Source organism: Cellulophaga omnivescoria (assembly GCF_027915275.1).
In the GTDB taxonomy this organism is placed as follows: Bacteria; Bacteroidota; Bacteroidia; order Flavobacteriales; family Flavobacteriaceae; genus Cellulophaga; species Cellulophaga omnivescoria.
In genome coordinates this window covers 390,172-505,514 of record NZ_CP115819.1, presented here as the reverse complement: position 1 = coordinate 505,514, position 115,343 = coordinate 390,172, and the positions used below count along the sequence as shown (strand labels likewise).

General features: G+C 32.3%; 101 protein-coding genes and 2 tRNA genes (1 of these 103 running past the window's edge). 46 read left to right on the top strand and 57 right to left on the bottom strand.

What is annotated here, in order from left to right; translation table 11 throughout:
* Positions 1-127: 127 nt before the first annotated feature.
* The 8 genes from PBN93_RS02245 (at position 128) to PBN93_RS02210 (ending at position 11,842) form a co-directional block, all read left to right on the top strand.
* On the top strand, positions 128-1,117 hold the full coding sequence (locus tag PBN93_RS02245) for a LamG domain-containing protein (protein ID WP_271081340.1): 990 nt from the start codon (positions 128-130) through the stop codon (positions 1,115-1,117).
* Between the two features lie 122 nt (positions 1,118-1,239).
* The gene (locus tag PBN93_RS02240; RefSeq protein WP_271081339.1) at positions 1,240-2,898 is read left to right on the top strand and encodes a sulfatase family protein; all 1,659 of its coding nucleotides are present in this window, start codon (positions 1,240-1,242) and stop codon (positions 2,896-2,898) included.
* A gap of 28 nt (positions 2,899-2,926) precedes the next feature.
* Positions 2,927-4,546, top strand: a complete 1,620-nt coding sequence (locus PBN93_RS02235) for a DUF5060 domain-containing protein (RefSeq protein WP_271081338.1) — start codon at positions 2,927-2,929, stop codon at positions 4,544-4,546.
* Between the two features lie 121 nt (positions 4,547-4,667).
* Positions 4,668-6,215: an alpha-L-fucosidase gene (locus PBN93_RS02230; RefSeq protein ID WP_271081337.1), complete on the top strand. Its 1,548-nt coding sequence runs from the start codon at positions 4,668-4,670 to the stop codon at positions 6,213-6,215.
* 84 nt (positions 6,216-6,299) lie between these two features.
* The gene (locus PBN93_RS02225) at positions 6,300-7,214 is read left to right on the top strand and encodes a 3-keto-disaccharide hydrolase (protein WP_271081336.1); all 915 of its coding nucleotides are present in this window, start codon (positions 6,300-6,302) and stop codon (positions 7,212-7,214) included.
* 164 nt (positions 7,215-7,378) lie between these two features.
* Positions 7,379-8,944 (top strand): alpha-L-fucosidase, encoded by a 1,566-nt coding sequence (locus tag PBN93_RS02220; RefSeq protein ID WP_271081335.1) that lies wholly within the window; start codon positions 7,379-7,381, stop codon positions 8,942-8,944.
* Positions 8,934-10,322, top strand: a complete 1,389-nt coding sequence (locus PBN93_RS02215) for a family 43 glycosylhydrolase (RefSeq protein ID WP_271081334.1) — start codon at positions 8,934-8,936, stop codon at positions 10,320-10,322. The genes PBN93_RS02220 and PBN93_RS02215 overlap by 11 nt, the downstream gene beginning before the upstream one ends.
* A 5-nt stretch (positions 10,323-10,327) precedes the next feature.
* Positions 10,328-11,842 (top strand): sulfatase family protein, encoded by a 1,515-nt coding sequence (locus PBN93_RS02210; protein ID WP_271081333.1) that lies wholly within the window; start codon positions 10,328-10,330, stop codon positions 11,840-11,842.
* Positions 11,843-11,913: 71 nt separating this feature from the next.
* On the opposite strand, the gene PBN93_RS02205 is transcribed toward PBN93_RS02210, so the two are convergent.
* From PBN93_RS02205 to PBN93_RS02140, 14 genes are all read right to left on the bottom strand, one after another.
* Entirely contained in the window at positions 11,914-13,158 is a 1,245-nt protein-coding gene (locus tag PBN93_RS02205) for a glycoside hydrolase family 117 protein (RefSeq protein ID WP_271081332.1), read from the bottom strand.
* Between the two features lies 1 nt (position 13,159).
* A complete protein-coding gene (locus PBN93_RS02200; protein ID WP_075694332.1) occupies positions 13,160-14,050 on the bottom strand; it encodes a family 16 glycosylhydrolase in 891 nt (296 codons plus the stop codon).
* Between the two features lie 18 nt (positions 14,051-14,068).
* Positions 14,069-15,910 (bottom strand): sulfatase-like hydrolase/transferase, encoded by a 1,842-nt coding sequence (locus PBN93_RS02195; protein WP_271081331.1) that lies wholly within the window; start codon positions 15,908-15,910, stop codon positions 14,069-14,071.
* Between the two features lie 42 nt (positions 15,911-15,952).
* On the bottom strand, positions 15,953-17,251 hold the full coding sequence (locus PBN93_RS02190) for a sulfatase-like hydrolase/transferase (protein WP_271081330.1): 1,299 nt from the start codon (positions 17,249-17,251) through the stop codon (positions 15,953-15,955).
* Between the two features lie 312 nt (positions 17,252-17,563).
* Positions 17,564-19,207 (bottom strand): sulfatase-like hydrolase/transferase, encoded by a 1,644-nt coding sequence (locus tag PBN93_RS02185; protein WP_271081329.1) that lies wholly within the window; start codon positions 19,205-19,207, stop codon positions 17,564-17,566.
* 1 nt (position 19,208) lies between these two features.
* Positions 19,209-21,041 (bottom strand): arylsulfatase, encoded by a 1,833-nt coding sequence (locus tag PBN93_RS02180; RefSeq protein ID WP_077400263.1) that lies wholly within the window; start codon positions 21,039-21,041, stop codon positions 19,209-19,211.
* A gap of 3 nt (positions 21,042-21,044) precedes the next feature.
* The gene (locus tag PBN93_RS02175) at positions 21,045-22,862 is read right to left on the bottom strand and encodes a beta-agarase (RefSeq protein ID WP_271081328.1); all 1,818 of its coding nucleotides are present in this window, start codon (positions 22,860-22,862) and stop codon (positions 21,045-21,047) included.
* A 4-nt stretch (positions 22,863-22,866) separates the two neighbouring features.
* Entirely contained in the window at positions 22,867-23,829 is a 963-nt protein-coding gene (locus PBN93_RS02170; protein WP_077400266.1) for a hypothetical protein, read from the bottom strand.
* 46 nt (positions 23,830-23,875) lie between these two features.
* Complete coding sequence (locus PBN93_RS02165; RefSeq protein WP_271081327.1) at positions 23,876-26,749, bottom strand: glycoside hydrolase family 2 protein; 2,874 nt, start codon at positions 26,747-26,749, stop codon at positions 23,876-23,878.
* Between the two features lie 199 nt (positions 26,750-26,948).
* Positions 26,949-28,544, bottom strand: a complete 1,596-nt coding sequence (locus PBN93_RS02160; RefSeq protein ID WP_271081326.1) for a sulfatase family protein — start codon at positions 28,542-28,544, stop codon at positions 26,949-26,951.
* 24 nt (positions 28,545-28,568) lie between these two features.
* On the bottom strand, positions 28,569-29,951 hold the full coding sequence (locus tag PBN93_RS02155; protein WP_271081325.1) for a sulfatase-like hydrolase/transferase: 1,383 nt from the start codon (positions 29,949-29,951) through the stop codon (positions 28,569-28,571).
* A 2-nt stretch (positions 29,952-29,953) separates the two neighbouring features.
* Positions 29,954-32,425 (bottom strand): beta-galactosidase GalB, encoded by a 2,472-nt coding sequence (gene galB, locus PBN93_RS02150; protein WP_271081324.1) that lies wholly within the window; start codon positions 32,423-32,425, stop codon positions 29,954-29,956.
* 12 nt (positions 32,426-32,437) lie between these two features.
* Positions 32,438-33,961 carry a sulfatase-like hydrolase/transferase gene (locus PBN93_RS02145; RefSeq protein WP_271081323.1) on the bottom strand — a complete coding sequence of 508 codons (1,524 nt, stop codon included), beginning with the start codon at positions 33,959-33,961 and terminating at the stop codon, positions 32,438-32,440.
* Positions 33,962-34,109: 148 nt separating this feature from the next.
* A complete protein-coding gene (locus tag PBN93_RS02140; protein WP_271081322.1) occupies positions 34,110-38,381 on the bottom strand; it encodes a two-component regulator propeller domain-containing protein in 4,272 nt (1,423 codons plus the stop codon).
* A gap of 265 nt (positions 38,382-38,646) precedes the next feature.
* Between PBN93_RS02140 and PBN93_RS02135 the strand changes: the two genes are divergently transcribed.
* The 8 genes from PBN93_RS02135 (at position 38,647) to PBN93_RS02100 (ending at position 47,330) form a co-directional block, all read left to right on the top strand.
* Positions 38,647-39,654 carry a zinc-binding alcohol dehydrogenase family protein gene (locus tag PBN93_RS02135; protein WP_077400286.1) on the top strand — a complete coding sequence of 336 codons (1,008 nt, stop codon included), beginning with the start codon at positions 38,647-38,649 and terminating at the stop codon, positions 39,652-39,654.
* 9 nt (positions 39,655-39,663) lie between these two features.
* On the top strand, positions 39,664-41,316 hold the full coding sequence (locus PBN93_RS02130; protein ID WP_271081321.1) for a UxaA family hydrolase: 1,653 nt from the start codon (positions 39,664-39,666) through the stop codon (positions 41,314-41,316).
* A gap of 34 nt (positions 41,317-41,350) precedes the next feature.
* On the top strand, positions 41,351-42,829 hold the full coding sequence (locus PBN93_RS02125; protein WP_271081320.1) for a tagaturonate reductase: 1,479 nt from the start codon (positions 41,351-41,353) through the stop codon (positions 42,827-42,829).
* A 1-nt stretch (position 42,830) separates the two neighbouring features.
* Entirely contained in the window at positions 42,831-43,658 is an 828-nt protein-coding gene (locus PBN93_RS02120) for an amidohydrolase family protein (RefSeq protein ID WP_271081319.1), read from the top strand.
* Positions 43,659-43,668: 10 nt separating this feature from the next.
* Positions 43,669-44,460: an SDR family oxidoreductase gene (locus PBN93_RS02115; protein ID WP_271081318.1), complete on the top strand. Its 792-nt coding sequence runs from the start codon at positions 43,669-43,671 to the stop codon at positions 44,458-44,460.
* Positions 44,461-44,554: 94 nt separating this feature from the next.
* On the top strand, positions 44,555-45,895 hold the full coding sequence (gene fucP / locus PBN93_RS02110) for an L-fucose:H+ symporter permease (RefSeq protein ID WP_271081317.1): 1,341 nt from the start codon (positions 44,555-44,557) through the stop codon (positions 45,893-45,895).
* A gap of 1 nt (position 45,896) precedes the next feature.
* The gene (locus PBN93_RS02105) at positions 45,897-46,238 is read left to right on the top strand and encodes an L-rhamnose mutarotase (RefSeq protein WP_077400304.1); all 342 of its coding nucleotides are present in this window, start codon (positions 45,897-45,899) and stop codon (positions 46,236-46,238) included.
* A gap of 144 nt (positions 46,239-46,382) precedes the next feature.
* Entirely contained in the window at positions 46,383-47,330 is a 948-nt protein-coding gene (locus PBN93_RS02100; RefSeq protein ID WP_271081316.1) for a family 16 glycosylhydrolase, read from the top strand.
* 81 nt (positions 47,331-47,411) lie between these two features.
* Here the strand turns inward: PBN93_RS02100 and PBN93_RS02095 are convergent, their stop codons facing one another.
* From PBN93_RS02095 to PBN93_RS02040, 12 genes are all read right to left on the bottom strand, one after another.
* Positions 47,412-48,425 carry an L-rhamnose/proton symporter RhaT gene (locus PBN93_RS02095; protein WP_271081315.1) on the bottom strand — a complete coding sequence of 338 codons (1,014 nt, stop codon included), beginning with the start codon at positions 48,423-48,425 and terminating at the stop codon, positions 47,412-47,414.
* Between the two features lie 34 nt (positions 48,426-48,459).
* The gene (locus PBN93_RS02090) at positions 48,460-49,497 is read right to left on the bottom strand and encodes an aldose epimerase family protein (RefSeq protein WP_271081314.1); all 1,038 of its coding nucleotides are present in this window, start codon (positions 49,495-49,497) and stop codon (positions 48,460-48,462) included.
* A gap of 10 nt (positions 49,498-49,507) precedes the next feature.
* The gene (locus tag PBN93_RS02085) at positions 49,508-50,599 is read right to left on the bottom strand and encodes a mandelate racemase/muconate lactonizing enzyme family protein (protein ID WP_077400317.1); all 1,092 of its coding nucleotides are present in this window, start codon (positions 50,597-50,599) and stop codon (positions 49,508-49,510) included.
* A 22-nt stretch (positions 50,600-50,621) separates the two neighbouring features.
* Positions 50,622-52,076 (bottom strand): aldehyde dehydrogenase, encoded by a 1,455-nt coding sequence (aldA, locus tag PBN93_RS02080; RefSeq protein WP_271081313.1) that lies wholly within the window; start codon positions 52,074-52,076, stop codon positions 50,622-50,624.
* Between the two features lie 11 nt (positions 52,077-52,087).
* Entirely contained in the window at positions 52,088-53,491 is a 1,404-nt protein-coding gene (locus PBN93_RS02075; protein WP_271081311.1) for a sulfatase, read from the bottom strand.
* A 15-nt stretch (positions 53,492-53,506) separates the two neighbouring features.
* Positions 53,507-54,277: an SDR family oxidoreductase gene (locus PBN93_RS02070; RefSeq protein ID WP_271081310.1), complete on the bottom strand. Its 771-nt coding sequence runs from the start codon at positions 54,275-54,277 to the stop codon at positions 53,507-53,509.
* A gap of 23 nt (positions 54,278-54,300) precedes the next feature.
* Positions 54,301-55,317, bottom strand: a complete 1,017-nt coding sequence (locus PBN93_RS02065) for a zinc-dependent alcohol dehydrogenase (protein WP_271081309.1) — start codon at positions 55,315-55,317, stop codon at positions 54,301-54,303.
* A gap of 183 nt (positions 55,318-55,500) precedes the next feature.
* Entirely contained in the window at positions 55,501-56,292 is a 792-nt protein-coding gene (locus tag PBN93_RS02060) for an IclR family transcriptional regulator (protein ID WP_271081308.1), read from the bottom strand.
* A gap of 115 nt (positions 56,293-56,407) precedes the next feature.
* On the bottom strand, positions 56,408-57,634 hold the full coding sequence (locus PBN93_RS02055; RefSeq protein ID WP_271081307.1) for a glycoside hydrolase family 117 protein: 1,227 nt from the start codon (positions 57,632-57,634) through the stop codon (positions 56,408-56,410).
* Between the two features lie 4 nt (positions 57,635-57,638).
* Entirely contained in the window at positions 57,639-60,170 is a 2,532-nt protein-coding gene (locus PBN93_RS02050) for a glycoside hydrolase family 2 TIM barrel-domain containing protein (protein ID WP_271081306.1), read from the bottom strand.
* Between the two features lie 374 nt (positions 60,171-60,544).
* Positions 60,545-60,617: transfer RNA gene (locus PBN93_RS02045), tRNA-Lys, on the bottom strand.
* Between the two features lie 194 nt (positions 60,618-60,811).
* Positions 60,812-60,884: transfer RNA gene (locus PBN93_RS02040), tRNA-Lys, on the bottom strand.
* 139 nt (positions 60,885-61,023) lie between these two features.
* On the opposite strand from PBN93_RS02040, the gene PBN93_RS02035 reads away from it, so the two are divergent.
* Positions 61,024-61,539, top strand: coding sequence for a shikimate kinase (locus PBN93_RS02035; RefSeq protein WP_077400338.1), 516 nt, complete (start codon positions 61,024-61,026; stop codon positions 61,537-61,539).
* On the opposite strand, the gene PBN93_RS02030 is transcribed toward PBN93_RS02035, so the two are convergent.
* A complete protein-coding gene (locus PBN93_RS02030; protein WP_271081305.1) occupies positions 61,531-62,028 on the bottom strand; it encodes a phosphoribosyltransferase family protein in 498 nt (165 codons plus the stop codon). The genes PBN93_RS02035 and PBN93_RS02030 overlap by 9 nt on opposite strands.
* Positions 62,029-62,077: 49 nt before the next feature.
* The gene (locus PBN93_RS02025) at positions 62,078-62,461 is read right to left on the bottom strand and encodes an RNA-binding S4 domain-containing protein (protein ID WP_077400486.1); all 384 of its coding nucleotides are present in this window, start codon (positions 62,459-62,461) and stop codon (positions 62,078-62,080) included.
* Positions 62,462-62,539: 78 nt separating this feature from the next.
* Between PBN93_RS02025 and PBN93_RS02020 the strand changes: the two genes are divergently transcribed.
* Positions 62,540-63,496, top strand: a complete 957-nt coding sequence (locus PBN93_RS02020) for an FKBP-type peptidyl-prolyl cis-trans isomerase (protein ID WP_077400344.1) — start codon at positions 62,540-62,542, stop codon at positions 63,494-63,496.
* A gap of 96 nt (positions 63,497-63,592) precedes the next feature.
* Here PBN93_RS02020 and PBN93_RS02015 read toward each other — a convergent pair whose 3' ends face one another.
* From PBN93_RS02015 to PBN93_RS02005, 3 genes are all read right to left on the bottom strand, one after another.
* Positions 63,593-64,177 carry a porin family protein gene (locus PBN93_RS02015; protein WP_077400347.1) on the bottom strand — a complete coding sequence of 195 codons (585 nt, stop codon included), beginning with the start codon at positions 64,175-64,177 and terminating at the stop codon, positions 63,593-63,595.
* 105 nt (positions 64,178-64,282) lie between these two features.
* Positions 64,283-65,236: a transketolase family protein gene (locus tag PBN93_RS02010; protein WP_271081304.1), complete on the bottom strand. Its 954-nt coding sequence runs from the start codon at positions 65,234-65,236 to the stop codon at positions 64,283-64,285.
* A gap of 51 nt (positions 65,237-65,287) precedes the next feature.
* The gene (locus PBN93_RS02005; protein ID WP_077400353.1) at positions 65,288-66,133 is read right to left on the bottom strand and encodes a transketolase; all 846 of its coding nucleotides are present in this window, start codon (positions 66,131-66,133) and stop codon (positions 65,288-65,290) included.
* A gap of 170 nt (positions 66,134-66,303) precedes the next feature.
* Here PBN93_RS02005 and tgt point away from each other — a divergent pair, with 170 nt between their 5' ends.
* The 11 genes from tgt to pyrF all read left to right on the top strand — a co-directional run bounded on the left by tgt (position 66,304) and on the right by pyrF (position 76,270).
* The gene (gene tgt, locus PBN93_RS02000; RefSeq protein WP_077400356.1) at positions 66,304-67,434 is read left to right on the top strand and encodes a tRNA guanosine(34) transglycosylase Tgt; all 1,131 of its coding nucleotides are present in this window, start codon (positions 66,304-66,306) and stop codon (positions 67,432-67,434) included.
* A 3-nt stretch (positions 67,435-67,437) separates the two neighbouring features.
* Positions 67,438-68,517 (top strand): LptF/LptG family permease, encoded by a 1,080-nt coding sequence (locus tag PBN93_RS01995; RefSeq protein WP_077400359.1) that lies wholly within the window; start codon positions 67,438-67,440, stop codon positions 68,515-68,517.
* Positions 68,504-69,400 carry a DMT family transporter gene (locus PBN93_RS01990; protein WP_077400362.1) on the top strand — a complete coding sequence of 299 codons (897 nt, stop codon included), beginning with the start codon at positions 68,504-68,506 and terminating at the stop codon, positions 69,398-69,400. The genes PBN93_RS01995 and PBN93_RS01990 overlap by 14 nt, the downstream gene beginning before the upstream one ends.
* A gap of 115 nt (positions 69,401-69,515) precedes the next feature.
* Positions 69,516-70,694: an AIR synthase related protein gene (locus tag PBN93_RS01985; protein WP_077400365.1), complete on the top strand. Its 1,179-nt coding sequence runs from the start codon at positions 69,516-69,518 to the stop codon at positions 70,692-70,694.
* Positions 70,695-70,744: 50 nt separating this feature from the next.
* Complete coding sequence (locus PBN93_RS01980; protein ID WP_271081303.1) at positions 70,745-71,191, top strand: QcrA and Rieske domain-containing protein; 447 nt, start codon at positions 70,745-70,747, stop codon at positions 71,189-71,191.
* 28 nt (positions 71,192-71,219) lie between these two features.
* The gene (locus tag PBN93_RS01975; RefSeq protein ID WP_077400371.1) at positions 71,220-71,654 is read left to right on the top strand and encodes a thioredoxin family protein; all 435 of its coding nucleotides are present in this window, start codon (positions 71,220-71,222) and stop codon (positions 71,652-71,654) included.
* Positions 71,651-72,643 (top strand): FAD:protein FMN transferase, encoded by a 993-nt coding sequence (locus PBN93_RS01970; RefSeq protein WP_271081302.1) that lies wholly within the window; start codon positions 71,651-71,653, stop codon positions 72,641-72,643. Before PBN93_RS01975 ends, PBN93_RS01970 begins: the two co-directional genes overlap by 4 nt.
* A 9-nt stretch (positions 72,644-72,652) precedes the next feature.
* Entirely contained in the window at positions 72,653-72,862 is a 210-nt protein-coding gene (locus PBN93_RS01965) for a DUF4266 domain-containing protein (RefSeq protein ID WP_271081301.1), read from the top strand.
* Between the two features lie 10 nt (positions 72,863-72,872).
* Positions 72,873-74,153 (top strand): DUF3570 domain-containing protein, encoded by a 1,281-nt coding sequence (locus PBN93_RS01960; RefSeq protein WP_271081300.1) that lies wholly within the window; start codon positions 72,873-72,875, stop codon positions 74,151-74,153.
* Positions 74,154-74,243: 90 nt separating this feature from the next.
* Positions 74,244-75,320: a peptide chain release factor 1 gene (prfA, locus tag PBN93_RS01955; protein WP_077400380.1), complete on the top strand. Its 1,077-nt coding sequence runs from the start codon at positions 74,244-74,246 to the stop codon at positions 75,318-75,320.
* 128 nt (positions 75,321-75,448) lie between these two features.
* The gene (gene pyrF, locus PBN93_RS01950; RefSeq protein ID WP_077400383.1) at positions 75,449-76,270 is read left to right on the top strand and encodes an orotidine-5'-phosphate decarboxylase; all 822 of its coding nucleotides are present in this window, start codon (positions 75,449-75,451) and stop codon (positions 76,268-76,270) included.
* Here the strand turns inward: pyrF and PBN93_RS01945 are convergent.
* Positions 76,262-76,456: a hypothetical protein gene (locus tag PBN93_RS01945; protein ID WP_077400492.1), complete on the bottom strand. Its 195-nt coding sequence runs from the start codon at positions 76,454-76,456 to the stop codon at positions 76,262-76,264. The two genes, pyrF and PBN93_RS01945, sit on opposite strands and share 9 nt — an antisense overlap.
* 199 nt (positions 76,457-76,655) lie before the next feature.
* Between PBN93_RS01945 and PBN93_RS01940 the strand changes: the two genes are divergently transcribed.
* Positions 76,656-77,435, top strand: coding sequence for an alpha/beta fold hydrolase (locus PBN93_RS01940; protein WP_077400386.1), 780 nt, complete (start codon positions 76,656-76,658; stop codon positions 77,433-77,435).
* A gap of 217 nt (positions 77,436-77,652) precedes the next feature.
* Here PBN93_RS01940 and PBN93_RS01935 read toward each other — a convergent pair whose 3' ends face one another.
* From PBN93_RS01935 to PBN93_RS01830, 22 genes are all read right to left on the bottom strand, one after another.
* Positions 77,653-78,357: a DUF4197 domain-containing protein gene (locus tag PBN93_RS01935; protein ID WP_271081299.1), complete on the bottom strand. Its 705-nt coding sequence runs from the start codon at positions 78,355-78,357 to the stop codon at positions 77,653-77,655.
* A 96-nt stretch (positions 78,358-78,453) separates the two neighbouring features.
* Entirely contained in the window at positions 78,454-79,056 is a 603-nt protein-coding gene (locus PBN93_RS01930) for a short chain dehydrogenase (protein WP_271081298.1), read from the bottom strand.
* A 16-nt stretch (positions 79,057-79,072) separates the two neighbouring features.
* Positions 79,073-79,336 carry a CBU_0592 family membrane protein gene (locus PBN93_RS01925; protein WP_271081297.1) on the bottom strand — a complete coding sequence of 88 codons (264 nt, stop codon included), beginning with the start codon at positions 79,334-79,336 and terminating at the stop codon, positions 79,073-79,075.
* Positions 79,337-79,395: 59 nt separating this feature from the next.
* Positions 79,396-79,698: an ArsR/SmtB family transcription factor gene (locus PBN93_RS01920; protein ID WP_077400397.1), complete on the bottom strand. Its 303-nt coding sequence runs from the start codon at positions 79,696-79,698 to the stop codon at positions 79,396-79,398.
* A gap of 61 nt (positions 79,699-79,759) precedes the next feature.
* Positions 79,760-80,647, bottom strand: coding sequence for a hypothetical protein (locus tag PBN93_RS01915; RefSeq protein WP_271081296.1), 888 nt, complete (start codon positions 80,645-80,647; stop codon positions 79,760-79,762).
* A 51-nt stretch (positions 80,648-80,698) separates the two neighbouring features.
* Positions 80,699-82,957, bottom strand: a complete 2,259-nt coding sequence (locus PBN93_RS01910) for an FUSC family protein (protein WP_271081295.1) — start codon at positions 82,955-82,957, stop codon at positions 80,699-80,701.
* Between the two features lie 104 nt (positions 82,958-83,061).
* A complete protein-coding gene (locus tag PBN93_RS01905; protein WP_077400407.1) occupies positions 83,062-83,817 on the bottom strand; it encodes an aspartate/glutamate racemase family protein in 756 nt (251 codons plus the stop codon).
* Between the two features lie 59 nt (positions 83,818-83,876).
* On the bottom strand, positions 83,877-84,545 hold the full coding sequence (locus PBN93_RS01900) for a haloacid dehalogenase type II (RefSeq protein WP_077400410.1): 669 nt from the start codon (positions 84,543-84,545) through the stop codon (positions 83,877-83,879).
* A gap of 7 nt (positions 84,546-84,552) precedes the next feature.
* Positions 84,553-85,632 carry an L-dopachrome tautomerase-related protein gene (locus PBN93_RS01895; protein ID WP_077400413.1) on the bottom strand — a complete coding sequence of 360 codons (1,080 nt, stop codon included), beginning with the start codon at positions 85,630-85,632 and terminating at the stop codon, positions 84,553-84,555.
* Positions 85,633-85,635: 3 nt separating this feature from the next.
* A complete protein-coding gene (locus PBN93_RS01890) occupies positions 85,636-86,280 on the bottom strand; it encodes a DsbA family oxidoreductase (protein WP_077400416.1) in 645 nt (214 codons plus the stop codon).
* Positions 86,281-86,283: 3 nt separating this feature from the next.
* Positions 86,284-86,598 (bottom strand): EthD family reductase, encoded by a 315-nt coding sequence (locus PBN93_RS01885; RefSeq protein ID WP_077400419.1) that lies wholly within the window; start codon positions 86,596-86,598, stop codon positions 86,284-86,286.
* A 187-nt stretch (positions 86,599-86,785) separates the two neighbouring features.
* Positions 86,786-87,337 (bottom strand): carboxymuconolactone decarboxylase family protein, encoded by a 552-nt coding sequence (locus tag PBN93_RS01880; RefSeq protein WP_077400422.1) that lies wholly within the window; start codon positions 87,335-87,337, stop codon positions 86,786-86,788.
* 77 nt (positions 87,338-87,414) lie between these two features.
* Positions 87,415-87,978 (bottom strand): TetR/AcrR family transcriptional regulator, encoded by a 564-nt coding sequence (locus PBN93_RS01875; RefSeq protein ID WP_271081294.1) that lies wholly within the window; start codon positions 87,976-87,978, stop codon positions 87,415-87,417.
* 100 nt (positions 87,979-88,078) lie between these two features.
* The gene (locus PBN93_RS01870) at positions 88,079-88,969 is read right to left on the bottom strand and encodes a hypothetical protein (protein WP_271081293.1); all 891 of its coding nucleotides are present in this window, start codon (positions 88,967-88,969) and stop codon (positions 88,079-88,081) included.
* 122 nt (positions 88,970-89,091) lie between these two features.
* Positions 89,092-89,928, bottom strand: coding sequence for a phosphatase PAP2 family protein (locus tag PBN93_RS01865; protein ID WP_077400431.1), 837 nt, complete (start codon positions 89,926-89,928; stop codon positions 89,092-89,094).
* Between the two features lie 162 nt (positions 89,929-90,090).
* Entirely contained in the window at positions 90,091-90,612 is a 522-nt protein-coding gene (locus PBN93_RS01860) for a GNAT family N-acetyltransferase (protein WP_271081292.1), read from the bottom strand.
* A gap of 15 nt (positions 90,613-90,627) precedes the next feature.
* Positions 90,628-91,605: a glycosyl transferase family 90 gene (locus tag PBN93_RS01855; RefSeq protein WP_271081291.1), complete on the bottom strand. Its 978-nt coding sequence runs from the start codon at positions 91,603-91,605 to the stop codon at positions 90,628-90,630.
* A gap of 156 nt (positions 91,606-91,761) precedes the next feature.
* Positions 91,762-92,499 carry an SDR family oxidoreductase gene (locus PBN93_RS01850; protein ID WP_077400440.1) on the bottom strand — a complete coding sequence of 246 codons (738 nt, stop codon included), beginning with the start codon at positions 92,497-92,499 and terminating at the stop codon, positions 91,762-91,764.
* A 6-nt stretch (positions 92,500-92,505) separates the two neighbouring features.
* On the bottom strand, positions 92,506-93,303 hold the full coding sequence (locus PBN93_RS01845; protein WP_271081290.1) for a haloacid dehalogenase type II: 798 nt from the start codon (positions 93,301-93,303) through the stop codon (positions 92,506-92,508).
* Between the two features lie 50 nt (positions 93,304-93,353).
* Positions 93,354-93,956 (bottom strand): TetR/AcrR family transcriptional regulator, encoded by a 603-nt coding sequence (locus PBN93_RS01840; protein WP_077400447.1) that lies wholly within the window; start codon positions 93,954-93,956, stop codon positions 93,354-93,356.
* Positions 93,957-94,028: 72 nt separating this feature from the next.
* The gene (locus PBN93_RS01835; RefSeq protein WP_271081289.1) at positions 94,029-94,502 is read right to left on the bottom strand and encodes a hypothetical protein; all 474 of its coding nucleotides are present in this window, start codon (positions 94,500-94,502) and stop codon (positions 94,029-94,031) included.
* A gap of 108 nt (positions 94,503-94,610) precedes the next feature.
* Positions 94,611-95,123: a VOC family protein gene (locus tag PBN93_RS01830; RefSeq protein WP_077400453.1), complete on the bottom strand. Its 513-nt coding sequence runs from the start codon at positions 95,121-95,123 to the stop codon at positions 94,611-94,613.
* Between the two features lie 121 nt (positions 95,124-95,244).
* Between PBN93_RS01830 and PBN93_RS01825 the strand changes: the two genes are divergently transcribed.
* Complete coding sequence (locus PBN93_RS01825) at positions 95,245-95,565, top strand: winged helix-turn-helix transcriptional regulator (RefSeq protein ID WP_077400456.1); 321 nt, start codon at positions 95,245-95,247, stop codon at positions 95,563-95,565.
* 10 nt (positions 95,566-95,575) lie between these two features.
* On the opposite strand, the gene PBN93_RS01820 is transcribed toward PBN93_RS01825, so the two are convergent.
* On the bottom strand, positions 95,576-96,094 hold the full coding sequence (locus PBN93_RS01820; RefSeq protein ID WP_271081288.1) for an NUDIX hydrolase: 519 nt from the start codon (positions 96,092-96,094) through the stop codon (positions 95,576-95,578).
* 79 nt (positions 96,095-96,173) lie between these two features.
* Positions 96,174-97,211, bottom strand: a complete 1,038-nt coding sequence (locus PBN93_RS01815) for a serine hydrolase domain-containing protein (protein ID WP_271081287.1) — start codon at positions 97,209-97,211, stop codon at positions 96,174-96,176.
* A gap of 382 nt (positions 97,212-97,593) precedes the next feature.
* Here PBN93_RS01815 and PBN93_RS01810 point away from each other — a divergent pair, with 382 nt between their 5' ends.
* From PBN93_RS01810 to PBN93_RS01800, 3 genes are all read left to right on the top strand, one after another.
* Positions 97,594-98,169 (top strand): hypothetical protein, encoded by a 576-nt coding sequence (locus PBN93_RS01810; protein WP_271081286.1) that lies wholly within the window; start codon positions 97,594-97,596, stop codon positions 98,167-98,169.
* Positions 98,170-98,322: 153 nt separating this feature from the next.
* Positions 98,323-99,291: a hypothetical protein gene (locus tag PBN93_RS01805; RefSeq protein WP_271081285.1), complete on the top strand. Its 969-nt coding sequence runs from the start codon at positions 98,323-98,325 to the stop codon at positions 99,289-99,291.
* 221 nt (positions 99,292-99,512) lie between these two features.
* Entirely contained in the window at positions 99,513-100,568 is a 1,056-nt protein-coding gene (locus PBN93_RS01800; RefSeq protein ID WP_271081284.1) for an ATP-grasp domain-containing protein, read from the top strand.
* A 234-nt stretch (positions 100,569-100,802) separates the two neighbouring features.
* Here PBN93_RS01800 and PBN93_RS01795 read toward each other — a convergent pair whose 3' ends face one another.
* A complete protein-coding gene (locus PBN93_RS01795) occupies positions 100,803-101,165 on the bottom strand; it encodes a winged helix-turn-helix transcriptional regulator (RefSeq protein WP_077402910.1) in 363 nt (120 codons plus the stop codon).
* 113 nt (positions 101,166-101,278) lie between these two features.
* On the opposite strand from PBN93_RS01795, the gene PBN93_RS01790 reads away from it, so the two are divergent.
* From PBN93_RS01790 to PBN93_RS01735, 12 genes are all read left to right on the top strand, one after another.
* On the top strand, positions 101,279-101,659 hold the full coding sequence (locus tag PBN93_RS01790) for a DoxX family membrane protein (RefSeq protein ID WP_271081283.1): 381 nt from the start codon (positions 101,279-101,281) through the stop codon (positions 101,657-101,659).
* Between the two features lie 206 nt (positions 101,660-101,865).
* The gene (locus tag PBN93_RS01785; protein WP_271081282.1) at positions 101,866-102,540 is read left to right on the top strand and encodes a DUF4253 domain-containing protein; all 675 of its coding nucleotides are present in this window, start codon (positions 101,866-101,868) and stop codon (positions 102,538-102,540) included.
* Between the two features lie 81 nt (positions 102,541-102,621).
* Positions 102,622-103,413, top strand: coding sequence for a hypothetical protein (locus PBN93_RS01780; protein WP_271081281.1), 792 nt, complete (start codon positions 102,622-102,624; stop codon positions 103,411-103,413).
* A 187-nt stretch (positions 103,414-103,600) separates the two neighbouring features.
* Entirely contained in the window at positions 103,601-103,933 is a 333-nt protein-coding gene (locus tag PBN93_RS01775; protein ID WP_271081280.1) for a CCC motif membrane protein, read from the top strand.
* 241 nt (positions 103,934-104,174) lie between these two features.
* A complete protein-coding gene (locus tag PBN93_RS01770; protein WP_271081279.1) occupies positions 104,175-105,779 on the top strand; it encodes a putative Ig domain-containing protein in 1,605 nt (534 codons plus the stop codon).
* 11 nt (positions 105,780-105,790) lie between these two features.
* Positions 105,791-107,197 carry a sulfatase gene (locus PBN93_RS01765; RefSeq protein ID WP_271081278.1) on the top strand — a complete coding sequence of 469 codons (1,407 nt, stop codon included), beginning with the start codon at positions 105,791-105,793 and terminating at the stop codon, positions 107,195-107,197.
* Positions 107,198-107,206: 9 nt separating this feature from the next.
* Entirely contained in the window at positions 107,207-108,622 is a 1,416-nt protein-coding gene (locus PBN93_RS01760) for a sulfatase (RefSeq protein ID WP_271081277.1), read from the top strand.
* Between the two features lie 96 nt (positions 108,623-108,718).
* Positions 108,719-110,242, top strand: coding sequence for a sulfatase (locus PBN93_RS01755; protein WP_077402888.1), 1,524 nt, complete (start codon positions 108,719-108,721; stop codon positions 110,240-110,242).
* Positions 110,243-110,369: 127 nt separating this feature from the next.
* Positions 110,370-111,836, top strand: coding sequence for a sulfatase family protein (locus PBN93_RS01750; RefSeq protein ID WP_271081276.1), 1,467 nt, complete (start codon positions 110,370-110,372; stop codon positions 111,834-111,836).
* Between the two features lie 166 nt (positions 111,837-112,002).
* Positions 112,003-113,457 (top strand): arylsulfatase, encoded by a 1,455-nt coding sequence (locus tag PBN93_RS01745; RefSeq protein ID WP_271081275.1) that lies wholly within the window; start codon positions 112,003-112,005, stop codon positions 113,455-113,457.
* Between the two features lie 46 nt (positions 113,458-113,503).
* Positions 113,504-115,216: a GMC oxidoreductase gene (locus PBN93_RS01740; protein WP_271081274.1), complete on the top strand. Its 1,713-nt coding sequence runs from the start codon at positions 113,504-113,506 to the stop codon at positions 115,214-115,216.
* Positions 115,216-115,343, top strand: partial view of a gluconate 2-dehydrogenase subunit 3 family protein gene (locus PBN93_RS01735; protein ID WP_271081273.1) — the start only. 433 nt of this gene lie beyond the right edge of the window; only the first 128 of its 561 coding nucleotides appear in the window; the start codon lies at positions 115,216-115,218; the stop codon falls past the right edge of the window. Before PBN93_RS01740 ends, PBN93_RS01735 begins: the two co-directional genes overlap by 1 nt.

The following is a 115,343-nucleotide window of genomic DNA, read 5'->3' as shown; positions in this document are numbered from 1 at the left end:
GCTCTACTGCACTAAGTAGGGCCTTTTTTATGCCTAAAATACTGGTGTTGTCTATTTTTTGTACAGTTTTTTTTTGTGCTAAAATCACAATCATTCTACAACTTTGAGCCAAACTAATTAATTTATTATGATGAAATTTAATGTAGCAATAGTACTCTTATTGTTTTATGTAGTGTCTTGTAGTGATAATGAATCTACAGATAAAACTACAGATGAAGAGGTAATAGAAACACCAGAAATCCCAACTGAAGAACCAGAAGAAGAACCAGAAGTAACTTGGAAAACCATACCTGTGCCAGCAGAAGCAGGAGAAGGTAATGTTTGGGAGTTTCAAAATATGTCAGACAGTTTTGATTATGAAGCAGAGGCCGCTAATAAAGGAGCAGAATTTGATGCCAAATGGACCGATTTTTATCATAACCAATGGTCTGGCCCCGGATTAACAGAATGGAAAAGAGACCATTCTTTAGTTAAAGATGGTTATTTACAAATGGTTGCTAGTAGAGTTCCAAATTCTAATAAAATTTATTTGGGTTGTATAACCTCAAAAGAACAAGTAATTTACCCGGTGTATATAGAGGCGTATGTAAAAATTGCAAATACTACGCTAGCATCAGATGTTTGGCTTTTAAGCTCAGATGATACTCAGGAGATAGACATTGTAGAGGCTTACGGAGCAAGCTACTCAGAGTTAGCACAGGCAGACCAAACTTGGTATGCAGAGCGTATTCATTTAAGTCATCATATGTTTATTAGAGAACCTTTTCAAGATTACCAACCAACAGATGCAGGTAGTTGGTATAAAGATGAGGTTGGTACATTATGGAGAGAAGATTTTCATAGAGTAGGAGTGTACTGGAGAGATCCTTTTCATTTAGAGTATTATATAAACGGAGAGTTGGTAAGAACAACCTCTGGAGCAGAAATGATAGACCCTAATAATTATGCAGATGGTAAAGGTTTAAGTAAACCTATGGATATAATTATTAATGCAGAGGATCAAACATGGAGATCAGATAAAAATATTACACCATCTGATGCAGAATTGGCTAATAAAGAAAATAATACATTTAAAGTAGATTGGATTCGTATTTTTAAACCGGTTAAAGCAGATTAAATGTATTAATCATATGTTTTATTCATAAAATCATATGTTATTCTTTAGTACTAAAAAAAATGTAACTTTTGTAAAGCGCTTTAATTAGCGCTTTTACTTTATATAACTAAAACCAACCAAAAATGTTTAAAAAGCTATTTTGTTTTTCACTATTTACGGCAACCATTATTTCATGTGCCGAAAAAGAAAAAATTACAATAGAAACCAAAAAGCCAAATATAATTTACATAATGGCAGACGATCATACGTCACAAGCATTTGGTATATATGGTAGTAGGTTGGCAAGTTTAAATCCTACTCCAAACTTAGATAAAATTGCTAACCAAGGTATTATTTTTGATAATTGTTTTGTTACAAACTCTATTTGTACACCAAGTAGAGCAACTATGATTACGGGTCAATATAGCCAAACAAATGGCGTGTTAGATTTAGAAGGGCATATACCCCCAGAAAGGCAATATTTACCACAGGAAATGAAAAAATTAGGGTATGAAGCTGCTGTGGTTGGCAAATGGCATTTAGAAGATGAGCCTGCTACTTTTGATTATTATGCTGTATTACCAGGACAAGGTAAATACCATGATCCTGAATTTATAGTGCAAGGAGAACAAGAGTGGCCAAAAAACAGAATACAAACCAAAGGACATTCTAGTGATAATATTACAGATTTAACTATTGCTTGGTTAAAAGACAAACGCAATAAAGACAAGCCGTTTTTTTTAATGCACCATTACAAAGCACCTCATGACGATTTTGAGTATGCACCGCGTTATAAAGATTATTTAGAAAATACGTATATACCAGAACCAGCAAGTTTGTATGAGAATGGTAATAATGGTTCTATAGCAACAAGGGGTGCTAATGATTCTTTACTGCGTGTTATAGGCTCATCTGTATCTAAAAGAAACATTGTGAGAAGTATGGGAATGCGATTGTGGTCTAATGAGTATACTAAAATATCTAACCCAGAGTTTGATGCCTCAAGCATTTCTTTGGATATGACAGACAAAGAATACACTCACAAAACGTACCAAGAGTACTTAAAAAGATATTTACGTTGTGTAAAAGGTGTAGATGACAATGTAGCCAGATTGGTAAAATTTTTAAAAGAAGAAGGCTTGTATGATAATACTATAATTGTGTACACAGGCGACCAAGGTTTTATGCTGGGAGAACATGATTATATAGATAAAAGATGGATGTATGAAGAATCTATGCGTATGCCATTTTTTGTGCGTTATCCAGAAAAAATAAAGGCAGGTACTAGAACAGACGCAATAATTAACAATGCAGATTTTGCACCTACTTTAATAGATTTAGCTGGTGGCACAGCCCTAGAAAAAATGCAAGGACATAGTTTTAAGTCTATTTTAGAAACAGGTAAAGAACCAAAAGGGTGGCAGCAGTCTACTTACTACAGGTACTGGATGCATATGGCACACGCACATGCAAACCCGGCACATTTTGGTATTAGAACAAAACAATACAAACTAATATTTTTTTATGGTAAATATTGGGTAGATACTAAAGACCCTAATGCTACATGGAACAAAAAAAGTTGGGGTAATAAGTTTGAGATGGATACACCAGCTGCTTGGGAGTTTTATGATTTAACTAAAGATCCTAAAGAAATGAATAATGCCTACAATGACCCTGCGTATAAAGATATAATTAAGGAACTTAAAAAGCAGTTAAAAGCCAAACGTAAAAGTTTAAAAGAGGAAGATGGTAGTAAGTTTCCGCACATACAAAAGGTAATAGATGAGCATTGGAATGATTAAAAAAATATAGCTAAATAAAAACAGTGTTATGCAAAATGTATTAAAACTTTTAATAGTTACTAGTTTGCTAAGTTTTACAGTAGTAACTAGCCAACTTAAAAAAGAAAACTACACGTTAAACACTGTTTTTAAAATTCCAAAATGGGAGGTTTTAGATATAACATTTACAACAAACCAAAATGTAGTATCTCCTTATACGGCTAATTTTTATGCAATTTTTACGCATAGTAATGGTACAGTACAGCAAGTGCCTGGTTTTTATAATGGTAATAAAGAATGGGTAATACGGTTTTCTAGTTCTTTAAAGGGTAATTGGAAATTTACAACCTATGCAGATCTAAAAAAAATACATCATAAAAAAGGTAGTGTAACGGTATCTTCTGCAGCCACTAATAATCACGGAGCATTAGTGATACCAAAAATTGATCCTCAAAATTTTTATTATGAAGATGGCACTCCGTACTTTTTATTGGCCTTTGAGTGCGATTGGCTTTATGCCTTAGACTACCACAACAAAAAAGGATTGCCAAAAACAGAGCATCTTTTAAATCTTTTAAACCAAAACGGATTTAATCAGGTAGTGATGAATGTTTTTTCTTATGATGTTAGCTGGATTAAAGATTCTAAATTAAAACAACATCCAGAACATGAGTTTGGTGGACCAAAAGATATTTTTCCTTTCCTTGGCAATAATGACAATCCAAATTATTCAGCTCTAAACCCAGAATTTTTTAAAAAATTAGATCGTACTATTAGCTTAATGCATAACAAGCGTATAGCTGCGCATTTAATGATATATGTTTGGAATAAATTGGTTGCTTGGCCTAATATGAATACAGATGCAGATAATATGTATTTTGATTATGTAGTAAAAAGGTACCAAGCTTTTCCTAATATAGTATGGGATATTTCTAAAGAGGCGCTATACTATGGTAGGGCAGATGAAGCGTATATTCACGGAAGAATAGAAAGGTTAAAAACAAATGACAAATACAACAGGTTGGTGTCTGTACATGATTATAAATATTGCTCTAATTTTCCAGATAAGGTAGATTTTATTTCTTCTCAAAATTGGTCACATAACATTTATAACAAAATGTTAGAAGCCAAAACAAAATTTAAAAACAAACCCATATTTAATATCGAGCACGGTGGTTATGAGGAGTCTATGTATACTGTTTTTACAGGAGATTATACCAATGCAGAAACCTGTTTACGTCGCAATTATATGTGCTTATTTGCAGGTGTGTACACCACTTATTATTGGCAGGGTACTTCATGGAATGTAATTATTTATAACCCTTTTGAGCAACCTAAAGAGTTTTATAAACCAAAGTTTACATACTTTAATTACATGCAAAAACTATTTAGTAAGTTTCAGTTTCATAAAATGAAACCTATTCCTTGGCATAACGGTAGTGGCTATAACTTAACAGATGATAAAGGCACAGTTCTACTGTACATACACAAAGAAAACTACGGTATAGATGCCGCATTTTTAAAAAAGAAAGATGAAAACCGAACTATGCAGTGGTTTAATACCCTAACAGGAGAGTTTACAAAAGAGGTAGCTATTAAAAAACAAGGTAAGTTTAGGTCTCCTTGGTCACAAAAGGCAGATGCAATACTTATTTCTAGGCTTAAATAGTAGTAAAAACAGGGAATTAGACATTTGGTCTACTATAAAAAACATACGTTTTAATGCTTTTAAAACTATAGTTAGAATTTCGCTTTAGATAAGTAAGAACAACCTTTAAGATCTATTAGATATGAAAAGTGGAAAATATATAGTACTTAGCCTTTTTATTCTCTCTTTAACTATTTTGTCTTGTGCAGATAAAAAAGATAAAAAGCAGGAAATAGCTCAAGAAACTAAGCCAGTTTATGAAGCAAACTGGGAATCAATCAAAAAAAATTATAAAGACCCAACTTGGTTTAATAAAAAAAAGTTTGGAATTTTTATTCATTGGGGCGCATATAGTGTTCCAGCATATTCATCAGAATGGTACCCACGTAAAATGTATATGGATACGGCTACTTTTTCTGCGCAACTAAATTTAGAAAAAAAGGGACCTTCTGATGTATATAACCATCATAAAGAAAAATGGGGAGATCAAAAAAACTTTGGTTATAAAGATTTTATACCAATGTTTAAAGGAGAAAATTTTGATGCAAATGAATGGATAGATTTGTTTAAAAAATCTGGTGCAAAATATGTGATACCCGTGGCAGAACATCATGATGGTTTTGCAATGTATAAATCTAATGTTACACGTTGGAACGCGGTAGATATGGGGCCTAAAAGAGATATTTTAGGAGAGTTATTTAAAGCCGGAAGACAAAAAGGTATGATTATGGGAGCATCTTCTCACTTTGCTTTTAATTGGTCTTTTTTTAATAAAAAAGATCATTTTGATACTACAAACCCTGAGTATGCAGATTTGTACTCTACAAAAGGTAAAGATTTAAACGAACCTGTTTCTAAAGAGTTTAAAGAGTTGTGGTGGGCAAGAACTAAAGATATTATAGATAATTACCAACCAGATATTATGTGGTTCGATTTTTATTTAGATATTCCAGATTTTGAAGATCAGAGACCAAAATTAGCTGCTTATTACTATAATAAAGGTATAGAGTGGGGTAAAGAGGTTGTTCTACAAGATAAAAACTTTTCTCATGAAGCTTTCCCTGAGGGTACAGTTATTTATGATTTAGAACGTGGCAAACTACCAGGTATACGTAAATTACCTTGGCAAACAGATACCTCTATTGGCAAAAACTCTTGGAGCTATGTTTCTAATTGGCAGTCTAAAACAGTCAACCAAATTGTAGATGATTTGGTAGATATTGTTAGTAAAAACGGAAATCTTTTACTAAACGTAGGGCCTAAATCTGACGGCACAATACCAGAAGATCAAAAAGAAATTTTACTACAAATAGGAGATTGGTTAACTATAAATGGTGATGCTATTTATGACACTACTTACTGGAAAACGTTTGGAGAAGGACCAACAGAGGTTAAAAAGGGTCACCACTCTGAAGGGAATAATAAAGGATTATCTTCTAAAGACATTAGGTTTACAACCAAAGATAATAAGCTTTATGCTATTGTTTTAGATTGGCCAAAAGATGGTGTTGTTGTTATAGAATCTTTAGCAAAAGAAGCTACTTATGCAAAAGATTTAAATATCACCAATGCAAGAGTATTGGGTAGTAAAGAAAAAATAAAGTGGAGTCAAGAAAAAGATGGTTTTAAGGTTACAATGCCAAAAGAAAAACCAGGAGACTTTGCATATGTTATTGAGTTAGAAATGTAGTTTAATTGTTTAAAGTAATAAAAAGCCAAGGTTTTATGCAGATACAAATCTTGGCTTTTTTAGTTTTAAAAAATAGTAAGTGTAATGGCAATGCAATCTTTTAAAAAAGTATTTTTTTATACAGTAATAACAGCTTTTTATTTGTTGTTATTTGTGAGTTGTAAAAGTACAGATGTAGTTAAAAATACAAATTCTTCAACCATTTATTTGTTTGATGAAAAGTTATCTAATTGGGAAATTTGGATGGGAGCCGTGCATACTTCTGTAGATTTAAATGTAGAGAAGTTTGCAGATGTAAAAACAGGAAAACCTTTAGGACTAAACAAAGATTTAAAAAATGTGTTTTCAATCATAAAAGAAAATAACGAACCGGTTTTAAAAGTTACAGGTGAAATTTATGGCGGTTTAACTACAAAGCAAGAGTATGGAAATTACCATTTAAGTGTGCAGTTTAAATGGGGAGAAAAAAAATGGGAACCACGTTTGTATACCAAAAGAGATAGCGGAATTTTATATCATGCTAAAGGGCCACACGGAGCTTTTTGGAATGTTTGGATGTCTAGTTTAGAGTTTCAGGTGCAAGAGGGTGATTGCGGAGATTTTATTGCTCTAACAGATGTTTTTGGTGATGTTCATGCAGAAAAAAAGTATGCTAAAAACGGAAAGCCATTTTTTGTATATAATCCTAATGCAGAATTAGTGCCTTTAAAATGGGGACCAGGTTTTGAATCTGGTCAAGCCAGTAAATTAGGAATGTTTGAGAAGCCAAACGGAGAGTGGAATACATTAGAAATTTATTGTTTGGGGTCAGAAAGTATACATCTAGTAAACGGTAAAGTTGTAAACAGGGTAAAAAATGCCCGTTATTTAAAAAATGGTATTGTTACACCTGTAACTCAAGGAAAAATACAAATACAGTCTGAAGCTGCTGAAGTATATTATAAAAATTTAAGCATAACACCAATTACCTTTTTTCCTAAAAAGTACCTTAACCAGTAATGTTTAAGATACAATTCATCATCCGTTCTATATTCTAAAACATACGTTATCTGCTAAAGGAGGCTATTAAATTATTTTTGAAATGTGTTTAAGGTAACAAACAACACTTTTAGTAATTAGGAGCAAAAAAGAAAAGACTTTGCTACTATAATATCCTTTTTAGTATGGTAAAATTAAAATTAACAATAGCAGTTTTTAGTATAGTAGCGTTTAGTTATAGTCAATCTTCAAAAGAACAAAAAAATAGTAATGCGGTATATACAAAAAGTTGGGAGTCTTTAGCAAAGGTAAATGCTACTCCCAATTGGTTTAAAGATGCTAAGTTTGGAATATATGCCCATTGGGGACCAGTTTCTTCTGCTTTTGAAGGTACAGATGCAGATAAGTATTATGCTGGTTGGCACGGAATGAAAATGTATGAAGACGGTAAAAAAGTACCAACCAAAAATGGTAAGCCAACAACTAACTACCTACACCACAAAAAAAAGTATGGTAAGCCAGCAAAATATGGTTATAAGCATATAATAGAACAATTTTCTCCTACTGCTTTTAATGCAAAAGAATGGGCAGAGTTATTTAAAAAATCAGGAGCTAAATTTGCAGGGCCTGTAGCTATGCACCATGATAATTTTGCTATGTGGAACAGCAAGGTCACACGTTGGAATTCTATAAATTATGGTGGCATAGATCCATCAGCAGAATTAAAAAAAGAAATAGAGGCAAAGGGGCTAAAATTTATGGCTTCTTTTCACCATGCATTTACGTGGAAATATTTTGCACCTGCACACAAACATAGCGGCATAAACCCTAAAGATTATGACTTATATACAAATCCGCATTCATTAGAATCTAATACTCCAGATGAAGATTTTTATAATGATTGGTGGCTTAAAATTAAAGAATATATAGATGTGTACCAACCAGATTTAATTTGGTTTGACTGGTGGTTAGAGAATATGACAGAAGAAAGTAGACAGCAATTTTTAGCATATTATTACAATAAAGGAATTGAATGGAACAAAGAGGTTGTAGTGTCTTACAAAGAATCTACTTTTCCTGAAACCACTGCTGTTAAAGACTATGAGCGTGGAAGACCAAACCAGCCAAAGTCTCCTATGTGGTTAACAGATACGTCTCCTGGTGCTTGGTTTTACAGACCCAATGCCAAGTTTAAAACGCCAAATGAGCTTGTAGATATACTTGTAGATATTGTATCTAAAAATGGTTTAATGTTGTTAAATGTGCCACCAAACCCTGATGGATCTATACCTCAAGAAATGAAAAACTTATTGTTAGATATGGGAAGTTGGTTAGCTGTAAACGGAGATGCAATTTATGGTACAAGACCTTGGACAATTTTTGGTGAGGGGCCTACTCGTTTACCAGAAGGCGGACATAAAGTTGAAAAATTTAAAATAGCATACACAGATGCAGATATTAGGTTTACTAAAAAATCAGATAAGGAATTTTATATTATAGTAATGGATACTCCTAAAAAAGAAATTACGGTAAAGTCTTTATCTACCGCTATAGGAGTATTAAACTCTAAAATAGAAAATATAAGTTTATTGGGCAGTAATGAAAAAATTAGCTGGAAAAGAGACCAAAGAGGACTTGTAATAGCCAAGCCAGCTAAACTACCAACAAAATATGCACACGCATTTAAAGTTAGTTTAGAGGGTTATAAAGAAAACAATATTGGTGGTACAATAGACGCTCATGCAGATTAAATTAACAACTAACGTAAACCAACATAATTTATATTATATGAAAAATGTTTTGCAACTACTTACAGTATTATTACTACTACTGTGTGCTAGTATAAATGCACAAAACCCTTTGGTAACAGATATATTTACGGCAGACCCAACTGCTCGTGTTTTTAATGGTAAGTTGTATGTTTATCCGTCTCATGATATAGTACCAGAGGAAGGAGTACAAGCGCCAGATTTTTGTATGCCAGATTATCATATGTATTCTTTAGAAGGTGGTAATACATGGAAAGATTATGGTGTTGTTTTAGATCAAAATAGTGTGCCTTGGGGTAAAAAAAATTCCTACGGTATGTGGGCTCCAGATTGCATTAAAAAAGGAGATACATACTACTATTATTACCCTGCAGAACCGTTAGATAAATCTTCCTTTAGGCGTATAGGCGTAGGTACTTCTAAAAGTCCTGCTGGACCATTTAAATGGGAAAAAAATTACATTAAAGGTGTAGAAGGTATAGATCCAGGCTTGTTGTTAGATGAAAATGGTAAAGCTTATTTATATTTTGGTGGAGGAGAAAAATTATATGTTACTCCATTAAAAGATAATATGAAAGAAATAGCTGCAAAACCTATAAAAATAGAAGGGTTGCCAGCAGGCTACAAAGAAGGTTCTTTTCCTATAAAAGTAAATGGTATATATTATTTAACTTTTGCGCATGTATTTGCAAATGAAGGATACACTATTGCATACGCTACAAGTAACAATCCTTTAGGGCCTTTTACGTATAGAGGTAAAATAATGGACAACCTTGGCAATGGTACCAATCACCATTCTGTTGTAAACTATAAAGGAAAATGGATATTGTTTTATCACTGGTGGGAAATTAGCGGTTACAATAAGTTAAGATCTATGCGTGCAGATTATATGACATTTAAAGAAGATGGGAGCATAGCCCGCGTAAAGCCAACATTAAGAGGCATAGGAGCACCAACAATAGGAGAAAAAATACAAGTAGATAGGTATAATAATATTAGTGGAGCAAAAACTAGTTTTGTAGGTGGTAATGAACCAATAGGTTGGATGGTGAGCGATACTAAAATGATGGGGAATGTTACTTTTAACAATGTTGATTTTGCAAACGGTTCTGCAAAAAAAATAGTTGCACGCGTAGCAAGCGGACAAAGAATAGGATCTATGGAGGTACGTTTGGGAAATCCTAAGGGAGATTTAATTGCAGAGTTTCCTATAAAATATACTGGTGGTTGGAATAGTTGGCAAACCATAGAAACAAATCTTTTAAAAGAGGTTTCTGGTATGCAAAATATTGTAGTTGTTTTTAAATCTGTTTGGGGTGCCGATAAAATTGTAAATCTAAATTGGTTAATGTTAAAATAAGAAGAATGTTTAAAAAGTACATATTTGTGATATGTGTTGTTTTTGCAGCACAGATTTTTGCGCAAAAACAGCCTAATGTAATTGTTGTTTTAGCAGATGATATTGGTGTAGGAGATATTTCTTTTTACAGAAAAATGCATAGTAACAATGTGGTTTTAAAAACACCAGCTATAGATAATTTAGCTAAAAACGGAATGGTTTTTACAGATGCACATTCTCCTGCGGCATTATGTGCGCCATCTAGATATGCAGTAATGACAGGCAATAACTGCTACCGTAGTTATGCTCCTTGGGGTGTTTGGGGAGCTTATGAGGCATCACCAATTAAGCCAAACCAATTAACTCTTGGTAAGCTTATGAAAAATGCAGGATACCAAACAGCTTTTTTAGGCAAATGGGGGTTTGGAATGGATTTTTTAAAAAAAGGTAGTGACACGCAAATATACAGGTCTCCTAGAAAAAGAGTAGAGTTAGGCGTAGATGTACGTAAAATAGTAGGTAAAGGACCACTAGATAATGGTTTTGACTATAGTTTAACTTTTCCTGCAGGAATACAAAATGTACCTTATGTGGTGTATGAAAATCAAGAGTGGATGCCTTTAGAAAGAAACTCAGAAATTGGCTATATATCACAGGAGAATATGACCAAAAAAGGGGTTATTTTAGATAAAGATGAAGGCTTAGGAGATACAAATTGGGACCCGCACAATATGGGACCTTTACTTGTAAATAAAGCAGTAGATTATATTGCTAAGGCAGATATAAACAAACCTTTTTTTATGTATTACTGTTCTTTAGCAGTGCATTTGCCACACACGCCTACAAAAAGACTAAATGGTGAAAAAATAGCAGACCAAACACCGTCTAAACATTTAGATATGGTAAAAGAGTTAGATGTACAAATGGCTATGCTAGTAGCAGCATTAAAAAAGAAAGGTGTTTATGATAATACTATAATTTTGTTTACATCAGACAATGGGGGGTTATTAAAAAGGAAGAGTATACAATCTGGTCATAAATCTAACGATATTTACAGAGGAGGAAAAAACCAAGCTTATGAGGGCGGACACAGAGTACCTTTTATTGCTTGGTGGCCAGAAAAAATTAAGAAGAAATCTACATCTAAAACACCAATTTTAACTATAGATATTTTAGCAACCTTGGCAGCAATTACAAGTCAAGAAATTGAAGAAGGCCAAGCTAACGATTCAGCCAACTTATTACCAATTTTTACAGGAGAAAACAAAAGTAAAAAAGTGCACCCTTATTTAGTTACACAATCTGGTACTGGCAAAGAAGCAATTATTATTAAAGATGGATGGAAATTAATTATAGCTTTTGATAAAAAAGATAAAACTAATAGTACCAGAACTCCAGTAGCATTATTTAATTTAAATAATAATGTTACAGAAAATGAAATGCAAAATTTAATACACAAACCAGAGTTCGCATCTAAAATAAAAAGCCTTTTTACTACCTACAACATGTACAGAGATTCAGGAGAGAAAACTAAAATTTAAATAGATATTTACCATAAAAAAGCCCAAACAGTTAAATTACTCGTTTGGGCTTTTTTTTAAGATGTTACTTTTTATTTGGACTTTTGTAATTCCTTATTACTTGCAGTAATGCGTTCTTTTTGTTTTTTACTTAAACTTTGTTTTAAATACACCTCTGGTCTGTGATAAACGTGGTGTTTTTTCATTTCAGGATCGTTAATAGCAGTACTCAAATCACAGTCAAAACGTACTAAAACAGCATGATTTTTATCCCAAGTTGTTGCATTTGTAAAATGAGATAATCCCCAACTAATTCCGGTGCCATTTTTAGTATTTGTAAAGGCATCAGGCACATAAGGTCCTGCTGCTGTAGGCGTCATTTCTACTATAGAGGCAATTTTAAAATTAACACCATCTTTTGCAAACTGTACGGTGTTGTGCTCATTACCATCTCTAATTGTTAAAGCAGCAATTCCATCTTTAAAAGGGAACATAGTAGTTTCATGACCAGATGCTAAAACTGGATTTAGTTTATTTTTAGTAAAAGGTCCAAAAGGAGAATCTGCAGTAGCCAAACCTTGCATTCTTACCAAATCAGGTTTTCCATCAAAATCAGACTTGTAGTACAAGTAAATTTTATCTTTATACACTAAAGGATATGGGTCATGTATAGAAAACTGATCCCACGTACCTTTTGGTCCGTTAGGGATCACAATTTTATTAGTTGCTATCCAAGGCCCATCAGGAGAATCTGCATAAGACATTAGTACAGGGCAATCATCACCACGCAAACCACTAGCTTCACTAAAACCTTGGTAGTACATATAGTATTTTCCTTTCCATTTTAAAATATCAGCAGTACTAACAGATCTGTGACCCAATTCTGGTTTAGGTGGTCTAGGTATGGCAACGCCTTGCTCTTCCCAATTAAACCCATCTAAACTGGTAGCATACCAAATTTCAGATAAATCCCAATCTGCAGAGGGTATAGTCTCTGTAGCCTGTTTAGCACCTTTAGGAGGTGTTTTTGTTTTTCTGTGTGTATACCAAAGATAATACTTCCCGTTTTCAAAAATAATTTTAGAAGGATCTCTACGGCTAACAGTTCCGTCTCCATTGCTATAATCTAGCCCTTCTAATTTTGTATATTTAAATAAGGAGTACAACTCGTTGTCTTCTGGTCTTGGCGCTAAATAATTATCATAATTACGTTGCATAGCCTCACTTAACGGTTGGTTAGGTTTTTGTTTAGGTAATTCAAACGGAAAATTTTGTGCACAAACACTATTAGCCGTTAAAAAAAGGCAACTTATTATTGTTATTTTTAGTCTTTTCATATTATTTAGTATCAATTAATTTCCAAGTTCTTACCCAGTTATAAGTAGTAGTTCTTTCATCTTTAGAACCGTTCATTCCGCCATCTTCAGGAACCGGATTCCAGTCATACGTTTCTACAACCAATCTTAAATACATTTCTATATTAAAGTCTGCTGCAGGTTTTACTTTAGATACAAAATTACCATCCATAAAAAACAAAATTTCATCTTTAGATTTCCACCAAACACCATACACATGAAAATCTTCATAAGTTTTAGTATCAAGTTTTCCTTTAGATTTAACAGAGCCTTTTTCAAAATCACATCCTTCAGGAATATTTCTACTATGTGTGTTAGAGTTCATAGATTCATCAAAATACTTCATCCATTCTGCCTTATTAACAATTTGGCCAACCGTTTCTTGTATATCTAGTTCTGTTACTCTTTTGTTACAGCCATTTTGTTCTCTAGATTCATTTATTAGCCAAAAAGTAGAAGACATAAAGGTTTTGTTGGCTTTCATTTTACACTCGTAATACCCGTATTTCATTGCGTTTCTAGAGCCCACATAACCGCCACCATGTGTAAATGTTTTTCCGTTTTTAATAATTGGTTTGTCTAGTAGAGTAGTTGTAATTTGTAAACTACCATCTTTAACTTTAATATTGTCTGCCAAAAATAATCCTGGAGCACGCCCAATCCATCCTTGTCCAGATATTTGCCATTTACTCTCATTTACTTTTTTGCCATTAAATTCATCAGACATATTTTTTACCAATTTCCATTTTTTCTGGTTAGGTTTAGGATCTTGTCCGTCTTTAAAAAACGGAGCTTTTTGAGCAAAAGATTGCCCAACAATCATAAAAATAATAAGTAATGTAATTTTTTTAGTAACGTGTAAAATAGATTTCATTTTAGTTAGTTTAAGGTTTTATATTTGGTTTTGTAAGTACTTTAAACGCTCTTGTATTAGCATATTATTTTTTACAGTAGTATGTAGTTTACTTTGGTTAATAGGAAACGTATATTTCTGGTAAAAATCTTTTTGTAGTACAATGCTATTAAGTATTAAAAGTGCTTCTTTTGGTTTTTTAGATTGATATAAAAGCTGAATTAAATTATTAGAAGTGTCTTTTTTTGCAGCTATAGCTAAAAACTCTGCAGCTCTCATTTTATTTACTATATCTACATCTGTAAGCATTATGTTTTTAATTAGGTCTGATAAACTAGTTGCTTTGCTACCAAAACTTGTACTTGAAATTAACGCCCAATAACGTGCTGTTGAATCTTTGGATAGTAAATGTTTTTTTAGTTTTGTTTTAGCGTCTTTAAATGGTATAAGCTGTAGGTTAGCTATTTTAATGTACTTATTTATATTTTTTTGATGTTTTTTACCATAAGCTAACGGATTTTTAAAAGCTTGCTCCACTAGTATATGCTCTGGATAAAATGATAGATCTGGCATAGCTTTTTGCCAAGTATTCATCTTTTGCCTAAAAGCTAGTATTTTATGCTTGTAAGCAGCATTTTTAGCCAAGTTATTGGTTTCATATGGGTCTTTTTCTACATCATACAATTCTTCTACCATCTTGGGCTTAAAAAAACTAGCCTGTGTAGGGTTAAGTTTGTTTTGTAGGTTTAGCGTGCTCCATTGTTTGTAGGCAAGTTGTTTGTACCTGTAGTTGTTCATTAAAGCATCTATGTTAAAAGGCTGAAAATTTCTAATGTACTTTAGGTTATTTTCTCTAATGCTTCTAACCATATCATACTTTTCATCAAACCTATCTGCATAACCAAAAGTAGAATTGTTGTTTATGGTTTTTTGTTTTACTGATTTACCCAAAAAAGCAGAACCATCTATAGATTTAGGAATTGTAACACCTGCTAAATTTAAAACTGTAGCGCTAAAATCTATAAAACTAACAAAGGTATTAGTTGAAGTACCTATAGTAAAAGGAGACATTTTTTTATATTTTTCTGGTATATAAACAACCAAAGGAACCTGTAATCCTGTTTCTTTTAAATACCCTTTACTGTTGGGCAAAACACCACCGTGGTCTCCGTAATAAAAAATAATGGTATTGCTTAACAGCTTGTCTTTTTCTAAAGCATTAATAACAGCACCTACCTCTTTATCTATTGCCACAATTTTGTCTCGGTAAAATGCATTGGTGTACTTAAATAGTTGTGTATTTGGGTGGTTTGGCTGTACAAAAACAGATTGTACATTAGTTTTGGTTTTGTGAGAGTTCATTTCTTCTTCAGTAAAATGTAAACTTCCTTCATGGGTAGTGCCTAAGTTGTGTACATAAAAAAATGGTTGATTATTAGTTCTATTTTTCCAACTTGCTTTTCTAGAAGAATCGTCCCAAACATCTTTATTTTTAATAATATTATAATCTTCTTTTGCATTATTGGCGGTATAGTAACCTGCGTTTTGTAAATACTCAGGGAACATTTTTACTGTATTTGGTAGCACAATTTTTTTTTCGGATCTGTGGTAATGCGATGCCAATTTTGGTCCGTAAACACCTGTAATAATACTAGATCTTGCAGCACTACAAACAGCAGCATTAGAAAAAGCATTGGTAAAAGTAATTCCTTTTTTAGCTAGTTTTTTTATGTTAGGAGTAGTTACACCGTGCTTGTTAAATAACTTTAAATAGTGTTTGGAGTTATCTTCAGAAACAATCCAAACAATATTAGGTTGTTGTGCTTTACCGTAAGAGCAAAAACATAACAATAGTAATAGTATATAGGTTTTATGTTTCATAAATATTCGCTTTTAAAAATTTGCTTTTAAGAAAACTAAATGTTAATACTGGTTGTAAAATATGCTTAAATCTGTTTGGTCATCAGTTTTAATTTGCCATTTTTTAAGCCTTGTTAGTAGGTCTTTAATAGTTTTTTGGTTCCTTTTTATAGCGCTAATATTGTTAGTCTCCCAGGGGTCTTTTTTTAAGTTATACATTTCTATAGTACCAGTTTTAGGGTATAAAATCAATTTATTATTTTTATGAATAATGCTTCTTTGGTCATTAAACATTGCTAGGTATATAGACTCTCTAGTTTTTTTAGAATTTATAAGTAATGGCATTAAACTTTTAAAGTCTGTAGTTTCTTTATCTTTAATTTTTAATAAACTAAATAAGGTGGGTACAACATCTTGCAAGTACACACGAGCTGTTATTTTATTGTTTTGTTTTACAGTTGGGGCTTTTATTATTAATGGAGCAGTAACGCTAGGTTCATACAAACATACTTTTCCGGCAACTCCATTTTCACCAAAGTTAATTCCGTGGTCTGATGTAAAAACAATAATAGTTTTATTGTAGATTCCTTTTTCTTTTAATGTGTTAATAATATCTCCTATACGTGTATCCATATGTGTTACCATTGCATTATTTTGCTGTACACGTTTTTGCATTGTTTTTGCACTTAAGGGGTTATTTGTATATTGGTATTTAACATTAGTGTTTAGTGGTGTATTATCTACAACACTAGGTGGTAATTTAACCTTGTCTGCAGGGTATAAATCGTAGTAATTTTGTGTTGTTTGCCTAGGAACATGTGGTGCGTTAAACGCAACATATGCAAAAAAGGGTTTTTTACTGTTGTAGTTTTTTATAAAGTTTATAGCTTCATTAGCAGTAATATCTGTAATATGTCCGCCTGGGGAGTTGTACGTTTTTAATTGTCCTGGTTGTATAGTACCTGTTTCATCAAAAATATTTTTTACACTTTTTCCCATTGCGTGCCATTTACCAGTTATGTAGGTGTGGTAGCCGTTATCATGTAGTTTTTCTGGAAATGATTTGGGAGCATTTTGTTTATTTATTTTTTGTGATTTCCATAAGTACTTACCATACATAAGCATAGTTCTGCTAGGAATACAAACTGCTGGTGACCAGCAACCCATATTATATGCAGCAGTAAAGGAAGTACCTTCTTCTGCTAGCTTGTCTAAATTTGGCGTAACCATAAACGTATTGCCATATGCTCCAATGGCTTGGTTGCTTTGGTCATCAGACTCTATAAATAATATATTTGTTTGTGAAAAAGTACTAAGTGTGCTTAGTACGTAAAATAATAGATATATTAAATATTTTCTCATCACCAGTTTAATTTCTTAATTAGTAGATAAAATTAGTTTAAGAGAAATGTATTAAGGGCAATAAACTACTATAATACTACCATAAATGATTTTTAGTTTTAACAGATATGTGTTAAGGCAACTAGATTTAAACAAAACAGTACCGTTTTATAGTTTATGATATCTTTTTTAGAGTTTTTTATAAAATCACCAACTAGTTTTATTTTTAAAAGAAGAAGCTTCTATAAAAATTAATTTTAGAACCTGTGGTTTGTATTTTTTAATAATCTAAAAAGATACTTAGGCTTATGTTGTCCAGTTACCTATAATTTTTTAATGTTTTGCATCTGGGTACATATCATTTGTATACCTATAAACTTCTGTTTTGCCCGAGCCTCTAGCAGCAACTATTTCAATTCTCCATTGTTTTCTAAGGTTCTCTAAAATTGATTTATAAGCTGGCTTGTGAATTAGATTATGTAACTCTGATGCATCATCTTTTAAATTGTACAATTCTTCATAAACAGGTTGTTCTCCTTGCAAAGGAGCCTCTATATAATTTCTATACACAGCAATACTAGGATCATGCATTTTATACAACATTTCATTTACAGGAATGTTAAACTCTTTTGCATATGCTATTTCTTTAGCTGCAGAAAAATTGTTGTTTTTGTAGTACCTAATGTATTTCCAGTTTTTTGTTTGCACAGACTCGCATCTAGGATTTCCAAAATGTGTAGACCATAAATTTTCTGTAAAAACATATTCTCTAACCTCGGTTTTAGAACCATTAATTAGACTACTTATATTTTTTCCTTGATAGGTGTTTGGTATAGATATACTTGCCATAGCAAGCATAGTAGGGGCAATATCTATAGATTGTACTAAAGCATCACTCTTAATACCTTTTAGTTTTTTTTTGGCGCTGGGGTTGTATACTATTATGGGTACGTGTGTAGTTTGCTCATAACATAGAGCTTTGCCGCCAAGACCTTGTTGCCCACTAAATAGCCCATGGTCTGATGTAAATATTATAATGGTGTTTTTATCTAACTTAAGAGCTTTTAATTTTTGTAGTAGGTTGCCAATTAGCCTATCTATACCAGTCATTGCTTGTAGCTCTCTTATGTAACGCTCTTTAACTGTTGTAGGTGTATTTACATAATTGTAACCAGTTTGCCTATCTTCTGTATGCAATAAACTAGCAGGTAATTTAGGTGTTGTAATGTCTTTTTTTGCAATATAATTATCAGGTAACGGTATAGCTATATCTCTGTACACGGTTTTGTACATGTCATCATCACTATCTTTTAATTTCATAGACTTTGTGCCTGCTCCGTGTGGTAAATTAAAGTTTACAGAAAGCATAAAAGGTTTATCTGTTGGTCTATTTTCTAAAAAGTGTAATGCACCTTTTAGTTTACGTGCATTAGGGTCTAAAAAATCATCTACTGCTTCATTAATAACTTCGGGTTGTGTAAAGGCTATGGCGTCATTAAAAATAGCGTGATTGTCTTTAGGGTAAAACCCTAAATGTCCGTGTCCTGCATACCAATAATCAAAGCTTTTTTCCATTAATCCACTATGGTAACCACCTTTACCAATAGGAGCGTGGTTTTTGCCAATCCAGCCTGTGTAATACCCATTATTACGCATAACAACAGGATATGAGTTTTGCCAAGCAACATTAGAAACACTAGTACCAGAATTAAAATTTACACCGTGTTTACGCTCATACTGACTCAATAAAATGGAAATTCTGCTTGGCGTACATATAGCACTTGTAACGTGTGCATTAGTAAATAATATACCATTGTCTGCTAGTTTATCTATATTTGGAGTTTTTACAATTGTATTTCCTGTACAACCAAGCAAATCATAGGATTGATCATCTGTAAGTATAAATACAATATTTGGTTTATCTTGAGCTTTGCAAAATGCAGTATATATTAGAAATACAAAAAGTAATTTTTTCATTTTATAACTTTTTAATGTACACGTAGTAAGCCACGTTCTTTTCTCCTTTATCAGAAATAAAATTTGCATAGAACTTAGTTTTGCCTGCTTTTAAATTGATATTAAAGTTTGCTGATAAATCATTCTCTTTTACATCAATTTCTGATACTATTTGATCCTTAAACTCAATAGAAGCTTTACTATAATTTAAGTTTTTACCTTCTGGAATATCTTTTTCTAAACCAACAATTTCTTTAGTAGTAATTGGTGGAGTAGAAGTGTTAATAGGTAAGTTAGACTCTTTTGGATACCTCCTTAAAGCAACTTGGTAATTACCATCTTCTAAAATATGTACGCTCCAGTAACCAGCACCAATTTTACCTTGCCTAATTTGTATTTGGTTCCAAGGTTGCATAGTTTCTTTGCCGTGTGTATCGTGTGCAGTTAGTGTAATTGGGTTTTCTTTAGTTGTGCCAACTTTAAAATAAATTTCTTTATTAAAGTCTTTAGATACTTGTGTCCACCAGTTATTGTAAAAGCTTCTCATTTCTGCTACCTTTTCTTTATTGGTAGCTGCTATATTGTTTTGCTGACCAACATCTGTGCTAATATCATACAGCTCTTTACCGTTAATTAAACGCCAATTGTTTTGCATTACAGCAGAGCTTTTCCATTTTTTTGGGTTTTGAACACGTTGAGAGTCGGTAATTAAAAGTCTATTGTTTAAAGAGTCTTTTCCGCTTAATACCCTAACTAAACTTTGTCCGTCTATATCTAAATGGTTTTTAGGTAATTTTATGTTGCACAACTCAGCCAATGTTGGTAAAATGTCTATTTGTGCAGCAAGTGTATGTATATCTTTAGCGGTATTAATTTTACCATTTTTCCAATGTATAAAAAATGGCACTCTATGTCCGCCGTCATATTGGCTACCTTTGGTTCCGCGCATACCTGCGTTGTAGCCCGTAACTTTTCCTTTTCTATTATAGTATCCGGCCGATGTACCATTATCTGTCATAAAAATTAAAATGGTATTGTCTGCTATTTTTAGTTCCGTAAGTTTTTTTCTAAGCTTTCCAAAATTGTCATCAATATTAGTAATCATTCCATAAAAACGCTTTTGTGTATCGGCTAAAATGGAGTCGTTTAAGTCCTTGTACAAATCATAATATGCTTTAGGAACATTGTATGGTCCGTGTGGCGCATTTGGTGCTATATAACAGAAAAAGGGCTTCTCTTTGCTTTTTTGAATAAAATTTATGGCTTCAGTAAAAAAAACGTCTGTGCAATAGCCATTGTATTTTTCTGGTTTTCCGTTATGAAAGTAGGTGTCGTTAAAATAGGTGTTGTTCCAATAATCTGGGGTTTGTTGTACGCCACCGCCACCGTGCATTACTGTTTCATAAAAACCTCTATCCTGCGGCCTAAACGGATAGTTGTCTCCCAAATGCCATTTGCCAAAGGCAGCTGTAGCGTAACCGGCTTCTTCAAACATATTACCCAAAGTTTTTTCTTGCTCTCTAAGTAAAGACCAACCACCAACGGTATGCCAAACACCTGTACTGTTTGCGTATCTACCCGTCATTAAAGCTGCACGGGTAGGAGCGCAAGTAGGACTAACATGAAAATTAGTTAAGTGGTAACTTTCAGAATACAACTTATCTATATTAGGTGTTTTTATAACTGTATTTCCTAGAGCACCTATATCTCCATAACCTTGGTCATCTGTAATTACTAAAATTACATTTGGTTTGGTGTTTTTTTTAGCTATTGATGTTTGTTTTTTAGACTCACAGCTAACTAGTAACGCCAAACATATAACACCTAAAAAATAAGTTTTGTAGTGCCTAACCATAATTTATTTTTTTAAGTTTTCTGTATTTAAAATAATAGAACTTACATAACCACCAGAATCAGGAAAAGTGAGCTCTACAGTATTTGTTCCGTTTTTAATGTTATCTAGTTCTACAGGTATTGGTATTACCCCAAAAAACTGTTCTCTGCCAGCTTGGTCATAACCTGCCCAATTATTAGGTACAATAACCTTAATACCATTTACTTTAACAATAGGTTTTTTAGATAAATTATGAGCTCTACCAAGTCCCATTTTTAAAGTAGCATTTCCTTTATTAGTAGAAATTACATTGTTAACAGTAAAAGTAATAGGAGCATTAGCTTTTATTTCTTGTAAGCAAGTTTTTGCATAATAGTTGTTTTCTTTTATAATATTAGAAAACGTATAATCTGCTAGGTCATAATCTAAAACAATAGTTTCGCCAGGTTTTAAGCTTAGTTCTTTTACAGCTTTTTCATTTGTAAAAAAAACAAGCTTAGGAATACCATTTTTATTATTGTAAGACCTTTTTACAGTTAAGTTGTTTACCAATTGGTTACTAGTGTTTAGGTAGTCTATATTAATAGTTTGTACATTATCAGCTAAATTGTTTAAAGCAACATACCCCTTGTTTTTATTTGCAAACGCGTGTATTTGTATGTCTGGATTGTTAGATGTTGCATAAATACGTTTACCTTGTACACCTTTCCAAAGCTGCCAAAATTTTCTAAGGTGCGTGTATTTGTAGGTTCCATTTTTTCCTTTGCGTAGTAATACCCAAGGGTAAGGATGACCATTTGGGTTTCTACTATCTTTATAAAACCACGTTGCTTTACCAGTAATAAATGGTACAGCTTTTAACAACCTGTCTGGTTTGTCTAATAAAGACATTAATATGTTGTTGTATGATGTTAAACAAATACCATTTAGTGCAGCAGAATAAGGTTGTCCTTGTAAACCTTTTGCAGTGTAACCATACTCCGATATGAGATGAGGTTTTACAATACCCCATTTTTGATAACTATAAGACTCAATTAAATCTAAAATAGCTTCAGAATTACTACCAGACCTATAATTAAAGTCGCCTTCTACATTTCTACCATCATAAATATGGGTAGCAAAAAACTGCATGCTTTCTCCAGCGGTATCCATAAAAACCTTCATTCTGGTGTTCCAAATAGCAAAGTTATTTTTGTCATATTCTGGCCAAGCAGCACTATAACCGCCAACCATAATATTAGGAATTTCTGCGTGTACTTTATCTGCTACTATTTTATGAAACTCAGACATTTCTGAAATTACTTTAGGAGTCTTATCATAACTATCTACAAAATCTTTTGCGTGTACAAAAGGCTCATTCATTACCTCATAATATTTAGGCATTACTGGGTATGCTTTTTTAATATATGCTACGTTAAAAGCAGCAGCTTTTTCAAAATCCATTCCTAGTTTATAAGCATCTCTAGGGTGGTCTGTAATAATTAAATCTGTTGTTTTTTGTGAATCAAATAAAGGTGCTTTTATAAACCTTTGTGCATTTGCTAAGGCTAATTTAGTAGCATTATTTACAGATAAATCTCCTTTTTTATATTTAGAAAAAGGTCCAGGTCCAGCAAATGTTCTTCCAAATTCAATACCTAAATCGTTAAATAAATAATTGGGGTCGTCTGCCAAAGCACCGTCATTGTATGAAGCGTGCATTGCAAAGTATTTTTCTCGGTTTAATTCACTTTTATCTCCAATAAACTTTTGGGTGGTAAAATCTATTTGTACACTATTGTTCTGAGAAAAACAGAATGAGCAAAGTGTAATACTTATAAGCGTTAAAATTTTATTTTTCATATGTTTAAAATTTTGCAAATTTGTAATAATTATTGTCGCTTGTAATAGCAAAATATCCACCTTTAGGTAAGTTGTTAAGAGCTACAGACTTGCTATCTTTTACCTCTAAAATTGTTTCTCCTTTTAATGTTATTATTTTTATGTATTTAAATGCAGTTGCACTTGGTAAGGTTAAAACTTTAGCTGTTTTGTTTAAAGATACCTGAATGCTTTTATCATTAATCTCTACTATGGTAAGTTGTTTTTGAGGTTTGGTAATTTTTAGACCAGATATTTCTTTACTTACATACGTTTTATTACTAAAATCTTCTTGACTACCAAAAGAAACAGAGTACTTGTAATTTTTTCCCTCTAAAGGTATATTGTAATTTATAGTTAACTGTTTATCTCCTTTACCAGCAGATACCTTTATACGGTCTGATGATGCTAACCATTTACCACCCTCCCAAATTGCAGCTTGTATAAATATTGGTTCTTTTGTAATGTAACTTACTGGTACATTATATTTTGGATTACTAACAATATTAGTAGCCAAAAGTGGAGAAAACGTTACATTGTTAGAAAATGAAACAGCTTGTTTAACCATTTCTATGTTACTAATAACGTGCCCTGTACGTGTAGTTTTCCAATTGCCATTTACATCTCTTAAACTTAAAACAAGTTTATAGCCTTTGCCTATAGTTGGTTTTTTATTAGTTGTAATAGTTAGCTTTTTTATACCCTGACCTTTTTTTACTTTTACCTTGCTGCCAGCATAAAATTTAGAGGGTCCACCACTAAGTTCAACACTTAAGTCACTATCAATTAAAGCAACATAGCCAATAGTAAACTCATATGTAGTATTAGCTTGCAAAGTAGTATTTGGTTCTTTAATATAAATTACTTTTTCATTTTGCTCTTGTGCTATTATGCTAGTAAAACATAGTAAAAACAGCCAAAACAAGTATTTTTTTAGTGTTATTTTCATTGTTTTTTGGTTTGTTGGGTGGTTAATTAGGTGTTGGAAAAATGCATTATTTTACTTGTTTTAATACAAAGCCGTTTAACCACATATCACCTACATTGTTTAAATTTTTAAAGTTGATGGTTATTGTACTATTACCGTCTGCAGAAAACTTAGATGTAATAGATAATGGTTTACGTTCTCCTGTATTATCATTCTGGTAATAATCTACAATGTGGTCATCAGATTTTCTTGAAAAAGCACCATTAATATCTACAACTTGTACTTCAATTTCATTGGTCATTTTAACGTTGCCTCTTCTGGTATGGTGAAACGTTTCTATTTCATAATTACCTGCTTTTAAATTATTTATGCTAAGACTTAAATTTCCTTTTTCTGAATAAAGACCATCTGTGCCTACAAAGCTTAAATCTCCTAACATTGCGGTATCTCCTAACCATTTAATGTTGTCTGTAGCACTAACCGCTATAGTAGCATTAAAATCTTTTAGGTTGTAGGTTAAGTTTTTATTGCTATCACCAGTCCATTCTTCCCAATCAAATTGTACCAATTGTTTATTGCCTCCAATGTCTACTCTTGTTACAGGAAAATCGTAAATAGGATTAGCATTATTTATAATTTCATTTGTATTATAGGTTGATGTTGTAATACTTGTTTTAGCAGATTTTAAGCCTTTAGCTTTAGCTGTAATTGTAATTTTACCTGGAGTATTTTTTCCTTTTATGTAAATTGATGCAACACCATTAAAAGAGCGTGCAGGGTTAGCATCTATTTTACCATTGTCTATTAATTCTCCTGCACCAGATACAAAAAACTCTACGCGTTGCTTAGTGTTAGTAACTACCTCGCCATTTTTATCTAGAATAGATGCGTGTACCAAGCGTATATCAGATCCGCCAGCATAAAAAGGTTGGTTTGTAATATTTAAATCTAGTTTTAAACTATACGGACTCTCTTCTTTATGCCTTGTAAACTCGGTTATTTTTTCTCCATTTGTATAACCTATAGCTTTTAAGGTTCCGCTTTTCCAATTATATTTAAATGTAAATGAAGGATGGTTTAGGTTTAGTTTGGTAAGACTATTATCTGGAACTTGCCTTGCAATAAGTTTCCCATTGTGATAAAGCGCTACCTCTTGGCAATTGCTAAAAACTCTAACTTTTCCGTTTTTAGAAGCTGTTTCATCTGCAATATGTACCATTGGTTTATTTACCAATTCAGATTGATACCAGTAGTACACCGGTTTAGGAACTCTAAAAGCAGATAATACTCCATAAGTTGTCATAAAATCTCTTTTCCATTGCTCGTCATTTACATCTGGTTGTAAATGATTGTAATCTGCACCCAACCAAGTTATAGCGGCAAAATTGTTTTTATTGCCTTTGTACCTAGAAATATGAAACTGATTTACCTCGGAATCTGGTGTACTACCGTGCTCCATAACCATTGTAAAAGCACTCTCAGGAAATTCTGTTCTACGGTAATCCATAGTTGCGTGTACATCTGTAACACCTTCATTTTTTACTCCGTTCCATGGGCTAGATGCAGATGCTGTTAACCTAAACGGATCTTCTTCTTTAGCAACAGTTTGCATTCTTGGTACTGGACCTCTGTGATTTATTCCGGCACCCCAAACAATAATAGAAGGGTGGTTTCTGTGGTTACGTATCATAGTTCTTGTAGCAGCTTCTAAATTAGAAAACCAAGCATCATCACCCCATAAAATCCAAGTACTAGGTTCCTCATAAACCAAAATACCTAACTCATCGCAAGCATTTAAAAAAGCATCATCTTGTGTATAATGTGATGTTCTAATAATGTTCATTCCCGCTTTTTTATATTGTAGTGCTTCATTGTAATGAAAAGAATTAGGAACAGCATCACCTACATTTGGGTAGTTTTGATGACGGTTAGCACCAACTAAAAATAATGGCTCGCCATTTAAAACAAACCCTTTACCTTTTTCTAGGCTAAATTTTCTGAAACCAAATTTGTTTTCTACAAAATCTACCGCATTATTTTCATCATAAATAACAGAATTAGCTCTGTACAAATAGGGAGAATCTGGAGACCATAAATGGTAATTGTCTTCTATAGTTGCAGATTGTCTAAAGGTGTATACATTATTAGGCGCTATTGTTTTAGTAGAAGTAATTTTTTTTACAACCACGCCATCTTTATTAATAATTTTGGTGATAATCTTTGTGTTTTTAGCGGTATTGTTTTCGTTTTTTACGGTAGTTTTTATGGTAACCGTTCCGTTATGCTTGTTTACTGTTGGGGTGGTTATATGCACACCAGCATTAAAATCTTCCCAGTTGTAGTTAACGTGTAACTTATTGGTTGTTACCAAATAAACATCTCTATACAAGCCACCAAACTTTACATAATCTGTTCTGTGTGGGTCAGGAGCAATTACCTGACTAAAACTATTATCTGCCTTAACAGCAATAGTATTTTCTTTGCCCAAGTTTACAAAGTCAGTAATATCAAAATGGAAAGGAACATAACCGTTTACGGCATAGTTGCCAACTTTTTTACCATTTACCCAAAGCTCAGTAGCATTGTGTATGGCCTCAAACTCTAAAAATATTTTTCCTGTAGCATTGGCATCAATCGTAAGTTTTTTTCGATACCAACTAATGTCACGCAAATACTTTTCTTGTACCCAGGTTTCTTTTACGCTATCTAACTCATAAGATACCAATTGTGGTGTATGGGGTACTGAAACGTTTTCCCAATTACTATCGTCAAAATTAATAGTAGTAGGAGCGTTTGGTAAATCTCCTAAATGAAATTTCCAGTTAAAATTTAAGTTTGTTTTGGTTCTGTCACCAACAGTAAATCCTTCTGGTAAATTATTACGTTGTGCAAAACAAATTGCAGTAACAAATAAACTTAAAAGCGCTAATTTTATTTTCATTATAATGAGTTTTGTTTATAAGAAATTAAAATTATTTATTCTTGGTCTATTTGGTAATTAGATATGTATTGAAAAATAGAACATATGGTTTATTACATATTTTTAAGGTATTATTAGTGTTAAAAAGGAAAGTGTTTGTATAAAAAAAGACCTTGAATTATGTTTTCAAGGTCTTATAAATTTTGGTTAAAGTAATAAGTTATTTCAATTCTAATTCTTTTATTTCCTCTGTAGTTTCCCCTCTTAATTGTGTATATATAGAAACAAGTTCAGATAGCTTTTTGGCGTTTGTTTTTGCCAAATTGTTTTGTTGCTGTTTATCTTCTTTTAAATTATAAAGTTGATACTCATTAGCTATACCCAATTCTATGTTTACTTGTGTATTTATAGCTTTACCTGGGTAAGGCGGAATAAGCACCCAGTCGCCACTCCTTAAAGCTGTTTTTTTGCTAGCTTCTAAAATTAAATGCTTTCTTCCGTTGTTAGACTTTCCTAAAAATGCATCTAATAATTGCTTGCTATCATTTGTGTTAGTATTACTGCCTGTTAGTTTAGCTAGCGAACTAAGTAAATCTACTTGGCAAACCAAAGCATTAGATACAGCAGGCTTTATTTTTCCTTTCCAATACGTAATAAAAGGTACACGTGTGCCAGCATCAAATAAACTGTATTTGCCACCTCTTAAGCCACCTGCAGGTGTATGTTTTCCTAATTTTTCTACAGCATCATCAAAATAGCCATCGTTTAAAACAGGACCATTATCACTGGTAAATACAATTAAAGTATTTTCTAATAGTTTTTCTTCTTCTAATGTTTTTATAAACTCACCAATAATCCAATCTGCTTCTAAAATTACATCACCTCTAGGACCCATTCCAGATTTGCCTACAAAGCGTGGGTGTGGTGTACGCGGTACGTGTGGCTGTTGTAAAGCGTAGTATAAAAAGAAAGGCTCATTTTTATGCTCTGTAACATATGACTTAGCTTCTTTTAAAAAATGATCTGCCATATCTACATCACTCCATTTGGCAGCTTCACCACCTTTCATAAAACCAATTCTAGGAATACCATTTACAATGCTATTATTATGTCCATGATGCCATTTCATACTTAACAATTCCGGATTGTTTTTGCCTGTTGGTTGGTTGTCATAATTTTTAGAATAATCTACTTCTATAGGATCTTTTGGGTCTAAACCATCTACGTGTCCGTTTTTTATATAAACTGTTGGTACACGATCTTGTGTTGCTGCCATAATGTAAGAGTAATCAAAACCAACTTCATTAGGACCAGGAGAAACACGTTCATTCCAATTCACATTTCCTTGTCCAAGTCCTAAATGCCATTTACCAACAATACCAGTAGCGTATCCTTGTTTTTTAAGCATTTTAGGAATGGTAGTTTGCTCTGTATTAATTATAAGTGGTGCAGTACCAGGTAAAATTGCCGCATCTTTATTACGCCAAGGGTACACACCAGTTAGTAAGCCATATCTACTAGGCGTACAGGTTGCAGATGTTGCATAACCATTGGTAAACCTAACGCCATCGTTGGCAAGTTTGTCTATATTAGGAGTACTTATTTCTGTAGCACCATTAGCACTAATATCTCCGTAACCTAAATCGTCCATATAAATAACAACAATATTTGGTTTGGCGGTTTCCATTGTTGTATTATTTTTAGCAGAATTGTCTGCCTCTTTTTTAGTTTCTTTACAGCTGCTTATAAAAATACTAGTTGCAATTGCCAGCGAAACGTAAATATATCTTTTTTTGTTTCTAAGTAAATGTATCATTGAATTGGTTTTGTGGCTAAAATATTACTTTTTTAATGATTTTTCTCGTGTTTTTCTCCATCTTTTATCCTCTTTAACTACATTTTCTGCGTGTGGATCTAACCAACCAGGAGTCTTGTTTTTTGCATCCCAGTTGGCATAAGACTTTTCTAAATCTATACATATTTCTGGGTGTTGGGTAGCAATATCATATCGCTCTAAATTATCTTCTTCAATATTAAAAAGTAGGGTTTTATTTTTACAGGCACTTTTATACAATTTGTACTTGCCTTTTCTTACGGCATATTCAAAATTACCAGAAGATCTCCAAAACAGGGTCTTGTGCGGTGTACCTTTATTTTTATTCAGTATATAAGGCATTAAATCTACACCATCTAATTGTTTTTCTATAGCAGCATTACCACCAGCGGCATTTAAAAGTGTAGGAAATACATCTAATGATGATATAGGTTTTTTATACCTACTATGTTCTTTTATTTTGCTTGGCCATGAGATAAAAAAAGGTATTTTTATTCCGCCTTCAAACAACATTCCTTTGTGACCTCTGTAAGGTCTGTTATCTGCATGTTGTATTCTTCCGCCATTATCACTTAAAAAAACTAAAATAGTATTGTCTTTAATACCATTAGCAGCAAGAGTAGAATCTATTTTACCAATATTAGCATCTACAGCATTTACCATAGCAGCATACACACTTCTGCCAGCATACTCTATATGTTTGGTTTGCGCTAAATATTTTTTTGTAGCGTGGTCTGGTGCGTGTGGTGCATTATATGCCAAGTAAATAAAAAATGGTTTTTTATTTTTTTTTGTAATAAAATTGATGGCTTCATTGGTAAAATCATCAGTTAAGTAGGTCAGTTCTTCCTCTGCAACTGGCTTTGTGTTGCGGTAAATAGTCTGAATTTTATTTTTGGCTGTTCCCCAGTAATTCATACTTCCGCCAGGAAAACCAAACCAATGGTCAAAACCTTGTGCAGGTGGGTGCAGATTAGGGTGATCTCCTATATGCCATTTGCCAATTGCACTTGTTCTGTATCCTTGTTCTTTTAATGCTTCAGATATTAGTTTTTCAGATAAAGGTGTACCAATTGTTGCATCATTTTCACCATTGTATGGCATATTACAGTCGTGCCCAAAACGCGCCTGATACCTTCCGGTAAGTAATCCAGCTCTAGACGGGCTGCAATAAGGATGAGAAACATATCCGTTAGAAAAAATTACACCTTCAGAAGCTATTCTATCTAAATTTGGTGTAGGAATATCTGTAGCACCATTAAAACCAACATCTGCCCAACCTTGGTCATCTGTTAATACCACAATAATATTGGGCTGTTTTTGTGCAGTTATTAGTTGCGCAAAATAAAAGAAACAAAAAGCAAGTATTACATTTTTAAGGCTACTCATTCCTATTTAGTTTTTATAGTTATTGTGGCAGAGGTAAGGTTATCTGCAGTAGCTTTTAATGTTATTTTACCAGGATTTTCTGTAGCTTTTAAAATGGCTAAACTTTTACCGTAAAATGACGTAATATAATTTGCCTGAAAAGACTCTAATGAGGCAGAGTTGCCATTGCCAACAGCTTCTAAATTGCCATTACCTGATACTTTAAAATTAATTAGATGATTTGCTTTAGGGCATAAGTTACCGTCTTTATCTTCAACCCTAACTGTAATAAATGACAAATCTTCTCCTGTAGCATTAATAGTATTCCTGTCTGCTATTAATTTTATTTTATGAGGTTTACCTGCTGTTTTAATTTCTTTTGTAGCTACAGGCTTTCCATTTTTATATCCAACAACTTTTAAGCTTCCAGGTTGGTAAGGTACATTCCATGAAAGTCTGTATTTAGAGTCAATAGTACCACCTTTAAAACCATTGTATTCTGCAAAAATGGTAGTAGTATCTTTTCCTTTTATTTTTTTGCCATAAGATTTACCGTTTACAAAAAGTTCTACTTCATCACAATTTGTATACGAGTATACTGGTATGTTTTGGCCTTCTTTACCTTCCCAATTCCAATGTGGTAATACGTGTACCATTGGCTCTGTGGTCCATTGGCTTTGGTACAAATAAAACCTGTCTTTAGGAAAACCTACTAAATCTACAGGTGCAAAATATGATGCGTGGGATGGCCAATCATCATTCCAATATCCGTTAGTAGAGTTGTCTCTTCCGCCATAAGGAGTAGGTTCTCCTAAATAATCAAAACCAGTCCAAATAAATTCTCCCAACGAATGTGGATTCTGTTTTTGGGCTTCAAATTCTACTTCTGGAGGGTATGTCCAAGACGGCCCAATATTTACATCGTAACTAGAAACCTGATTAGTTTCTTTGCTAACTCTTTCTTTTAATGGAAACTCATAGTAACCTCTAGTACTTGTTTGTGAAGATGTTTCTGATCCATAAAAAATCATATCAGGGTTTTGTTCTCTAATCTCTGCATAATAAGCAGGCTTGTAGTTTACACCAACAACATCTATTTGATATGCTAATTTGTTTTTAAATGAAGCAGGGTAGTAGTTAAAACCAGCAGTTGTAGGTCTGGTATTGTCTTCATTATGACAAATGTCATTTAACATTTTAGCTATTTTCCAACCATCTTTTTTACCTTGTTCTAAAATTTCGTTTCCAATACTCCACATAATTACAGAGGGGTGGTTGCGATCTCTTTTTATCATATCTCGCAAATCTTTCTCTGCCCATTTGTCAAAATATTTATGGTAACCATTAGGTACTTTAGCCTCTTTCCATTCATCAAAAGCTTCATCAATAACCACAATGCCAAGTCTATTACAAACCTGCAGCATTTCTGTAGAAGGTGGGTTGTGACTAGTACGCAGTGCATTTGCCCCCATTTGTTGCATTATTTGCATTTGGCGTTCGGTAGCTCTGTAATTAACAGCGGCACCCAAAGGGCCAAGATCATGATGCATACAAACACCATTAAGTTCTACTGCTTTTCCGTTTAAATAAAAACCTTCTTTTTTAAACTCAATAGTTCTAATACCAAATTCTGTAGTATACTCGTCTATTGTCTTGTTATCTTTTATAACACGACTAACAGCTGTGTATAGGTTTGGTTTGCCAATATCCCATAAAATAGGGTTAGGAACTGTAATTTTTTGACCCTCTTTTTGTTCAGATGCTTTAGCTAGTTCTATTTTGTTGCTTGAAACAGCAACAGTTGTATTGTTAATGTCTAAAATGGTAGTTTCTAGTACAATGTTTTCAGTTGTATTTAAGGTGTTTTTTAGTTTAGTTTCTACGCTAACAACGGCTTTATTACTTGCCACTTTAGGTGTAGTAATGTATGTTCCCCATTGCGGAATATGTATTGGTTCGTTTAATTTTAAACGAACTTTGCGGTAAATACCAGCGCCAGGATACCATCTTTCAGATAAAACTTCTGGAGCCAATTGTACGGCAATAACATTGTTTTCTCCAAATTTTATAAACGGAGTTAAATTATACTCAAACCCACTGTAACCGTAATGGCGTTCTCCTACAAAATTGCCGTTAATATACACTTTGGAGTTGTCCATAACACCATCAAACTCTATAGAAATTTGTTTGTTTTTGTTTTTGGCGTCTACAGTAAAATGTTTTCTGTACCAGGCAATACCAGCTATAGGTAAACCACCTGTACGTGCATTATTTTTATCACTAAACGGACCTTCTATAGCCCAATCATGTGGTACGTTTACTTTTCTCCAATTGCTATCATTAATAGTTATGGCTTCTGCATTAGGAATACTATCTTTTATAAATAACCAGTTTTTATTAAAATCTTGGTCTGCTAAAACTTCTATTTCCTTTTCTTGACAAGAAGAAAAAAACATCAGAAAAAGTAGTAAAGCAGTTAATTTATATGTTTGCATATGGTTTATTTTTTAGTTTGATTTAAGTTGAGGTTTAGACGTAGAAATATCTAACGGGTCATTCATTGTTTTTTGAAGCTTTTGTAGTTCATTAAACAACTGTAGCACCCTGTTTTGCTCTTCCGGTAGGTTAGCAATATTATTCATTTCTTCAGGATCTGTTTGTAGATTAAACAGCAGTACTTTTTTAATTTTAGGGTATACAAGAAGCTTGTAACCATCTTTTCTTATCATTCTTTGTACATCTAAATACGCACCATAAATGCTTTTGTAATTGCTTTTTGTATTATTTTGTTTTGCTAACTGTAAAAAGCTATTAAACTCTATGTAATTAGGTTTTTTTATACCTGCAATTTCTAACGAGGTTGCCATAGCATCTTGCAAGTACACATCTGCAGTATTCTTTTTGTTTTTAGGGATATCTGGACCAACAATTACCATTGGCGGTCTAATACTGTGGTCAAATAAATTTTGTTTGCCAAGTAAACCGTGTTTTCCCATAGCTAAGCCATGGTCTGATGTAAAAATAATATAAGTGTTATCCATTTTTCCTGACTTTTTTAATACTGTTAGTATGTCTCCTATTTGAGCATCTAAGTGTGTTATGCTTGCATAATACTCTTTTATATGAGTTTTTATGGCAAGCTCTGTTCTAGGAAAAGGAGCTAAGGCTTCGTCTCGTAAATCATCACCATTTGCAATATTGTGCCTGTATGGATACTCTGGTAAAAAGCTTTTTGGAATAGTAATGTTATTTACATTGTACATATCTTGGTAAGCTTTTGGAGCCTGCCTAGGATCATGCGGAGCATTAAAAGCCAAGTACATAAAAAAAGGTGTTTCTTTTTCTTCGGCAGAGTTTATAAAAGAAATTGCATCGTCTTTTAAAACTTCGCTCCAGTGTTTTCCGCCTTTCCAGTAACCACCTTTAGTAATATCTGTAGGTAACCAAGTAGTATCTGTAGTAGTTTTTGGTCTGTTATAGCCATTAGGCATAATTGTTTTGGAATCTGGATTTTTAGTTTTGTTAAGAGAATCGAACTTTGCAACCATTTTTGCGTGGTCCCAAGCATCTTTTGGCATACCAGGTCTTATGTTAGCAGTATATTTAAATACTTTTGTAGCAGGAGCATCTACGTGCCATTTACCAGTCATATACGTGTCATAACCACTGTTTTCTAATAGTTTAACCCAAGTTTTATCAATAGAATCTTGTTTTTTCCAATTTTGTCTAAAATTATTAGCTCTCCATACGGTTCTGCCAGAAATAAGCATTGCTCTAGATGCTGCGCAAACTGCACCGCTCCATGAACCCATATTGTATGCGTTAGTAAATGTGGTTCCTTGCTGTACAAGAGCATCCATATTTGGAGTCTTAATTTCGGAATTTCCTAGAGCATTAATGGCAGTGTAGGTTTGGTCATCTGTAAAAATAAAAACAATATTAGGTTGTTGTTTTTTTGACTTTGGATTGCTTTTTTTACCACAAGCACTAAGTGTAAGTACTAGTATTAAAATAGCTGTATAAATCTTCATAACTACATATTTTACCATAAAATTATTGTGCGCACTAAAGTTGTACGCACAATAATAAAATTAACTCCTATGTAACAAAGTTGAGATTTGCAGCTTTAAAAGTAGTATACAGATGGTTTTAATAATAAAACATATGTTTTTTTACAAGCTATTCTTTGTCTGTAGTGTCTTCACTATTAATTCTAATGTATTTGCTAGGTACAACACCAAACTGTTTTTTAAAACATTTAGAAAAATATGATGCCGTATTAAAACCAGTCATGTACATAATTTCTTTTACAGATAAATCGCTCTTTTCAAAAAGCTGTACAGCTCTTTTTAACCTAATGTTTCTTATAAACTCACTAGAGGAGAGTCCTGTTAGTTCTTTAATTTTTAAATACAAGTTACTTCTACTCATATTCATTTCCTTAACTAACATTTCTACACTAAACTCTGAGTTCATCATATGCTTTTCTACAATTTCTATGGCGTTTTGTAAAAAAGTTTCATCAGAAGACGTAACTGTAACCTCGTTTGGCTGTAGTGTAATTTCTCTATTAAATTTTTTCCTTAATTTTTCTCTGTCATTTAAAATATTAGAGAGTTTAATCTCTAATAATTCTAAATCAAAAGGTTTTCTAATGTAAGCATCTGCACCAGTTTTTAGGCCTTCAATTTCTTTTTCTTGAGACGTTTTAGCAGTTAACATTACAACAGGAATATGACTGGTTTCTTGTGTAGATTTTATTTGGTTACAAAATTCTATACCATCCATAACAGGCATAACTAAATCTGTTATCACAATGTTAGGAATAAACTTTTTGGCAAGTTCTAATCCTTTTTGTCCGTTTTCGGCTTCATAAATATAATAGCTCTCACCTAATCCTTTTTTAATAAATGATCTTATATCTGGGTTGTCATCAATAATTAAAAGCATTGGTAATTTAGATCTAGACCGTGTCATATTCTGGTCTATAATATCATCCATAAAACTTATGGCATGCGACTCTGCATCTACCTTGCTGATAAATGTATTGTCTTCAAAAACCTCATGAAAGTTAAGCTCTTTCTTTTCTTCATAGGTTTCTTTATCTTTTGGTAACCAAACATAAAAAGTAGATCCGTTTTCAGAATCGCTTTTTACTTTAATAATACCTTGGTGTAGTTCTACCAAGTTTTTTGTAAAAGATAAGCCTATGCCTGTACCTTTAGTGTTTACATGAGTTGTTAATCCAATTTCTGTGTAAAAACGTTCAAAAATATGCTGCAATCTGTGTGCAGGTATACCAGGTCCAGAATCTTTTACTTGAATAACTATGTATTTAGATTGGTCTATATCTAGTGTAATACCTGTTGGCGTTTTAAAATCTGTGCCATTATATATATCTAGTTTAATATTACCATTTTCTGGAGTAAATTTAAATGCATTAGAAAGTAAGTTGTTTATAATTTTTTCTACCGCATCAGGATCAAACCAACTTAAAATAGATTCTTTAGAAACATTAATTTCAAAATTAATATTCTTTTTTCTGCTTAAAAACTGAAATGGTTCACCAACATCTTTTAAAAATTCTACAATATTATTTTTACTTAGATTAAGGCTCATTTTTCCGTGATCCATTTTTCTAAAATCTAATAATTGATTTACCAAACGTAATAAGTAATCTGTGTTTTTACGCATTAATACATATTGGTCTTTTGCTTCTTTTGGGCTAATGGTATCTGCCTTTTTTAGTAAAAAATCTAAGGGTCCTTTTATAAGGGTTAATGGAGTTCTAAATTCATGAGAAATATTTGTAAAGAACTCTAATTTTAAACGGTGAATTTCTTCGTGTTTTTCTTTTTCTAAGTGCTCTAGTTCTAGCTGGTGTTTTTCTGCAGATCTAATTATAGTATATCTTCTAAAAGCAAGTAGCAGGGCAATTGCTAGTAATATATATAAAGCTTTGGCAATATTTGTTCTCCACCAAGGTGGTGTAACATCTATCTTTAACTCAATAGGGGTTTCATCCCAAATATAATCATTGTTAGATGCTTTTATTTTTAATACATAAGAGCCAGGCTCTAGGTTGGTGTAAGTGGCGTATCTGTTTTTTGATGTAGTATAGATCCAGTCTTTATCAAAACCTTCTAGTTTATAGGCATATTTATTTTTTCTGGATGCAGCATAGTGTAATGCGGCAAACTCAAAAGAGAAGCTATTTTCACTATACTTCAGTTTTATTTTATTTATAGAGTTTATAGATTTATCTAAAATTACTCTTCCGTTTATAAGCTCACCAATAGCAACTGGTTTGTTAAAAACAGAAAAATTTGTTAGTACAGTTTCTGGTTTAATTTTGTTACTAATTATTTCTTCTGGATAAAAAGTAGTAAACCCATTTACCCCTCCAAAAAATAGTTTTCCTTCTTTTGTTTTTAATGCAGTAAGCTCACTAAACTCGTTACTTTGCAGACCATCATTAACATCATAATTCTGAAAAGTTTCAGAGGTGGGGTTAAATTTAGATAATCCGTTGTTTGTAGACATCCATAAATTACCTTGGTTATCATCTAAAATACCTTTAATAACATTGTTAGGTAGCCCATCTTTTTCTGTGTAACGTTTAAAACGTATTTTTTTGTCTTTATTTACTATAAGTTTGTTTAATCCGCCTCCAAAAGTACCAACCCAAATGGTACCAGATTTACTCTCAAAAACAGTTAATATGTAATTGTGACTAAGTGTAGTGTCATCTTCAGGATTGTTTTTAAAAGTTTCAAACTTTGGTGTTTTTGACCTTTGTTGCTCTGGGGTTAATTTGCTTAACCCGTTACCAGTTGCAAACCATACATTTCCCTTGGAATCTTCAAAAATATCTCTAATAATATTGTTAGGTAAACTAAATTGTTGGTTGTTGTTGTACCTTAAAATGTCTTTGGTAAAACTAATACTGTCTTTATTAATTAACCACCTATGTATACCACCATTGTAGGTTCCTATCCAAATATTTTTTTGTTTGTCTTGAAGGATAGAAAATACGCTACCAGATACATCTGGAATTAACTTTAAATCGTTCTCATCTAATTTTTTGTTGCTTGTAACATCAATTTCATAAAGTCCGGGAGAAAACTCGCCTCCAATAAAAATTTTTCTTTTATTTTTTATTTTAACTTCTTCTATAGCAAATATTTTATTGATGTTGTTAAAGTGTTGAAACTGATTAAAATCTTTGGTAATCTTGTTTTTTTCAATAAAATTTAATCCTCCACCTTCTGTCCCAATCCATAAATTTTGTTTACTATCCTCAAAAATTGCTCTTACTTTATCATTACTTAAACTATTTGGGTCTAGACTTTTTTTTATGTGAGAAAACTGTTTTCTATTAGGATCAAATTTATTTACACCACCGCCATTGGCACCTGCCCAAATAATACCAGTATGGTCTACGTACAAAGATTTAATAGCGTTTTTAGTAAGACTATAATTTGGTTTTCTTGGGTCGTATATATAAGTGCTAATTAATTTTGGTGCAGTATTAGCATTGTTAGAAAACTCTAGTAAGCCATTATCTGTACCTACCCAAATTTTATTATTGCTAACTGATACTGCGTTACACGAGCCTTCATGTAAAAATTCTATTTGGTTGTTATCTTTATTGGGTGTGTATTTAAATAAACCTTTACTGGTACCTAAAATTAAATTGCCAAAACTGTCTTCTGCAATGGCTTTAACATTTACATCAGGGAAATTAATAAGTTGATTTACAGACTGAAAATAAATATTTCCATTATTGTCTCTAGATAATTTAGATAAGCCATGAGTACCACCAATCCATACCTGGTGTTTGCTATCTTCAAAAAAGGTACTTACGTTATTAGTGCTTTTTATTGGTACAGAACTGTTTTGGTATAAGTTGTAGTGGGTAAATTTTAAAGAGTCTGCTGGCTTATTTAAATTGGCCATACTAATCCCTTTTACTGTACCAACCCATAGCCTGTTGCTACTGTCTCTAAAAAGTACTGTTATATAATTACTTTTTAAGGAGCTATTATCTTTAGGGTTGTGTTTAAAGGTTGTAAATTGTTCTGTTTCTCTGTTAAAATAATTTAGTCCGCCGCCAGTGGTACCAATCCATAGGTTTCCTAAATCGTCATCAATTATTTTCCAAATTAAATTACTACTAATGCTTTTATCGTTCTTAGCATCTGGTTTAAAGATGGTAAAGTTATAACCATCATACCTATTTAGACCATCATGGGTTCCAAACCACATGAATCTATCTTTATCCTGAAAAATTGTATTAACATCGCTTTGCGATAAACCGTTTTCTGTAGTTAAATGCTCAAACTTTAAAGAGTTTTGTGCATATGTTGTAGTACTTAAAATAAAAAATAAGCTAGCTAATAGTAGCTTTATTTTTTGGCGAATAAGAAGTTTGGTAGGGTTGATAGTCATACTAACAAATATATCAAAATAGAGGATACAATAAGTCATATGGTTTTTTGAGTTTGTTTATTGTATACAGTTTAGTTTTAATGTAATCTATTGATAAGCAATCATTTAGTTGTTCTTACGTGTTTGTTTTTAAAAGCAATAAATAACATATGTTCTAGCTTTTAAAACATATACTGTAATTAACAAAATTGATATAAGCGAACTTTACCAAAGAGCTAATAACACAATTAACTGTTAAAAATAACTAACAATAACGCCATAAATAATGAAGTATATAGTTTGTGAAAAACCAGGAGAATTTCTTTTAAAAGAGAAAGATGCACCAGTTAGAAAAGAAGATGAAGCTTTACTAAAAATTAATAAAGTAGGCATTTGTGGTACAGATTTGCACGCTTATGGTGGTAACCAAGCTTTTTTTACATATCCTAGAATTTTAGGCCATGAGTTGGCATCAGAAGTTTTAGAAATTGGCGTAAATGATAAAGGAATAAAAGCAGGAGATAAAGTAGTTGTTATGCCGTATATAAGCTGTGGAACTTGTATAGCTTGTAGAAACGGAAAAACAAATTGTTGCACTAACATAAAGGTTTTAGGTGTGCATACAGATGGTGGTATGCAAGAACAAATTACTGTGCCAGCTTCTATATTAATACCAGCTAATAATTTATCTAATGACCAAATGGCAATTGTAGAACCTTTGGCAATAGGAGCCCACGCTATTAGAAGAGCAAATATTGTAAAAGGAGAAACTATAGCTGTTGTTGGTTGCGGTCCTATTGGCATAGGAATTATGAAATTAGCACAAATTGCAGGTGCCAAAGTAATAGCACTAGATTTAAATGAGCAAAGATTACAATATGCTAAAGATAAAATAGGAGTAGATTATACCGTAAACGTAGCTAATGATCCTGTGGCTAAAATTACAGAGATTACAAATGGCGATTTATGTACTGCTGTTTTTGATGCATCTGGACATAAAGGAGCACTAGAAACTTGTCCGTCTTATATGTCTCACGGCGGAAGATTTATACTAGTAGGCCTGTCTAAAGGAGAGTTAACCTATACACACCCAGCTATACACGCAAAGGAAATGACTTTAATGTGTAGCAGAAACGCAACAACTGAAGATTTTGAACATGTAATTAACGTGTTAAATCAGTTTCCTACAGATTCATTTATTACGCACTCTGTACCTTTTACAAAAATGATTTCAAATTTTGATAGTTGGCTTAAACCAGAAACAGGAGTAATAAAAGCAACTGTAAATTTTTAAAAAATAGCCATGTCTAAAAACTACATACAACTAGATGTTAAAGATAATATTATAGTTGCCATTACAGCATTAAGTAAAGGTACAGTAGTAACTATTGCAGGCAAACAAATAGTTTTACAACAAGATATAAAGCAAAAACATAAGTTTGCTTTGCACGACTTTAATCCTACAGATAAAATTTTTATGTATGGGGTTTTAATAGGTAAAGCAACCACAACAATTAAAGCAGGTAGTGCAATTACAACAGAAAATATAAAACATGCATCATCGGACTTTGCAAATAAAAAAGAAGAATTTGTTTGGAGTGCACCAGACATATCTAAGTTTAAAAACAAAACATTTAACGGGTACCATAGAAAAGATGGTAAAGTAGGCACAGCCAATTATTGGTTGGTAATACCACTAACATTTTGTGAAAACAGAAATATTGATGTTTTAGAAGCTGCACTTACAGAGAAACTAGGGTACCAAACAAAAAAAGATTTTGCTGTAGATACAGATGCTTTAATTAAGCAGTACAAATCTGGAGCAAGCAAAGATGCTATTTTAAATACGCCTATAATTACTACTCACGAGGAAATGGCTAAAAATAGGGTGTTTACTAATGTAGACGGAATTAAATTTCTAAAGCATAATGGTGGTTGTGGAGGTATTAGGCAAGACTCTGAAACCCTATGTAAATTATTAGCAGGTTATATATGCAACCCTAATGTTGCAGGTGCTACAATTTTAAGTTTAGGGTGCCAAAATGCACAAATTTCTATGATGCAAGAAGCTATTTTGGCCATAGACCACATTACTACCAAACCAGTGCATTATTTAGAACAACAACGTAGTTTAAGTGAGCGTAACTTTATAGAAGAAGCTGTTAAGCATACATTTTTAGGTTTAATAGAAGCTAATAAAATTACTCGTAAACCAGCACCGCTAAGCAAATTGGTTTTAGGATTAGAGTGTGGTGGTTCTGATGGATTTTCGGGAATATCTGCAAACCCAGCTTTAGGTTATGCGTCAGATTTATTAGTGGCTTTAGGCGGTAGTCCTGTTTTAGCAGAGTTCCCAGAGTTAAACGGCGTAGAGCAAGAAATAATTAATAGGTGTGTAACAGAAGAAGATTCTAAAAAATTTTACAATTTAATGAGAGCGTACTCAGCAGCAGCAGTTGCTGTTGGTTCTGGCTTTGAAAACAACCCGTCTCCCGGAAATATTAAAGATGGTTTAATAACAGACGCTATGAAATCTGCAGGAGCAGCCAAAAAAGGAGGTACATCTCCTGTTGTTAGCGTGTTAGATTATACAGAGCAGGTTACAAAACCGGGTTTAAATTTGTTGTGTACACCGGGTAATGATGTGGAGTCTACTACAGGTTTGGTTGGTTCTGGTTGTAATGTAGTAGTATTTACAACTGGCCTAGGAACACCCACGGGAAACCCAGTTGCACCTGTTTTAAAAATGTCTAGTAATACCAGCTTATACCAACGTATGCAAGATATTATAGATATAAATGCAGGTACTGTAATTAGTGGCGAGGATACCATAGAAACTATGGGTGAAAAAATATTAGAACATATTATAAAAGTTGCTAGCGGAGAACTAGCATCAAAAGCAGTAATACATGGCAATAACGACTTTATTCCGTGGAAAAGAGGAGTTTCTTTATAAGTACTATTTACGTAGTAAACAACGCATTATAAAAATGGCAACAAAACAAAAAACAATACAATTATTAGATAGGCATACAGCTAAAAAACCAGTTATACATCCCATACGTGTTATGCAATTTGGTGGAGGTAACTTTTTGCGCGCCTTTTGTGATTGGATGTTTGATGTGTTAAACAAAACAACAGCGTTTAATGGTAGTGTAGCTGTAGTTAAACCAACAGAAACAGGAGATTATACTGCTCTTAGAGAGCAAAACGGTTTGTTTACTGTAGCCTTAGATGGTATTAAAAATGGGAAAACAGTATCAGAAGTTACTTTAGTAGAATCTATAAGTACCATTATTCAGCCTTATACAGAATGGGATAAATATTTGGCATTAGCAGAGTTGCCAGAATTACGATTTATAGTTTCTAATACAACAGAAGCCGGAATTCAGTTTTCTGAGAATGATAAAATTACAGATTGTCCTCCTAAAGAATTTCCTGGTAAACTAACATTGTGGCTGTATCACAGGTATAGTTATTTTAATGGAGACAAGGATAAAGGCTGTATTTTATTGCCTTGTGAGTTAATAGAAGATAACGGTGAGGCTTTAAAAGAAACAGTGCTACAGTATGCAAAACATTGGCAATTAAAACAAGAGTTTATAGACTGGATTTTAAATTGTAACCATTTTTGCAGTACACTGGTAGACCGTATAGTATCTGGTTATCCTACAGGCAGAGCTCCATTTATAGAGAAAAAAACAGGTTTTAAAGATAAACTTTTAGTTGCTGGGGAAGAGTACCATAGTTGGGTAATTAAGGCAAATGCATTGGTGCAAAAAGAATTGCCTTTTGCTAAAACAGATTTAAACGTACAGTTTGTAGATAATTTACACGATTACCGAGAAATGAAAGTACGTATCTTAAATGGTGCACATACTTCTTTAGTTCCGGTTGGTTATTTAACCGGTTTAAGAACGGTAAAGGAAAGTATGGATAATGAGGTGGTCAGCAATCATATTTTTCAAATTTTAGCTACAGAAATTAAGCCTACGTTAACTAAGTTTTCTTCAAATGAAATAGATGCTTTTATAGATGCTGTTGTAGACAGGTTTAGGAATCCTACACTTCAACATTTTTTAATTGCAATATCATTAAATAGTACCTCAAAATTTCAATCTAGATTATTGCCAGCATTTAAAGATTATAACCAGTTATACGGCTCTTTTCCTAAACGTATTGCTTTTTCATTGGCTAGCTTAATTCGTTTTTATAAAGGTAGTTTTAATGGAGAAACTATTGCTTTTACTGATGATAAGTTGGTCTTTAATTTTTTTAAAAACCAATGGAAAATGGTAGATAATAAATCACAATCTGTAACAGATTTGGTTGCACATACCTTAGCTAATAAAACTATAGTTGGAGAAGATTTAACAAAGTATAAAGGACTGGTAGATTTTATTGCTAAAAGCATTACGGCTATTGATGAATATGGAGTAGAAGAATGTTTAAGAAAAATGGAAAAGTAATATGATAATAGATGCTCATCAACACTTTTGGAAATATGAACCAACAAAACATAGTTGGATAGATGATACTATGGCTGTAATTAGAAAAGATTTTATGCCAGCCAAACTAAAGAAAGTTTATTTAGAAAATAATATAGATGGTTGTGTAGCTGTACAGGCAGACCAAACTATACTAGAAAATGACTTTTTAATAGACTTGGCTTCTAAAAATAATTTTATAAAAGGTATTGTTGGTTGGGTAGATTTTAGAGCAGAAAATATTGATGAGGTTTTAAAACATTACAGTAAAATAAAAATAATAAAAGGGTTTAGGCACGTAGTACAAGGTGAGCCAGACCATAATTTTTTATTAAAATCCAATTTTTTAAACGGAATAGCTCAATTAGAACAATACAATTTTACGTATGATATTTTAGTGTTTCCCCATCAATTGGGGGCAGTACTAGAGTTTGTGAAAAAGTTTCCTAAAATAAACTTTGTTATAGATCATATTGCTAAACCATATATAAAAGATGGTTTTTATGATGGTTGGGCTAACTTAATGTTGGCAATTGGCGCACAACAAAACGTTTACTGCAAACTATCTGGTATGGTAACAGAAGCAGATTACAAAACTTGGACACCACAAACTATAAAGCCTTATATGCAATTGGTTTTAAAAGCATTTGGAGCAGATAGGTTATTATTTGGGTCAGATTGGCCTGTGTGTTTAGTAGCGGGCAACTATAAAAGAGTAAAAGAGTTAGTTACAGATTTTATTTCCCAATTAAGTGCAGAAGATCAAGAAAAGATACTAGGGTTAAATGCTGTAAAATTTTATAATTTATAAAAGATATAAAATGGATTTAGGATTAAAAGATAAAGTTGTTGTAGTAACAGGCGCTGCAGGTATTAAAGGAAGTATAGGAGAAACAATTGTTCAGCATTTAGCGGCAGAGGGCGCAATACCAGTTATAGTTTGTAGAAATGATAGAGGTTTTGGGTACGAAAAAGAACTTAAAGAAAAGGGTATAGATGCTTTGTTTGTAAAAACAGATTTATCAGACCACACACAAATTGAAGCAGCAGCTAAAACAATAGAAGAAAAATACGGTAAAATTGATGCCTTAATAAATAATGTTGGTGTTAATGACGGTGCAGGTTTAAGTGCTTCTATAGAAGATTTTATGTATTCTCTTAAGCTTAATATGGTAAGTTATTTTGCAATGGCAAAATACTGTTTACCAATGCTAAAAAAAACTAAGGGTAATATTTTAAATATTGGGTCTAAAGTAGCACTTACAGGCCAAGGAGGCACATCTGGCTACGCAGCATCTAAAGGTGGTGTGTTTGGCTTAACACGCGAGTGGGCAGTAGATTTAGTTAAGTACGGCATACGCTCTAATGCCATTGTTATTGCAGAAAGTTGGACACCTGCTTATGAAGCTTGGATTAAGACATTAGAAAACGGAGAAGACAAGCTTCAATCTATTGTAAAAAAAATACCGTTAGAAAATAGAATGACAATGCCTGCTGAAATTGCAGACCAATGTTTGTTTACAATATCCTCAAAATCATCACACACAACAGGACAATTTATTACTGTAGATGGTGGTTATGTCCATTTAGATAGGTCTTTGTTAACGGAATAGCACATAAAATCATTTGTTCTATTATTTAAGCCGGTTGTAGCCTTTTGTAACAGCTGCTAATTTTAATTTTATATCAAAGTAATCATCTTAAATTATGAATTTAACCAACAATAAACCAATTGTAAAAAAGGAATTGTTATTTCCTTTTATAATGATAACCTCTTTATTTGCTTTATGGGGAATTGCAAATGACTTAACCAATCCTATGGTTTCTGCATTTAAAAAAGTAATGCCAGAATTGTCTAATATGCAGGCATCGTTAGTACAGTTTGCTTTTTACTTTGGTTATTTTTTTATGGCATTACCAGCAGCATTATTTATAAGAAAATACAGTTATAAATCTGGTATTGTATTAGGGTTATGCTTGTATGCTATAGGTGCTTTTTTGTTTTATCCGGCAGCAGCTTTTCAGGAGTTTAATTACTTTTTAATATCACTATGGGTTATAACATGTGGGTTAGCATTTTTAGAGACCACATCTAACCCACTAATTTTATCATTAGGAGCAAAAGAAACTGCAACGCAACGTTTAAATTTAGCACAAGCATTTAATCCTATTGGTTCTTTAATAGGAATGATAGTGGCTCAACAGTTTGTTATTTCTGCACTACGTTCTGATGATAAAAATGAAGCAGGGGAATTAATTTATGACGGGTTATCCTCATCTGCAAAGGCGGTAATTAGAGAAAATGACTTAAGTGTAATTAGTGTGCCATATATTATACTAGGAGTAGTAGTTTTATGTATTATGGGTATTATATTATTTATTAAAATTCCTAAATCTGTAGACGGAGATAAAATGTCTATTTCAGATTCTTTTAAAAAATTACTTGCTAATAAAAACTACATTTTTGGAGTAGTTGCACAGGCATTTTATGTAGGAGCACAAATTATGTGTTGGACCTATATTTTTCAGTACGTAGATAACATAAATGAAGGTTTACCAGCAAGTGAAGCCTTAACGGCTACGTGGTATAATGTAGTGGCAATGGTTATATTTTTAACTGGCAGGTGGATTGGTACAGCTTTAATGAAAACATTAAATCCGTCTCGTGTATTACTATTATTTGGTTTAGGCGGAGTACTATTTTCTGCAGCAGCAATTTTATTACAAGGGCAAGTAGGCTTGTACTCTTTAGTGGGTATATCTTTATTTATGTCTATTATGTTTCCTACCATTTATGGCATAGCACTTAAAGATATGGGAGACGAAGCTAAAATAGGATCTGCTGGCTTGGTAATGGCTATTGTTGGCGGTGCTTTAATGCCGGTTTTGCAAGGTGGAATTTTAGACTGGGGCGGTCCTGGTTTTTCAGATGTAAAAGTGTTAGGGTTTATACCAGAAATTAACTTTTCATTTATACTACCACTTATATGTTTATCTGTGGTTACTGCTTATGGCTATGTAACCTATAAATCCTCAAAAAAAATATAAAATGCAAACCAAAAGATATTGTTACTCTTGCGACCTAAAAAACGATTCTAAGCTTATTGAAGAATATAAGGCGTACCACGCAAAGGGCAAAGCTTGGCCAGAGATTACTAAGAGTATTAAGGATGCAGGTATTGTGGATATGCAAATATACCTTACAGGCAATAGAATGTTTATGATTATGGAGGTAGATGCTACTTTTAATGCCGAAAAAAAGGCAGAAATGGATGCTAATAATCATAAAGTACAAGAGTGGGAAAACTTAATGTGGAAGTACCAGCAAGAGTTGCCTTGGGCAAAAAAAGGAGAAAAGTGGATAGCTTTAGAAAAGATATTTCAATTATAAAAAATTAGTTTTTTTTAGTTCATTTGTTAGAGTTTAGACTGTTGTAATGGCGGTCTAAACTTTTTTTATGTCCAGTTTTTGTCTAGTCAAATATTTTCGTTATCAACTTATTTTTTTTCATCTTCAATTTTTTAAATAAAATTAATGAAAAGTATACTTAAGGAAAAAAACTTCGTTTTAATGATTATTGCCTTCGTAATTTATATGGGCAGTTGTTCAAGTCAAGATAATAGTGATACAGATAAAACGGCATCTGATAAAGAATTACCAAAAGAAGAAATTAAACCAGATAAAAATGATGTGTCATTTTTGCCTAAACCAACTAACGGTAAAACTTGGACAATACAACCAAAGGTTTCTAACGAATTTAATTATGAAGAAGGAAAAGCATCTAATAAATTTTATAACCATTGGAATGATCGTTTTTTTAATGAATGGACTGGTCCAGGAATAACTCGTTATACACCTAGTCAATCTTCAGTTGTTGGTGGTGAGCTTGCTTTTAAAGCAAACATAGTAGACAATACAATTCTTACCGGTTGTGTAACTTCAAAAAGCAAAGTGTCTTATCCGTTATATATGGAGGTAAGAGTAAAACTTAGTGCATCTGTTTTATCATCTGCAGTATGGATGTTGAGTGAGGATTCAACAGAAGAAATTGATAATTTAGAAGCTTTTGGTGATAAGAGTAATGACTACTTTTCAAAACGTCTACATTTAAGTCATCATGTGTTCATACGCGACCCGTTTAAAGATTATCAACCAACAGGACCAGAAACTTGGTATGCAGATGGTAAGGGAACAATTTGGTCTGACGATTACCATAATTATGGTGTATTATGGGAAGATCCATGGCATTTATCTTATTATGTTGATGGTATACTGGTTAGAGAAACACTTGTTAACGAAATAGATCCAGAGAATTACACAAATGGTGCTGGCTTAACTAAACCAATGCATTTGATTATTAGCGCCGCCGCGCAATCTTGGAGAGAGAACCAAGGTGTAGATTTTTTAAATGACCCAACAGTAACTAACGAAGAAAAAACTGTTATGCGTGTAGACTGGATTAGGGTATATAAACCAGAGTAGTAATTGCGTATTAATAATATCAAGAAAAGCAGCCGAATTAAAATTAATTGGCTGCTTTTTATATTTTAATTTAGTGTGTTTTTACTCTATTCCATTACTGTATGCTACTAACACAATACCTATAATCATACAACTAAGACCTAGGTATAAAAAGTTTCGTGCTTTTTTAGAGGCGTTAATCCATTCTTTGGTAATAATACCACTTACAATTGCAGTGGCTACACATGAGGTGTTAAAAATGGCATAACCAACAGTGTTGCCAGAAGCTCCTAATTTGTAGGCAGCAAAGGCGAATAGGGCAGAAGCAGCATAATGAAAAAATGCCATTACTAGTATTAATACAAAGTTTTTGCCAAAAGCAGGAGTTTTAAAATCTCCCCAAGCTTTTTTACTATTTAATTGCCATAAAAAATAGGCCGTCATTACAATACCCCCACTAATAAAAATTGGGAACATAACAGCAACAGCAGTTATCCACTCTGCATTTCCTGCAGCTTGGCTAGCCTGGTGTAAATAAGGTCTTCCTGCTGCATTAGCATAACTAAAACCTGTAGCAAGTAAACCACCAACTACAGCTATTAAAATACCTGTAGTCATAGATCCTTTTTTAGCAGTATTTTCTTCTGAGTTTTTCTCTACTTTTTCTCTAATAAAGCCAGCTTTTCCGTTAGCAAAAATGCCAACTAAAACAACTAATAAACCAATTAAAATAATGGTTAGTTTGTTAGTAGGTGGTAAGCCATCTTCAATAAAAGGTAATACAGAACCTACTAAAATTATGGTTCCAATAAATAAAGAAAACCCTAAAGACAAACCAATGTGATTAATAGCCTTGCTCCACATCATAACTCCAACTCCCCAAAGAAAACTTGTAAGTCCCATTTTTATCCATATATCTGTTGGCATATTTCCAAAAATATCACCAAACCCTTTTATTAAAGTTATTGATGCAATTATTGGAACAACAAACATTGTTAGTAGAAAAAATAAGCTCCAAGTATTCTCATATTTAAAATCTTTGGTAAATTTTTCTGGTAAGGCATATAGGCCCAACATTAATCCTGCAAAAATTGCTAGTAATACTCCTTCTGTCATAGTTTGGTTGTTTTTTTGAGTGAATTAGTTATTGTTAAAATGAAAATTTAAAGACGGTTGTGCTCTTAAAATTTTCACCAGCTTTTGTAATAGATTTTGGAGAGTTTTTAATATTTGGTCCGTTAGGATACCTGTGTGTTTCACAGCATAATCCTCTAAACTTACCATATTCTAAACCATTTTCTCGTTTTAAATTATTGGCAGTGTATTTACCTGTGTATAAAAGCATACAAGGCTCTGTAGTAAAAACATCTAAACTTAATTGCTCATTTTCATTGGCTACTGTTGCTACTTTAGTTACTGTTTCTCCAGTATTATCAAAAACATAAAAATGTTCAAAACCATCATTCATTGCATTGTGTGCGTCTGCAATTTTTTTTGGGTTTCTTAAATCATCTACTGCATTAGAAACATCTACTATTTCTCCTGTTGCCGCACCAGTATTATCTAATTTTAAACGTTTATTTGTAAATACTTGAGCTGTATGGTTCTCTATAGATGTACTAAAGCCAGACAAGTTAAAATAGGTGTGGTTTGTTAATGATAATGGTGTATCTGCGTCTGTAAAGGCATAATAATTAATAGTAAGTTCATTATTCTCTGTTAAGGAGAAAGTTACAGATACGCTGACATTTCCAGGAAAACCTTCTTCTAAATCTTTACTTATTAAAGTTAGTTTTACTAAGTTTTCATTGGAACTATCTAGACTCCATAATCTTTTGTCAAAACCCACTGTACCTCCGTGTAAATTATTAGGTCCGCAATTTTTCTCTAATTGATATTGTTTACCGTTTAAAGTAAAATTAGCATCTTTAATTTGTGAGCAATACCTACCTACGGTACTTCCAAAATAAGGAGCATTTTCTTTATAGTCATCAGAGAAATAACCATCTAAAGTATCAAAGCCACAAGCAATTTCTACTAAGTCTCCTTTTTTATTAGGTATTTGTATAGACGTAATCGTTGCTCCGTAATTGGTTATTTTTACCACCATTCCGTTTGCATTTTTTAAAGTATATAAATCTACTTTTTTATCATCTATAAGTCCAAAATTGCTTTGTATTGGTTTCATACTATTTTTTTTATTGTTGATAAGGAGCTAGTTTTTCCCAGTTAAATACTACGCCTGTTCCTGCTTCGTTTGGAGCCACAGCTCTATGATTTTTTACAACAAGGGGTCTAGTTGTGTATTCATCTATAGGAAAACTATGTACTTCTAACCAACCTGCGTTAGGTTGGGCAGAAACTAAACTTACGTGCAGTTCTTGCATACCATGTGAACAAGCAGGAACTCCTTTTTTATCTGCTAAACGGGCAGCTTTTAACCAGCCTGTAATACCACCACAGTTTGATGCATCTGGTTGTATAAAAGAAAGCTTTGCTTGCTCAAAAGCATACTCAAATTCATGTATAGTGTGCAGGTTTTCTCCCATAGCTAAAGGAAATCCAGTTTTATCAACTATTTCTGCAAACCCTTTGTAATCATCAGGGATAATAGGTTCTTCAAACCAAGTAATATCGTATTGTTTAAAACCTTCAATAGCTTTAATAGCCTTTTCTATAGACATAGAATAATTGGCATCTACCATAAAAGTAACGTCTGGCCCAATAAATTCTCTTACCGCTTTTATACGTTCTAAATCTTCTTCTAAATTTTCTCTTCCTATTTTTATTTTAACAGCATTAAATCCGTTAGCTAAATAGGTTTTCATATTATTTAGAAGTTTTTCTATTGGAAATTGTAAGTCTATGCCGCCACAATATGCTTTACAAGTGTTGTTTGTACCGCCAGCCATTTTCCATAAAGGAAGGTTGGCTTTTTTACACTTAATATCCCAAAGAGCAATATCTATAGTAGAAATTGCAAATGATGCAATACCACCACGACCTACGTAATGTATATGCCACTCCATAAAATCATACAAGCCATCTATGTCTGTTCCATCTTTACCAATTAAAACAGAGGCAAAATCGTGTTCTACCATTGCCTTAATAGCGTGTCCACCTTTACCGCCAGTATAGGTGTAGCCTGTTCCAGTACTGCCATCTTCTAAAGTAATGGTAGTGGTTACTAGCTCAAAATGTGTGTGGTCTCCGTGTTTGGCATCATTTAAAACCTCTGGTAACGGAACCTTAAATAGCTTAGTTTTTACACTTTTAATTTTTGTACTCATTTTTAATCTTTAAAAGTTGCTACTATGCTTTATGTTTAATGTAAAATGTTTTCTTTTCCATATACTGCTCAAAACCATATTTACCATCTTCGCCACCAGAACCAGATAATTTGTAACCGTTATGAAAACCTTGGTGTTGCTCTCCGTGACCACGATTTACATAAATTTCTCCATATTCTAGTTCGTCATTACATTTCATAATGGTATTCATATCATTGGTAAAAATCATTGCAGCAAGTCCGTATTCACAGTCATTAGCATAACCAATAACTTCATCAAAAGTTTTAAACTTTAAAACGGGTAAAATAGGACCAAAAGACTCTTCATGAACAATAGTCATATCTTGTGTTACGTTAGTTAAAACGGTAGGCTCAAACCAGTATCCTTTTTCAAATTCTTTTCCTTCTGGTTTCTTTCCTCCAGTTGCAATTGTAGCTCCTTCTTTTATACTAACAGCAATTAAATGCTCCATATGTTTTAACTCGGCAGCATTTACTTTAGGTCCCATATCTGTATCCTCTAACATAGGGTTGCCAACTTTTAATGCCTTAGTTTTTGTTATGAATTTCTCGATAAAAGCATCGTAAATATCTTCATGTAAATACATACGTTCATTACAGGTGCAAACTTGTCCGCAGTTGTCAAATCTAGAATGTAATGCAGCATCTACAGCAGCATCAATATCAGCATCTTTAAAAACTATAAAAGGAGCTTTACCACCAAGCTCTAACTGAACGTGAGTAAGGTTGTTTGCTGCGTTTTTTGCTATTTGTTGTCCTACAGGTGTAGAGCCAGTCATAGTTACCATTTTAGTAATAGGACTTTCTACTAGGGCATTACCCATAGCTCTTCCAGGACCAGTAATAATGTTTATAACACCAGCAGGTATACCCACTTTATTTGCTAAGTTTCCTAACTCTAGTGTTGCTAATGGTGTTTCTGATGTTGGTTTAAGTACAATGGTGTTACCAGCAACCAAAGCCGGTCCTAGTTTACGGCCAGCCAAAGCCAAAGGAAAATTCCAAGCTGTAATTGCAACAACAACCCCACGCGGAACTTTTTGAATCCATATTTGCTCGTTAGGGTTATCAGAAGGAATAATATCACCTTCAATTCTGCGAGCTCCTTCACAAGCGTATCTAATAAACGAAGCCGTAACAGCAACCTCAAAACGAGCAACTTTTAAAAGTTTTCCTTGTTCTTTGGTTAATAGTTGAGCCAAATGCTCTGTATTAGCATCAATTTCATCTGCCAATTTATATAACATATCTGCTCTAGAACGTGCTGGTAATTTTTTCCATTCTTTTTGCGCTTTTTCTGCTGCCTCTAACGCATCTAGAGCTTCTTCTGCAGTGCCGTTTTGTACATTTGCTACTACCTCTTCTGTAGATGGGTTTATAATGGCAATAGTTTCGCCAGATGTAGATTTTACCCATTCTCCGTTAATAAATAACTTGTATTCTTTAGTTGGTGACATAGTGTATGGTGTTATTTTTTTATGTTCGTTTTTTTAAATGCGTCCATGCGGTCTGCAGCATGGCCTTCAAACTCTCTTCTTAATTGCCAAAGAGGTCTTTCTAATGTAAGTTCCCAAGCAAATAATTGCTTGTATAATGTTTTTACTTTTTCTGGATATTGATATGCTAAATTGTTTACTTCAGAAATGTCTTCTTTTAAATTATACAACTCTGCAGGCCTGTCTGGAAAACGAATTAGTTTCCAATCCATATTTCTAATAGCGGCTCTGTTTTCTTTTTTCCAGAAAAGAACCTTATGCGGTCTCTCTTTATTTTCTTCGTTTACATAAGGCATTAGGTCTACACCGTCTAGTTGTTTTAATTTTGATGAGTTTCCGTTTGCTACGTTTAAAAATGTTGGAAAAAGATCTAAGGTGCTAACTGGGTAGTTGTAAGTTGTATTTTTCTTAAGTTTACCAGGCCATGACATTAAAAAAGGTACCCTAATACCACCTTCTAAATGGTTTGCTTTTGTACCGCTAAGCGGACTATTGTTAGATTGGTTTGCGTCTGATGGTCCGCCGTTATCATTGGTAAATACAACTAGAGTATTTTTATCTAACCCCTGCTTATTTAGTTCATTTAAAACAGTTCCAATAGCTCTGTCCATTGCTAAAGTCATTGCAGCTAATATTTTTCTTTTGCCAGTTAAATGAGAAAAATGCTTTAGGTCTTCTTTTGTAGCCTCCATTGGGGTATGTACAGCGTTAAAAGACAAGTAAATAAAAAAGGGAGATTTTTTATTTTTATTGATGAATGATATGGCTTCATTGGCCAATTTATCAGTAAGGTAGCCTTTGTGTTCTAAATAATTTCCAATGCCTCTTTCAAGTCTGTCTTCATTTTTGGTTAGTACATTGTTTTTATCATACGGTAAATAGCTACGTGCACCGCCTCTAAAACCATAAAATTCATCAAAACCACGTTTTGTTGGATGAAAACGATCTGCGTTGCCCATATGCCATTTTCCAAAAAGGGCAGTAGTATATCCTTGTTTTTTTAAATAGTTTGCAATAGTAAGTTGGTTTGTAGGTAATCCCATTTCGTCACCCAACAAGCCAGAAGTACTCATATAACCAGGGACATTATTTTCTTCAAAACCAAATTTTTGCTGGTATTGCCCGGTAAGCATTCCTGCTCTAGACGGGCCGCAAACAGCAGCACTTACATATGCTTGTGTAAACTTTACACTTTTTTTAGCAAGCTTATCTAGTTCTGGAGTTTTAAATTCTGTACTGCCTTGAAAACCAAAATCAGCATAACCAGCATCATCAGAAAGTATAAAAACAATATTAGGTTTTTGTTGTCCAAATAGTAAACTCACCTCTAAAAGAACAAATAAGAGAACCGTTATTTTTATATTTTGATGATGCATTGTATATCTTTTAAATTATCTTCCCATCCATCCGCCGTCTACTAGCATAACAGCTCCACTCATATAATTAGCAGCTTCAGAAGCTAAAAAGACTACAGGGCCAGCAAAATCTTCTGGTTTTCCCCATCTACCAGCAGGAATTCTTGCTAATATAGATTCTGCTCTCTCTGGATTATTACGTAAAGCTTCGGTATTATCTGTAGCAATGTATCCAGGAGCAATTGCGTTTACATTTACCCCTTTGCCAGCCCACTCGTTGGCAAATGCCATTGTTAATTGTCCAATTGCACCTTTACTAGCTGCATAACCAGGTACAGTAATACCACCTTGGTATGTTAATAATGAAGCAGTAAAAACAATTTTACCAGAACCTCTAGCAACCATTTCTTTACCAATTTCTCTGGTAAGTATAAATTGTGCATTTTGGTTTACTTCAATTACCTTGTCCCACATTTCATCTGGATGTTCTACAGCAGGAGCTCTTAAAATTGTACCAGCGTTATTAATTAAAATATCTATTTGTGGATGATCTTTTTTCACCTGATTTATAAAAGCATAAAGAGCTTTTCTATCAGAGAAATCACATTGATAAGCACTAAACTTTTTGCCTTTAGCTTCTACTTCTTTAGCCACATTACTACCGGTTAATTCTAAACTAGCAGAAACTCCAATAATATTTGCGCCAGCTTCTGCTAAACCAATAGCCATAGCTTTACCTATACCTCTTTTACAACCTGTTACTAAAGCTGTTTTGCCTTCTAATTTAAATGTATCTAAAACACTCATTTTTTATATAGTTTCTTTAAAAATTATAAACTGCAATCCATCAATACTTTCATTCCAGAAGGGTTTTTGTCAATGTTTTCAAACACTTGCTGAATTTTGCTTAAAGGCTGTACATCTGTAATCATAGCCTCAAAAGGAAGTTTGTTTTCTGTAATAAGCTCTATAGATTTTTCATAATCTTCTTTTTCATAAACTCTAGCACCAATTAAGCTTAATTCTTTCCAGAAGAATTTAAAAAGGTCTACTGGTTTTTTATCTCCATGTATTGCTACCATTAAAATTCTTCCTCTAATACCTGCAACCTCACACATAATATCTAATGCAGGTTGTACGCCAGCTACTTCAAAAATAACATCTGCTCTTTTGTTATCTGTTTTACTTTTAACGTATGCTACTAAATCAACCTCAGTTGGGTTAACAGCATCAAAACCAAGGTCCTTTGCCATTTTAATTCTTGTAGGGTTTACTTCAGAAATTATAACCTGTGCGCCAACTTCCTTTGCAACCATAGCAACCAACATACCAATTGGTCCGCCACCTAAAACAACAGCAGTTTCACCTTTAACTAGTCCGCTTCTGCGTACATCATGTGTTGCTACAGACAAAGGCTCAATTAATGCAGCTAATTTTAAATCTGTTTCTGGTTTTAGCTTGTGTAAAACAAACGCAGGTACATTCCAGTACTGTTGCATAGAACCAGGACTGTCAATACCAATAAATTTTAGGTCTTCACAAATATGGTTAAACCCTTTATCTGAAGGTTTTACTTTTCTGTCATCTAAAGGTCTTACTACAACTTTTTCTCCTGCTTTAAAATTGGTTACATTTTTACCTACAGCATCAATAACACCAGACATTTCATGGCCAATTGTTTGCGGTATAGAAACTCTTTTGTCCATCATACCATGATAAATGTGTACATCTGTACCGCATACGCCAGAATAGGCTACTTTTATACGAACCTCATCATCTTTGGGTTCTTCAATTTCTTTATCAATTACAGCAAAATTTTTATTGCCTTTATATTGTGTTGCTATCATTTATTTAAGTTTCAAATAATAAACTAGTTTCATATTTGAAACAAATATACATTTTTTTATAATATGGAAAACATCTAATTAGAGTATAAAGTGTTAAAATCTAATGATGTAGCTACTAACCCTAGTTTAAATAAGGGTTGTAGAATATTATAACAATGAAATTTTATAAAAAGAGTAAGTTATTTACTGTGAAATAAAACCAAGTTTAACAGATATTTCTAAGGCGTAGTTTGCTACAATTTGTCCTTTTTTATGAAATTCTTCATGTGGTAGTCTACCGTGTGGAGCTGTAATCCAGAGTGCAGCAACGGGGTAGCCAGACTCATTAAATATTGGAGCACCAATACAGTGTATACCTTGTATATCTTCACCATTATCTATGGCATAACCATTTTGTTTAACCAAGGCTAGCGTTTCTTTAAACTCCTTTTTAGATGTAATGGTGTTTTTTGTGTATTTAGTAAGACTAATTTTTTTTAAAATGCTATTAGATTCTCCTTTGGGTAAAAAAGCTAAAATACTTTTTCCGCCAACAGAACTGTGTAAATTAAACTGTGTACCTGGTTCTACAAATAATTTTACAGGATAGGAAGATGATACCTGCTCTAATATTGTGCCTTTAGTGTCTAATAAAACTCCAAGCATTACAGATTCCTTTAGTTCATCTCTTAAGGCACGCATAACATCTATAGACATTTCTACAATACTTTGTTCGTTCATTGCAGATATGCCTAGTGTAAGCATTTTTCTAGAAAGTGTAATTTTTTTAGTGGTCTCGTTTTTTTGCAAGTAATTTTTAAAAATTAGCGTGCTTACAACTCTAAAAGCAGTGGTTTTTGTAAGGTCTAGTGCTTCTGTAATTTCGGCAAGCGTTAAACCGTCTTTTTTAGTGGCTAATATTTCTATAACCATTAAGCCTCTTTCTAAATTAGGAACATTGTATTCAGATTTTAAAACTTCCTTTGGTTTACTCATTACCGGTATGCTTTTATACTGTAAAATTACTATTATTTATTTAACTAAACGTACAATAAAAAAAGGAACAATAATTTACTGTTCCTTTTTTTTTGTGCTTAGTTTATAGTGTTACTTATTTAGATTTTACACCTTTAGCTCTGTGTGTAGTTTTTCTGGCAGATGTAAAACTCATAATACTTTGGTAGTCGCTACTATTGTATATATGTGTAAGTCCCCAGCGTAATATTTCTGTTGGTTCTTTTTCTGTATCTGCAGATCTGTTTAAGCCTATTGCATGAGCTGGTACACCAGGAATAACAGATTTAATTTCAAAATTAATACCATCTGGAGCCCATTGGATAGTATTTTTTTCTGGACCATCTGTAGTAATTAATGACGCAATACCACCATTGTATGGCCAAACACAAATTTCATGACCACTATTACTTATTGGGTTGTAAGGTGATTTTACGTAAGGCCCTAAAGGATTGTCTGCAATAGCAACACCATGGCGTATTTGTCTACCACCAAATGTAATTTTTTCGCCCATTTGCTCGCCTTTATAGTACAAGTAAAATTTGCCCTTGTAAGGCAAAATACAAGGATCATGTACTTTGTGACTATCAAAATCTCCTTTTTTCTCTACAGCAAAACGGTCTTGTTCTTCTCCTTTCCAAATACCATTATCTGCAGGACTAAGTATAGGCTCTTCACTCTTTGTCCAAGGTCCGTTTGGCGAATCTGACCAGGCTAAACCAACCTGATTTTTAACGCGTACTGTGTAAGGAGATTTTACGGTTTGGTAGCATAAGTAATATTTGTTCTGATATTTCATTATTTCTACTGTAAAAACAGATCTGTCGTCATAAGCGCCTTTTTCACCTCTTGCAACGGCAATACCTTCTTCTTTCCAAGTTTCACCGTCTACAGATGTAGCGTACCAAATATCACATCTATCCCAAGGAAAAACTTTTTCATTTTCTATATCACCACCAAATCCTTGTGAAGGTCCTGTGCTTTTGCTGTACCAAACGTAGTATTTACCATTTTCTTTAATTACTGCACTAGGGTCTCTACGTACAACACCTTCTTCATAAGCTAAATCACCTTTTAAAGGTTTAAGGTTAGAGAACTGTATAAACCATTCATTTCCTAAATCTTTTGGCCATTGCAAAGCTCTTTTTGTTGCAGCACTTAAAGAGTCTGGGTTTGTTATACCTAACTCATCAATTTGTTTTGGGGTAATTTCTAGTTTGGTTTCTTGCTCTATGGCAGTATTTGTAGCTTTGGTATTATTTTTACAGGCAGCCATTAGCAATAAACAAGCTATTGCACAAAATGCTATGCTTTTTTTAATCATAGTTTTAATTTTTATTAGGTTCTAAAGTAATTGTTATTTGGTTGCTTTTTAATGAAGCAGAATTTGCTGTAATAGTTATAGAAGATGTTTTATTTGCTAAAGATTGTATAATTAAAAGAGCTCTTCCTTTACTGGTTTTAATTGTATTGCTTTTAAAGTTTTGAGTGTTAGTAATGCTGCCATTGTCTACACCTAAAACGGTAGCATCACCAGTAACTATAAAGTTAATAGTTTGATTTTCAGTTTTTACAGGGTTTCCATTTTTATCTGTAATTTGAGCAACAATGTGAGCAACAGCATATCCATCTGCAGTTAATTTCTTCTGGTCTGTGGTTAGTTTTATGGTTGTTGGTTTTGTTGTAGTTGTAATAGTATATTCTACTTTTTTACCATCTTTTAAGCCAACCGCTTTTAAAGTTCCTTTTTTGTAAGGAACTGCCCATTTGTAAATATGATCTTCAAAATCTGCAAGTTTTTTTATGCCTAAAGATGTATTGTTTAAAAATAATTCTACTTCACTGCAATTGGAGTATACTTCTACAACGGTGGGTTCATTGTTGTTGTAGTTCCAGTGATCATTTACATTGTGCCATTGCCATAAAGCGGTTTTCCATTTACCTTCTTTTTTTTCTATAGGATTACCATTGGCATCTAGTTTATAAATAGATTTATCTAAACTTTGAGAAGTAATATAAATATTGGGATCATTGTTCCACAAAGCATTAAACATATGGTATGATGGTTTTTTAAACCCGGCAACATCTAAAAGTCCGCTAGAAGTTCCCTTTTTAGGCCATCCTTTATTAGATTCTCCCATGTAATCTATTCCTGTCCATAAAAATGTACCAGAAATAAAAGGCCTTTCCATAACTGCTTTCCATTCATGCCATTGACCAAGATTTTCGGTTCCCATAAGTGGTAAATTAGGATAGTTTTTATGTCCGTAATCATATATTACTCTACGATAGCTAAAACCTATAACATCTAGAGCATCTGCATACCCAGACTCATAACTAGAAGAAGGTAAAATGCAATTTGCAATTACATATCTAGTGGTATCTAATTCTTTAGTCCATTTTGTTAATTTTTTTGCTGTTGTACCAATATCATACTTACCTTTTGGTAGTGTGTTAAGTTTTTGTTTAATAGTGTTTATACTGTTAGGAGGTAAAGACCAAAAATAATTTCCGCTCCAATCCATATTATTAAAAAAGCCAGTTGCATCTGCATTTCGTGGGTAAGTCCATTCAATTTCATTACCAATACTCCATTGAAAAATAGAAGGGTGATTTCTGTGTGATAAAACCGTATTTTTCAAATCTTTTTCAGCCCACTCTTGAAAATGTTCTGCGTAGCCTCTTGTAATGTAGTCAACGCTTCTTTCATTCATATTTTTTCGCTTGTCTTTTGGGTTATCCCATTCATCAAAAAATTCATCTTGTACAAGAAATCCCATTTCATCACATAGGTCTAAAAACTCATTAGAAGCTGGGTTGTGAGATATTCTAATTGCGTTGCAGCCTATGTCTTTTAATGTTTGTAAGCGTCTCCTCCATACGCCTTTTGGTACCGCAGCACCTACAAGTCCCGCATCATGATGTAGACATACACCTTTTATCTTTCTATTTTTTCCATTTAAATAAAATCCTGTGTTAGCGTCAAACCTAATACTTCGTATACCAAATTTTGTTTTCTGTGTATCTATAACTTTATTATCTAGTGTAATAGTGGTAATAGCCGTATATAGTGTAGGGCTATCTATATCCCATAGTTTGGGATTAGTTACTTTAATAGTAGTTAAGTCTTTTAGGCTTGTATTTTTAGCAACAGTTATATTTTTGGTATTGGTGTTAACTACTTCATTATTTGTATTATAAATAGTTGTACTTAGTATTGCTGTTTTACTGCTACTGTATTTATTATCTATAGTGGTTTGTATACTAATAGTAGCTAATTTATTAGTAACCGTTGGTGTAGTAATAAAAGAACCCCAAATAGGAATGTGTAATTTGTTTTTAGTAATAAACTTTACATTTCTGTAAATTCCAGATCCCGTGTACCATCTGCTATCTGCATATCTTGTTCTATCTACCTTAACATTTAAAGTGTTTTTATTTCCATTTTCATTTAAGGTAGATGTTACATCATAATAAAAAGGAGAGTAACCGTATGGGTGAAAACCTAGTTCATTATTGTTTAGGCTAATGGTTGCGTTGTTGTAAACGCCATCAAAAAGTATATATGTCACTTGGTTTTTGTGTAAGTTGGTAGTAAAATCTTTTTTATAATAACCAATACCGCCTAGTAAATAACCTGTAGCGCCCTCACCGCGTATAGAGTCAAACTTGTTTTCTACGCTCCAATCATGTGGTAGTTTTACTTTTCTCCACTCGGTATTATGAATTTTTGCAACAGTGTCTTCAAGTTTAAAATTCCAATCAAAATTAAAATCTGTTTGTACTGTTACAGGTTCTTTTGTTTTACAGTTAAAAGCCGTAATAATACATAAGGTTAAAAGCGCTATTTTATATTTCATTTTAAGAGTATTGGTTTTCTGGTTTTTTTAAATTGATTTTAGTCCTGTAGTGTAAATTTCTTTAAGACTATTGCTATAAGGAGATATGCAAATATGTGTATATATTGATACTTAAATATATATAAGTACTAGACAATAACTGAACAATGCACAATACGTTGTACGTTTTTAGACATTTGCACTAGATATTAATATGGCAACTACAAAAAATGGGCGGTTTTTAATAAAATAGACTTTCTATTAAAATGAAAGTGTAGGAGTAGGGAGAAAGGTTAATTTCGACTACGTAAATGTAAAGTAGATCAAAAATTTTGCTGTAAATAAAAAAACCTTGTAGAATTAATCTACAAGGTTTTTTTTAATATTTCTGTTTGTGACCGGGCTGGGGCTCGAACCCAGGACCCTCTCCTTAAAAGGGAGATGCTCTACCAACTGAGCTACCAGGTCATTATTCCAGCAAAATAGCGTACTGCTGTTTGCGGGTGCAAATATATAACCTTTATTTTATTCTGCAAGGGTTTTTGTCATAGAAAAATAGATAAATTACAACTTAATGCGTAACACCTTCAAAAAGAATAAATTATATTTAAAATAAGGCATAAAAAAAACCGAAAGTTTTAACTTTCGGTTTTTTATTTTTGTGACCGGGCTGGGGCTCGAACCCAGGACCCTCTCCTTAAAAGGGAGATGCTCTACCAACTGAGCTACCAGGTCATTATTCCAGCAAAACAGCGTATTGTTGTTTGCGGGTGCAAATATATGACCTTTATTTAATTTCACAAGGACTTTTATTAAATTTATTTTATTTTTTTTATTTCGGTATAAAATAGACCATCTTTGTATAAAAAAATAGATGCAAATAGTACTTGTTGGTTATATGGGAAGCGGAAAGTCTACAATAGGGAGAGAGCTTGCCAAGCGTTTGAAAATCAATTTTTTGGATTTAGATTCTTACATTGAAAAAAAGTATGAGATGTCTATTTCTGATATTTTTTCTACTAAAGGAGAAATATTTTTTAGAAAAGCGGAAATTTTATGTTTAAACGAAATTTTTGCAACAAATGATGATTTTGTGCTCTCTACAGGGGGCGGAACACCTTGTTATGGAGACAATATTAATGTTATGACTACTAATACTAGTAATGTTTTTTATTTAAATGTACCCATACCAGAACTTATAAAGAGATTGGTAAAAGAAAAGGCAGATAGACCTTTAATTGCAAGATTACCAGAAAACGAATTGCCAGAGTTTATAGGAGCACATTTGTTTGAGCGTAGTTATTTTTACACAAAAGCTCACCATACTATATTAGTACAGCAAAAGAAAGCCGCTGAAGTGGTAAATGATATTGTAGAAAAGTTAGTTTAAGTACACTGCATCATCATTATCTTTAAATTCTACCTCTATATGTTCTTGTAAAGATGTAGATAAAGATAATCCTTTATAATCTGCTTTTACTGGATATTTTTTATGGTTTCTGTTTACCAAAACAGCTGTTTTTAATTGGCGTAAGGGTACTTTTAAAAAATGAAATACACCGTATATTAAGGTTGTTCCAGAATTTAATACATCGTCTATTAAAACAACAGATTTATTAGTGTATTCTTCTTTAGAAATAGAAGTTGTAACTCCGCTATTTAAAGGGTTTTTTTTATTCATTTTTACAGTACACAATGTAATTTTAGCAGTGGTAATAGTTTCTAAAACAGAGCTAAGCTTTTTTGCAAATTTTAGTCCGCCACCTTCTATACCAGCAATTACAATCTCTGTTTCCTCTACGTTAGCCTCATAAATTTGGTAAGCAATACGCTTAATTTTATGCTGAATTTGGTTGTGAGATAATATTTTGTTCTGCATTGTGTATTGTAATTTTATATAGTCAAATATACTAAACACTTTTTAAGTGTTATTCTTCTTCGGTAGAATTTGTAGTTGTGTAATCATCAATTTCTCTACGGTCTTTTTTTGTAGGTCTTCCTGTGCCTTTTTTTCTATAGTAGTCCTTAGAATATTTAAGCAGCTCAGAGTGCTCAAAAGCTTCTTTTGGTGTAGTATCTTTACGGTACATATCTACTAATTTAGCACCAACTCTGTTGGGTGGTACATCTAAAATAGTAAACTGGTAATTTATTTGGTTTTTACGTACCGTTATTTTGTCCATAGGAAAAACATCTCTAGATGGTTTTACAGCTTTATCATTAACTTTAACGTGCCCTTTTTTACAGGCTTCAGTAGCAATATTTCTTGTTTTAAAATAGCGCGTACACCATAAATATTTGTCTATCCTCATATTAACTCCAAATTCTTTGTTAACTACTTCTGCAAAAATAGTGGAAAATTGTATCTTGCGGCTCATAAATTAGAATAGATGAAATTTAAGAACGTTTTTTTAATTGCTTTACTAGCCATTTTGGTATGGGCTTGCAATAGTGATGATAATGGCTTTACTATAGAGCCTCCAAAAGCATTAAGTGAAATAGTAGACCAAGATAAAGACTCTATAGTTAAATACTTAGAGACACACTTTTACAACTATGAAGATTTTCAAAATCCACCAGCAGATTTTGACTATAAAATTGTTTTAGGAGAAATTGAAGGAGAAAATGCAGATAAAACACCGTTAATTGATATGATGACGGCAGTTAAAACAACTGTACGCTCTGAAGAAATAGGATTAACTGACAATAAAGAAGTAGAGCATACTTATTATTACCTTGTAGCAAGACAAGGAGTAGGAGCACAGGCTAATACAGCAGACTCAACATATATACGTTATGAGGGGTTGTTATTAGATAATACTGTTTTTGATGCATCTACATCTACTCCTTTATGGTTACCATATACAGGTAGAATTCGTGGCTTTTCAGAAGCAGTACAACATTTAAAAGCAGGCAAGGCATTAACAGAAGATGATGTTAATCCTGATGGTACTTTTGAAATAAGTGATTATGGTGTAGGTATGATAATTTTTCCTTCTGCTTTGGGTTATTACAATAATGCTACTGGTTCTATACCTGCATATAGTCCATTAATTTTTAAAATTGACTTAGTTGCTGTAAATGAATCTGATCATGATAATGATGGTATACCGTCTTACTTAGAAGATTTAAATGGTAATGGTTATTTGTATGATGATAATACAGATAAAGCATCTGAGGATGGTTCTTCTTCAATATCTACCGTGGCTAACTTTTTAGATGATGATGATGATAACGATGGTATTTTAACTAGAGATGAAATTAGTGATGAGGATGGTAATATAATTTTGCCTTACCCAGATACAGACGGAGATGGTATTCCAAATTACTTAGACCCAGATAATTAATAGTATTATCAAGCTTTATAAATTTAAAAAGCCCTAGAAAGTAATTTCTAGGGCTTTTTTTTGGTTCTTGTTATTACCTAATAACTATGTTTTAAATTATAATTTTAAAGATAAACTTAAAATAAGTTGGTCTGGTCTAGTGTCTATTCTATCTTTTTCTACAGATGTAATATCTGCATTAATAATATCAACTTCATTATCACTAAAGCCCCTTTCGTACCTTAGGTCAACTCCTAATTTCCCTAAGTTAACACCTACGCCTACATTAAGACCTACGGTAAAGTCGTTTTCTACATCGCCAATAGTAATGCCGTCATAATCTGTATCTAAAATATACTGAAAAGCAGGACCAGCAAATACGTTTAAAGGGCCAATTACTTTTGCGCCAACTAAAACAGGTAAGTCTAGTTTTTGCATTTTAAAATCTTCTGCATAACCAGATTTTAAAGAGGTATATACCAATTCTGGTCTTAAATATAAGTTACCATCAGTTTGTGCAAAAATACCAAAGTGAAAACCTACATTTTTATCAGGATCATTATATGCATCTTTTGCAGAGTCATAATAATCTCCGTTACCACCATAGTTTAAACCTCCTTTAATACCAAAACCAGCATCAGTTTGGGCAAAAGTTGTTAAACTTGCCAAAGCCATTGTAATTACTAAAAGTGTTTTTTTCATTTTAAAAGTGTTTTTTAAACAGAAGAGAGTGACTGTAAAAAACAATCACTCTCAATATGTTATTAATTAATACGTAAGTTAAGTATCAAAAACGATACCATTTTCTTACTTGCGTTCTATTACTTTTAAAACGGCTTTTTCTATAGCTTTATTGTCTAAACCGTATTTTTCCATTAATTGTGCAGGAGTACCACTTTCTCCAAAAGTATCGTTAGTACCAATAAACTCTTGTGGAGTAGGTAGGCTAGTTACTAAAACACGAGCAACACTTTCACCCAAACCTCCTAAAACATTATGCTCCTCTGCAGTTACTATACACCCTGTTTTTTTAACAGAGTTAATAATAGCATTTGCATCTAATGGTTTTATAGTATGTATGTTAATTACTTCTGCAGATATACCTTGGCTTTCTAAGTTTTCTGCTGCAATTAATGCTTCCCATACCAAGTGGCCAGTTGCAACAATAGTAACATCTGTACCTTCTGTTAAATGTAGTGCTTTACCTATTTCAAATTTTTGATCTACTGGAGTAAAGTTAGCTACTTTTGGTCTTCCAAAACGTAGGTAAACAGGACCTTCATAATCAGCAATAGCAATAGTAGCTGCTTTTGTTTGGTTGTAATCACAAGGGTTAATAACTACCATTCCTGGTAACATTTTCATTAATCCTATGTCTTCTAAAATTTGGTGTGTTGCACCATCTTCACCTAAAGTAACACCAGCGTGCGAAGCACAAATTTTTACATTTTTACCAGAATATGCTATAGACTGGCGTATTTGGTCATAAACTCTTCCCGTAGAAAAGTTAGCAAAAGTACCAGTAAAAGGTATTTTACCACCAATAGTTAAACCAGCGGCTATCCCCATCATATTAGCTTCTGCAATACCTATTTGAAAGAATCTCTCTGGATTTTCTTCAATGAATTTATCCATTTTAAGAGAGCCAATTAAATCTGCACATAATGCAACAACGTTAGGATTTGATCTTCCTAATTCTGCTAAACCTGCACCAAAACCACTTCTAGTATCGTTTTTTCCTTGATCTGTGTATTTTTTCATATCCTTTATGATTTTTCTCTATAGTGTTAGAGAAGGTAGATTTAATTTTTATTAGTAGTCTCCTAAAGTTTCAGGGTTTTGTGCTAGTGCTGTCTCTAGTTGTTCATCACTAGGAGCTTTACCGTGCCAAGCGTGTGTGTGCATCATAAAATCTACACCATTACCCATTACAGTATGTAATAAAACACAAATTGGTTTTCCGTTACCTGTCATAGATTTAGCTTTTTTAAGTCCAGCTATTACTGCTTCAAGGTTGTTTCCTTCTTCAACATCTAAAACATCCCAGCCAAAAGCTTCAAATTTAGCTCTTACACTACCCATATTTAATACAGTGTCAGTAGAACCGTCAATTTGCTGGCCATTTAAATCTATAGTAGAAATTAAATTATCAACTTTGTTGGCAGAAGCATACATCATAGCTTCCCAATTTTGACCCTCTTGTAACTCACCATCACCGTGCAAACTATACACAATGTTGCTGTCTTTGTTTAGCTTTTTTGCAAGTGCTGCACCAATGGCTACAGACATTCCTTGTCCTAATGACCCAGATGCTATACGCACACCAGGTAAACCTTCATGTGTAGTTGGGTGTCCTTGTAATCTAGAATTAATTAGTCTAAAAGTGTTAAGCTCGTCTACTGGAAAGTATCCGCTACGTGCTAATACACTATAATAAACAGGAGAAATATGACCGTTAGATAAAAAGAAAAGGTCTTCGCCTTTACCATCCATGTCAAATCCTTCGTTTAGTTCCATTAATTCATTGTACAGGGCAACAAAAAATTCTGCACAACCCAAAGAACCACCTGGGTGGCCAGAGTTTACTTTGTGCACCATTCTTAAAATATCCCTTCTCACTTGCGTGGTCAAATCTTGTAATTCTTCCAGTCTTGGCATTTTATATGTTGTGTTAATTCGCGTGTAAAAATAAGTCCTATCTTTTGCGTGTACAAGGGTAGTTATTATAATTTATTAACTACTTTACTATTAATACACAACTTTATTTTTTTGTTAGCAATTTTTTGTAGATGAGTTGATTATATTTGCGGTCATAAATACTATAGTTTTTGAAATTTACATTAGAAAAAAAGGATCCGCAGAGTAAGGCACGTGCCGCTACAATGGTTACAGATCATGGTGTTATAGAAACACCTATTTTTATGCCAGTTGGTACAGTTGCGTCTGTAAAAGGGGTTCATCAGAGAGAATTAAAAGAAGAAATAAATCCAGATATTATTTTAGGAAATACATACCATTTGTATTTGCGTCCTAAACTAGATATACTTGAAGCAGCCGGTGGTTTGCATAAATTTATGGGCTGGGATCGTAATATTTTAACAGATAGTGGTGGTTACCAAGTATATTCTTTATCTGCAAATAGAAAAATAAAAGAAGAAGGTGTAAAGTTTAAATCTCATATAGATGGATCTTACCACTTTTTTACTCCAGAAAACGTAATGGAAATTCAGCGTACTATTGGCGCAGATATTATTATGGCTTTTGACGAGTGTACACCTTACCCTTGCGACTATAATTATGCAAAGCGCTCTATGCATATGACGCACCGTTGGTTAGACCGTTGTATGAACCACTTAGAAAAACTACCTTTTAAATACGGATACGAACAAACATTTTTTCCTATTGTACAGGGGTCTACATATAAAGACTTACGTAAGCAATCTGCAGAATACATTGCAAACGCAGGTGCAGAAGGTAATGCTATTGGTGGTTTGTCTGTAGGTGAGCCAGCTGAAGAAATGTACGCAATGACCGAGGTTGTTTGCGATATTTTACCAGAAGAAAAACCAAGATATTTAATGGGTGTTGGTACACCAATTAATATTTTAGAAAATATTGCTTTAGGTGTAGATATGTTTGACTGTGTAATGCCAACACGTAATGCACGTAACGGTATGTTATTTACGGCACACGGTACTATTAATATTAAAAATAAAAAGTGGGAAGCAGATTTTTCTCCTATTGATGAAATGGGAATTACATTTGTAGACACAGAGTATACAAAAGCTTATTTACGTCATTTATTTGCAGCTAATGAATATTTAGGTAAACAAATTGCGACCATACATAATTTAGGTTTTTATTTATGGTTGACTCGTGAAGCTAGAAAGCATATTATTGCCGGAGATTTTATAGAATGGAAAAATATGATGGTAAAACAAATGGATAAAAGATTGTAATAGTTGAGTATACTAGATAAATACATATTAAAACGCTACCTGCTTACCTTTGCGGTAATGCTATTGTTATTTGTGCCAATTGGTGTAATGCTAGATTTGGCAGAAAAAATAGCAAAAATGGTGCGTAATGAGGCGCCAACCTTAGAGATTTTAGAGTATTACATGAACTTTATTATCTATATAGGTAGTTTGTTATTTCCTATATTTTTGTTTTTATCTATCATCTTTTTTACATCTAAACTCGCCTCAAATACAGAAATTGTAGCAATATTAAGTTCTGGTGTCTCTTTTGGTAGGTTTTTAAGGCCTTATTTTATGGGTGCTACCATTATTGCAATACTAATGTTTGTAATGGCAATGTTTATTGTTCCCAAAGCCAGTTTAGACTATCATGAGTTTATATTTAAATACCTTAAAAAAGGTAAAAAGTTTCAGGAGACAACTAACATATATAATCAATTAAACGAAAACGAGTTTTTATATATTAGTAGTTTTGACCCTAACAGGCAACTTGGTAGTAATTTTGTATTAGAACATTTTGATAATGATGATAAATTAGCATACAAACTTACTGCATCTAGTATAAGGTGGATACCTAAAGATACTCTGTATAGATTAACAGGATATACTTCTAGGACTATAAAAGGTAAGGTAGAGGTAGTTGAAAAAAAGAGTAGGTTAGACACTATTTTAAATTTTAAAATAGATGATTTAACTCCTGTAAGTTATGTAGCAGAAACTAAAAATATTTTTGAATTAAATAAGTTTATTGAAGATCAGCGTAAAAAAGGGGCATCTAATATAAACACCTATGTAATGGCTAAGTACAAACGTTGGGCTTTGCCAGTTAGTGCTTTTATATTAACACTAATTGCAGTATCTGTTTCTTCAATAAAACGTAGAGGTGGTATGGGAGTTAACTTAGCTTTTGGAATTGTAATTGCCTTTGTTTACATATTTTTTGATAGAATTTTTGCTATTCTTGCAGAAAAGGCTGGTTTGTCACCCTTAATAGCAATCATAGTTCCTAACGCAATATTTGCAATCATTGGCTTATACTTGTTAAAAAATGCTAAGCGATAAATTTAAAAATTACCTGCACTTACATTTTATAGTATTTGTTTGGGGCTTTACAGCTGTTTTAGGTAAGTTAATAACTATAGATGCCTTACCGTTGGTATGGTATCGTATGTTTTTTGCAGCTCTTTTTGTGCTACTATTTATATTTGTACGTAAGAACAAATTAAAAGTTAGTCGCAAAACTTTATTGTTACTACTTGGTACTGGTGTAATAATAGCCTTGCATTGGGTAACTTTTTTTTCCTCTATAAAGGTGTCTAATGTCTCTGTAACCTTAGCAACCATATCATCTGGAGCATTTTTTGCAGCCATATTAGAACCAATTTGGTACAAACGCAAGGTTATTTGGTATGAGATTATTTTTGGACTTATAGTTATTGGCGGTTTAGGACTAATATTTAATATTGATGCATCATACAAAGAAGGTATTGTACTAGCATTAATTTCAGCATTTTTAGCAACAATATTTTCTTTAATTAATGGTAAGCTTATAAAAGAGCAGAAACCTTCAATTATTTCTTTTTATGAGCTTGGTGCGGGTGTAGTGTTTTTATCAATTTATATGCTTTTTCAGGGTAATTTAGGGCAAATAAATTTTCAACTATCAGTGTCAGATTGGATTTACATTCTAATACTAGCATCATTTTGTACTGCATATGCCTTTATTGCATCGGTTAAAATAATGAAATTTTTAAGTCCGTATACCGTAATGTTAACTACAAACCTAGAGCCTGTTTATGGCATTTTATTAGCATTTATAATTTTTGGAGATAGTGAAAAAATGGATCCTATGTTTTATTTAGGAGCATTTATTATTTTGATAACAGTAATTGCAAATGGCATTTTAAAAAACAGAACAGCTAAAAAAAAAATTAAAAGCAGCTAATAAACAAGTTGTTGTTTAACTTTTTTAGGTTATAAACTATCTTTGTTGATATCTACCAAAGTTTATTGCTGCTAATTTTATGGATTACATTATTTTTGCCTCAAAGTAAAAAAGTATGAGTTCATCTAATAGCGAAAGGTATAACCAAAGAGGAGTTTCTGCATCTAAAGAAGATGTGCATAATGCCATTAAAAATATAGATAAAGGTCTTTTTCCTAAAGCATTTTGTAAAATTGTTCCAGATTACTTAACTGGCGATAAAGAGCACTGCTTGGTAATGCACGCAGATGGTGCAGGTACAAAATCTTCTTTAGCCTATATGTATTGGAAAGAAACAGGAGATATTTCTGTTTGGAAAGGCATAGCGCAAGATGCTTTAATAATGAATATTGATGACCTTATATGTGTTGGTGCAACAGATAATATAATGTTGTCTTCTACCATAGGAAGAAATAAAAACTTAATTCCGGGTGAGGTTTTGTCTGCTATTATTAATGGTACAGAAGAACTTATAAATGATTTAAAAAATCACGGAATTGTAATACATTCTACTGGTGGAGAAACTGCAGATGTAGGCGATTTGGTACGTACTATAATTGTAGATTCTACCGTAACAGCAAGACTTAATAAAAAAGATGTTATAGATAATGCCAATATTAAAGATGGTGATGTTATTGTAGGTCTTGAGTCTTTTGGACAAGCAACTTATGAAACCGAGTATAATGGTGGTATGGGAAGTAACGGACTTACCTCTGCAAGACACGATGTGTTTTCTAAATACTTAGCAGAAAAATACCCAGAAAGTTTTGATGCTGCTGTACCTGAAGATTTGGTATATTCTGGCGCTGTTAAATTAACAGATACTGTAGAAAACTCTCCTATAGATGCCGGTAAATTGGTATTGTCGCCAACTAGAACTTATGCACCTATTATTAAAAAAATATTAGAAAAGTATAATGCTACAGACATACATGGTATGGTGCATTGTAGTGGAGGAGCACAAACAAAAATTTTACACTTTGTAGACAATTTACATATTGTAAAAGACAACCTTTTTCCTGTGCCACCTTTATTTAAATTAATACAAGAACAGTCTAAAACAGATTGGAAAGAAATGTACCAAGTTTTTAACTGCGGTCACCGTATGGAATTGTACGTAAACCCAGCTGTAGCAGAAGATTTAATTGCTATTTCTAAAAGTTTTGGTGTAGATGCTAAAATAGTTGGTAAAGTAAAGGCTAGTGCAACTAAAAAATTGACTATTACTAGTGAGTATGGAACTTTTGAGTACTAACTAACAACAATTTTTACCTTTTAACCGTTGTACTTATAAAACAACTAATTATGGAAAGAAAACAGTTTTTAAGAACCTTAGGTGCAGGTGCGGCTTTTGCTTTAACGTTTCCTTGTTTAGGTGGGTGTTCTAGTGATAGTGATGGTAATGAAGGTGATAAGAAAGAAATACCAACAGGTGTAGATTTTACTGTAGATTTAGAATCAGATGAAGCATCTAATCTGCAAACAAATGGCGGTTTTATTTTAAAGAATGATGTTGTAGTGGTTAAAAATTTAGAAGGTGAGTTTGTAGCTGCTACTCAAATTTGTAGTCATGAAAATTATGACCAAGTACGTTTTGCAAATGTAGATGGAGGTATATTTTATTGTGATGTTCACGGTTCTAGATTTAGTCAAACTGGTGAACCGTTAAACCAAGTAGATAGTAAAGCGGCAAAACCATTAAAAGTGTACCAAACAACCCTAACAGGTTCTACGTTACGTGTATTTGAATAGTTACCAGTATTTTGAGGCTTAAAATAATATGAAAAATTTAATTTTAGCATTATTTGTTTTCTGTACATATACTATTACGGCACAGGAGTGGAGTAGTAGTTTTAACAGTGCAGTAGAAAAAGCCCAAAAAGAAAATAAATTGGTTTTATTGGTTTTTTCGGGGTCAGACTGGTGTGCACCTTGCATAAAGCTAGATGCCGAGATTTGGCAATCATCAGAATTTAAAGAATACGCAAAAAAAAGCTTAGTTCTTTACAAAGCAGACTTTCCTAGAAAAAAGAAAAATAAACTTTCTAAAGCTTTAAGCTTAGCAAACAAAGAGTTAGCAGATACGTATAATCAGCAAGGATATTTTCCGTTGGTTGTGTTGTTAGATGGCAATAAAAATATTTTAGAAAAATCGGGATATAAAAACATTTCTCCTTCAAAATATATAGCGCATTTAACTACTTTTGTTAAGTGAAAAAAATAATATTCCCCCTGTTTTGTTTTTTTGTATTGCTTACAGTTGCACAAGAAAAACACATAACTGCCCACAGAACTGTAAAATTAATGGGCAATAGATTTGATTTTACCATTGTTGCTAAAGAAACAGCAACAGCAAACACTTATATAGATGAATGTATTGCAGAGGTAAAACGAATAGAAAAAATAATATCTTCATGGGATGCAGAGTCCCAAACTACACAAGTAAATAAAAACGCAGGTATTGCCCCTGTAAAAGTTGCTCCAGAACTTTTTGGATTGGTAGAGCGTGCCATACAAATATCTAAAGTAACAGATGGAGCTTTTGATATTACATACGCTGCTTTAGATAATGTTTGGAAATTTAATATAAATATGGAGTATTTGCCTACAGATACTCAGGTTGCAAACTCAATTGCAAATGTAGGTTACCATAATATTGTTTTAGATAAAGAGCAACAAACTATTTATTTACCTAAAAAAGGAATGAAAATTGGCTTTGGAGCCATAGGTAAAGGTTTTGCGGCAGATAAAGTAAAGGAATTAATGGTAAGCAAAGGTGTAGTTGGTGGTATTATAAATGCATCTGGAGATTTAACCACATGGGGAACACAAGTTAGTGGCAAAAAATGGCTTGTAGGTATTAGTAACCCTTTAGATGCAAAAAAAGTATTTTCTTGGTTACCAATTGTAGATTCTTCGGTAGCCACGTCTGGCAATTATGAAAAATACATCATTTTTAAAGGAGAAAAATACTCCCACATTATAGATCCAAGAACAGGTTGGCCTTCTAAAGGCGTAAAAAGTGTTTCCATTTTTGCAAAAAAAGCAGAATTGTGTGATGCACTTGCAACATCAATATTTGTAATGGGAGTAGAAACTGGTATGTCTGTTATAGAACAACTAAATGGGGTAGAGGTTATTATTGTAGATAAAAACAACCAAATACATAAAAGTAAAGGCATTACCTTTCAAAATAATTACTAATTTTAGACTATGAGAAATTTAATACTTCTTTTTGGTTTAATAATAACCGCTACATCTTGTGTTACCGTAAAAGGTTATGATAAGGTTTACCTTAATGATGAAGAAATGACCCTTTCAGCAAAAAACATAGAACGTTATGAAACCAATTTTCAGGTGTATAGAGAGTCTGCTTCTGGTGCTAACGGTGGTAAAACAGGCGGTGGCTGTGGCTGCAATTAAAAATAAAATAATGCAAAAGGTTTTTCTGCTATTAACGTTGTTATTTTCTGTTCTTATTTACGCACAAGAAGAAGCTACTTATACCAAACGTGTACTAGAAGATACAGAGGTAGATTTACTTTTTAGTTATTATGACCAAGATGGTAAAAATGCAGCAGTAACTGGCGGCGAGGGAACACAAGAGCTAACAGACGTTACATCTACCATTGTTGTAAAAATGCCCTTAAATAATGATGATGTACTAACTGTGGATGTTGGTATTTCTGCGTACACCTCTGCTTCATCTAGCAATGTAAACCCTTTTGATGGTGATATAACAAAAAGAACAAGTCCTTTTAACGCATCGTCTGGAGCATCAAAAAGTGATAAATTAATACATATTAAAGCCAATTACGAACATAGCTCTAAAGACAGAAACAATATTATAGGAGCAAGTTTGTATGCAGCTAATGAGTATGACTATAGTTCTCTTGGTTTGGGAATAAATTATGCCTATTTATTTAATGAAAAAAACACAGAACTATCTATATCTGGGCAGGTATATTTTGATACTTGGAAACCGCAATATCCGGTAGAATTAAGAGATGGTTTTTTTGATAGTAGAGTTACAGGTAACGGAACATACAGCCCTAATTTTACAGCATTTACAGGTAAAAACAGAAACACATATGCTGTTTCTTTAGGCTTGTCACAAATACTGGGTAAAAAAGTACAAGGATCAATATTTGCAGATGTTATTGTGCAAAGCGGATTGTTAAGCACTCCTTTTCAGCGTGTGTATTTTGGAGACGTAAACAATTTTTATATTGATGATTTTCAACTAGCTGATGATGTAGAAATTTTACCAGACAATAGAGTTAAAATTCCAATAGGAGGTCGTTTAAATTATTATGTAAACGATGCTTTAGTGGTACGTACATATTACCGTTATTATGCAGATGATTGGGGAATTAATTCTAACACAGCAAGTATAGAGCTGCCTATTAAGCTAAATACAGTTTTTACTGTATACCCAACCTATAGATTTTATAACCAAACTGCCGCAGATTATTTTTACAAAAAAGAAGAAGCTGTTTCTACTTTAGATTATTACACATCTGATTATGATTTAAGTAAGTTTATAGCTCACCAATATGGCGCAGGGTTACGCTACAAAGATATTTTTGCAAAACAACGTATTTTAGGCTTTGGTTTAAAAGCTTTAGATGTAAGAGGAACAATGTATAACAGAGATAACGGTTTAGACTCTTTTATTGTTAGTTTAGGAGCAACATTTGTTAATGTTAACTAATAATTAGCTCTTTTTTCTTGTGATGACAGTTTTGTTGTTTATAAATCTTTAAAAATATCGTAAATTCGCAATCCAAGCGAAGCACGGATTATGATTGACAAATTAAATATAGTAAAACAACGTTTTGATGAGGTATCGGATTTAATTATCCAGCCAGATATTATATCAGATCAAAAGCGCTATGTAGAGCTCAATAGAGAATACAAAGATCTTAAAAAGTTGTGTGACAAAAGAGAACTTTATCTAGAGTACACCAACAATATAGAGGAAGCTAACGAAATTATTGCAGACGGTAGTGATGCAGAAATGGTAGAGATGGCAAAAATGCAGCTTGAAGAAGCCAAAGCAGGTTTACCACCGTTAGAAGAAGAAATTAAACTATTACTAATACCAAAAGACCCAGAAGATTCTAAAAATGTTGTGGTAGAGGTTAGAGCAGGTACTGGTGGAGATGAAGCTAGTATTTTTGCAGGTGATTTGTTTAGAATGTACACTAAGTATTGTGAGTCTAAAGGTTGGAAAACTAACGTTATAGATTTAAGTGAAGGTACTAGTGGCGGTTATAAAGAAATTCAGTTTGAAGTTACTGGAGATGAAGTATACGGAACATTAAAGTTTGAAGCTGGTGTACACCGTGTACAACGAGTACCACAAACCGAAACTCAAGGAAGAGTGCATACAAGTGCGGCAACAGTAATGGTATTACCAGAAGCAGAAGATTTTGATGTACAAATAGATCCTAAAGATGTACGTATAGATTTCTTTTGTTCATCTGGTCCAGGTGGGCAGTCTGTAAACACAACATATTCTGCCGTACGTTTAACTCACGTACCAACAGGTTTAGTTGCACAGTGTCAGGATCAAAAATCGCAACATAAAAACAAAGAAAAGGCATTTAGAGTATTACGTTCTAGATTATATGATTTAGAATTGGCTAAAAAGCAAGAAGAAGATGCTGCTAAACGTAACTCACAAGTTAGTAGTGGAGACCGTTCTGCAAAAATTAGAACCTATAACTACCCACAAGGTAGAGTTACGGATCATAGAATTGGGCTAACTCTTTACGATTTGCAGAATATTATAAATGGTGATATTCAAAAAATTATTGATGAATTAAGACTTGTTGAAAATACAGAGAAACTAAAAGAAGCATCTGAAATTTTCTAGTAAAACATAATTCTAAAAAAAGAAGAGATTTTGTAAGTTGATATATTGATGAATGAAGAAGTTCTGATTCAAAAAAAATCAATTGCAAAATCTTTTTTTATACACTTAAGTCAAAAAATAATACACAAATGACAACAGAACAGTTAGTAGCGCAAATACACAAGAAAAAGTCTTTTTTATGTATAGGTTTAGATGTAGACATAACTAAAATTCCGGAACATTTATTAAAGGAAGAAGATCCTATTTTTGCCTTTAATAAAGACATTATAGACGCTACCCACCATTTATGTGTAGCTTATAAACCTAATACCGCTTTTTATGAAGCATATGGTATAAAAGGTTGGATGGCTTTAGAAAAAACAATTAAATACCTAAACACCAATTATCCAGAAATATTTACAATAGCAGATGCTAAACGCGGGGATATTGGTAATACATCTACAATGTATGCTAAAGCATTTTTTGAGGATTTAGCATTTGATTCTGTTACTATTGCGCCATATATGGGAAAAGACTCTGTAGAGCCTTTTTTAGCCTTTAAAAACAAGCATACTATACTTTTAGCCTTAACATCTAATGCTGGTGCTTTTGATTACCAAACAAAACTTGTAGATGGTAAAGAGTTGTATAAGCAAGTTTTAGAAACATCTAAAACGTATAAAGGAGCAGAAAACTTAATGTATGTTGTAGGAGCAACAAAAGCAGAGTATTTGTCTGAAATTAGACAAATAATACCAAATAGCTTTTTGTTAGTGCCAGGAGTAGGAGCCCAAGGAGGTAACCTTGCAGATGTTTGTAAATATGGGATGAGTAGTAATGTAGGTTTACTAATAAACTCATCTAGGGGTATAATATATGCAAGCAGCAATTTAGATTTTGCTAAAGCCGCAGCAGAAAAAGCATTAGAGTTACAAGAACAAATGCAAGTAGAACTAGAAAAACTATACTAGTTTTTCTAAAGTTTTTCTAGTTTTAGTTGCTTTAACCTGTAAAAACTCGGCTAATTTAGTGTTGCTGTTTCCTATTTGTGCAGCCATCTCAATAAAAGAGTTGTATCTGCGTTCTAATAAAGAAATCATATTTTCTTCGTTAGTTAAAGGAGTAGTTGTGCCTACTTTGCAATATTGATTTTTCATAGCTAATGTTTTGTTCTTTACAAAGATACGTTTCAAATTGTGGTTTTGGTTCACTAATAAAGTGGTGTATGGCTAATAAATTGGTAATTTATCTTTTTTTTAACTTTAATTACTGAAAATCCTAACATTGTGATACAAACAATACATATAATTCATATTTTTACGCACTTATTACGTCATCAATCAATACAAAAATATATTGCTTAACTACACAACTTATAGACATAAAACTTCAAAAAAATGGGTTACGTTTATACACGGAGCAGGAGGTAGTTCTTCAATCTGGTTTAAACAAGTAAGAGCATTTAAAAGCAAGTTTAATATTCTACTAATTGACCTTAGAGGACACGGCGGGTCTAAACATAGTTTTAAAGATGTGTACGACAAAAAATACACCTTTAATTTTTTAACTGAAGATATTGTTCAGGTTTTAGAATTTGAAAAAGTTGATAAATCGCACTTTATAGGTATTTCTTTAGGAACCATTTTAATTAGAAATCTTGCAGAAAACTATCCAGATAGGGTAGAGAGTATGGTTTTGGGTGGAGCCATATTAAAGCTAAACTTTAGATCACAGGTTTTAATGCGTTTAGGAACCATTTTTAAGTCTGTGGTACCTTATTTATGGTTGTACAAGTTTTTTGCTTTTGTAATTATGCCAAATAAGAACCATAAAGAATCTAGATCTCTTTTTGTACGTGAAGCTAAAAAATTATATCAAAAGGAATTTATACGCTGGTTTAAGTTAACTGCTGATATAAACCCATTATTGCGTTTTTTTAGAACTAAAGATATTAAGATACCTGCTTTGTATATTATGGGGCAAGAAGATTATATGTTTTTACCTTCTATAAAAAAAGTTGTAAAACAACATACAGCTTCAGAATTGGTAGTTATAGAAGATTGCGGACACGTTGTAAATGTAGAACAGCCAGACATTTTTAACGAGAAAGTGATAAATTATATAGCATCGTTTTAAATACAAACTATTACAAAAAATAAAAACCGGTGCTCCCACCGGTTTTAAACTAACTAACTCAAAAAAATACTAACTCAATTTTTTTACAAAAATCGAAAATTTTGTAATATCCACGGTTAACTAAACATTAATAATAAGTTAGATAACTCGTTTCATATTTACATAACGTCCTTATTTTTAGATTATTGTAAAGTTGTAATAAAAATTAGTAATATTTTTAATCTTGTAAGGCAAATACTTTCTTAAGAAGATCTGTAGACCTAGAAGATACTTTATTTCTTATTTCTTTTTCTTCAACAGCAATCATAGTAAAAACACCTTCTAACGCCTGTTGTGTAACGTAATCTGTTAAATCTGGATTAACAGGTTGTACCAGGGGAATGTTGTTGTATTTAGTAATTAACTGCGTCCAAATTTTATCTGCGCCAACTTTAGAAAAAGAGTTTTTAATTACAGGATTAAATTTGTTATAAAGTGCAGTTTCTGTATTTGCAGTTAAATATTGTGTAGCAGCATTGTCTGCACCAACTAAAATATTTTTAGCGTCTGTAAAACTCATATTTGTAATAGCATTTACAAAAATAGGAGTAGCTTCGCCTACAGCATCTTCTGCAGCTCTGTTAATAGCTTTTAAACCTTCATCTGCTAAGTTGCCTAATCCAATTTTACGCAAAGTGTTGTCTACTTTTTGTAATTCTTCTGGTAATAAAATTTTTACCAGTTCATTTTTATAGTAGCCATCTTCTAATGTAAGTTTACTAACTTGCTTTTGTACACCTTGGTTAAGAGCAGCTGTTAGGCCATTAGCAATTTCTTGGTTGCTTAACACCGCGCCGCTTTGTGGTAATTGATTTACTACTTGTTGTAACTCTGCACAACTAACTAAGTTAAATAGAACAATTACCAAAAGTAATTTTTTCATAATATAAATGGTTTGTGTTTGTAATGTACCTTTTTTAGGTACTGCAAAAGTACTAAAAGCCTTGAGTTTTTTACTGTATTTAGTCTTTTTTTAACCTTAATTGTATAATCTTATTATTTCACCATTACGTTTACCTTTTACGCTTCTTACGTAAGCACCAACAAGTTTATTCATTGGTGTTGGCATATTTCCAGGAAAAAAATCTTTGTACTTTTCATAAGCATCTTCTACTACATTGGCAGATACCGCATTAACTCTAATACCGTTTTCTATTTCTAAAGCTACAGCCATAACAAAACTATGTATAGCTCCATTAACCATTGCTGCACTAGTTGTTTTAACAACAGGATCATCTGCCAAAATACCAGTAGTTAATGTTATAGAACCATTTTTGTTTACATAATTTTGGCCAATACGTACAAGGTTTACTTGTCCCATAAGTTTACTATTAAGTCCAATGTGGTAGTCTTCTTCAGTTAAATTGGCAAATGTATCCCATTTTGCTTCACCTGCAATGGCTATAATTGCATCTAGTTTTCCTGTTTTGGTAAACATTTTTTTTATAGAGGTGCTATTTGCAATATCAACAGTTACATCTCCGCTTGTTCTACCAGCAACAAGTACTTCTGCTTCATTTTTAAAATGTGCTGTTACTTTTTTACCAATTGTTCCATTACCTCCAATAATTAAAATTTTCATATCAACTTATTTAAAATTATACATTTCTTTTTTCACTAGGCGTATTGTTTTTTCGATTTTTATAGATCGTTAATGTAGCTATTATGCTCCATAATAAATTGGTTACAAATGGCGGAATTGCATTGTAATAGTAGCAATTTAGAGCAATAAAAAGTCCGCCTATTAAATTAAGGTACTTTCCGTAGTCTATGTATCTTTTATTTTCTAAAAGGGTAAGTGCATAAGCCAAAATAATAAAAGCAGAGCCAGACCAACCTAAAATATCTATTACGGGTTTCATTTTCTTATGTTTTTATATCCATATATCTATATATGTCTATATGATTATGTAAAAAAATACTAACTAATAAAGTTAACATACTCTTTAATTGTTTTTTCATTGCGCTTAAAATAAGCCCATTTACCGTGTTTGGTAAGTATTAATAGTCCGCATTTTTCCATATTTGTTAAATAGGTAGATATTGTAGACTGAGACAAACCAGATTTTTCTTGTATATAGGTAACACAAACCCCATCGTTAAAATGTTTTAGCGTTTCATGAGGCGGAAAATTCGCTTCAGGTTTTTTTAACCACTCCATAATTTGCATTCTGGTTTGGTTAGACAAACATTTTCCTATTTCTGTAGCCAATTTGATATTCATACTTCAAATATATCTATAATTCTAGATATATAAAAATGATAAATTAAGTTTAAACAAATTTTTAACAAATAGGCTCCCAGTAATTTGCGTGTAGTAAAAAGTTTTTAAACGTAATAGTTTCAGGTTTATCTCCTTTTTCTTTTATAAAAAATGCAGCTTTTTCTTTATCCCAGCCTAAAATTATATAATTATGCTGGATGTTTACATAAGCTTGGTAAATGTTTTTTAACTCTTCAAAAATACCAGCTAATTCTTTAGAGCTACTAAAATCATTATCAGTAATACTAGTATTTATAATCTTTAAGTCTTGTTTGGCAATGCTATCAATATTACCAGATATTAAATAATCTATAGTTTTACTATTTGATATGCTACTTACTATTTTTTTTAAGTTTGATATAGATTTTGGTGTAGCATTGTTTTGACTGTAACCATACACCCAAGCACTATTTTTATTAACATTTAAACCTAGCGGAATAAGCTCTGGTGTTACTTTAATATCAGTTCCTTTTATAGGAATTTTAAAATTTAAATAATAAGCAGGATGTTTTAAAAATGGAATTATTTGTGAAGATGAAAAAGTGCTAAAACCAAAATTATTTGGTAAAATTTGTTCCATTTCTTTATCTGAGCTCACATTTTTTGTCCAACTACAAACGTTTTCATTTGTTTTTAACAGAGTATAATTCTTGTTAGCATCTTTAAACACTGCAACTACAGCGCTGCAGTAACAACCACAAGTAGGGTATGTGCCACAAACTTCTAAATAACCATTTTTGGTGTCTTCTATAATTTCTAAATTGTTTTTATCTTTTTTATTTAAATTCTTAAAATTTGAAAAACAACTTTCTACGTTTTCCCAAAGTAAATTTTTTAACTCTTTATGTTCTTGCGCCCAAATACAATTAGATAATACTAAGAAACAAATTGTAAAAACATATTTTTTCATACACCAAAGTTTAGTTGTTGTAATTTATTTAAATATAACAAATTAAAGTCATTATTTAAAAACATCGGTATATTTAACCGTAACCTTTCTAAGGTTTTCAGATAAAGTTTTAAGCCAAATTAATTGGTTACTTATTAAATGTGATTCTTGTAAATTAAGTAGCGTGTCTTTATCTATTTCAGTTTTTCCGGCTTTAATATCTTTATCTCTAGCCAATGCTAAAGCATCAAAATCTTTTATAAGTTTTTGTTGCGCTTTATTTACGTGTGGTTCTTCTTCATCTGCAGTAAAATTTACTTGCTCTAAAATTAAAGCAGAATTTTTTAGAGAGTTATTTATGCTGTGTACTATAATGTCAAACTCCTTAGAAGCAGGTGTAGTTTTGTGGTTTAAAATATAACTACCTACAGATGCTATTGCAGATAACATTGTGTGGTTTAAGGTAACAATATCATAAATTAAAACAGATTGTTTTTGCTTAGACTTAGGATCTTGTGTTAATCTTTGAAAAGCAGCATTTAAATTGCTCATTGCTAAAAAAGCTTCTTTTCTGTACACTTTATATTCTAATGAATTACTTTCTTTATTATGATACAATTTTTTAGTAGCCTCTAAGTAATCTCTATTACTAAGTATAACCTTTAAAATAACGGTATCTAAATTTTTATACTCCCAGCTAGGGAAAACAATATAGTTTGCCAACAATGCAATGCCGGCTCCTATAATAGTATCTATTACGCGGTACTGAATTACGGAAAATGCATTAGGGTCTAACAAAGCATACACAAAAACAATGTTTAAGGTAATAAATGCCGCACCAGCTTTGTAACTTTGTTGTATTAATGAAAAAGCAAAAGTTAAAGATAACACTGCCAAAACCATATAAATAATGGTGTTTTGTGTAATAAGTACAATTATTGTGGCAATTATAGCGCCAATAATAGTACCAATTATACGGTTTTTAGAGCGTTTTTTAGTTAAACCGTAATTTGGTCTCATAATTACAATAATGGTAAGCACAATCCAATAAGCATTTTTAATGTCTAATACACTACCAATTGCAAATCCAAATATAATAGCTAATGATAGTCTTAGTGCGTGCCTTAGCATAGGAGACTTTAAACTAAAGTGTTGTAAAAGAATATTAAACTTATACTCTTGTAATGTTAAAAACTGTTTAGACTCCTGTGTTTTTAATAAAACTTTAGATACGTTTTCTGAGTTGTTTAAAACACGTCTAATAGCCTTAATTTCTGCTAAAAGTTGTTTTTGATAATCGTGTAAGTTGCGCAGAGTTATTGCCCCATCTCTAGCTTTTGGGAGCTTAATTTCATCTACATATGCATTAATTGATTTATTACACTCTTTAAGTGTTTTATTTAAAGAAGAAATTTCTGGTAATTTTCCTTTTTTTAGAAGTAGTTCTGATAAAGCAATAAGGTGATTTCCCATTACTTTATTCATTTTTTTAAAAGATTTTAAGTGATGCTTTTGAAGCTCAAAAAGAGAATCTATTTTAGAATAATCTAAGTTATTGGCAAGAGCAAGCTCAAAAACATCTACCAATGAAATAAAAATAAGTAGTCTTTTTTCATTAGATAAAGATCTACCAGATCGTTTGCGGTCTTTTAATAGAAGTTCCCTTAAAGTTTCGTGTTTTTCGCTAATTTGTGTTTGTATAACAAGTGCCTTTGTAGAGAATTTATCTCTTTTTGTAGGCTTAGTTAAAAGTTTAGCTCTAATTTTTAAGTACTTGCCGGTTAGGGCAGAGGTGTCAGACAATAGCTGGTCTACATCTTTTTTTGGAGAAATCCACCCAGATATTAAAGAAACTACCAAATACCATAAGCCACCAATACCTAATAATGCTATGTGTTGCCAAATTTCTGTGGCTTCTGTTTTTTTTACGGCCAATGCCAATACAATGGCTAACAAACCAGAAAAAGAAACCAAAGAGGCTCTAAAACCATAAGCAGAAATTAGGGCTATTATAAAACTTAAAATTGCTATAGCTATAAGTAGCAATGTAAAAATAGGCTTGCTAAAAAGGATTAGTATGGTAACAATTAAAGTTAGAGCAATACTAATTAAAATACCATTAATTTTGCGTTTTAGGCTTCCAGGAACATCACTTGGAGCATTTAAAAAAGCACCCAAAACTATAGAAGGCGCATACTCCAGTAGTCCTATTAAATAAAAAAAGGCTAACGGAATAACAACAGATATAGTAAGTACAATACCTCTATAAAAGCTAGATCCCTTTAAAAAGAGTTCTATAGTTTTTAAATACGTTGTAATTTTCTTTTGCATTAATAGCAAAGATAGTCTAATTGTTTTTTAGCTATTTTACTCTTAATGTTAATTAAAAAGCAACTAATTATTAGGTTTTACAACGCTTAATTAGGAGTATTTAATTAAGAATTTTGTTCTTTGGTTTTTCTAGACTCTCTAATTAATGCGCCTGCCAATACTGTAGTAGCGTCTATAATTAAACTATCTTCAATTTTGGTATCCTGTATAGCAAGCGGAATTTCTGTACAACCTAATATAACAGCCTGCGCACCTTTTCTGGATAAGTAAGTTGCAGCCATATTAAGGTTTTCTTTGGCTTTTTTATTTACAGGATTAGAAAAAGCTTTTATACCATAGTTGGCATCATATATAGAAGGATGAACAAACAAATTTTGAATGTCTTCTGAAGGTTGAATCACCTCTATATTATATTTAGCTAAAACATCTGGGTATACTTTTGCTAAAATAGTACCAGTTGTACCTAAAACACCAACTTTTTTTATTTCTGGATGTTTTGTAGCTATATACAACCCAACTTCTTCTATAAGATTTACTAGCACACAAGATTCTGGTATGCTTTTTTCTATTAAATTAAAAATTGGTTTAGCGTGTGCTGTATTACAAGGAATTGCAATAATATTAGAACCACTAGCTATAAGTGTAGCTATAATTTCTGATATGGCTATACCAGGATTTACAGTAGTTTCTCCTAACAAATATTTTGTACGGTCTATTATTTTGTGTGGTACAGACAACATAGAAACCGGTAAATGTTCTTGGTCAGATTTTGCTTCTGTTAAATCGTACACCTTTTTAATTAAGTCTATACCTGCGTAACTGCCTACACCGCCTACAATACCAATTGTTTTATTAATCATAGCTAAAAAATTAAGAGTGTAAATAACAGTAATATTTACTGTACTAGTTCTAAAAAAAACTATAAATTTTTAGCCAAATCTGTTAACTTATGTATAGTGGCTGTAGGTGTAATTCCCCAAGGATCCATAATAGCATCTGGTGTACGTTGCACCCAAGCAGAGTGCATACCAAACATTTTAGAGCCAATAACATCAAAGTTATTACTAGATATTAACCAACTTTCTTCCTTTTTAGCATTGGTACTTTCTAAAAAATAGTCATAAACAATAGGACTAGGCTTAAATATTTTTACGTGTTCAACACTAATTATAGCTTCAAAATAATTAAAAATATTGGCTGTTTTCAGTAATTTGGTAACGGCTTCTTTACTACCATTAGAAAAAGCAAATAATCTGTGTCCTGCAGTTTTTAAATCTATCAATGCATCTTTAACATCATCAAAGGCGGGTAACACAGTATATTCATTTAAAAGAGCCTCTTTTTGCTCGCAGCTTAAAGTAATTTTAAATTTTTTACATGCAAAATTTAAGGCATTGTCTGTACATACAGAAAAATCTGTGTACTTATCCATTAAACCTCTTCTAAATGAATACTCTAATTGCTTATCTCGCCAAGTATCCATAAATGGTTTGGCGGTATCTTTCCCCAATAGTTTTTCTAAAGATACAAGCACTGCAGAGGTATTAATAAGTGTGCCATATACATCAAATGCTAAAGTATACTTCATATCTTTTTTATTGGTGTAATTCTATTTTATAAACTGTAAAATTCATTGCAGATATATCTGCACTAACTTCATTAATTCTAGAATTGGTATAGTATAAATAGTTATTATAAATACTAAATGTGTCTGCCCATTTTACATCTTCCCCCTCTATTAAAATATGTACACTACCATCTGGTTTCCGATACATAATTTTATCATTTTCTAAATCAGCATAATACAAATAGCCTTTTTTGTCAAAAATCATTCCGTCTGGAGCGCTAGTTTTGGCTTCAAAAGTGACTTCTTTTTCTAAAGCTACACTATCTTTTAAAATTAGTGCAGCAGTTGGTATGCTGTACAAACTATAACCAGTAAGAGCGTGGTAATATAATTTATCATTTATAGTATCTAGAGCAATGCCATCAGAATGTACCGTATTTGTCCATTTTTTAGAGTTAAAGGTCAAAAAATTTACTTCTGCTTTTGTAGAAGAATGATTGTCTAAAACTCTTGTAAATTTTTCTGTTTTTAAATCTAAAATTACTAAGCCAGGGTTTCCAGAATCTGTAAAGTATATTTTATTTTTTTTATGATCTATTCTTAAATCATTTATGTAAGAGTTAGGGTGATAAGTGCCTTTTTGTAAAATATAGGTATGCTCTAAATTTTTGGTGTTTACATTAAACACAAATACTCTTGGCGCATCTAATACCTCTTGAAAAAGTGGACTTCTGGTATCTAAAACATATAAAAGATTGTTATAAGCAACAACAGACTGTACACCCACAAATTTGTTAGGAGAAACTACATCTCCAACCTCCCAAGAATTCCATTCTTTGTTAGGAAAAGGTAGGTTGTTATTATTTACAACTTCTAGTACAGAACTGTTTACACCTTTTCTCCATCTGGGAAAGTTTACAAAAATACGCCCCTTGTTACTTACCGTAACACCAGTAACTTGTTGTCCTTTAAAAGAGGCAACTTTAATAGGTGTGTTAACAGTAGTATTGGCTGTGTTTAATAAACTATCATTGGTGGTATTAGATTTTTTTTCTTTACAGGATATAAATAAAATACAAATTACAATTATGTAGCTTAGTTTTTTCATTGTTTAAGATTCTAATAATTCATTTAATACTTGTTTATAAACAGCTACAGGTTGCGCACCTGTTAATGCACTTTTGCGGTTAAAAACTACTGTAGGTACAGAGTTTACCCCTAAACTTTTCCAGTAATTTTCCTCAGACCTAACCTTGGTTCTTAACTCTTCATTATCTAATAAAGTAAAAGCTTTTGTAGCGCTTAAGCCAACAGCTTCTAGTTCTTGTTTAAGAATGTCTCTGTTAGATACATCTTTGCGTTCGCCAAAAAATGCATTCATTAAACGCATTTTTAATTCAGTTTGTTTGCCATTGGTCTTTGCATAATCTAACAATACATGTGCATTAAAAGTATTTGCCATACGCATACCCTTAAAATAATCAAACTTAAAACCAAGTTCCGCCCCAAAATCTGTCATACGCTCCTGTGACTCTTTCTGCTGTTCTGGTGTAGAGCCATATTTTTCTGTAATATGTTCTTCTACATCCTGACCTTGAGCAGGCATATTTGGGTTTAACTCAAAAGGTTGCCATTCTATTTCTATCTTATCTGCAATATCTAGTTCTTTTATTGCTTGTTCTAGACGTTTGTATCCAATGACGCACCAAGGGCAAACCACATCAGAAACAAGATCTATTTTTATCTTTTTACTCATAATTTAAAATGTAACCAGTTCACTAATTTGTAATTCTCCTTGTACATTGCTGTAGTTTTTTACATCATCTGCAAAAGTTTTAGCGTGCGGGCCAAAAGACTCTTGGAAAGTCTCAATACTATCAAACTTTAAATGTGCAATTGCTACATAAGGAGCAGGTTCACCAGGAACTCTGCTAGCTATACCTAAGTCTAGTTCTAAATCTTTTAATGCGCTACCAACAGCTTTTGAAACCATAGGCAAGTGTGTGTTTTTATAATATTCTGTATCAAACTGTACATTTTTAGTGTTTGGATACATTACAGATACTTTTATCATAATTTTTTATTTGTTTTAAGCACTAAAAAAGTGTTGCACATAAAATTACGAATTGTAAATATGTGCGCATACTTATTTGTGTTTTCTTTAAGTTTATTTTAAAAAAAATAACCTTCCGTGGGGGAAACAGAAGGTTAAACGTCGCTATCTTCTTCATTCTAAAAAAACAACATATTGCGACAATTTTTTATTTTTTAGACCAAGCAAATTTTTGGAAAGCTTCATCTACAGGTGTATTAGCAATGTGGTTTGTGTAATTGCTAATTACTTTTTGAGATAGTCCTAAAATTATTTCTAATACTTGTTGCTCACCATACCCAGCAGCATAAAAAGCTTCTAAATCTTCTTTAGATACATTACCACGATTGCGTGTTATAGCTAATGTTATAGTACGTAATGCTTCTAGTTTAGCATCTGCAAGAGGAGTCTCATCGCGTAAAGCATCAATAATTGCATCATCAACCTTCATCATTTTTGCAATACCTGTATGTGCAGGCACACAGTAATGGCAAGCGTGTTCTACATTAATTGTTTGCCAAACAACAGTAAGTTCTTCATTATTAAAAGATGTTTCTGTAAATAGTTGGTGTAGCTCTTGGTATGCTTTTAATAACCCAGGAGCTCCTGCTAAAACACCATGTAAACCAGGAATCATTCCGTAGGCTTTGTTAGATGCTTCTAATAATGGTTTTGCAGCTTCTGGCGCAGACTCAATGTTGTGTACTTTTAAAGTTGTCATAATTTTTAATTTTATGTTATTAATTTTTGTTTGAATTCAAATCTAAGCGTTTGCTTAGTTATCTTATAAAAAAAATGTTACAGGTTTGTAAATGTAACTTCTATTATATTATCTAGTTGCTCTTTGGTAAACATTTTAGAAGCTATAGATAGCCCTAAAATAGCATTCATTAAATAATCTGCTTGCTGCTGCACCAAAGAATTACTCTTTTTGTCGTCTTGTTTTAAATTACTTACAAATAAATCTCTAATTTCATTTGCAAATTTCTTTAACTCTACCATTACCTCAGGTTCTTCCTCTTCTTTAACCTCATTTACTGTATTGGTTACAAGGCAACCTTTGCGTATTTGTCCTTCTGTAGAAAACGTTATAAAATTGTAAAAATATTCCTTTATACCAACAACACCATTGTTAGAGTTTTTTAGCTTATCTTTTGTACTATTTAACTGCTTTTTGTAATACTTAACGCTTTCTAAAAAAACTCCTTGCTTATTTTTAAAGCTAGCGTAAATAGAGAATTGGTTTATACCCATTTCTTTTTCTAACATACGAACAGTAGTAGCCTCATAGCCATTACGCCAAAAAAGGCTCATTGCTTTTTTAATTACTTCTTCTTCGTTATATTGTTTTTTACGTGCCATTATTAAATAACTACAGTACAAAACTAAGCACTTGCTTTGTTATGAAAAAATATTTAAGATTATTTAACACAAAATCAAGATAAATGATTGTTTAAAGGCTTTAATTATCAATATAAACGGGTTTTATTATTGGTATTTCTTTAATAAAACAGTTTGTAGTGTCTTGCTTTTTTAAAAATAGAGGTGTAAAGTTTTTTAATTTACTTGTAAGCTGTTTTTTAGTAATAGTTGTATTGTATGAGGTAAAATAGAATAGGTGAGTTGTATCTTTTAAATTAATTCTGGGTCCCATAATACGTTTTAGCCCAGATTCAATTTTTTTATTTTGTAGCTCTGTTTCTGAAAAAATAATTTTTCCTGACTGTAGGCTGTCTAGCTCGCTTATTTTTTGCTCTTTAGATTTAAAAGCAGAAATATAGTTTTTTCTTGTATTTATTAAATTGGCTAATTGTTCTTTTTCTTTTTGGTTGTAATAATAACTAGAGTAGGTGATATAAGTTGTTTCTTGCTTTGTATTAACAATGTTTTTAACAAAGAAATTAGTCTTACTAGTTGTTAAAATAACTTTACAGCCCAGGGAGTCTCTATTGTCTAAAAAATTATTTAACTCATTAGTTATTTCAGTGTTTTTACTAATTACAGTCTGAAAATCATAGCTATCAAAAACATCATAGTTTAAATTGGGTTTAATTATAGCTTCTACATTACTAGTGTCATTGGTATAGATAAACAAACTAGGGTTTTTAGAGATAACACTATCTGTATATCGCCTAAGTGCCATAACTGCTTTGTTGTAGTTATCTATAGACTCATTTACTTCAGACTCGTCTCCTCCGTAATGAATGTTTTGAAATTCTTTATTTTGTTTGTAATTCTGAATAATTCCAGGTCCAAACCATTGGAATAAATAGAATAATATTACACCACCAATTATTGCAGTTTTTAATAAGAGGTATTTTATATTGTCTTTATTTTGGTTTTCCTGTTGCATATTATTTTTTTTTATAATACCCCAAAGATAACCCGCATCTAAAGCAATAAAACCACTGTTTACAGCTAAATATAATATCCGTAAAACAGGTTAATAATATAAATGTAACGCTTTAATTTTTTTTAAAAAGTACCTACAATACCAATTTGACTACCAGAAAATTTTAAATTCCAAGTAACTAGTTTTGGTTTAATTGGGTAGTCATATAACTTTTCTTTGAACAAAAATTTATCAATACCATCTACAACAAAAATGCTAAAAGCAGCACCAAAGGCAACATCACTTAGCCAATGAGATCCATTGACCATTCTAGAAATTGCTGGTACACTACCAACAGTATAAATACCAATTTTTGCCCAAGTATTATCAAACTGTTTAGCAACAGAATGTGCTACCGTCATTCCTAAAACGGTATGTCCAGATGGAAAAGAAAAGTATTCTTCTGTACCCTCAAAAGGTTTAAAAGTATATGGGTCTTTACCAGAATATGGCCTTGCGCGCCCAAAAGCAGAACGTGCCATAATTTGTAAATATCCAGCAGTAATAGAAGATGATATTATTAAAACACCTGTTTTACGTACTTGTTCGTTTTTAGTAAATAAGCCAACGCCATAAACACTTGCATTTAACGCAAAATAGTATTGTGGCTTGGCAAAGTAAAAACCAAATTCTTTTACAGCGTGTGGTAAGTGTGGTTCTTGATTTATAAAAAAGTCGCTTGTTTGTCTATCTGCTGCAGCAATAATAGCCGTACCAACAAATAAACTACCAAACTTTGCAAAATCTTTACCTTTCCAATGTAGAGGTCTAGTTACCGAGTGTTTTATGCCACGCCATGATGAGTTGGCATCGTACTTAAAAGTTTTCCAGATAGTTGTACTATCTGTAGGTTTATTTAGTTGCTGAGCAGAACCAGTAAACGAACATAAAAGTAACAATAGTATAAAACCTAAACGCATAACTTGTGGTTTTTGTAATAGTTAATAATACTAATTTATGCATGAAAATTACCTTTGTAATCTGCTGTATTAGTATAGAATTAGCCAGCGAAATTAGCACTATATATTTATAGAAACAATGTAATTTGTTTAATTTATTAAGTTTAGAAGCTTTTTAAACGCTTAATTGTTACTTATTTTAAAAAGTAACAACACTTCATCATCATTAGGTAAGGTTGTGGTTCCTATTAATTTAAAACCTAATTTTACCAGTAAATTTTGAGAACTGCTATTATCTTTAGTGGTAATAGCACTAATTTCTTTTAAATTAAAAGTAGAAAAAGCATTATGTTTTAGAGCATTTGCAGCTTCATAAGCATACCCTTTTCTTTCATATTCTTCTAAAAAAGCAAAACCTATATCTATACCCTCTAAACCATCTCTGTTATACAAGCCACAAGAGCCAATTTTAACGTTGTCTTCCTTTCTTATAACGGTATAGTTAGAGAAGCCTAATTGGTAAAGCTGAGGTAGCATTTTCTCCTTTATATACGTTTTAGCATCAGAAATATTAGTTACGTTTCGGTTACCAATGTATTGCAACCATTTTGGAGAATTTAAAAGTTGAAAAATAAATTTAGCATCTTCTTCTGTAGTAGGTTTTATGTATAACCTGTCTGTTTCAAATGCCTTATAATTTTTCATCTTTTAGCAACTGTTTTAATATTGATTGGTTTTTTCAAAATATTTATTCATTACAAGTAATGAAATTAAATCTTCTCTCTTTTTGTTTTTAAATTTTTGCACATACGCATTTGCATTTTTTACAATCTCTTGTGCCTTATCTGGGTTATTTATATAATACTGTAGTTTTTCTTCTACATCAGAGAAATCTTCTTTTATAGCAACATAATGGTAATCTGGTATAAGAGTACCTTCCATAAACCAAGTCTCAAATTTAGCTTTAGGCATAACAGCTAATGAGCCAGAAGACATTACCCATTTAAGGTTACTAGCAACGTCATTACCCTCTAAACATAAAATAAATTTATAGTGAAGTTTTTCAGAAATAGTCATTCTATTTACTTTCCATTTCTCTATAATTTTATGAGTATTTACCATACCAATATCACACATAGGATGGTTAAAATACATTTCTAAAAATTTAATTCTGTGAGGTTGCGATTTAAAAATTTGACCACGACTAACCAAAATGTTTTTCTTTTTGGCAAAAGGTACTTTATCTTTTTTAACAAACATAAAGTGTCTAACCTTATTCCATTTTAATAAAATAGAGTTTTGATTGTCATCAGCAACAGGTCTACTTTTAACAAAAGCAGGTTCTTTATATACCTTTGTTATATCACCAAACAAAAAATGTGCTTTTAAAGACTGCTTAAAGTATCTCCCATATTCATACACATCAAAAAAATATTCTTTAGAACCTTTTTTTAGCTCTAATTCATCAAATCTTTTTGCTTCTTCAGATAAATTAAAAGGAATTTCTAATTTATTGTAATAGTTTACTCTAGTGTTAATTTCCTCTATTTCATCACTACTAAAACCGTTAATACTATCTAATTTTTTCTGTAATTTTTTTTGATAAAAACTTACAGGTATAAGCTGTCTTAAGTAGTTTTTTCCATAGTATTTTATTTTACTATTCTTGTGTTTGTAAGACAACCTTTTTAATTCCATTAGTTTTATAATTTTTTTATTAATTAACGTGCAATTATATGGTAGCAATACCAGATAATTGCACAAATATAAAATACTAGCTTTTATATACGGTTATAAATTAAAATAAACCATATTTAAAACAATATAAAATGGACTAAAATAATAATGTAGGTTTTAAACTAATGCTCCGTTGGCACCAATTACCTGACCAGAGATCCACTTAGAGTCATCACTAGCCATAAACAAAACTACTTTTGCTATGTCTATAGGCTTTGCTAGCCTGTTAAAAGCATTCATACTACTTAGTTTATTTATTTGTTCTTCTGATTTGCCTGTTAAAAACAACTCGGTTTCTGTTGCGCCAGGCGCAATTGCGTTAACAGAAATGCCTCTTCCAATTTCTTTAGCAAATACTCTTGTTATTTGTTCTACAGCAGCTTTTGTAGCAGAATAAAGTGCATAGGTTGGTAACATTAATTTTGTAGTACTAGAAGAAAAGTTTATTATTATACCATTATCTGCAAGCTTACTATCTGCCTCCTGTAAAGTATTAAATATCCCTTTTACATTTACATTAAATTGAATGTCAAAGTCTTTTTCTGAGTTATCTTTTAGTTTTTTAGAAATCATAGTACCAGCATTGTTAATTAATACGTCTATTTTTCCAAATACTTCTATACACTTATCAAATAGCGCTGTTACTGATTTTTTGTCGCTTACATCTGCCTTAACTACTATTACTTCTCCACCATTTTTTTTTATAATGGCTGCTGTTTCATTAGCTTCTTGTTCACTATTAGAATGATTTACAACTATTTTAGCTCCATTTTTTGCCAATAAAATAGCAACCTCTTTACCAATTCCCTTAGAAGAACCGGTTACAATAATTACTTTGTCTTTTAATTTGTTCATAAAAAATTATTTAAGTGCTATTAATTTATCAGCTACAAGTTTTAAATTATTTTCATTAATTTCTGGTTTATTGGCAAGCGGATACAACTGTGCGCCAGGTCTACTAATAAATGCACCTCTCCAATTTGCCCATAACGCACCAGCTATGTCCCATCCGTGAGCAGCAATTAACATACATTCTTCTGGTTTAACTTTCATTTTGCGTGCAGCCCAATCGTATGCATCTGTATGTGGTTTAAATTTTCCTATATCTTCAATACTTAATCTGTCATCAAAATATGAAGTTAGCCCCGCGTTTTTAAATTGTGTTTCAACTCCTATATTTGATGAGTTGGTAAAAGATACCAACTTGTAACCAGCCGTGCGCAACCTTTCTAAAGACTCTTTAACCTCTGGGTGAGCAGGTAAAGATCTAATTGGAGTTAAAATAGCCTTTTTTGCTTCTTCTGATGTTAGTTTAATATTATTATTTGCGGCCACCATTTCTAATGCAGCTGCGCCTATAATACCAAAATCGTTATATTGTCTTCCAACGGTACTAACTAATGAGTATTGCAACATTGTTGTAAACCATAATTTAAGTAAATCGTTTTTGCCTCCTAACGCGCTACCAACGCTATTTTTCATAGCAGTTAAATCTAACAATGTTTCGTTTACATCAAAAAATAAAACTTTTGGTTTAGTGCTATTTATGTTATCTGTGACATTATTGGTGCTGGCTCCAAAACTAAGTTTAGGAATTGCGGCAGCACCTATACCTACAGCGGTAGCTTTTTTAATAAAATTTCTTCTGTTTTTTTTCATAGTTCGTAATTTTTAAAACATTCTATATGGTATGTTTTTAGATAAAAAAATTATTCTTTTATTTGAGTTAAATATAATTTAAGGCCTTTAATGTATTCATTTAATATAGTGTCATCATTGTATAATTTTCTTATGCCTCTAATACCTTCAAAAGCACTTATTAAGTAAATAGCTACAGCTGTAGAATCTATATTTGTTTTTATAGATTTTTCAATTTTGCCTCTTTCAATTACGCTTACTAAGGCTATTTTCCATTCTTCAATTATACTTTTTAACGCTTGTTGGTATGCAGTTTCTGTATTTCCTATTTCATTAATAAGGTTGTTCATAGGACAGCCATTTTGTTTGTCAAAAAAAGGAAAAGACTTTAAACGGTTAACAAAAACCGATTCTAAAATAGTATAGGCATTGCCAGATTTCATAAGCGGAGCTATCATACCATCTGCAACTCTTTTTTTTACTTTAAGGCTAATAACTGCAGTGCCAAGCTCTTTTTTATTTTTATAATGATGATAAAAAGCACCCTTACTTAAGGTTGTTTCTTTCATTATTTTATCTATGCTTGTAGTTTTAAAGCCATTTTTATAAAACAAATTAAAAGCTTTGTCAACTATAAGTTGTTTTGTGATTTCAGATTTTAATTCTTGTTGCATACAACAAATGTAATAAAAAAATACTAACCCGAATGTTTTTGAATGAATACAAAAATCAATTTCATATTTTTCTTAGGAGTATAGTGCTACATTTAAAATAATAGCGTTTTTTATGTTTACGCTTATTGTAGGATAATTTGGGTTTTGTTTAGATTCTAAGGTTAATTCAAAATCTAAACTTTTAAAGTTATTTGTATATATAGCAGAAAGATAAAATTTATTTTGCCAGTTTATTAAATCAGGATTATTAGAAAAATCTTGTTCATTAATTTTTTGTTCAATTTCTAATAAATAGTTGTCTTGCCAATTTTCTATTAATTGGGTAATAAATTGTAACTGATTACTGTATGGAGTATTGTTGTTTCCGTTTATAAAAATAGAAGACACATAATCATTAACATTGTTAGTTTCTAAATTAAAGTACCCATACCAGGTATAGGTTTTAGCTGTACTATTTCCTTTAATTCTATCACTAGTAAAAACACCAAGTACAGGGTGTTTAAAAGTTCTTTTTTTTCCAAAAAGGAAATTCAAAAAGCTCATCATAATTTTAGTTCTGGTAAACTAAAGTAGTAAAAATATATGCACTAATAATTGTAAAAGCTAAAAAATACAAAGCACTATTTTAGTGCTTTGTATTAGTAAAACAACAGTTTATTTAGCGTAAGCACCAGAAGAGTATGTTAACTCATAGCTGTGCGTGTAAATTTCAAAAACAATTCCAAAAGGGTCTTCTACATAACACATTTTAAAAGGTTTATCTTCTGGGTAATATTCCCTAATTGGCATTCTTTGTTTGCCACCGTTAGCTACAATTTTAGCAATTAGTTCTTCAATATTAGGATCTTGAATACAAAAGTGAAATAAACCAGTGTTAAAAGGATTAAATTCTGGAGCTTCTTTAACTCCGTGAGGAAAAGAAAATAACTCTACACCAATACCATCTGAGGTAGCTAAATGAGCAATCTCAAACTCTGTCCAATCCTCTCCAAAAACGTCTATACACATTTGACCAATAGCTGTTTCTGTTTCTTTTTTAACCGTAGACGGCGGCATTATTACATACCAGCCCATAACGTTAGCATAAAATTCTACAGCTTTGTTTATATCTGGAACAGTAATTCCTATATGCGAAAATGACTTTGGGTAATCTTTATTATTTTTCATAAGTTCTAAATTAGATTACAAAATTAAACTATATTTGCTTTGTTGGCAATAACTTACTAAAAAGTGTTATAGTTACCTAAAAGAGTAAAATACTGATTTATAATATTTTAATTTGTTTATTTTGAGTAAAGAAATTAGTTGTCCGTTAAATTATACAATGAATTTAATTGGAACAAAATGGAAACCATTAATCCTTTTTCATTTATTAGAAGAAGATTTAAGGTCTGGTATACTACAAAAGAAAATTTCTGGTATCTCTAACAAAATGTTTACACAAACAGTTAGAGAATTGGAAAAAGACAAACTTGTATTTAGAAAAATATATCCTGTAGTACCTCCAAAAGTAGAGTATGGGTTAACTAAGAGAGGAAAATCCTTAGAGCAAATTTTAAGAAATTTAGACCAATGGGGTTTAGAAGATTATAAGAAAACAGGAGAGTAGCGCACAGCCATTAAATTAATTGTGCAGCAATATGTTTTAATAAAAAGGTTTCTCGTTCTATAGACATTCCTTTTTTATCACTGTTAGCCATTGTGTTTTCGTTATGTTTAATAGCTTCAAAAATGTTAACCCATTTAGCAGACATACCATTATTTATCTCATAAGTTTCCATTTTACAAGCACCTAATTCATCGCTAACAGTGCAAGTATAGCAGTAAGATATCATATGCTGTATATCATAATCTGTTTTGTGCCAAGGTCTGTATTCCTCGTAAACACCAAATGGTTTAATATTAGTAATGTTTTTAGCTCCAGTTTCCTCTACAAGCTCACGTACCAATCCTTTAATGTGGTCTTCTCCCGTATTTAAACCACCACCAGGCAAACTATAATCCTCATACCTTTTTGTGTAAAGCAGTAAAATATTATTTCCTTTAATAGCAATGCTTCTTGTGGCTAACCTTGTAAATATAGATTTGTTTGTTAGTGTTTTAATCTCTGGATGGTAGTGAGTTTTTAAAATATGCATTTGGTAACAACTATTTTTTGTAAAGGTAATACAAGCTACAATTATAGATGTAGTTAATTATTTGGTAAGTAGTGTTTTTTTAGTGTTGGTTACTGGTATTTTTTTCAATTATTTTAATAATTCTGTTGTATGATATTTCAGATAAGTTCCAGTTGTACCCACTAAAATCTGTAGTATTGGTAAACTGCACAACAACAGCATCTATATTTTTATGGTACTCTGCAATACTTTGGTAACCAGGTATAAGCCCGGTGTGGTTATATTTGTATATTGAAGCATAAATATTACTTTCAGTACCAGTAAATAAGCTACCATTATTTAAAGCACGTAAAAAAATACCAACATCTTCTGCAGTAGCAACCATAGAGCCATAATTTGTAGTTTTAATATCGTTGTCTATACCTACGTAATAACCACTCATTAAGTTATCTAAATTAATATCATGAATAGAGTTGTATGTGTTTTTTAATGCTAAGGGATTTAAAATAACCTCCGTTATATAGTCAAACTTACTTTTGCCCGCAGCTTTTTTAATAAGCATAGAAAGTAGCAAGTAATTGGTATTACAGTACTCATACGCTGTGTTGGGTTTAAAGTTAGCAGGTTTACCAGCTATAAGGTCTAATGCTTGTTGGGCATTTTGTGTAGGATTGTTCCAAAAATTAGGTGTATTGGTATAATTAGGAATACCGCTACGGTGTTGCACCAACATTTTAACGGTAATTTTATCTGCATACTCAATTTTACCATTAAGCTCAGGAAAATAATAGGCTAAGCTTTTGTTTAGGTCTACTTTATTTTGGCCAATAAGTTTGGTAATAGCAACAGCAGTATACAGCTTATCTATACTAGCAATTTTAAATAACGCATTTGGCTTAGCAGCAATTTTTTGTTCTTTATTATGCCACCCGTTAGCATAAAAAGCAGGTGGTTTACCAGCAACATCTACGTATAGTATAACACCATCAAAACCATAATTAATAGTTTGGTTTAGTTGTTCCTGTATAGTATTTGGTAATGGCTTAAGCCAAGCGGTTACAATAGGCCAAGGCACATAAAATAAAGATACTACTGTAGAAATAAGCAGTAGTGCTCTAAAAATGTTTTTTTGGCTCATTGGTTACATTTTTTAAATGTGGGTAAACAACCAGTATATAATTTTAGCAACTAACAAGGTTAAAATTATGCCTCCAGGAGCAAAAATATAATTATACCATTTTACTTTTTCTTTGGTGTTTTTCATATTGTTTTATGTTTATAACATAAAGTGCGTTTAGTAGCTAAGATAAAAAAATACAAACTAACAGCCAATTGGTACCATTTATAAATTATTTTAATGCATTTACACATATCTGTAATTTTACCAAAAAAAATGTTTTTATATTGTAAGAAAATTAAGCATTAAAATAGAAATGTGCGTTTATTACGCCAATAGGGGTGAATAAACGCAATTAATTACGTTTATATATAGTTCTACGCAATTTGACCAAACCAAGAAAATGATAGTAAAATATAAAAATTCCGTAATTGAAATAACAAATGAATCTGATTTGGATTCAGCGGAATTTGGTCAGAGATTTAAGAAACAATATCCAGCCGATTTAGGACATAAATTGGAATATCAACCTTCCTCAAAACACGGAATTCGAATAACAGAAAACGGAATTGAAAAGTGTAGCGCATTATTGTTGGAATCTGGAGGAGCAACTGGAATTTCTGAAAATTCATTTCTAATTAAGAATGACCGAATTTATATTTGCTGTTCTGACCAAATATATTCTCTGAATTTTACGGACTTATCAGCTAATTGGAGAAATCAATTTGACGTTGCAACTTGTTTCGGAATTTATGAATTTGACGAAGATTTTATCGTTCACGGAGAAATTCAAGTTAGCCGAATTGATAAAAATGGAGAAACTAAATGGAATTTTAGTGCGAGAGATATTTTTGTAAATCCAGACGGAAAAACGGAATTTAAAATTGTTGAAAACAGAATTGAATTAATAGATTGGGAAGGTTATAAATATGAACTGAATGGAGAAGGAAAAATATTAACGGAAATTAAAACTGCGTAGAACACCGTGTATAATTAATAGCTAGTTCTCGCCTACTTACGAAAATCCTCGCGGATTTTCTATTCGGTTTTTATTTGCTAAATTAGGTGCTTAAACACGCCACTAATCATACACAAAACCGTTAGCGGCAATCTAAACATACTCTCGAAATAAATGAAAGATTCAAAAAAATGGAAAAGTCGACTATTGTCATCAAGTATACCATTGGAGTATGAAGTTGCAAAAATTCTATCTGATTTAGATTTTAGTGTTTCATTTGACTACTCATATTTCCGAAAAGAAGGAGAACGCAGAAAAGAATTTTCTACAGATATAAAAGGTTATTTCCTTTTTCCAATAGATTCTGAAGATAAAATTGATGCTAGCTTAACACTATTGACCGAATGTAAATATAGAGATGAAAGTAAAAAATGGGTTTTTCTTCCAGATATAAACAAACCAGACTTTTCAACTTTTACATTGGGAAATACTATAAAATCTCTAGCCGAATTCTCTTTAAAAAAAATAGACAACGACTTAATTTACGAATTTGAAGAAAAACTTGATTTTGCTTTAAAAGGAGTTGAAATAAATATTACAAGCGGAGAAGTTTTTGATAAAGACATTAGACACGGTATTTCACAACTTAAATATGCCCTACCATATTTAATAAAAAGAGACATTGAAGCAAACATTTGGGGACATTTAGTAGATACTAACCCACCATATATAATTTCAATATTAGTAACAAATGCTGAGTTATATATTTTAGACGATGATTTTTCAATAAGTAAAATTCGTGAAGTTGATAATATCGAACAGTTAGCGAAGAAAGTACCCTATCTTGTATATAATTCTGAGATTGGTCCTGATTTCACAGAACACCATAAAGAAATATTTAAGGGTTTTACGCTAAATTTTGAAGAAAAAGAAAATTTAAGCCAATTTGAAAACTTTCAAAAAAAACATAAACATAAAGAATACAATATATATGAATCACCGGTAAATAAGTGTTGGGAATTAGAAAATTCCCACTACTCAACATTAAAGGAGTTTTATTCACAACATTTTATTTGTTCATTTGAATATTACCCAAAATTAGTTAATGAGATTATAGAATTATTATCAAGAATGACGAAATAAAGACTGCCGCTAACAATGTATATAAAACATAGCTAATAAGTGCCAAAATGGAGGTTCTACCCAATTTACAAGCACCACCAAATTTTTAATTTGGCTTTTAAAAAGAGAAAAATTAAAAAACAAAATATAAAAATTCGGCTCTGTGCTAAACCGAAAAACAGTAACTTTAATCCCGTAACTTCGGTTATACCTACCGTTACCTGCAAGCTAAATAAAACGAAATGAATAAAATAGCAATATTGTATCAAGCTCAACTTCCACCTGTAAAAGATGGAATTCAAAAACCTATGAAACCAGGAGGTTATTCAGACAGCGGAGCAGATATTGCATTTGAACTTTTGAAAAACAAAATTGATGTAGTTACACCTGTTGAAAATCCAAATCAAAACAATGATAAAGATTGGGTTTTTCCTGATACTACAAAGGGGATTGAAATGGCATTACAAAAAGGTGCAAAAATCTTTTGGCTAAATACAGTTCTATATCAACACCATACTATAGAAAATTATCTTAACAAAGAATTGGAGATAGTTGGGCAGACACCTGAAATGGTTGATGTTTATGACGATAAAATGTTTACCAATAGCTTATTGAAATCCAATAATATTCCCATTCCAAAAAACGAGCTTATCACTATTGAAAATTACAAAAAATTATCACTAGAATTGTTGTTTCCATTGGTACTTAAACCAATTAGAGGAAGAGGAAGCCAAGGCGTTACTAAAATTAACAGTAGTAATGAACTCACAAAAAACTTGAACAAGATTTTTTCAGAAAACAGTTACGGAAACGCTGCCTATGTTGAGCAATATCTAAAAGGACAAGAAATTACAATTACTGTAATGCCAAAGGGAAATTACGTGATTGATAATAATGAGGAATGTTTTAGTAGACCTTGGTGTTTACCAGCAGTTAAGAGATTTAATCATAATGACGGAATAGCACCATATAACGGAACAGTAGCTGTTATGGAAAACAGTGAGGTATTAAGTGATAATGAGCTACAGACAACTGAAATTCAAGAAGTGTATGAACATTGCGTTAAAGCGGCAGAATTAATTGGAATTAAAGCACCAATTAGAATAGATTGTAGGGCTAATGAACAAGGAAAATACTTTTTATTTGACCTAAATATGAAACCGAATATGACTGGACCATCAAGACCTCATAGAAAAAAACAAGATAGCCTGTCCTTACTTTCTGCAAGAAAAATCGGGTGGAATTATTTTGATTTATTAAATAATATATTGAATCAAAAATGGAAAGCCAGCAGGTAATAACGTGTGTAAAATATAGCTATTATAGGCTTTTTGAGAGGTTTTTACTTATTTACAAAGTCCGCTAAATTTTTAAATTTGGCTTTTAAAAAGAGAAAAATTAAAACAAAATAAATCCCTAAACCTCGGGATGGCTAAGAGCTTAATCCTAAATTAAATACTAATTTAATCCTGTAATAAGCTTATTTAAATACGTTAGGGGTAATGTAATCCGGTTTTACATTACGTACTAACTCAATTATTTGAAATTGACTTATTTCCAAAAATTTTTTTTCTGTGATGGATACCCCAATTATGCAATTCAAAAATGACCTTTTCCAGTGTTTTAGAATGCTCTGTAGGCTTATATTCTGTTCTAACAGGAAAACCGTTTAAAACAGTTCTTGTAATTAACTGATGTTCTTCCAAATCCTTCAATTCTTTTGATAAAACTTTGGTGCTCAACTTTGGAATACTTCGCTCTATTTCTCTAAAGTGCTTATTTCCTTCCCAAATTGAAATTAAAATTAAAAGTTTCCATTTTCCTCCAATTACATCTAAAGTGTCTCTTACAGGTAGCAAAGCAGACATACACTCCTTATGTTCCTTTTTTTTCATCTCTACTAATTTAATGATTACCTTAAAGTAACTGATTACCTATAGGTAGCTGATTACTAATGGTAATCAAAAATAGTTAATTTTACAATATTAGTAATAACAACAATTGAAAAATGAAAAACAAGATTTTTACAGCTTTATGTATTTTATTTGGATTAATGATGGTTAATTCAGGGTTAAACAAATTCTTAAACTATATGCCTATGCCCAAAATGTCTGAAGAAATGATGCAAGTTATGGCCGGATTTATGGCTATAAAATGGATTTTTCCGCTTGTAGCAATTATTGAAATCATAGGAGGTGCTTTAATTGCAATACCTAAGACAAGAGCACTAGGGGCGTTAGTAATTCTTCCTGTTATGGTAGGGATATTTGTTCATCATTTAGTACACGACCTAGCAGGAATTGGAGTAGCATTAATACTATTTGCTATTAATATTTGGGTAATTGTTGTTAACTTGTATAAATACCAACCAATTATAAAAGGTGATTAGAAAAAAAGTTGATTCTATTTTATGGGCAGGAAGTAATAAAAAACATTACCGCCAAATTATTATAAGCCATTGCTGAGTTAATTATTCATCAATGGCTTTTTTGTATATTTATAGTCTACGTAAAACCGAAGAAATAGCTACCAAAAATCTGCTACTACTCATTTACAAAACTGTTATTTGCTATTTAAACAACATCATTAAACATTATGAAACAATTTATTTACGGTCTATTATTAATAATTCTCTTTGGTTGCGTACAGGATTCAGTAAATTTTTCAAAAACCGAATTATTATTGTTTAAAAATATAGGCTTTGATAAGGAAATTTTGTCTGAATTAAAAAAATCAATAACTGATGAGTTTTTCCAATTTGAAATATCCGAACCTGGATATGTTATGGATAAAAATGGCAAGCAAAATAAAACTGGAATTAAAAAGTTAAATGGTGTTTCATTTAAAACATCCGAAAATCAGGCGTACAAAATTATTCTAGAAAATCGGGGAGAATTGCAAAGTAAAGGTTATCAATTATTTTTATCTGAAATGGGATATCAAAGCCTTTCAACCGTTTCCGTAATTAAATCAATGAACAAGTTTGATATTCTTAGAGTTCAAAAAACCGATGGAATCAATTTTGATGTAGAGAACAAAGATGATATAGCAAAGCTTAAAGTTTGGGATAAGAAATATGGAATTGAAATACTAGGGGCTGATTATGACTGGGTTCACTTAACATTTAATAAAGATATTATTGATGTTACTGCATTTGCAACAGAAGTTTATGACTTTTGTCCAGACTCAGTAGACCAAGGAGTTGGAGAATTAAGTGAACTTGAAAGAATAATTAGAGAAGAAAAACGACTGTTCTTATGGTGGGATTAAGTTAAAGGACCTACATAAAAAGCAAAAAAGCATTAACTTTAACTTTGTAACTTACTGTTGTAAAAAACTTTTTTAAAAATTATGAAAAATGCCCCAGATAGAAATAAACTTTGTTACCTATATGATGTTGAGGGCAAGACTGATGTAGAATTAACTTGTCAAGAAATACCTAATAATATTTCAGATTTTAAAAAACTTCATATCTCTACATTGGCAATGGATTTCCCAGAATCTGTTTCTAAAAAGCATAGGGATGAACTGGAAAACAAATGGATTGAACTACTCCCGAAGTTAGATAATATTACAAGCTTAAGTATAAGACATAGAGTTAACCAGGAGTATTTTGAGGCTATTTGTAAAATGAAAAACCTTAAAACTTTATTTTTTTGGACATCAACAGTTCAAAACATTAATTCTATTTCAAAACTTAGTAATTTATCGTCATTATCTCTTCAATCATTTAGCAAGCTTAAAGATGTGTCGGCTTTAAAAAAGTTAAACAAATTGAGAAGGCTAACAATTGAAAATTGTTTTCAAGTAGAAAATTATGAAACTATAGGAGATATTACAGAATTAACGGGGCTTTGTATAGGAGGAGATTTTAGTGCTCCAAAAAACTTAATACTTCATAGTTTAGTCCCCTTTAAAAGGCTTAATCAACTAAAGCATTTGGATATGTCTACAACATCAATAAGAGATAAATCTTATGATGTAATTTTAGAAATGAAAAATTTAGAAAGACTTGATGCACATTGGAGAATGCCAGACCGTAAAAGAACCGAATTAAAAGAGAAACATCCAAATTTAAAAGCAGGCTTTTTTGTTGATTACAATTTTGTTAAAAATGAATTTTACGAAGGAAAAAAATGGTAAATAATTTATTACAATTATAATACGTAAGTATTAGTTTTAATATGATATTATTTTTTTAGAGTAAAATTTTTTATTTGTTAACTTGGATAATATTATACATAACCATTTTTATTCTTGATTTAGATGAATACTAATTAAAGAACTAATTTTTATAAAATAACTAAATACCAACATAACCAGTAAAAATATGGAGAAAACTAAATTACCAAATGAAAAACTAATTTACACTTTAGCAATATTGAGTTGCACATTATTTTGTTTTGGAGGAATTACAATTGTTTTTGCTTCAATTTCATACATATTAGCTAAAAAATCTGAAAAAAAATATAAACAAAATCCCAATGCGTATACTAATATCGCTAAAATAAAGAAAGGAAAAATTATAGCAATTGTTGGATTAATAATTAATTTAATTGTTGTGGGTATTACCATTTGGACATTAGCCACAATAGGGTGGGACGCCTGGTCTGATGAATTTGTTAGAAGGTGGAATGATGGATTGCAAAACAATGGTATATAAACAAAAAACAACAAATAAAAAACAAAGTATATGGTTATTTTATTTGTTGTAAAAATCTAACAAATAATAAATTACAGCTAAAAATTTAATAAAACAATCTCTATAACTTGTAAAAGCGTGCCTGTAGATAAATACAGGCACGTTTTTTTATGCACTAACAACTACAAAATTTTGACTAAGAGAAACATTTACGCCTCTGCTTATTTGTTACTTAGCAATACCAATTTTAAACAAACCAAAAATGATAAACACCTTATACTCCAATACTCTATGTTTATTAATATCTTTTGCTCTAATTATTTCTTGTAACTCTGCAACAGATCAAAAAATATATCAACCTAAAAACCCAAAAGGGAAGTATATTTTAACACCTAAGGCAAGCGCTAGTCCTAATATTAACGGGCCACAAGTATTTGGTGTACGTCCGGGTTCTCAGTTTTTATATACTATACCAGTTACAGGTAAAAGACCTATGGAGTTTGCAGTTAAAGGTTTACCGGCAGGGTTAAAATTAGATACAGAAAAAGGCATAATTAATGGTGTTATAAAAGATAGCACAGCTAAAGAATATGATTTAACCTTTGTAGCAAAAAATAAAAAAGGAGAACAAAAAAGAAACTTTAAAATTGTAGTTGGCAAAACTATTAGCTTAACTCCGCCTATGGGTTGGAACAGCTGGAACTGTTGGGGACCCAATGTTACACAAAAAAATGTAATTGCCTCTGCGCAAGCAATGGTTAACAAAGGCCTGGCAAATTATGGGTGGAGCTATATTAATTTAGACGATGGTTGGCAATCTCATAGGGGTGGTAAACACAATGGCATATTAGCAGATTCTATAAAGTTTCCAAATATGTATGCAATGACCAGTAAAATTCATAAAATGGGATTAAAAGTTGGTATTTATTCATCTCCGTGGGTAACTACATATGCAGGTTATATAGGTGGTTCTAGTGATACAGAAGACGGATATTGGGATCAAACAATGAACGACAAAAAACTAAAAAAGAAACGCACTTATACAAGAGTTGCTAAATATACTTTTGATGATAATGATGTTGCACAATGGACAGATTGGGGTATAGATTATTTAAAGTATGATTGGAATCCTAATGATGCAGAAAGTACCAAACGTATGGCCAATGCACTACAAAAAAGTAATAGAGACATTGTGTACTCTTTAAGTAATACAGCACCAATTAAAAATGCAGCGCTTTTTGGTAAGTATGTAAATTGCTTTAGAACTTACGGTGATTTAAAAGACCGTTGGGATGGTAAAGGCAGTCATAAAAGTATTAGAGATGAATGGGTAGCGCAAAGAGAGTGGATGAAAAATGGGTTTGCAGGTGCTCCTGGCCATTTTCCAGATCCGGATATGTTGGTTATTGGGGAATTAAATACAAGAAGTAAAAATCCGCAACCTTCCCGTTTAACTGCAGATGAGCAATACTCGCACGTATCACTTTGGTCTTTATGGGCAGCACCTTTGCTTATAGGTTGCCCAATAGAAACTATGGATAAGTTTACGGTTAATTTGGTAACCAATTCAGAGGTTTTGGCAATTCATCAAGATGCTACCGCCATACCAGGAAAAACAGTGTTTTATGATAATACAATGGAGATTGTAGTTAAAGAATTATCAGACGGTAGTAAAGCAATAGGTCTTTTTAACCTAAAAGAAAAAGAACAAGCTATTACTGTTAATTGGGATAAATTAGGTTTAAAAGGAGAACAGTTGGTAAGAGATGTATGGAGGCAAAAAGATGTAGGTAATTTTACCAATAGTTTTGCAGCAATGGTACCATCACACGGTGTAATATTTGTAAAAGTTACAGCTATTAAATAACAACAGTTTGTATGAAAGTAATAGCAGTTATACTTTATTTTTTACCATTAGTTTTGTTTTCCCAAACAAGTAAACCTAACATTGTTTTTTTACTTGTAGATGATGTTGGTTGGGGAGATTTTGGCTGTTATGGTGCAACATTTAACGAGACTCCCAATATAGATAAGCTAAGTAAGCAAGGAATGCTCTTTACAAACGGCTATGCAGCTAGTACAGTATGTTCACCTAGTAGAGCCGCAATTTTAGCAGGTAAATACCCAGCAAAACTACACTTAACAGACTGGATTGGTGGTCATAATTATGCGTATGCTAAATTAGCAGTGCCAGACTGGAATAAGCAATTAGCACATAAAGAAAAATTACTGCCAGAGGTGTTAAAAGAGCAAGGCTACTCAACTGCCTTTTTTGGCAAATGGCATTTAATGCCTACAAACAATCAAAATTTTAATGAGCATTACCCAACAAATCACGGTTTTAATATTAACGTTGGTGGCAGAGAATGGGGACAACCTAAAGGTAGAGGTAAATATTTTTCTCCTTTTGATATGCCTAATTTAGATAATGGTAAAAAAAACGATTTTTTAACCGACAAGTTAACCAACGCAGCAATAACGTATTTAGATACGGTATCTAAAAAAGATCCTTTTTTACTATACTTTTCATATTACACAATACACGGTCCGGTTATGGCACCTAAGGCTACGGTAAAAAAATACAAGAAAAAATCTAACACTTTTGTAAATACTAAAAACGAATATGTTAGTGCAACTAGGGCTGCAATGGTAGAAAGGTTAGATGTTAGTGTTGGTAAAATACTAAACAAGTTAAATACGCTTGGTATAGCAGATAATACCATTGTTATTTTAACAGGAGATAATGGCGGGAATTATGATGCTACAACAAACAGTTTAAGAGGGTACAAGGGTTATGCTTATGAAGGCGGAGTAAGAGAGCCTTTATTAGTAAAATGGACCAATAATATAGTACCTGGCAGTAGATCTAATGTGCCTATTATGGGTATAGATTTTTACCCAACAATTTTAGATATGGTTGGTGTAACAAATTATAATGCTAAAGAAATAGATGGCGAATCTTTTTTACCAATACTTACTGGTGCAAAAAGTAAATTAAAACGAAAAAGTTTGTTTTGGCATTATCCACACTATCACAGAACAAAACCTTACGGATCTATTGTAAATAACAATTGGAAATTATTAGAGTTTTTTGAAGACGGAAAATTAGAGTTGTACAACTTAGCTATAGACCCTAATGAAACAACAAACCTTGCAAATACCAATGTAGCCAAGGTGCGTAAATTAAAAAAGAAATTAGAAAAATGGCGAGTATCTGTTGGAGCACAAATGATGCATAAAAATCCTAATTATAATGCTGCAAAAGCAAACTTAAGAGTTAAATAATTAAAAGAGATGAAAAAGAGAATTACAATTAGCTTGGTTTTTATGTTGCTTATTAGCAATGTACTAACAGCTCAAAATAACAAAAAACAACCCAACGTTTTATTTATAATGGTAGACGACCTTAATGATTGGGTTGGTGCTTTTGGTGGTAACCAACAAGCAATTACACCTCATATAGATGCTTTGGCAGCAAAGGGTGTTGTATTTAAAAATGCCTATTGTTCTGCGCCATTATGTAACCCATCTAGAACTAGCATTTTAACAGGCTACCAACCAAATACTACGGGTGTTTATGGTAATAATGAGATTTTTAGAGAAATAAAAGGTTTTAAAAACACAGTTACTCTACCACAGTATTTTGAGCAGAATGGATATGAAACTGCTGCGGCTGGCAAAATTTTTCATAATGCAAGAGGTGGTAGTAAAGACCCAAAAGAGGGGAGTGATCCTGGCTCTTTTCAACAAGAAAAAATAGGCAATGCAGGCACGGTTTACCCAGATGTAAAAGACCGCCATTCTCACAATTTAAAATTAAAAAAACACGGAGTAAAAGGTTCGTTTTTAAGATCTTTTGATTGGGCTGCAACAGACACACAAGACCAAGATAATAATGACTTTAAGTCGGCTCAATATTGTGCGGACTTTATTACGCAAAAGCATACAAAACCCTTTTTTGTTGCCTGTGGTATTTTTAAACCTCATTTACCCTGGTATGTACCTAAAAAGTATTTTGATCTGTACAATTTAGATGACATTAAATTACCTGTAGTTTTAGAAAACGATTTAAATGATGTTGGACGCATAGGAAATAATATGGCAAAAAAAGGCGTGCACGCGTCTTTATTAGAAACTAATAAGTGGAAAGAAGCGGTTAGGGCATACTTAGCTAATATTTCTTTTGCAGATGCTTGTGTAGGTTATTTGCTAAACGCATTGCAAAATAGTGCTTATGCAAATAATACAATTGTTGTGTTAATGGGAGATCACGGTTGGCACTTAGGCGAAAAACAACATTGGTCTAAAAACGTTTTATGGGAGCGTGCAGCAAAAACACCATTGTTAATTGTAGATCCAAGAAATAAAAATGTAGGTATAAGTACAAAAATTGTATCTCTTTTAGATGTTTACCCAACTTTAGTAGACATTGCTAACTTGCCAAAGAAAAAAGATTTAGAAGGTAATAGTTTGGTAAAACTCCTAAGCAACCCTAACGCAAATTGGAATTTTACAGCCTTAACTACAAAGGCAAAAAATATGCACTCTTTGCGTAACAGTACGTACAGATACACTGTGTATCCAGATGGTTTTGAAGAGTTGTATAACCATAATACAGACCCTAATGAATGGGTTAATATTGCCCAAGAAAAATCTAGTAAAATAATTTTAGAGCAGTTTAGAAAAGAATTAAAGACAAAGTTAAAATAGAGCATTAATACCTAAACATACAATTGTTATACTAAGGCAGACATTATTTTTTTTATTTCTGATTTATTTTGTGACTATACAATAATACTTACTAAAATGAAAAAACGAACTACAATTTTTAGCACATTTATACTGTTGCTTTTTTTAGGAACTATTACAGCACAAAAGCAAAAACAACAGCCTAATATATTATTTGTAGCTATAGATGATATTAATGACTGGGTATCTCCCTTATCGGGCAACAAACAAGCTAAAACACCTAATATGGATAAGTTTACCAAAAAGGGTGCAATGGTGTTTAAAAATGCGGTTTGCGCAGCTCCAATTTGCGGACCATCTAGGTCGGCATTATTATCTGGTTTTTTGCCAAGTACATCTGGTGTGTATGGTAATGCGCATAATATGTTGTATTCAGATATAGTAAAAGTAAATGCAACACTGCCAGAATATTTTTCTAAAAATGGATACCATACATTAGCAAACGGCAAAATATTTCATAAACACGGTACTGCAAACGGAACAGATTTTGGTCATTGGGCTTTTAATGAGTTTGCACGTGCTCGTAGGTATAATAATGATCCTGTAAACAAAAAGTTATACACTTCCTCTAAAGCAGGTATTATTAATGGTAAGCGCAATGCAGATTTTGCAAGTAAAGAGAGTAAACTAAGTTGGGGACCAACTACAGATGCTTTTGAGGAAACCGTAGATTATAATGTAGCAGATTGGGCAAAAACACAATTACAAAGAGATTTTGATAAACCGTTTTTTATGGGTGTAGGTTTTATTAAACCGCATTTACCTTGGATTGTGCCACAAGAGTTTTTTAATTTATATAAGTTAGATGAGGTTGTACCACCAGTGGTAAACGAAAACGACTTAGATGATATTTTAACTACAGATGGCAAAATGGCATATAAGCCTACAGGGGAATATAAATGGATTAAAAAACACGCACTAGAAAAAGAAGCAACTAGGGCATACTTAGCAAGCATATCTTATGTAGATGCTTGCTTAGGAATTGTTATAGATGCTTTAGAAGAAAGCAAGTATGCTAACAATACTATTGTTGTGGTTTGGGGAGATCACGGTTGGCATTTGGGAGAAAAACAACGATACCTTAAAAATACTACTTGGCTAGAAGCAGTTAAAACACCATTGTTTGTGCGCATACCTGGTATGAAAAAGGCAGTTGTAGTAGACCAAAATGTAAGCTTAATAGACTTGTATCCTACTTTAATAGAATTAAGTAAATTACCAGAAAAGAAAAACTTAGATGGTCATAGTTTTTCTAAAATTTTAGAAAATCCGAAAGCAGATTGGGAATATCCGGGGATAACAATTACCCAAGATGGCACCTCTGTTTTAAAAGGAAAATGGCATTATATGGTAACTGTAAATGGCACAGAGCAGTTGTACAATATTGAAGAAGATCCGTTAGAATGGGAAAACTTAATTACAAATAAAAAGTACACCCAAATTGTAACCAATTTAAAAAAATGGGTGCCTTTAAAAAGAAAAAAGTCTAGTAAACTTCGATTTAAAAAAATGAAAAATTACGTAGATGCACCTGCAGATCCTACAATTAAATCAAGCAGAAATTTAGATCAATTGTACTAATAGTAAATTACTTTTAGTAAATATAATTTTTTTAAAAAAATGTTAGATAAGACTATTTTTTTTTAACGTAACCCTTACGCGGAACACAAATGTATTTAAGACTTTTATTAAATTTAAAAAACCAAAAATGAATATAAAACAGATATTATTTAGTGCAGCAACATTGGTTTTTGTTGCAAACAGTATGGCGCAGAAAAAGCCTAATTTAATTATTATACACACAGATGAGCATAATTTTAGAACCTTAAGTTGCTATCAAAAGCTATTACCAGAAGACCAAGCATTTATTTGGGGAAAAGGCAATAATTCTAACACTCCAAATATTGATAAAATTGCAGATGAAGGTGCAATTTGTACTAGTTATTATGCTTCTTCTCCTGTGTGTACACCTTCTAGAGCATCATTAGTAAGTGGTCTGTATCCGCAAGCAACTGGCGCACCAAAAAACGGATTGCATATTAGTGAAGATATACCAACATTTGCTACAATTTTAAAAGATAAAGGGTATGCAACATCTTATGTGGGTAAATGGCATTTGGCAGGTCATGATAAGTATACTTTTGGGATTAAATACAAAGCTGGTTTTGATGATAATAGGTATATGATGCGCGGTGGTCACGCTCCTTATTTTCAGCTAACACCAAACGGAGTTAAAGGAATTAATGAAAAAGTAGCAGCTAAATTACCTGCAGATGAGGTAATACATTTAACAGATTATTTTACAGATAAAACGTTAGAGATTTTAGAAAGGGATAAAAACAAACCGTTTGCATTAATGCTTTCTATACCAGATCCGCACACACCAGATTATGCCAAGCCGCCATACAATACAATGTATAAAGATTTAAATATACAAGCACCAAAAACAATGGCTCCAGAGTATACAGCAATAAAACCATCTTGGGCAGGAGGTAGCAAAGATGCAAATGAGGCAGTAGGAAAAAAATCGTTTCAGAAACAAAAAGAGGCTTTAAAACAATACTTTGGTATGGTGAGTCATATAGATGATAGTGTTGGGCGTATTTTAAAGTTTTTAAAGGAGAATAATTTAGAAAAAAATACAATAATTGTATTTACATCAGACCACGGAGATATGTTTTTTGAACACAACCGTAGAAACAAAGGCGTACCTTACGAGGCTTCTGCAAGAATCCCTTTTGTAATTAGATATCCAGAAAAAATTAAAGCAGGTAAAGTAATTAATACAGCATATACTAATGTAGATTTTACACCAACTATTTTAAGTTTAATGAATGTAAGTACAAATGCATCATTTCATGGAACAGACACATCAAAAGATTTTTTAAGTACTAAAAATGAGATTACAGATGCAGACAGGTTAACCTATTACGCAAAAAGCGGTGGCTGGTGGGTTACTGGTGTTACAGATAGATATAAACTGGTGTTAGACAAAAAAGAAAAACCATATTTGTTTGATCTAGAAAAGGATCCAGATGAGCTTATCAATTTTTATAATAATAAAGCTTATAAAACAATAAGAGATAAAATGCAAAAAGAGTTACTATCGCAGTTAATTAAGTATAAAGAACCAGGTTTAGATGGTAGCAATGGCAGTGCTTACATTTTAGAATAATAAAGTTTTTTAGTTTCTGTAGGCACCAAAAAAAGATCGTATTTCTTTTTTTGGTGCTTTTTTGTATTTAGTAGTTATTATACGTAGAACTACAAACTATTTATTAAGGAGCACACATTTTTTACTGTTTTTAATGAATTTTATTTTATTAAAACCAAATAAGATTATGCTTCAGCTTACAACTAACTTTAAACTTTTACTTCTGCCTGTTATTAGTGCTTTTCTGTTTTTTAGCACAACCGTATTTGGCCAATCTAAAAAAAACAAAAAGAAACCCAATATCATTTATATAATGGCAGATGATTTGGGTTATGGAGATTTAAGTACTTACGGTCAACAAAAAATTAAAACACCAAATATAGATGCCCTTGCTGCAAACGGAATAAAATTTACACAGCATTACAGCGGTTCTGCTGTTTGCGCACCATCTAGATCATCATTAATGACTGGGCAACATACAGGACACACATTTGTTCGTGGTAATAAAGAAGCGGGGAAAGATTTACAAGGTCAAATTCCGTTACCTGACAATGCTTTTACCATTGCAGAAATGTTGCAACAAGCAGGTTATAAAACGGGTATGTTTGGCAAATGGGGTTTAGGTTTTGGTACCGGCGATCCAAACAACCAAGGTTTTGATGAGTTTTATGGTTACAATGATCAAAAACTAGCGCACCGCTATTATCCTCCGTACTTAAATCACAATCAAGAAATAGATTTTTTAGTAGGTAACAACTGGATTAATACACAAACCTATGCACAAGATAAAATACAGGAAGCTACGCTTAATTTTATAGAGGATAATAAAGACAAACCTTTTTTTGCATACGTACCTTTTGTATTACCGCATGCAGAGCTAATATCGCCTAAAGATTCTATACTAGCTAAATACAAAGGTAAGTTTAAAGAGGTTCCTTATACGGCAGAAGACAAGTACTCGTCTGACTATGGTCCTGATATTGTAAAATACAAGTACTGCACACAAAAAACACCGTATGCTGTTTTTGCCTCTATGGTAGATAGGATGGATGTTTACGTTGGCCAAATTGTAGTTAAGGTAAAAGAGTTAGGGCTAGAAGAAAATACTATTATTATGTTCACAAGTGATAATGGTCCGCATGATGCTGGTGGGGCAAATCCAGAATTTTTTAACAGTGCAGCAGGTTTTAGAGGTATTAAAAGAGATTTGTATGAGGGTGGTATAAGAGCACCATTTATAGCTTATTGGCCAAATACAATAAAAAAAGGAACTGTTACCAACCATATTTCTGCATTTTGGGACGTAATGCCAACTTTGGCAGAAGTTGCAGCAGTGCCAACACCAAGTACAACAGACGGAATTTCATTTTTACCAACGCTTTTATCAAAAAAGAAACAAAAACAACACCCATATTTATATTGGGAATTTAATATTAAAAACGGACGGAAAGCTGTTAGAAGAGGAGATTGGAAAGCAGTTGTGTATAATGTTAATAAGGACGGAAAAATGGAACTTTATAATTTAGCATTAGATCCATCAGAAAGTAATGATATAGCTAGTAAACACCCAAAAATTGTAGCAGAAATGCAGCAGATAATGAAGGTTGCACATACAAATTCTAGTGTTTTTCCTATCAACTAAAACAGATTATAAATACATCAAACTATACCAAACAAAACCAAAAATAATGAGTAAATTTTATTTTAATGAGGAACAAGATTTTTATGATGCTATTGTTGTAGGCACTGGAATTAGTGGCGGTTGGGCAGCAAAAGAACTTTGTGAAAACGGCTTAAAAACACTAGTGCTAGAGCGTGGTAAAATGGTAGAGCATATTAAAGATTATACTACAGCACATTTAGATGATTGGGATTTTCCTAATGGAGGAAAATTAACAAGAGAACAAAAAGCACAGCAATTAAAGCAAACTAGAACAGGGCGTGTAAATAATGCAGATGTAAATAATTGGTTTGTAAATGATATAAAACACCCGTATACAGAGACAAAACCTTTTGACTGGGTACGTGGTTACCACGTTGGTGGTAGATCTATAATGTGGGGTAGGCATAGTTATAGGTGGAGTGAGATAGATTTTGAAGCAAATGCTAAAGATGGTCACGGCGTAGACTGGCCTGTACGTTATAAAGATATTGCTCCTTGGTATGATAAAGTAGAAACGTACATTGGTGTGTCTGGAGAAAATTTAGGATTACCGCAATTGCCAGACGGACAGTTTTTACCTATGATGGAACACAACTGTGTAGAACAACATTTTAGAGATGGTGTTGGTAAAAATATGGATGGTAGAGTGGTAACCGCCGGTAGAGTAGCACACATTACCGGAGATAAAAAATTTGAAGGACGTACAAAGTGTCAGTTTAGAAATCGTTGTACACGCGGTTGCCCTTTTGGAGGCTATTTTAGCAGTAACTCATCTACTTTGCCAGCAGCAGAACGTACAGGTAATATGACCTTGAGACCAGATTCTATTGTGTCTGAGGTTATTTATGATGCAGATACAAAAAAGGCAACTGGTGTAAAAGTTATAGAAAGGTTATCAAAAGAAGAATACATTTTTAAAGCTAAAGTAATTTTCTTGTGTGCATCTTCAATGGCAACGGCATCAATATTATTACAATCTAAATCAGATCGTTTTCCTAACGGATTAGGAAACGACTCTGACCAGGTAGGAAGAAACGTTATGGATCATCATTTAGGAACTGGTGCTAGTGGAACTATAGATGGTTTTGAAGATAAATATTATAAAGGAAGACGTCCTGGTGGTATTTACATTCCTAGATTTAAAAATTTAGGAGGTACATCTAACAGTAAAAATTTTATAAGGGGTTATGGTTACCAAGGTAGTGCTAGCCGTAAAAGCTGGAAAGATGCCGTGGCAGAACTTACAATGGGAGCACCATTAAAGGATGCTATTTTAAAACCTGGAGGCTGGGTTATGGGTATTGGCGGTTTTGGAGAAATACTACCATACCAAGATAACCGTATGTTTTTAGATTATGATAAATTAGACGAATGGGGTTTACCAACAATAAATTTTGATGCAGAAATTAGAGATAACGAGCATAAAATGAGAGAAGATATGGTAAACCAAGCAGCTGATATGCTTAAAAAAGCAGGTTTTAAAGATATTAAAGCCAGAAATGGCAAGTATAATATGGGACACGGTATACATGAAATGGGGACAGCCCGTATGGGAAAAGATCCAAAGACATCTGTAGTTAATGCACACAACCAAATACACGCTGTACCAAATGTATATATCACAGATGGAGCTTTTATGGCATCTGCAAGTTGTGTAAATCCGTCTTTAACTTATATGGCTTTTACCGCAAGAGCAGCAAACCACGCAGCACAAGAACTTAAAAAAGGAAACTTATAATGGACAGAAGAAAAGCATTAATGCAAATGGGAATGTCTTTAGGCTACGTTGTAGCCGTGCCAACTTTTGTAAGCATATTACAGAGTTGTACAGACAAGAAAAAAGAAGTTTGGACACCAACGTTTTT

Bases quoted from the DNA above. Each gene is read 5' to 3' on its own strand.
- PBN93_RS02140 (WP_271081322.1), bottom strand. From the start codon at position 38,381: ATGACTATCAACCCTACCAAACTTCTTATTCGCCAAAAAATAAAGCTA.
- PBN93_RS01905 (WP_077400407.1), bottom strand. From the start codon at position 83,817: ATGATTAATAAAACAATTGGTATTGTAGGCGGTGTAGGCAGTTACGCA.
- PBN93_RS01920 (WP_077400397.1), bottom strand. From the start codon at position 79,698: ATGAATATCAAATTGGCTACAGAAATAGGAAAATGTTTGTCTAACCAA.
- PBN93_RS02245 (WP_271081340.1), top strand. From the start codon at position 128: ATGATGAAATTTAATGTAGCAATAGTACTCTTATTGTTTTATGTAGTG.
- PBN93_RS01775 (WP_271081280.1), top strand. From the start codon at position 103,601: ATGGAGAAAACTAAATTACCAAATGAAAAACTAATTTACACTTTAGCA.
- PBN93_RS01875 (WP_271081294.1), bottom strand. From the start codon at position 87,978: ATGGCACGTAAAAAACAATATAACGAAGAAGAAGTAATTAAAAAAGCA.
- PBN93_RS02240 (WP_271081339.1), top strand. From the start codon at position 1,240: ATGTTTAAAAAGCTATTTTGTTTTTCACTATTTACGGCAACCATTATT.
- PBN93_RS02030 (WP_271081305.1), bottom strand. From the start codon at position 62,028: ATGCAGAACAAAATATTATCTCACAACCAAATTCAGCATAAAATTAAG.
- PBN93_RS01845 (WP_271081290.1), bottom strand. From the start codon at position 93,303: ATGAAAAAAAACAGAAGAAATTTTATTAAAAAAGCTACCGCTGTAGGT.
- PBN93_RS02065 (WP_271081309.1), bottom strand. From the start codon at position 55,317: ATGATAGCAACACAATATAAAGGCAATAAAAATTTTGCTGTAATTGAT.
- PBN93_RS02170 (WP_077400266.1), bottom strand. From the start codon at position 23,829: ATGAAAATAACACTAAAAAAATACTTGTTTTGGCTGTTTTTACTATGT.
- PBN93_RS01935 (WP_271081299.1), bottom strand. From the start codon at position 78,357: ATGAAAAAATTACTTTTGGTAATTGTTCTATTTAACTTAGTTAGTTGT.
- PBN93_RS02205 (WP_271081332.1), bottom strand. From the start codon at position 13,158: ATGAAAAGACTAAAAATAACAATAATAAGTTGCCTTTTTTTAACGGCT.
- PBN93_RS02145 (WP_271081323.1), bottom strand. From the start codon at position 33,961: ATGAAGATTTATACAGCTATTTTAATACTAGTACTTACACTTAGTGCT.
- PBN93_RS01975 (WP_077400371.1), top strand. From the start codon at position 71,220: ATGAAAAATTTAATTTTAGCATTATTTGTTTTCTGTACATATACTATT.
- PBN93_RS02015 (WP_077400347.1), bottom strand. From the start codon at position 64,177: ATGAAAAAAACACTTTTAGTAATTACAATGGCTTTGGCAAGTTTAACA.
- PBN93_RS01870 (WP_271081293.1), bottom strand. From the start codon at position 88,969: ATGCAACAGGAAAACCAAAATAAAGACAATATAAAATACCTCTTATTA.
- PBN93_RS02200 (WP_075694332.1), bottom strand. From the start codon at position 14,050: ATGAAATCTATTTTACACGTTACTAAAAAAATTACATTACTTATTATT.
- aldA (WP_271081313.1), bottom strand. From the start codon at position 52,076: ATGTCACCAACTAAAGAATACAAGTTATTTATTAACGGAGAATGGGTA.
- PBN93_RS01980 (WP_271081303.1), top strand. From the start codon at position 70,745: ATGGAAAGAAAACAGTTTTTAAGAACCTTAGGTGCAGGTGCGGCTTTT.
- PBN93_RS02020 (WP_077400344.1), top strand. From the start codon at position 62,540: ATGAAATTTAAGAACGTTTTTTTAATTGCTTTACTAGCCATTTTGGTA.
- PBN93_RS01865 (WP_077400431.1), bottom strand. From the start codon at position 89,928: ATGCGTTTAGGTTTTATACTATTGTTACTTTTATGTTCGTTTACTGGT.
- PBN93_RS01880 (WP_077400422.1), bottom strand. From the start codon at position 87,337: ATGACAACTTTAAAAGTACACAACATTGAGTCTGCGCCAGAAGCTGCA.
- PBN93_RS01755 (WP_077402888.1), top strand. From the start codon at position 108,719: ATGAAAAAACGAACTACAATTTTTAGCACATTTATACTGTTGCTTTTT.
- PBN93_RS01945 (WP_077400492.1), bottom strand. From the start codon at position 76,456: ATGAAAAATCAATATTGCAAAGTAGGCACAACTACTCCTTTAACTAAC.
- PBN93_RS01835 (WP_271081289.1), bottom strand. From the start codon at position 94,502: ATGATGAGCTTTTTGAATTTCCTTTTTGGAAAAAAAAGAACTTTTAAA.
- PBN93_RS01780 (WP_271081281.1), top strand. From the start codon at position 102,622: ATGAAAAATGCCCCAGATAGAAATAAACTTTGTTACCTATATGATGTT.
- PBN93_RS02235 (WP_271081338.1), top strand. From the start codon at position 2,927: ATGCAAAATGTATTAAAACTTTTAATAGTTACTAGTTTGCTAAGTTTT.
- PBN93_RS02155 (WP_271081325.1), bottom strand. From the start codon at position 29,951: ATGAGTAGCCTTAAAAATGTAATACTTGCTTTTTGTTTCTTTTATTTT.
- PBN93_RS02085 (WP_077400317.1), bottom strand. From the start codon at position 50,599: ATGAGTACAAAAATTAAAAGTGTAAAAACTAAGCTATTTAAGGTTCCG.
- PBN93_RS02185 (WP_271081329.1), bottom strand. From the start codon at position 19,207: ATGAAAAAATTACTTTTTGTATTTCTAATATATACTGCATTTTGCAAA.
- PBN93_RS01855 (WP_271081291.1), bottom strand. From the start codon at position 91,605: ATGGAATTAAAAAGGTTGTCTTACAAACACAAGAATAGTAAAATAAAA.
- PBN93_RS01805 (WP_271081285.1), top strand. From the start codon at position 98,323: ATGAAAGATTCAAAAAAATGGAAAAGTCGACTATTGTCATCAAGTATA.
- PBN93_RS01890 (WP_077400416.1), bottom strand. From the start codon at position 86,280: ATGAGTAAAAAGATAAAAATAGATCTTGTTTCTGATGTGGTTTGCCCT.
- PBN93_RS02195 (WP_271081331.1), bottom strand. From the start codon at position 15,910: ATGAAACATAAAACCTATATACTATTACTATTGTTATGTTTTTGCTCT.
- PBN93_RS01895 (WP_077400413.1), bottom strand. From the start codon at position 85,632: ATGAAAAAACTAAGCTACATAATTGTAATTTGTATTTTATTTATATCC.
- PBN93_RS01990 (WP_077400362.1), top strand. From the start codon at position 68,504: ATGCTAAGCGATAAATTTAAAAATTACCTGCACTTACATTTTATAGTA.
- PBN93_RS01790 (WP_271081283.1), top strand. From the start codon at position 101,279: ATGAAAAACAAGATTTTTACAGCTTTATGTATTTTATTTGGATTAATG.
- PBN93_RS02230 (WP_271081337.1), top strand. From the start codon at position 4,668: ATGAAAAGTGGAAAATATATAGTACTTAGCCTTTTTATTCTCTCTTTA.
- PBN93_RS01810 (WP_271081286.1), top strand. From the start codon at position 97,594: ATGATAGTAAAATATAAAAATTCCGTAATTGAAATAACAAATGAATCT.
- PBN93_RS01820 (WP_271081288.1), bottom strand. From the start codon at position 96,094: ATGCATATTTTAAAAACTCACTACCATCCAGAGATTAAAACACTAACA.
- PBN93_RS01765 (WP_271081278.1), top strand. From the start codon at position 105,791: ATGAAAGTAATAGCAGTTATACTTTATTTTTTACCATTAGTTTTGTTT.
- pyrF (WP_077400383.1), top strand. From the start codon at position 75,449: ATGACAACAGAACAGTTAGTAGCGCAAATACACAAGAAAAAGTCTTTT.
- PBN93_RS02105 (WP_077400304.1), top strand. From the start codon at position 45,897: ATGCAAACCAAAAGATATTGTTACTCTTGCGACCTAAAAAACGATTCT.
- PBN93_RS02115 (WP_271081318.1), top strand. From the start codon at position 43,669: ATGGATTTAGGATTAAAAGATAAAGTTGTTGTAGTAACAGGCGCTGCA.
- PBN93_RS01850 (WP_077400440.1), bottom strand. From the start codon at position 92,499: ATGAACAAATTAAAAGACAAAGTAATTATTGTAACCGGTTCTTCTAAG.
- PBN93_RS01740 (WP_271081274.1), top strand. From the start codon at position 113,504: ATGAGTAAATTTTATTTTAATGAGGAACAAGATTTTTATGATGCTATT.
- PBN93_RS02190 (WP_271081330.1), bottom strand. From the start codon at position 17,251: ATGAGAAAATATTTAATATATCTATTATTTTACGTACTAAGCACACTT.
- PBN93_RS02210 (WP_271081333.1), top strand. From the start codon at position 10,328: ATGTTTAAAAAGTACATATTTGTGATATGTGTTGTTTTTGCAGCACAG.
- PBN93_RS01915 (WP_271081296.1), bottom strand. From the start codon at position 80,647: ATGAAAAAATATGTTTTTACAATTTGTTTCTTAGTATTATCTAATTGT.
- PBN93_RS01840 (WP_077400447.1), bottom strand. From the start codon at position 93,956: ATGCAACAAGAATTAAAATCTGAAATCACAAAACAACTTATAGTTGAC.
- PBN93_RS02220 (WP_271081335.1), top strand. From the start codon at position 7,379: ATGGTAAAATTAAAATTAACAATAGCAGTTTTTAGTATAGTAGCGTTT.
- PBN93_RS01900 (WP_077400410.1), bottom strand. From the start codon at position 84,545: ATGAAGTATACTTTAGCATTTGATGTATATGGCACACTTATTAATACC.
- PBN93_RS01815 (WP_271081287.1), bottom strand. From the start codon at position 97,211: ATGAGCCAAAAAAACATTTTTAGAGCACTACTGCTTATTTCTACAGTA.
- PBN93_RS02125 (WP_271081320.1), top strand. From the start codon at position 41,351: ATGGCAACAAAACAAAAAACAATACAATTATTAGATAGGCATACAGCT.
- PBN93_RS02215 (WP_271081334.1), top strand. From the start codon at position 8,934: ATGCAGATTAAATTAACAACTAACGTAAACCAACATAATTTATATTAT.
- PBN93_RS02120 (WP_271081319.1), top strand. From the start codon at position 42,831: ATGATAATAGATGCTCATCAACACTTTTGGAAATATGAACCAACAAAA.
- PBN93_RS02095 (WP_271081315.1), bottom strand. From the start codon at position 48,425: ATGACAGAAGGAGTATTACTAGCAATTTTTGCAGGATTAATGTTGGGC.
- PBN93_RS01800 (WP_271081284.1), top strand. From the start codon at position 99,513: ATGAATAAAATAGCAATATTGTATCAAGCTCAACTTCCACCTGTAAAA.
- PBN93_RS01960 (WP_271081300.1), top strand. From the start codon at position 72,873: ATGCAAAAGGTTTTTCTGCTATTAACGTTGTTATTTTCTGTTCTTATT.
- PBN93_RS01745 (WP_271081275.1), top strand. From the start codon at position 112,003: ATGCTTCAGCTTACAACTAACTTTAAACTTTTACTTCTGCCTGTTATT.
- PBN93_RS02175 (WP_271081328.1), bottom strand. From the start codon at position 22,862: ATGAAAAATAAAATTTTAACGCTTATAAGTATTACACTTTGCTCATTC.
- PBN93_RS01910 (WP_271081295.1), bottom strand. From the start codon at position 82,957: ATGCAAAAGAAAATTACAACGTATTTAAAAACTATAGAACTCTTTTTA.
- PBN93_RS02180 (WP_077400263.1), bottom strand. From the start codon at position 21,041: ATGGTTAGGCACTACAAAACTTATTTTTTAGGTGTTATATGTTTGGCG.
- PBN93_RS02100 (WP_271081316.1), top strand. From the start codon at position 46,383: ATGAAAAGTATACTTAAGGAAAAAAACTTCGTTTTAATGATTATTGCC.
- PBN93_RS02070 (WP_271081310.1), bottom strand. From the start codon at position 54,277: ATGAGTGTTTTAGATACATTTAAATTAGAAGGCAAAACAGCTTTAGTA.
- PBN93_RS02010 (WP_271081304.1), bottom strand. From the start codon at position 65,236: ATGAAAAAATACACAGATCAAGGAAAAAACGATACTAGAAGTGGTTTT.
- PBN93_RS01785 (WP_271081282.1), top strand. From the start codon at position 101,866: ATGAAACAATTTATTTACGGTCTATTATTAATAATTCTCTTTGGTTGC.
- PBN93_RS01750 (WP_271081276.1), top strand. From the start codon at position 110,370: ATGAATATAAAACAGATATTATTTAGTGCAGCAACATTGGTTTTTGTT.
- prfA (WP_077400380.1), top strand. From the start codon at position 74,244: ATGATTGACAAATTAAATATAGTAAAACAACGTTTTGATGAGGTATCG.
- PBN93_RS02035 (WP_077400338.1), top strand. From the start codon at position 61,024: ATGCAAATAGTACTTGTTGGTTATATGGGAAGCGGAAAGTCTACAATA.
- PBN93_RS01985 (WP_077400365.1), top strand. From the start codon at position 69,516: ATGAGTTCATCTAATAGCGAAAGGTATAACCAAAGAGGAGTTTCTGCA.
- PBN93_RS02160 (WP_271081326.1), bottom strand. From the start codon at position 28,544: ATGATACATTTACTTAGAAACAAAAAAAGATATATTTACGTTTCGCTG.
- PBN93_RS02025 (WP_077400486.1), bottom strand. From the start codon at position 62,461: ATGAGGATAGACAAATATTTATGGTGTACGCGCTATTTTAAAACAAGA.
- PBN93_RS01885 (WP_077400419.1), bottom strand. From the start codon at position 86,598: ATGATAAAAGTATCTGTAATGTATCCAAACACTAAAAATGTACAGTTT.
- PBN93_RS02090 (WP_271081314.1), bottom strand. From the start codon at position 49,497: ATGAAACCAATACAAAGCAATTTTGGACTTATAGATGATAAAAAAGTA.
- PBN93_RS02060 (WP_271081308.1), bottom strand. From the start codon at position 56,292: ATGAGTAAACCAAAGGAAGTTTTAAAATCTGAATACAATGTTCCTAAT.
- PBN93_RS01760 (WP_271081277.1), top strand. From the start codon at position 107,207: ATGAAAAAGAGAATTACAATTAGCTTGGTTTTTATGTTGCTTATTAGC.
- PBN93_RS01830 (WP_077400453.1), bottom strand. From the start codon at position 95,123: ATGAAAAATAATAAAGATTACCCAAAGTCATTTTCGCATATAGGAATT.
- PBN93_RS01795 (WP_077402910.1), bottom strand. From the start codon at position 101,165: ATGAAAAAAAAGGAACATAAGGAGTGTATGTCTGCTTTGCTACCTGTA.
- PBN93_RS02075 (WP_271081311.1), bottom strand. From the start codon at position 53,491: ATGCATCATCAAAATATAAAAATAACGGTTCTCTTATTTGTTCTTTTA.
- PBN93_RS01965 (WP_271081301.1), top strand. From the start codon at position 72,653: ATGAGAAATTTAATACTTCTTTTTGGTTTAATAATAACCGCTACATCT.
- fucP (WP_271081317.1), top strand. From the start codon at position 44,555: ATGAATTTAACCAACAATAAACCAATTGTAAAAAAGGAATTGTTATTT.
- PBN93_RS02130 (WP_271081321.1), top strand. From the start codon at position 39,664: ATGTCTAAAAACTACATACAACTAGATGTTAAAGATAATATTATAGTT.
- PBN93_RS02135 (WP_077400286.1), top strand. From the start codon at position 38,647: ATGAAGTATATAGTTTGTGAAAAACCAGGAGAATTTCTTTTAAAAGAG.
- galB (WP_271081324.1), bottom strand. From the start codon at position 32,425: ATGCAAACATATAAATTAACTGCTTTACTACTTTTTCTGATGTTTTTT.
- PBN93_RS02165 (WP_271081327.1), bottom strand. From the start codon at position 26,749: ATGAAAATAAAATTAGCGCTTTTAAGTTTATTTGTTACTGCAATTTGT.
- PBN93_RS01925 (WP_271081297.1), bottom strand. From the start codon at position 79,336: ATGAAACCCGTAATAGATATTTTAGGTTGGTCTGGCTCTGCTTTTATT.
- PBN93_RS02050 (WP_271081306.1), bottom strand. From the start codon at position 60,170: ATGAAATATAAAATAGCGCTTTTAACCTTATGTATTATTACGGCTTTT.
- PBN93_RS02005 (WP_077400353.1), bottom strand. From the start codon at position 66,133: ATGCCAAGACTGGAAGAATTACAAGATTTGACCACGCAAGTGAGAAGG.
- PBN93_RS02055 (WP_271081307.1), bottom strand. From the start codon at position 57,634: ATGATTAAAAAAAGCATAGCATTTTGTGCAATAGCTTGTTTATTGCTA.
- PBN93_RS01930 (WP_271081298.1), bottom strand. From the start codon at position 79,056: ATGAAAATTTTAATTATTGGAGGTAATGGAACAATTGGTAAAAAAGTA.
- PBN93_RS02225 (WP_271081336.1), top strand. From the start codon at position 6,300: ATGGCAATGCAATCTTTTAAAAAAGTATTTTTTTATACAGTAATAACA.
- PBN93_RS01860 (WP_271081292.1), bottom strand. From the start codon at position 90,612: ATGAAAAATTATAAGGCATTTGAAACAGACAGGTTATACATAAAACCT.
- PBN93_RS01770 (WP_271081279.1), top strand. From the start codon at position 104,175: ATGATAAACACCTTATACTCCAATACTCTATGTTTATTAATATCTTTT.